The organism is Brucella sp. TWI432, from assembly GCF_039674445.1.
Taxonomy (GTDB): Bacteria; Pseudomonadota; Alphaproteobacteria; order Rhizobiales; family Rhizobiaceae; genus Brucella; species Brucella chromiisoli.
Map to the genome: position 1 here is coordinate 115016 of NZ_JBDJNL010000003.1, position 112170 is coordinate 227185.

Sequence of the window (112170 nt, forward strand, 5' to 3'; positions counted from 1 at the left end):
GACGGCGGGTACAGTGGAAGAAAGCGGCAAAAGTCAGGGGCCGATTATCGCCGTTGTGCCGCTGATGCTGTTTGTCATGGCAACAGTTCTGATGCTGCAATTGCAGAGTTTTCAGCGCTTGTTTCTTGTGGTTGCAGTTGCGCCTCTTGGTCTGATTGGTGTGGTTGCAGCCTTGCTTCCGAGCGGGAAGCCGCTGGGCTTTGTTGCCATTCTTGGCGTGCTGGCGCTTATCGGCATTCTTATCCGTAACTCGGTTATTCTGATCGTGCAGGTGGAAGAACATATCAGCGAGGGTATGCATCCGTGGGATTCGGTTGTGCAGGCAAGCCAGCATCGTATGCGGCCCATTGCATTGACCGCTGCAGCTGCAAGTCTGGCGCTCATTCCGATTGCGCGAGAAGTTTTCTGGGGGCCTATGGCCTATGCCATGATGGGCGGAATCATTGCCGGGACGGCGATTACGCTTCTGTTTCTCCCGGCTCTTTACGTGGCATGGTTCCGCGTCAAGGAGCCGGATCAAACAGAGGTGGGGCCGCAGCCACAACATTGATATGAGTTTGAAGACGTATCCGGAGAATAAGCATGCAAACTGTTCCATCCCTGATGCTGCAAGAAACCGAACAGTCGCCATCCGTGGTGGCGAAACTTCTTGCAGCAGAGGCCGGGACATTTGCTGAGATCGGACGGCTATTTGAAAAATCGCCCGCAGTCATTACGACGGCTGCACGTGGCTCTTCCGATCATGCGGCGACATTTTTCAAGTATCTGATGGAGATTGCCACAGGCATTCCGGTTGCCTCTGTCGGGCCATCGGTGGCTTCCGTTTATGGCGCGAAACTCAGATTGAAGGGGGGGCTGCATTTCACTGTGTCGCAATCGGGGGCAAGCCCGGACATCATTGCGGTGCAGGATGCTGCAAAGCATGCAGGAGCGACGACTGTTGCCGTTGTAAACGTGACCGATAGCCCGCTTGCAAAAGGGGCTGATATTGTGCTCGCACTTCATGCGGGCGAAGAGAAAAGCGTTGCGGCGACCAAGTCCTTCATTGCCTCTGTTGCTGCCCTTTCGGGTGTGGTGGCCGCAGCCAGCCAAGATACAAGACTGAAAGATGGTTTGAGTCGCCTGCCGGAAGCCTTGGCTGCAACAAGGCCGGAAGGTCGTGCGGTGGTGGAAGACTTGCTGGTCGAGGCAAAATCACTGTTCACGGGCGGACGCGGCACAGCCTATGCCATTTCGCTTGAGGCGGCGCTTAAAGCGAAGGAAACGGCCAATATTCACGCGGAGGCGTTCTCGCTTGCAGAACTGATGCATGGACCGATGCGGCTGGTGGAGCCAGGCTTTCCGATTCTATCGTTCATAACGCAGGATGAGGCGCTTGAAACAAGCATTCAGGCCCTCAACAGGCTTAAGTCCTTTGGTGCAAACCTTGTTTCATTCGGCGATGCCGACGTTCCGGGCCATCGGGTGCCTTCTGCATCTACCGGGAATGGTCATCTTGATCCGCTGGTTTCGCTCATTAATTATTATCGGATTGTTGAGGCGGTCACGCGCCGTAAGGGGTATGATCCAGATAAGCCGCGTCATCTGAACAAGGTGACATCGACGGTTTAACTCCACTTCTTGAGGTCTTAACGCATTATCGACTTGATAGCGCAATCCGGTCAGTGCATTACGTATTCTGGCATGGTTGGCACCTTATCGTACAGTAGAACGGACGGTGTGGTTATGCCTGCGTAATAGAGGAATTCCGATGCATAATTTTGTCTTGACCGTCACCTGCAAATCCACGCGCGGTATTGTTGCTGCTATTTCGGGTTATCTTGCGGGTAAGGGGTGTAACATCATTGACAGCGCCCAGTTCGACGATCTGGATACCGGCCGCTTCTTCATGCGCGTCAGCTTTATTTCCGAAGAAGGTGTTGCACTCGAAGCCTTGCGCGAAGGATTTGGAGCAATAGCCGCGCCTTTCGCAATGGATTTTGATTTTCACGACGATGCCCACCGTACAAAGACGCTGTTGATGGTGTCGCGTTTTGGCCATTGCCTTAACGATCTTCTTTATCGTTGGAAGATCGGTGCGCTGCCGATCGATATTGTGGGCGTTGTGTCCAACCACTTCGATTATCAGAAGGTCGTTGTTAATCACGACATTCCATTCCATCATATTGCCGTGACCAAAGCTAACAAGCCAGAGGCCGAGCAGCGTCTGATGGATATTGTTGAGAGCACGGGCACGGAACTGGTGGTTCTGGCGCGCTATATGCAGGTTCTGTCCGATCAGCTTTGCCAGCAAATGTTGGGCAAGATCATCAATATCCACCATTCTTTCCTGCCATCCTTTAAGGGGGCAAACCCTTACAAGCAGGCCTATGAGCGTGGTGTGAAGCTGATTGGCGCGACAGCGCATTATGTGACTGCCGATCTTGATGAAGGTCCGATCATTGAGCAGGATGTGGCGCGCGTGACGCATGCGCAAAGTGCTGCCGATTACGTGTCCATTGGCCGTGATGTCGAAGCGCAGGTTCTGGCGCGCGCCGTTCACGCGCATATTCATCATCGTTCATTCCTCAACGGCAATCGTACCGTTGTCTTCCCGGCTAGCCCCGGGTCGTTCGCATCTGAGCGCGTTGGGTGAAATCCAAGCTGAATAACTCTTAAAAAGCGGCCTAATAGGTCGCTTTTTTTATTGAAGGTTTTTTACAATAGTTGTGAAGAAAAAATTTTTATTGATGTCTTGAGCAGTAATTCATAAAAAATTTATGTTATCTGTAAGAGGACATTCTGAAAAATTATTTTTTATCTATTGTTTCAATGTTGACACTGATTGCTTCCACCCCTGTTTATGCGAATCAGGAAAATATCACGCACATAGTGCCATCCAGTACATTTAATACATCAGCCATGAATGTACCGCGGGTGCTTTATAATGGAAATTTTGCGTCAGCAACAAATAAATACTTAGCTTTCGATAGCCAATGTCTTTATGGCTCACAGGACGAGTGTGAAGCAGCTAACGATGATGATGTGACGGGTGAGCGTGGTATGTGCTACTCGTCTAATGACGGCTGTTGGCACCCTGTTTCGGGTTAAGAGATGAGCACTGGCGTTGGATCAATTTAAGGTCAGATGGAATCTCTTATAAATGATAGATTAGAGCGTGCCGCGGTTAATCGGATCGCCTGGCTCGCTCTATCTTATTGTTTTTACGCATTTCCAGCAAAACCGCTGCGCACTTCTGCTGGAAATGCTTTCATGTATTGTCCGGTTTAGACTTTAATGGCTAAACTGTCGGAATGTGATTTTCGGATACAGCTCCGGCAAATTTCGTTTGATGGTGTCGCGATATGATTGTGGTGCTGGCGATGCCAGAATTATAGCGCGTCCCTTGCTGCTGGAGATGATGTTAAGAACGCCAGCGTCGACAATCTCTCCCCTTTTTATCGAAATTTTACCGTCAAGTTGCAATGGTACAAGCGATTTTTTCGCGCCCAGTCCAAAAAAGCCGCGACTGCTGGCTTCAAGTACGCTTCGATGATTGGCGTCCCAGCTACAGATGATGCGCGATATGCCATATTCGCCTGGTGCTATCGGCTGGAATGACACGCGAATATCCTGACTATCCAATACGTCGAAAACACCAGGAATGTTCAAGGTAGCCATCCTGAGAGTAATCTTACCAAGATCAGCGAAGCTGAAATTTTGCCCGATATTCGTAACATTATGCGGCACCAACAGGCCGTTCTCCAGTGGTTGCAATTGAATGTTCGCCTGATGGCATATTTTACCATTAATCGTCACGCGAGCGACGATTGCAGCACCTTTCGCAGCGACATAGCCCTCCGTCTTGCGCGCGCTTTCAATCGCGCTTTTGTTAAGCGCTGTAGGGTCCGAGCTGGTATTGCAACCACTTAAAATAAGGGAGCCGAACAAAATACCAAGCAGAAGAGATAAAGTCGATTTAGACATGCCGCCCCGCAGTGAATAAGAAAACATGCTGGTGCTTATTCGGGAGGCGCAGACTTGTTGCAATGCAACTATTGTGTATTATCCACAATATGAGAAATTGGTTATGCTCAATAAAAAACCCCGCCAAAAGCGGGGTTTCTTTTTATCTATCGTGAGACCGATTAGTCGATGTCGAAGGAAACGCCCTGTGCGAGCGGCAGAGCCTTCGAGTAGTTGATGGTGTTGGTTGCGCGGCGCATATAGCCCTTCCACGCATCGGAACCCGATTCACGGCCACCACCAGTTTCCTTTTCGCCGCCGAATGCGCCGCCGATTTCAGCACCCGAAGTGCCGATATTGACGTTTGCAATGCCGCAATCCGAACCTTCAACCGAAAGGAAGCGTTCTGCTTCCTGCAGGTTGAGTGTGAAGATCGACGAGGACAGGCCTGCGCCAACTTCGTTGTGGCTCGCCAGCACGTCGTCGAAATCGGAATACTTCATGACGTACAGGATCGGTGCGAAAGTTTCTTCGAGAACTGGGCCTTCCTGCTTTGGCATTTCCACGATTGCCGGGCGCACATAGTAAGCGTTTTCATGGCCGGTTTCGACGCGTTCGCCGCCCTGTACCTTGCCGCCGTGAGCGGCTGCTTCCTTGAGCGCCTTCTGCATGTTGTCGAAAGCAATCTTGTCGATCAATGGACCAACCAGAGCTGTCGTTTCAAGTGGCGAACCGACGGTAACGCTGGCATAAGCCTTTTGCAGACGTGGGACGAGTGCGTCGTAAACGCTTTCATGCACGAACAGACGACGCAGTGTGGTGCAGCGCTGACCAGCGGTGCCCATTGCACCGAAAGCGATGGCGCGCAGTGCCATGTCGAGATCTGCCGATGGGCAGACGATACCGGCATTGTTGCCGCCGAGTTCGAGAATCGCACGCGCAAAACGCTTTGCAAGACGTGGGCCAACTTCGCGGCCCATGCGGGTCGAACCGGTTGCCGAAACAACTGGAACCTTCGGGCTGTCAACGAGGACTTCACCAACTTCACGGTCGCCGAGCAGAAGCAGCGCAAGGCCTTCTGGCGCTTCACCGAAACGCTTGAGCGCGCGCTGGAAGATTGCGTCGCAGGCAAGAGCGGTCAGAAGAGTCTTTTCAGAAGGCTTCCAGACAACCGAGTTGCCGCAAACGATGGCCAGCGCAGCATTCCACGACCAGACAGCGACGGGGAAGTTGAAGGCCGAGATAACGCCGACAACGCCAAGCGGATGCCAGGTTTCCATCATGCGATGGCCAGCGCGTTCGGTTGCGATGGTGAGACCGTAGAGCTGACGCGACAGGCCGACTGCGAAATCGCAGATGTCAATCATTTCCTGTACTTCGCCGAGGCCTTCCGAAGGGATCTTGCCAGCTTCAAGCGAAACGAGACGGCCGAGATCTTCCTTGGAAGCGCGGAGTTCTTCACCCAGGAGGCGGATCAGTTCGCCACGCTTTGGCGCTGGAACGGTGCGCCATGCGCGGAATGCTTCATCAGCCTTGTCGATGATCTTGACTGCATCGTCCTTGCTGTGGGTCTTGACCGATGCGATCTGCTCACCGGAGACCGGGCTGAAGCCAGCGAGGTCGCCCGACGTGTAAAGGGCTGCGTCAACGCCAAGCTTTGAAAGCAGCTCTGCGGCTTCTTTTTTCACGTCGAGCTTTTTAACAGTGGTGTTCATGTTTATCCTCTTAACCGGCTTAATCACGAGAGCAGTTTAAATTAGAGCGGGTTCGTAGTTACTGCTCTCGTTGGTTATATTTACGCATTGTCCGACGCAAAACCGCTTCGCAATTTTGCTGGAAATGCTTAGTTATTCTGCTGCTTCAAGACCGCTCAGGCGGGCCTGTACAGCTCTAATGGATTCGCGTTCGATGCGAGCATAATGCTCGAATTCATTAAGAACTTTGGCGCCAAGGTCTTCCTCGAAACGCTTCTGGTTCGGGCTTTCCACAAAATCCTGCGCATCGTCGTCGCCCAGATTTGACTGGAAGATACCAGCCGCACTGACCGGCAGGAAGTCTTCATAGATGATCGGATCGAACTGGACTGCCCCGCCTTCGATCAGAGTTTCAATATCGGTATCGGGTTTGAAAGCTGCAAGACGTGCGGCATCCTTGACCGAATAGGCGAAATAGCCAAGCGCTTCTTCGCGAATGCCTGCCCATGTATCCGGGAAAGCGGCAAAGGTGTCGCTCAGCGCCTTCACATATTCAGCCGAATTCGAGCCATCCGGTGCGGGGCGGGCAATGGCGCGGGTGTCATTGAGCAGTTTGTCGTAAAGCGCGCGGCCCTTTGGCGTCAGGGCTACGCCACGCTGTTCGATTTCACCGAAACGGGCAGTATGGGAGCCTGGGGTCCAGGTGCCGTCTGCGTTGACGAACGAAACTTCTTCTTCCAGGGCCTTGAACGAGGTCTGGCGCAGAAGGATCGGGCATTTGCGGGTTGGTGGACCTTCGACAACTGCCTTCGGATTAATGCCGCGATCCGGCATCTGGGCCTGCACGGCGTCGATGTCGAGCGTGCGTGGTGTCAGGTGGTTGATGTGCGGTCCCTTGAAGGAAACAACGTCGGCGATCAGGCGATGCGCATCGTGGAGGCGGTGGTACAGCTCGGCGCTGACATTGGCATGATCGTGCCAGCGGAATGTTTCGAGCACTTCTGCAACGAAGGTCTTCGCGTCAGCTTCATCAAGGCCGCCATTGGCTTCCGCCTTCTCGACAAGCGCAATTGCGCCCGGCGTGAAGATTTGGCGCTTCGCGAGAACGTCTTCCGATTCTTCGCGCAGCTTCTCATCAGAGATCAGATCAAGGCGCAGGAGCGAGGTGAAAACACGGAACGGATTGTGCTTGAGTGCGCTATCGTCGATCGGGCGGAAGGCGGTGGAATGCACTGGCACACCAGCGGCACTCAAATCGTAGTAACCAACCGAGAACATGCCCATGACCGAGAAAGCGCGGCGCATCATGGAAAGCTCAGCGGCAGTGCCCAAACGAATGGCACCGTGACGTTCTTCGGAAATGCGTTCGAGCGAATCTGTTTCCGTCAGACGCTCATGCAGATGCTTGTCGTCTGCGAGAACTTTTGCGTTCACATCGGAGACGAGTTCCATCAACGTGCCATAAGCAGGCACTTCTTCCTTATACATGGCCGACATGGCTGCCGAAAAGGCGGAGCGAATGGCGTCCGGCGAAACGAATTTCTGCGCGTTCATTGCAAGAGCTTCCGTAGAAGTTGGACCGTCTGCTTAACTGGTATGTCGATTTTCAAAAAACATACCACGATTATGATGAAAATGTATCATATCAGCCGTTTTGGGGTTATGATCGCGACGAAAGCAACTATGTTAATGCGAGATTGGAATGAAGCTGAGCAGGAGACTGATCCCTGATATTGCCACGCTGCAAGCCTTTGAGTGTGCAGCCCGTCACGGGAGTTTTACGCAAGCCGCACATGAACTCAATCTCACGCAAAGTGCCGTCAGCCGCCAGATCAAGGATCTGGAAAGTCAGCTGGGTGTGCTGCTGTTTGAGCGCATTCGCCAGCGTATTCTTCTCTCGGATGCAGGACGAAAATTTCTGCCGGAAGTGCGGCGGCTGCTCAACCAGACGGAAGACACGATGCTGCGCGCCATGGCGTCAGCACAGTCGACATCCTCGTTCAGCATAGCGACTTTGCCAACTTTTGGCACACGCTGGCTGATGCCGCGTATTCCGGATTTCGTCGAAAAACATCCCGGCATTGCCATCAATGTGGCTTCACGCTCTGGTGTTTTCGACTTTGAAGAACAGCCGTTTGATCTGGCTATCCATTATGGTCAGCCGGTCTGGGCACATGCGACCTGCACTTTTCTCTGCTCAGAGGTGATTGTGCCTGTGGCAAGTCCGAGTCTTCTTAAAGCACGGCATCCGGCAACGCCGGAAGAGCTGGAAGATGAGCCGCTGCTGCATCTCGCAACGCGGCCCAAAATGTGGGCGCAATGGTTTGAAAGTTGTGGCGTTGAAGGCAAGTCCGCTTATCGTGGCCACCGTTTCGATCAGTTTTCGATGGTGATCGGGGCAGCACTTGCAGGTCTAGGCTTTGCGCTGTTGCCGCTTTATCTGATCGAGCAGGAATTGCGTAATGGCGAACTGGTCATGCTTTTCGAGCAGCCGATGCGGACCGAAAATGATTACTATCTCGTTGTCCCGGAAGGCAAACTCGAAAATCCGCTGACACAGGTTTTCTGCCAGTGGATTGGGGGGCAAGTGAGCAACCCAATTGCTTTGGGGTAGTTCATTCCAAACCGGCATGAATTGTTGCAGAAATATTGCTGTTCTTGAGACTTCCGGCGCGTGAAATAGTTGGGACGGTAAAAGCCGTTTGTTTTTCGTTATATGAAATGGTTGTCTCTCCATGCTTAATGATCCGCGCTCTCATGGCCTTTGGGAAAAGACCGCACCGGCTGCACCGAAAACCACGGCACTTAGGGGCGATCTGACTGCCGACGTGGTGATTGTTGGCGGCGGATTTACCGGGCTTTCGACCGCGTTGCATCTGGCCGAGAAAGGCACAAAGGCAATCGTGCTGGAAGGCATTGAGATCGGCTATGGCGGTTCGGGCCGCAATGTTGGTCTGGTCAATGCCGGCATGTGGGTCATGCCGGATGACTTGCCCGGCGTGCTGGGCGAAAAATATGGCGACCGTTTGCTTGACGTGCTCGGCAATGCGCCCAAGCTGGTTTTTGAAATCATCGAAAAACACAAGATTGCCTGCGAAGTTGAAAAGCAGGGCACGCTTCATTGCGCTGTCGGTCAAAAAGGTTTCAAGGAACTTGAAGATCGCTACGAACAATGGGCGCGGCGCGGTGCCAATGTGAAGCTGCTTGATGAGAAGGAAACGGAATTAAAGGTTGGTACCCAAGCCTATACGGGGTCGCTGCTGGACCTGCGTGCGGGCACCATTCAGCCGCTTGCCTATGTACGCGGGCTGGCCCATGCAGCCACTGCTGCGGGTGCGCAGATTTTTACGCAAAGCCCTGTGACAGGTGCCAGTGAGCAGAACGGCAAATGGGTGGTGAAGACTGCTTCCGGCACGGTTACAGCTGATTGGGTGGTGGTTGCAACCAATGCCTATACCAATGCGCCATGGGCAGAAGTGCGCGCCGAGCTTGTGCATCTGCCCTATTTTAACATGGCGACAAAGCCGCTTTCAGACAATTTGAAGAAAAGCATTCTGCCGGAACGTCAGGGCGTATGGGACACAAAGGAAGTCCTGTCCTCTTTCCGCTTTGACCAACAGGGCCGTCTGGTGTTTGGCAGTGTTGGTGCGCTGCGCAACACGGGTGCGAGTGTGCACAAGGCATGGGCGAAGAAGTCACTGAAACGTCTCTTCCCGCAAATTGGCAACGTTGAGTTTGAAGCCGAATGGTATGGCAAGATCGGCATGACCAATGACAGCCTGCCGAAGTTTCATCGGCTTGCGCGCAATGTCGTGGGATTCTCCGGCTATAATGGGCGTGGCATTGCGCCGGGTACGGTTTTTGGCAAATGTCTCGCGCAGCTTGTTTCAGGCGAGATCGGTGAGGCCGGTCTTCCTCTGCCGGTCAGCGATCCGAAAGAGCAGAGCTTCCGTGGTTTGCGCGAAGCTTATTATGAAGCAGGCGCACAGGTTGCGCACGCCGCTGAGATAATTATTTGAATCTGATTCACATTGTCATATAATTGAAGTCTAAGACCTTTATGGCATCCGCATCGCCTCCGAGTTGGAGGGATGCGGAAGGTTAAATGGGTCATTTGATCAATGCCCTTCTGCGGATCAGAAATCTGCTGGAGGGCATTTTGCTTTTTGAAATCATTTCCGATTTTCCGGCAGATGTTTTAGAGATTTGTTTGACAGGTGAGTCATGAACAGGAATGATCGCGCTTCTCGATATGACAGTATCTGCGCCATTTCAGCTCGTATGCAGCGTAATCACGCCGGAGCGGCAGCCCATGCTGCTGAAAATCACACAGAAATTCGAGGAGCAATCTCAATGACCAAGATGTTGAAGCGGGCAACGGCCATTCCAGCTCTTCTTGCTCTGTCCATGGCGGTCGCACAGGCCGACACGCTGACGCTTTACACGTCGCAGCCGGAGGCCGATGCGGCCAAGACGGTTGAAGCTTTCCGCAAGGCGAACCCCGATACGGATGTTCAGATTTTCCGTTCGGGAACGAGCGAACTCCTCACCAAGCTTGCCGCCGAGTTTTCGGCTGGTGCGCCACAGCCTGACGTTCTGCTGATCGCTGATGCGGTGACAATGGAAGGTCTCAAGAAGGACAAGCGTCTGCTACCTTACACGGACGCCAAAGTCGATGGTTTTGCTGCGGACAGCTATGACGCCGACAAGACCTATTTCGGCTCCAAGCTGATCACCACTGGGATTGCTTATAACACGGGTGCGGCTGAGAAGCCGGAGCATTGGTCCGATCTTACCAAGGCCGAGTATAAGGGTCAGGTTGTGATGCCGAACCCGCTTTATTCGGGTGCTGCGGCCTATCTCTTAAGCGGTTTCGCGCTCAACAAGGATCTTGGCTGGGATTATTTCAAGAACCTCAAGACCAATGAACTGGCCAGTGTCAAGGGCAATGGCGCCGTGCTGAAGTCGGTTGCGAGCGGTGAAAAGCCATATGGCATTCTGGTTGACTTCATGGCGCTCAATGCAAAGGCCAAGGGTTCGCCGATCGAATTCGTATTCCCGTCGGAAGGTGTGCCTGCCGTGACTGAACCGGTTGCGATCATGGCGACCGCCAAGAACGTGGATGGCGCCAAGAAGTTCGTTGATTTTATCCTGTCGGATGATGGCCAGAAGCTGGCACTTGAGCAGGGCTATCTGCCTGCCAAGGAAGGTGTCGGTCGCCCTGCATGGTTGCCGGAAGGCACCAAGATCAATATCATGTCTATCGACACCCAGAAGGTTCTCGATCAGACGGATGGCGACAAGAAGCAGTTTTCCGAGCTGTTTGGCGGATAAAACGAAATGCGCATGTTTCGAGATATTCAGGGCCGTGATGCGGCCCTGATTGTTGGTGTAACGCTGATTGTTGCGGTGCTGTCGCTTCTGCCCATTATGCGTCTGCTCGTTGAGCTTGTTGCGCCGCAAGGGCAGTTTTCGACATCCGTTCTTTCTGAAACACTCAGCCACCGTTCGACATGGGTTGCCACATGGCATTCCCTTCAAATCGGTATTGGCGGCACGCTGCTGGCGTTGGTGTTTGGCATTGTGGCGGCGTTGCTCGTCGGCCTTACGGATATGCGCGGGCGCAATGTCTTTGTGCTTTTTTACGTTACTCCGCTGCTGATTGCCCCGCAGGTAACAGCGCTGGCCTGGCTCCAGCTTTTCGGGCCTTCAAGCCAGTTCCTCAAGATAATCGGCATGGCGCCGCCGCTGGGAAGCCGTAATCCGCTTTATTCCGTATGGGGCATTATTTTTCTGCTCGGTGTGCAATATGGACCGCTGGTCTTTCTGATTGTGCGGGCGGGTTTGCGCAAACTCCCGCGCGAGCTGGTCGAAGCAGGTCTGAGTGCCGGTGGAAGCAAATGGACCGTTCTGCGCACCATTATCCTGCCGCTGATGACGCCATCAATTATCGGTGCCGCGGCGCTTGCTTTCGTGTCGTGTGTCGGCAATTTCGGCATCCCGGCTTTCCTGGGAATTCCATCGAATTATCTCGTTTTGCCAACGCTGATTTATCAGCGTCTTGCTGGCGGAGGGCCGGCTGTTCTCTCCAGTGTTGCAGTGCTTTCAGTGCTGATTGGTCTGATCGCCATGGCTGGCATTGCCGCACAGGATTATGCCTCGCGCCGTCGTGATTTCCGCATTGTTTCGACGTCGCTCCCCGCAGCACCTTTTTCGCTTGGCGTATGGCGCCTTTGGGCGGAGCTGGCGGCATGGCTGTTGATTGTGATCGTGCTGTTTCTGCCGTTGATTGGCTTAACACTTTCAGCACTGGTTCCGGCCTATGGCGTACCGCTTAGTTTTGCGACGGCCACGCTTGAAAATTTCCGCTTTGTCATACTTGAACACAGCGGCTCAGCCCGCGCGTTTGGCAACAGTATTCTTTTGTCGGTGGTGACGGCGGGTTTTGCCGTGCTGATTGCGGTTCCGCTTGCTTATATGTTGGCATGGCGCAAACGGCGCTGGACGCCGATCCTTAATTTTGCAGCCGAGATGCCCTATGCGTTGCCGGGCGTCGTGCTGGCGATTGCTTGCCTGCTCCTGTTTCTGAAACCGCTTCCGGTGGTTGGTGTCAGCCTCTACAATACGCTCTGGATCATCCTGTTTGCTTATCTCGCACGCTTCTTCGTGCTGGCGCTGCGGCCAACGGTTGCTGGTCTGCATCAGATTGATCGTGCGCTGGAAGAAGCCGCGCGAATTGCAGGCGCTGGCCTTTTCTATCGGCTCAGGACCATTATATTTCCTCTGGTCGCACCAGCGACGCTTGCAGGCGGGGTGCTCATTTTCATGACCGCATTCTGTGAGTTGACGGTGTCGGCGCTTCTCTGGGTGTCGGGATCGGAAACGCTGGGTGTGGTGATGTTTTCTTTTGAACAGGCGGGCGATTCCGCCTATGCGGCTGCCATATCCATTCTGGCCGTTGCGGTGACATTCATGCTGATGCTTGCAACAAATCTGTTTGCGCGGCGTCTTCCAAACGGGGTGCTGCCATGGCGCGACTGAAAATTGCTTCTGTTTCCAAAGTCTTCAACGAGTTTCAGGCCCTGTCTGAAGTGTCGCTTGATGTCAAGGACGGCGAATTTGTTGCCATTCTCGGACCATCCGGCTGCGGCAAGACCACGCTTCTGCGGATGATTGCAGGTTTTGAAGATGTTGACGGCGGCGAAATCCACATTGGTGAAAGCCGCGTTTCCCATGTTGATGGCAGCGTGCCACCGGAAAAGCGGCAGGTCGGTATCGTCTTCCAGAATTATGCGCTCTGGCCGCATATGACGGTTGCCGAGAATGTCGGCTATAGCCTTAAAGTCGCGAAAGTGCCTAAGGCAGAACGTGAGCGTCGCATCACGGAAGCTTTGGCTCTGGTCGATCTGGATGGTTTCGGCGACCGCCGTCCGGCCAATCTTTCGGGTGGTCAGCGGCAGCGCGTGGCTTTGGCCCGTTGTCTGGTAGCAGCGCCGTCACTGGTGTTGTTTGATGAACCACTCGCCAATCTCGATGTGCATTTGCGTGCTTCGATGGAAGATGAGTTTGCAGCTTTTCACAAGCGCACCGGCACGACGATTATCTACATCACCCATGATCAGGCCGAGGCCATGGCGCTTGCGGACCGGATTGCGGTGCTTGATCACGGCAAGCTTCAGCAGTTCGATACGCCGCGCAAGCTTTACGAGGAACCGGCCAGCGAAATGGTCGCGTCCTTCATCGCGCATGGCATGGTTCTGCCTGCGGAGGTGGTGTCCTTTGCGCAAGCGGGACATTGCGAGGCGCTGGTGCTGGGAAGCCGTGCAGAGGTGCGTTGTTCCGGCATCGAAATGCCGCGAGCTAATGCGAAACTCTGCGTTCGTGCAGAAGATCTGGCATTGACTGAGGTCGGTGGCATTCGGGTGCGTGTCAAACGTTCCGTCTATCGCGGTGGCGGCTCACGCATTGAGGCGCATCCGCTCACCAAGCCGGATATTCATCTGCATTTTGAAGTGCGCGATCCGATACGGCTGGAAGAAGGCGATGAAGTTCGCATCGCCATTCGCGGTGGCTGGATTATTCCCACCGATGAAATGCCGGTGAGAAAAGTCTCAACCGGCTTTCCAATCGGCAACAAGATTTAGCTTATTTCTTCTTCATCGCTTCCAGAAGGGCTGCACCGAAACCGCCGGTTGATGGCTGTTCCTGTTTGCGCGGGGTGAAGTTTTGCTTGGGTGCAGGTTTTGTGTCGCGCTGTGCATTCTTGCGCGGGGCGGGAGCTTCGCCACCGTCCTTGCGCATCGTGAGGCCGATGCGTTTGCGTGGCACATCCACTTCCGTCACGCGCACCTTCACCACATCGCCAGCCTTGACCACTTCATGCGGGTCTTTGACGAAGCGGTCGGCGAGTTGTGAAACATGGACAAGTCCGTCCTGATGCACACCGATATCGACGAAGGCACCAAAGGCCGCAACGTTTGTGACGGTGCCTTCGAGCATCATGCCGGGTTTCAGGTCCTTGATATCATCAATGCCGTCGGCGAAGGTCGCGGTCTTGAATTCAGGCCGCGGATCGCGGCCCGGCTTGTCAAGCTCGGCAATGATGTCGCGCACAGTTGGCAGACCAAAACGCTCATCGACAAAGACACGCGGGTCGAGCGCTTTGAGCGCCGCACTGTCGCCCATGAGGCTGCGCACATCGCGACCGCAGGAGGCAACGATTTTCTTGGCAACGCCATAGGCTTCCGGGTGAACGGAGGAGGCGTCAAGCGGCTCGGTGCCGTTCGCAATACGCAGGAAGCCTGCGCATTGTTCAAAAGCGCGATTGCCGAGGCGGGCGACTTTCAGAAGTTCCTTGCGGTTCTTGAAGGCACCTGTTGCATCGCGATGCGCAACAATTGCTTCGGCGAGAGACTTTCCCAGACCGGATACGCGTGCCAGCAGCGAGGCAGAAGCTGTGTTGAGATCAACACCAACCGCATTCACCGCATCTTCAACCACGGCATCGAGCGAACGCGCCAGACGCGATTGATCGACATCATGCTGATACTGGCCAACGCCGATGGATTTAGGCTCGATCTTGACGAGTTCTGCCAGCGGGTCCTGCAAGCGGCGGGCGATGGAGACGGCACCGCGCAGCGATACGTCGAGCTGCGGGAATTCGTTCGCTGCTGCTTCTGACGCCGAATAGACCGATGCGCCTGCTTCTGACACGATGACTTTAAGCGGCTTTGGCGCTGGCAGGTCGTTGAGCATATCCACGACAAGCCGTTCGGTCTCACGGCTGCCTGTGCCGTTGCCAATCGCAATCAGCTCGATGTTATGTTTACGGATCAGGCTTGCAAGCTCGGCCTGGGTGCCACGCACATCGTTCTTTGGCGGAAACGGATAGACCGTTGTTGTGTCGAGCAGTTTGCCAGTGCCGTCAACGATTGCGACTTTGACGCCCGTGCGGATGCCCGGATCAAGCCCCATGGTGGCGCGAGAACCGGCAGGCGCTGCGAGCAACAGGTCTTTGAGGTTGCGGGCGAAGACGTTGATTGCTTCTTCCTCGGCGCGTTCACGCAATTCGCGCATGAGGTCGAGTGAAAGGGACAGCGAGAGTTTGACGCGCCATGCCCAGCCGGCGACTTCCATCAGCCAGCGATCACCGGGGAGCGTTGCACCGATATTATAGGCGGCGGCAATTTTGCGTTCGACCGGTTTGACAGGCGAAGTGTCGTCGGCGTCGATTTCAATATCGAGCGACAGAAAATCCTCGTTGCGTCCGCGCAACATGGCCAGAGCGCGATGGCCTGCAACATTGGCCCAGCGTTCGGAATGATCGAAATAATCCGAGAATTTTGCGCCAGCTTCCTGTTTGCCATCGACAACGCGGGAGCGCAGCACAGCGCGCTCTTTAAGATAGTTGCGCAGATTGCCGATCAGTTCGGCATTTTCAGCAAAGCCTTCGGCGATGATGTCGCGTGCGCCATCAAGAGCGGCCTTCACGTCGGCAACGTCTCCGGTGACATATTGCGCAGCAATTTCTATGGGAACTAGCCTGCGGTCGGTGAGAATCGCTTCTGCAAGCGGTCCAAGACCGCGTTCGCGGGCGATCTCCGCTTTGGTGCGGCGCTTGGGCTTATAGGGAAGATAAAGGTCTTCAAGCTCGGCCTTGGTCTGGACACCTGCGATTTTCAGTTCCAGTTCCGGTGTGAGCTTGTTCTGGCCGCGGATCGATTCGAGAATGGAGCTTCGGCGTGCTTCGAGTTCGCGCAAGTAGGCGAGGCGCTCTGAAAGCTGGCGCAGTTGCGTGTCATCAAGGCCGCCGGTGACTTCCTTGCGATAACGGGCGACGAATGGCACGGTTGAGCCTTCGTCCAGCAAACCAATGGCGGCGATTGCCTGTTCGGGCTTTGCATTGATCTCGAGCGCTATAATCCCGGCAATGCGCTTAATATCGTTGGCCATATTCATTCCAATCTCAAATCTTTACGGCGAACATAGTCGTATGCGCGTTTGACGCAATCAAGGCCGTGACGGTGGTCCACAGGAAAGCTGCGATTATTGCCATTCACGCGTATGTGAAGATCTCACCCCTTTTTAAATCGGATTTACGCGATACATATATCGTTAAATGGCGATATGAACGAAGATCAGCGAGGTGACCATGATGTCGGACATTCAATCTGTAGCACAGTCTCATTCATTGGCTATGCCGTTGGACGAGATACTCAAGGCACTTGGCCATCCCGTTCGTCTCGACATTTTGAGCTGGCTCAAGCAACCGGAGAAGCATTTCTCCGCACAGCACATGCCCCTGGAGATGGGTGTGTGCGCCGGTCAGTTCGAGCGGTGTGGCCTTTCCCAGTCCACCGTTTCTGCGCATTTGTCCGTGCTGACGAAAGCGGGGCTGATTACGCCCCACCGCGTTGGCCAATGGACCTTCTATAAGCGCGATGAGGAGGCGATTGCCGCCTTGCTCAAATCGCTATCCGATCTTTAGCCCAATCTTTCCCATTTGCCCAATCTTTCCCATTTGAAGGAATGCATCTATGGCCACATTGTTCGATCCAGTCACAATCGGCGATCTCAAGCTTGCCAATCGTATCGTTATGGCACCGCTGACGCGCAATCGCTCGCCGCGTGCTGTGCCAAACGACCTCAACGTCACCTATTATGAACAGCGCGCAAGTGCCGGTCTCATCATCACCGAGGCGACGCCGATCAGCCATCAGGGGCAGGGCTATGCCGATGTGCCGGGCCTTTACTCAGACGAGCAGCTTGCAGGCTGGAAGCGCGTGACCGATGCGGTTCACAGTGCAGGCGGTAAGATTGTTGTGCAGATGTGGCATGTGGGGCGTATTTCGCACAACAGCCTGCAGCCGAATGGCGGCAAGCCGGTGGCGCCTTCAGCCATTACCGCGAAGTCTAAGACCTATCTCGTGCATCCAGACGGCACCGGCGAATTTGCGCCAACGTCTGAGCCGCGTGCGCTTGAAAAGAGCGAGATTCCGGAAATCGTTGCCACCTATGCCAAGGCTGCAAAGGATGCTGTCGAAGTGGCTGGTTTTGACGGCGTCGAAATTCACGCGGCAAACGGCTATCTGATTGATCAGTTCCTGCGTTCAGGCAGCAATCACCGCACCGATGAATATGGCGGCTCCATCGAAAACCGCGCGCGCTTCCTGTTTGAAGTGGTGGATGCAATTACCAAGTCGGTTGCGCCGGGCAAGGTGGGTATTCGTCTGTCGCCGGTCACGCCTGCCAATGACGCATCGGATCCCGATCCGCAGCCGCTGTTTGATTATGTGCTCGAAAAGCTTGCCGCTTATGGTCTTGCCTATATTCACATCATCGAAGGTGCGACCGGCGGTCCACGCGATTTTCAGCAGGGTCCGCAGCCATTCGATTATGCGCGTCTCAAGCAGGTGTATCGCGATGCGGGTGGTAAGGCTGCCTGGATGGTCAATAATGGCTATGATCGCGCGCTGACGGAACAGGAGATCGAAAGCGGCCGTGCCGATGTGGTTGCTTTTGGTAAGCCGTTCATCTCCAACCCTGATCTGGTTCGCCGTTTTAAGGAAAATGCCCCGCTCAATGAGCTGGATCAGCAGCATATGTATGGCGGCGGTGCCAAGGGTTACACGGATTATCCGGTCCTCGCCTGATAGAAGTGAAAAAAGCCGGAGTATCCTCCGGCTTTTTTATTAAAGACGTGCGCGCGTCGAGCGTGGGGTGGCAAGCAGCAGATTGGTTTCGCTGGCCTTGATCCCAGGCACCAGCCGGATGCGGCGCAGCACGGCATCGAAGTCCGTCAGTGTTGCGGCACCCAATTCCACCACCAGATCAAAACGACCATTGGTGGTGTGAATGGCTGAAATTTCCGAGAAGCCGCCAAGCGCCTTGACCACGCGGTCGGCGACATGGCCTTCGATTTCGATCATCATGATACCGCGCACCGGCAGATCAACCGCATCAGAGCGCAGGATCACCGTATAGCCGATGATGTCGCCAGACTGTTCCAGACGTTCCATGCGCGAGCGAACCGTTGCACGCGAAACGCCAAGATCAATTGCTACATCCGAAATGCTGCGTCGGCCATTGTGACGTAAAAGCGTGATGAGCTTTTCATCCAGATCGTCCATGTTTTCTCCATTTTGAAAAGCCAATCCGACATTCTGATAAACCAAACCATTAAAATTGCCAATCCGGTTGCTTCACTTCGCCAAGCGTAAATGCTCAATCTAAGACGATATTTTTTGCAGGAGTAGCACTTTATGCATTGCAAGATTTTGGGATTGCCGGTTCAGGAAGGCACAGGTCGTTTGGGCTGCAATATGGGCCCGGACGGTTATCGCGCCGCTGGCATTGCCGATGCAATTCGCGAGTTGGGCCACGCGTTTACCGATCTCGGCAATCTGGCCCCGGCAGCGCTGCGCCCACTGACGCACCCCAATCCTGCGATCAAGGCCTTGCCGCAGGCTGTTGCCTGGATTGAAGCCATCAGCGAAGCAGCCTACCGCGAGAGCGAAGAAGGTTTCCCGATTTTTCTCGGCGGCGATCATCTGCTTGCAGCAGGCACTGTTCCCGGCATCGCGCGCCGCGCAGCAGAAAAGGGGCGCAAGCAATTTGTGCTGTGGCTTGATGCCCATACGGATTTCCACACGCTGGAAACAACGGACAGCGGCAATCTGCATGGCACGCCGGTCGCCTATTACACGGGACAGAAGGGGTTTGAAGGCTACTTCCCGGCATTGGCGGCCCCGATTGATCCGGCCAATGTCTGCATGATGGGTATTCGCAGCGTCGATCCGGCAGAGCGCGCTGCGATCAGACAGACCGAAGTTGCCGTTTATGACATGCGCCTTATCGATGAGCATGGTGTGGCAGCGCTGCTGCGCCGTTTCCTTGAACGCGTGAAAGACGAAAATGGCCTTCTGCATGTGAGCCTTGATGTCGATTTCCTTGAGCCGTCGATTGCGCCAGCCGTCGGCACCACGGTTCCGGGCGGTGCGACCTTCCGTGAAGCGCATCTCATCATGGAAATGCTGCATGACAGCGCGTTGGTGACAAGTCTCGATCTGGTGGAGCTGAACCCGTTTCTCGATGAACGCGGGCGCACCGCAACCGTGATGGTTGATCTGATGGCGAGCCTGTTGGGCCGCAGCGTCATGGATCGCCCAACCATCAATTATTGATTTCAGAAAACGCATTCCTTGCTGGCGAGATCAAACGGTTCGCCGCTGAATGTTAAGGAGTAAGAATGACCCAATCGAACCTCAATATCGTGCCTTTTGTCAGTGTCGATCACATGATGAAGCTGGTGCTTTCCGTCGGTGTTGAAACCTTCCTCAAGGAACTCGCCGATTATGTGGAAGAAGATTTCCGCCGCTGGGAAAGTTTTGACAAGACGCCACGCGTGGCTTCGCATTCCGATGAAGGCGTGATCGAACTGATGCCAACAAGCGATGGAACGCTTTACGGCTTTAAATATGTGAACGGTCATCCGAAGAATACGCGTGATGGTTTGCAGACGGTCACGGCCTTCGGCGTTCTCTCAGATGTTTGCAGCGGTTATCCGATGCTGTTGACCGAAATGACCATTCTCACAGCACTGCGCACGGCTGCAACCTCGGCCGTTGCGGCCAAACATCTTGCGCCAAAGAATGCACGCACGATGGCAATCATCGGCAATGGCGCGCAGAGCGAATTTCAGGCGCTGGCGTTCAAGGCAATTCTCGGCATCGACAAGCTGCGTCTTTACGATATTGATCGCACGGCTTCGGAGAAATGCGCACGCAATCTCGAAGGCGCAGGCTTTGAGATTGTGATCTGCAAAGATGTTGAAGAAGTAGTCGAGGGTGCGGACATCATCACGACGGTCACTGCCGATAAGCTTAATGCCACGATCCTGACCGACAACATGGTTGGCGCGGGTGTGCACATCAACGCAGTTGGTGGCGACTGCCCCGGCAAGACTGAACTGCATGGCGATATTCTGCGCCGTTCGGACATCTTTGTCGAATATCCGCCGCAGACCCGCATCGAAGGTGAAATCCAGCAGCTTCCCGAAGATTACCCTGTCAATGAATTGTGGGAAGTGATCACCGGCAAGACCGAAGGCCGCAAGGATGCGCGTCAGATCACGTTGTTTGACTCGGTCGGTTTTGCAACGGAAGATTTTTCAGCACTGCGCTACGTTCGTGACAAGCTGAAGGATACGGGTTTCTATGAGCAGCTCGATCTTCTCGCTGATCCTGATGAGCCTCGCGATCTTTACGGCATGTTGCTGCGACACAAGCAGCAGCTTCAAGTGGAGAAGACCAAGCCTGCCGCATAAAAATGAAACGCCTGCCACTCAATGAGAGGCGGGCGTTTTTATAATGGTTTACGCGCGTGACGCGGGGCAGAGAATTTCCCGCTATGGGTTGCTATCGCCATTTCGAAACTATCGGCGATACGCCGTGCGCGATCGATGAAAATCACGGCGCCTTCGGGTGGGAAAATCTCGTGTACCGTTTGTTCGAACAGTTGCAGCCAGCGGTCGAAATGATCGCCTTTCAAGCCAAGCCGCAGATGCGGCGGCATGGGGCGTCCGCTGTAACTGCCGGTTTTTAGAATCACCGACGACCAGAATTCAGCTATTTGTTCGAGATGATGGTCCCAGTCATCGACTTCTTGTTTGAAGATCGGGCCAATGACGTCGTCCTCGCGAGCACGTCCATAAAATGTATCCACCAGTTGCTTGATGGACGCCTTGTCGATGGATGGATGAGGCTGATTGATGAGAGAAGTCATATGCTGCTGGCTGCCTGAAGCTAATTCTGAGTCATGCGCCTAACGCTGGTTCTTATTCTTCCACTCGTGGCGAAGAACCAGATAGACGAGGGCGATGAAGGCAACCACCGCGAAAATGCTGGATGTATACAGCATCACGATTGCATCGCCGATGCGTTCATTTGCCATCATCCAGCTTGCGAGGGACAAGCCACATGCAAGGCCGAAAATCCATGTGATGAATAGGATCAGTGATTTCATTTCGGCTCCGCTAAGTTGCTTTGGCTGTGAATTGAAGCTTCGCAGATTCGAGGGGCTATTTATAGTGACATGAGATTCTGTACGATGTTGAGAACATAAACAGCGGCCTGCGCAAGGGCGGCAATAGCGGCGGCGGTCGCTGCCGCTTTGTTATACTGCGTTGCTTTCACCCAGCCTTTATGATGCGAATCGAGATTCGTTGCGACCTCATTGACCCATTCTTCAGATACTGTCCCATCGGGCTTTCGCAGCTTTCTCGATGGTTTAATAGCGGGAACGTCAACACCTGCTGACCGCATCCAGAGGATGCCAGCGGCCACGCCAGTTACAACTGAAATCAAATGAAGAGCGAGGAAAATAAAGTTCAGATAAATCATACCACCAACTCACGCTTTTGGCTGATGGTTATCGTAGTTTGACTGATTTGTTGAGATGAAAGTTTGCCCGAGGCGACAATATCCGCAGAAAATGGTTGGTAGCGGAGGACGGATTCGAACCGCCGACACAAGGATTATGATTCCTCTGCTCTAACCTACTGAGCTACTCCGCCACACATTGCAGTAAAACAGTTTTCTGCGCCGTCTCCAGCGTTTCCTGAACTGTGTTCATGCAAGGAATGGCGGCGGTATATGTGGGGAATGAAACCCTGTCAAGCATTCTTCGCATAGGTTTCGTCTTGTTTTCCACGTTTTGCGTAGATAAGTAACTACCGGAAAGCAAAGGCTTAAGTTTATGGCACCTCGTATTGCGGTTTTGGGTTGTGGCTATTGGGGCGGCAACCATATTCGTACCTTGAAGAGCCTTGGGGTCCTTCAGGGTGTTTCTGACGCCAATCCACAGAATGCGGAACGATTCGCTTCCGAGTTCGGTGTTCCCAACATTCCGGTCGATGAACTCTTCACGCGTCCCGATATTGATGGCATCGTTTTGGCGCTGCCTGCGCAGTTTCATGCGCAATATGCGATTAAAGCAGTGACGAACGGCAAAGACGTTCTGGTTGAAAAGCCGATCGCTCTGGAAGTTGCTGATGCGGAAGCCGAAGTTGCGGCTGCACGCGAAAATGGTCGCGTGTTCATGGTCGGGCATATTCTGCGCTTCCATCCGGCGTTTGAAAAGCTGCTCGACATGGTGAAGAGTGGCGAGATCGGCGATGTTCGCTATGTGCATTCGCACCGCGTTGGCTTTGGCAAGTTCCACGACAAGTTCGATGCGCTGTGGGATCTCGCGCCGCACGACCTTTCGATGATCCTCGCCATCACCGGTGAAGAGCCGTCGGCTGTTCGCGGTGAAGGCACGGCGATCATCGATAAGATCAGCGATTTTGCGCATGTGCATCTCGAATTCCCGAGCGGGATTCGCGGGCATCTTTTCGCTTCCCGAATGAACGCCTATCGCGAACGTCGCCTGAGTGTTACGGGAACCAAGGGTATGCTGGTCTTTGACGATGCCGAACCCTGGGATCGCAAGCTTGCATTATACAAGCATGAAGTATGGCGCGAGAACGATCAGTGGGCTTTCAAATCGGTCGATCCGGTCTATATCCCGGTCGAAGAAGGCATGCCGCTGACACGCGAATTGCAGCATTTTCTGCATTGCATCGAAACGCGCGAAAATCCGCGCACCGATGGGCAGGAAGCAATCAACGTCTTGCGTATTCTGACCGAAGGATCGGTCAATCATTCCTGATAACGCGCTTTTGACAAAAAATTTCTGTCAAGCGGTGTTACGGACGTAGCAAAACTTTGAACGCTCCACCCATGGCAGGGCGGGGCGTGAAGGACTAAGAGAATTGTCGTGGATTCGCTGAGCATTCTCAGTAAACCAGATAAATTGGAGCCAACATGCAGTTCATTGATCTTGGGGCGCAACGCGCGCGTATCGAAGACCGTCTTAATGCCGCCGTTTCCAAGGTTGTTGCAGAAGGCCGTTACATTCTCGGCCCTGAAGTGGCGGAGTTTGAAAAGAAGCTCGGTGAATATTTGGGCGTGGAACATGTGATCGCCTGCGCCAATGGTACCGATGCGCTTCAGATGCCTTTGATGGCGCGCGGCATCGGTCCGGGTCATGCGGTTTTTGTTCCGTCGTTCACGTTTGCTGCAACGGCTGAAGTTGTCGCCCTTGTTGGCGCAGAGCCGGTTTTCGTTGATGTCGATGCCGACAGCTACAATATGAATGTCGAGCAGCTTGAAGCTGCGATTGAAGCCGTTCGTAAAGAAGGTCGCCTTGAGCCAAAGGCAATCATTCCCGTTGATCTGTTTGGTCTTGCGGCTGATTACAACCGCATTACTGTCATTGCTGAGCGCGAAGGCCTCTTCGTGATTGAAGATGCGGCGCAGTCGATTGGCGGCAAGCGCGACAATGTCATGTGTGGTGCTTTCGGCCATGTCGGTGCGACGAGCTTCTATCCTGCCAAGCCGCTCGGCTGCTATGGCGATGGCGGTGCAATGTTCACCAATGATGCTGAACTGGCCGATACGCTGCGCTCTGTGCTGTTCCATGGCAAGGGCGAAACACAGTATGACAATGTTCGCATTGGCATCAATTCGCGTCTCGATACGATTCAGGCCGCTATTCTTCTGGAAAAGATGACGATCCTTGAAGATGAAATGGAAGCGCGTGATCGCATTGCCAAGCGCTACAATGAACGGCTCAAGGATGTGGTCAAGGTTCCGGCTTTGCCTGCCGGCAATCGTTCGGCCTGGGCACAGTATTCGATTGAAAGTGAAAACCGCGATGGTCTGAAGGCGCATCTTCAGGCAGCGGGCATTCCGTCGGTCATCTATTATGTGAAGCCGCTGCATCTGCAGACGGCGTATAAGCATTATCCGGTCGCACCGGGCGGTTTACCGGTTTCGGAGGCGCTGCCTGCGCGCATTTTGAGCCTGCCGATGCATCCTTATCTTTCGGAAGAAGATCAGGACAAGATCATCGGCGCGATCCGTGGTTTCCACGGCAAATAAGCCTGATTCATCTGTGATCAGAGAAAGCCCGGCGAAAGCCGGGTTTTTTTATTTTTGACGTTTAGCAATGCGCGATGCAACGAAGCGGGCGATTGCCGGGCCTGCAAGCAGTACGATGAAAAAGCGGCTGGTTTGCATGGCGATGATGAAAGGCAGATCGACATGGCTTGACGCTGCAATAATGGCCACTGTATCGGCCCCGCCGGGGCTGGTGGCGAGATAGGCTGTGAGGGGATCAAGGCCGAGTGCATGGCCGAGGACCATGCCAAACAATCCGCAGACTGCGATCAGAATGAGTGTTGAGGCGAGGGCTGCCGGAAAAGCGCGTGCTGCGTGTGCGATGATTTGGCGGGTAAAGCCAAGGCCTATTCGCCAGCCAATAAAAATATAGCTCCCTGCCAGCAACCATGGCGGCAGGTCGATGGTCATCAGGCCAATATCCTGTAACAATGCGCCAAGCGCTAATGGTACGAGCATTGCGCCGGTTGGAATGCGTGATATTTTGCCGAGATAAGCCCCGCAGACGATCAATGCGAGGGTTGGGCCGAGCGTATGCCAGTTGATCGCTGGAAACCAGTCTACGGCCGCTGGAGCAACTGTTTGGACATCGGCGGTAAACATCACCACAAGCGAAGCGGTTGTTGCCACCAGCACCACGCGCAAATATTGCATGAAGGCGATGAGCCGTGCGTCTGATCCGAAGGATTCGGCCATGAGCACGATTGCAGTTGCAGCCCCCGGTGAAACACCCCAGACGGCGGTTGTTCCGGGCAAAACGCGAAAGCGAGCCAGAAGATAGCCGATTGTGGTGCTGGCGAGCAGTGTGAAGCCTGTCGAAAACAGGATGATCGGCAGGTGTTGTCCCATGTTGCTGAAGAATTCAGCCGTCATGGCACGCGCGATCAACAGGCCGACAATAGCCTGCGACAGCAGCGAGAAATGCTTGTGAACCTTGATCGCACTTTCGCGCGAAGCAAGTGCAATCGCGCCCAGCATCGCGCCGAGAAGAAAGGCAGCCGGTAGCCCTAATCGTTCACCGATATAGATGAAAATGGCAGACGCGAGCAGCAGCAAACCCCATTGGGCTGGCTTTGGCGTATTGCTGAACGTGAACGTATTGCGGGCCTTTTCTTGCCCGGGAGGGACGGGTTTCTGCATGGCGCTTCTTCCCTACAACCAGGGCGGGGGCGAATGCAAACGGGATTTTTCCAAGATGGTGCAGGCCGCAAGAATAAATTCTCGCGGCCTGTCTTGTTAGAGGATGGTGCCGAATTCCATGCTGACAGGTTCGATCAGCGACAGAAATGCATCGCAGTCGGCATTGCCTTGCCAGCTTGCGCAAATCTCGGTGGCGGTGTTCTGATTATTGGCGAAGGCCAGATCGGCAAATGTGCCATCTGCGAGCTTCACCAGATGCTGTGCTAGCCAGCCCGGCTGCTGCGAGAGGTGGTTGCTCACCATTGCGGTATAGGCAGCGCGCATGGTTTGTTCATCCACGCCAGCTTTCAATCGGAAGCGCCCGAGTTCGATGCCGTTGCCTGATGTTACCGGCTGCTGAGGCTGTGTCTGCGCTTCGTAATGGCCTATCGATACCATTTCTTTTAGCGTTTCTCTGAAAGCGGCAAATTCGGGGGCTGTGCCAACGCGCTTTGCTGCCGCAAGCGCATTATCCAGCGTGGACCAGGAAACGAGGTCGACACGATCCTGCGCATCGGTTGCGCCACTAAATGGCACCCAAGAGATGAAACCGGGAAGGGCGCTGATATGTTCACGTGCCTTTTCGCGCTCTTTGTCGGCGCGGGCTATGTCGTTGACCTTGTATGTGACAATTTCGAAGTATGGCGTGTTCATGAAAAACTCCTGTGTTTGATATGATGCAGATACACGGAGTCCCTGACAGTTTTTGTCAGGGGTGTGCTATAAGCTTGGCGCATGAAAACATTGCGGCTTTTTTCTTTGCTTGATCGGCTTCGCTGTGCATCTGGCCCCGTTTCTGCGGAGGCACTTGCGCAGATGATGGAGGTTTCTCCCCGGACGATTTATCGCGATATGGCGACGTTGCAGGCCATGGGGGCACCGGTCAGGGGTGAGTCCGGTTTGGGCTATCAGCTGGAGAAAGGCTATTTTCTGCCGCCGCTGCATTTTGATGCAGATGAGCTGGAAGCCATTATGCTCGGTGTGAGGCTTGTTATGGCCAGAGGTGATGGCGATCTTGGTGTTGCAGCGCAGCGTGTTTCGGGAAAAATAAGTTCAACCATGCAGGCCGGGGCAGGGGATCGTTACAAGAACCTGCCGTTGAGGGCTGTTTCGAAAATGACTGAGGAAAACAGCAAGGCGAACCTGCATCTTTCATTTTTGCGGCGTGCGGTTCGTGATCGTGTGGTTGTGACACTCCATTACCTGGACTTGCGCGAAAAGGTGAGTGAACGAACGATCAAGCCGGTTGGCTTGACGATGTTTGATGCGGTCTGGCTGCTGACGGCATGGTGTGAAAGCCGCAATGATTTCCGAAATTTCCGTCTCGACCGGATTATCAGTGTTGAAACCACCGGGCAGGTCTTTCGGCACCAGAAAGGACAGCGCTTTGAGGATTATCTGCTGACGTTGTGATGCAGCAAATACGAAAGGCACGGCTTCCCCTCAGAAGCCGTGCCTTTTAAATTTATTTCTTCAGGATTAGCCGATCATCGCGCGACGCTGGTTGATCGGGCGCTCCATAACGTCCCGTGGGGCCTTGATGCCATCGCGCTCTTCCAGCGCTTCGGCTTTGGCGAGGTCCGCTTCTGCAACCACCAGTTCAGCTTCCGCAGCTTCTTTCTGCTGCATCAGGTCTCGAATAGAACCAAACAGGTTGTCGCGGCGCTGACGCGCTGCCTTTGCGAAAGTCGGATAAGCAAAATGATTGATGTCAGTGATGCCTGCCTTCTTCTCTTCCGATAGAATCTGGGCATCGAGTTCTCCTGCCATCCGCTCGAACTCACCCATCATCAGATCAAGTTGGCCCAGTTGACGGCGCTTTTCCTTCACCTGGAACAATTTCAGCCTGACGAGGCTTTCACGTGGCTTCATACGCAATACTCCTTGAACACCAACCAGCTCTCTTAATGTTGGGGCGTTCCCCCCGACTTTATTAACAGGCATATGAGGGAGCCGTTTTCCCGTAATATGCCATCTAAACCATTGCAAAGCCTTGCTTTTCAGGGCGTAAGCTCTGCTGCCAATCATAAGAACAGTCTCTTTAAGCGAAACAAAAAGTTAAGATTTCGCCCTTTTGGTAACCATTCCTTTACCGGCAACGTTAATCATACGCGTTAGGAATTAAGGCTCGGTAAATACGGTGTGGTTTTTGAGTAACAGGTGAAAGCGAGAGTCATTTGAATCACTTAAGGGATTTTCTTAATGTGATTCTTGAGTATCGAACGAACAGAAGAATTGCTTATGATTCAGTTGGATATGGTTTTTTTCTAATACAATGAGAATTAGGCTTGCCAACAGGAATCATATTTTGTTAACCATTTGCAGGCACCTTCATGCTAAGGCAACGACAGTTCCGTCAGCTGCCGTGAGGGAAAACTGGTCAGCGGCGGAAAGGGGATAAGATATGCGCGTCCTTTTGATTGAAGACGACAGTGCTATCGCACAAAGCATTGAACTGATGCTTAAGTCCGAGAGCTTCAATGTTTACACCACCGATCTGGGTGAAGAAGGCATCGATCTCGGCAAGCTTTATGATTATGACATCATCTTGCTGGACCTGAACTTGCCGGATATGTCCGGTTATGAAGTTCTGCGTACCTTGCGCCTTTCAAAGGTCAAGACGCCAATCCTTATCCTTTCCGGCATGGCCGGTATTGAGGACAAGGTGCGTGGTCTGGGCTTCGGCGCAGACGACTATATGACGAAGCCGTTCCACAAGGACGAGCTGATCGCCCGTATTCACGCGATTGTTCGTCGTTCCAAGGGCCATGCCCAGTCGGTCATCACCACGGGCGACCTGATTGTTAACCTCGACGCAAAGACCGTCGAAGTTGGTGGTCAGCGCGTTCACCTGACCGGCAAAGAATATCAGATGCTTGAGCTTCTCTCCTTGCGCAAGGGCACCACGCTCACCAAGGAAATGTTCCTTAACCATCTTTATGGCGGTATGGACGAGCCTGAGCTGAAGATCATCGACGTGTTTATCTGCAAGCTGCGCAAGAAGCTTGATGCTGTTTCTGGCAGCCAGAGCTACATTGAAACCGTTTGGGGCCGTGGCTATGTGCTGCGCGAGCCGGATGGCAGCGAGTTGCGTGAAAGCGCATAAGCATTCAACATATGCTTGAAATGAAAAAGGCTCCGCGAAAGTGGAGCCTTTTCTTTCATCCGGTACAAAAAAGCGCAGGTTCTACCCTGCGCTTTTTGCGTCATCAAAGCCGCTTATTCTGCGGCGAAGACGATGTCTTCGGCCGTTGCATGGATGGAGATTGTCATGCCGGCATCTTCCGCGAGCAGAAGCGTGTAATATGGCTGCACCGAATGCGCATCGATTGGCTCTTCCGGTTCTGCACCCGAATGCAGTTCGAGGAATTTTGGCGGCACACGCAGCATCCGGCCTTTGGCTGTGATGACAAAACGGGGATTGGTGTCGCCATTCTCAAGTCGAACGGCCAGCGAGCCGCCACGCGGAATGGCCGCATTGCCGATCAAAAGCAGATTGAGCAGAAGCTTGACCTTGTTTTTCGGCAGCAAAACGCGTGCGCCTTCCCAGGTCAGTTCTGGCTTTTCATTTGCAAAATATTGCATGGCAACGTGCTGTGCATCGCCCGTATCGATTTGTACGCCTGCGGAACCGGCAGCGCCAAAGGCGATGCGGGCAAACTGGAGGCGGGCTGAAGCATTGCGGGCGCTTGATTTGATGAGCGCCATTGCATCTTCATCAGCACCGCCTTCTTCGAGCAGTTCAAGGCCATTGTTGATGGCGCCAACCGGCGAGATGATGTCATGACAGATACGGCTGCACAGAAGCGCACCAAGATCGAGTGCGGACAGGGTAACAGGCAATGGCATGGTTTTTTCTCCAGGCGCGAACCGTCTCTGCTGATCGACCTTTGGTCGAATGTCAGGCGGCAATCAGTTGATGAGCATAAATCCCGACGAATCAACGTCGGAAACCTTGGAATCTGGATACACGTGACACCCGATTGCCGCAAGAAAGCTGTTATTTGCTGCCATTCTAAAGTCTATTTCAGGGCATAAAGATTTAGACAATAAATTCGCGGTTAGAATACGCACGATTCGGCAAAGCGCTCGTAAGAAGCGTAGCCATGCTTTTAACAGGGCGTCAGACAGAGAAGCTGGTAGGCAAAAGGAATGATAAATGGCCATACCGTCCCTGTCGCAGATCAGGCTCCGCAACGCGGCGTATAGTTTAGCGTTTATTGCGGCTTTTCTGATCTCCATCATCGCCGTGCCGCACAATGCGCAGGCACAGAGCAGTAATTCATATACGGCCGAGGAAATTGTACAATCCGGGCACCGCTTTTTTGGGTCCACATCCGGCGGAATCGCCAGTGCTGTCGAAAAGGCATTTCAAAGCTTTGGCTTGCCCAACGGTTATATTCTGGGCGAAGAGGGGTCAGGTGCTTTCATTGGCGGCCTTACCTATGGTGAGGGTACGCTCTATACAAAGAATGCCGGTGATCACCGCACGTTCTGGCAGGGGCCATCGCTCGGCTGGGATTTTGGCGGACAGGGCTCGCGCGTCATGATGCTCGTTTATAATCTTGACGACATCCAGAGTCTCTATGGTCGCTATGCTGGTGTTGCCGGTTCTGCCTATATTATTGCCGGTGTGGGCTTTAACGTGCTCAAGCGTGAGAATATCATGCTGGTTCCGATCCGCACGGGCGTTGGCGCAAGGCTTGGTGTGAATATCGGTTATCTTAAACTCACATCCGCGCCGACCTGGAATCCGTTCTGATTTTCTAAGAGGCGCCGATCTGAAAAATGAGATCGGCGCCTTTCAACTCCTGTTTAAACGCGCATCTTGTCCGAAAACCGTTTCCATCTTTTCGGGATGCGCTTAAATGTGAAAAAGCCGTGATCCAATCTGCGCTCATTTTCATTCTTGGCGTTCTTGTGGCGGTTTTCGTCGTGGTTCTGCTTGGTCCGTCGGTCTGGCGTCGTGCATTTTTTCTTGCACGGCGCCAAATCCATGCTGAGCTTCCGATGACGCTTGCAGAAATCAGAGCCGAGCGTGACGGATTGCGCGCGGAGCATGCGGTTGCCTACAGCAAGCTTGAGCAGAAGTTGCGTCTTGAGCGGGAAAAGTCATCCGAACAGCGCATGACGATTGGCAGGCAATATGACGAACTTAAACGGTATGCCGCGCTCGAAGAGGATCTCGCCAAGCTGAGAGAAACGCTGGCTGAGCGGGATAAGAACATACAGGACATGATCGTAGAACGCGATAATTCTGCGGAAAAGTCAGAAATTATTGAGGCTGAAGTTCAACGTCTGCAAAATCATCTTTCGTCTCTCGAAAATCTGTCCGATACGCTTCGCATCGAACTGGGAGCCAAAGAGGCTGATCAAAGTCGTCTGATGAATGAAATGAGCGAAATGCGTCGGGAACGGAAAGATGCATCTGCGCGCTATAATGAGGTTTCGACGCAATTGACCGCAGCACAAACAGAACTGAAAACTGAAAAGCGCCGTAATGCGGAGTTGCAACAGAAGCTGGACAAGCTGATTTCAGAGTTTTCGGATGCGCAGGAGCGGCTTGAACGCCATATGCGCAGTGGTCCCACACCCGGCGCACAGCCTGTTATGTCGGTAGACATGGTCAAAGAAAACGCGATTCTTCGGGAAGAAATGGCGGCTTTGGCCGCACGGATGGTTGCAGCAACTGCCGAAAAGGAAGGTGAGGACTCACCTATCCCTGCGCTTATCAAAGAAGACAGCTCTGAAAAGAGTGATAAAGCACGGCCCAAGAGCCTTGCATCGCGGATTCGCGAGTTGCGCTAGAGCCTATCGCGCTTAGTCGCCCCCAATATGCTCGCTCTATCTTCTTGTTTTAAGCATGATCCCACGCAAAACGGCTTCGCACTTTTGCTGGAAATGCCTTAAGCGCTGTCATTCCTATTCCTATAATCAGAATTGACCAACGAAAAACCCCGGCCAGTTGACCCAGCCGGGGCTTAATTTGCGTTTCTGCCTTTTCCGAAGAATCGGGCAGACTCTTAGTGTCTGTATTGCTGGATTCGTGTCGTCCTGAGACCGGCGAGACCATGCTCATCGATCGAGGATTGCCAACCCAGAAATTCCTCCACCGTCAATGTGTAACGCTGGCATGCTTCCTCAAGACTGAGAAGCCCACCGCGAACAGCGGCGACAACTTCAGCCTTTCGGCGAATGACCCAGCGCCTTGTATTGGCGGGGGGGAGGTCAGCGATGGTCAGCGGGCTGCCATCGGGACCAATAACATATTTTATACGCGGTCTTGCCAGATCGGTCATTGTACTCTCTACACAACACTCAAGGACCTAATCGAGATTGAGACTAACCGCACAGCTTTAAGAATTACCTAAACTGCTGGTAACTCTCTGGTAACACTTGCAAAAAAAAGCCTTATTTAGAGAGAAAGTTTTAAAAAGGCGCCTTTTCCCGCCCTTTGCCTGAAGGATTCACGCGAAATTGTGACCGCATGGCTGCAAAATGCGCCTTGTTTTTACTGCGACATCTTGGCAAGTACCCCCTATGTGACCTATATAAGGCGCAAATCTGAACTTTGAGAAGCAGGGCCTTTGCCCGGAAGCTGGATTTAATCATGAGCCTGAACAGCCTCGATCTGCCGGGAAAGCCGGAAGACACGCGCGTTGTCGTTGCCATGTCGGGTGGCGTCGATTCCTCTGTTGTGGCCGGTATCCTCAAACGTGAAGGCTATGATGTTGTTGGTGTAACGCTGCAGCTTTACGATCATGGCGCGGCTGTACATCGCGCTGGTTCGTGCTGTGCGGGGCAGGATATCGAAGATGCCCGTCGCGTTTCAGAAAGCCTCGGTATTCCACATTATGTGCTGGATTATGAAGCGCGTTTCCGTGAAGCCGTGATCGATCCATTTGCGAATTCCTATGTGAGCGGTGAGACACCGATTCCTTGCGTTTCCTGCAATCAGACTGTCAAATTCGCCGATCTGTTGCAGACGGCACGCGAACTGGGGGCAGATGCACTGGCAACCGGGCATTATATCCGTAGCCGTATCAATGGCGATCACCGTGCGATGTTCCGCCCGGTCGATACGGACCGCGATCAGAGCTATTTCCTGTTTGCGACCACGCAGGAGCAGATTGATTATCTGCGCTTCCCACTTGGGCATTTGCCGAAGGCGCAGGTCCGCGAAATTGCTGAAGAAATGGGCCTGACGGTTGCCAAAAAGCAGGACAGTCAGGACATTTGCTTTGTTCCACAGGGCAAATATTCCGACATTATTTCCAAGCTGAAGCCGGAAGCTGCGACGCCGGGCGATATTGTTCATATTGATGGGCGTGTGCTGGGTCGCCATGAAGGGATTGTGCATTATACCGTTGGTCAGCGTCGTGGAATCGGCGTTGCTACAGGTGAGCCGCTTTATGTTGTGCATCTTGATGCTGCCAATACGCGGGTGATTGTTGGCCCGCGCGAGGCACTTGAAACGCACAAGGTGTTTTTGCGCGATGTGAACTGGCTTGGCGATGATGCGCTTGACGCACTTCCCGAAGGCGGCGTCGAAGTGTTTGCCAAGGTTCGTTCAACGCGTCCACCGCGTCCTGCCGTGCTGCATCATAGAGATGGCAAGACCTGGGTCGAGCTGGTGGATGGCGAAAGCGGTATCGCACCCGGTCAGGCCTGTGTCCTTTATTCGGACGACAGCAATACGGCGCGGGTATTTGGCGGTGGCTTTATTGGTCGCTCCGAACGTGAACCACGGGCGGAAGAAATGCTGCGCCGTCTGGCTGCCAATGCCGGCAATGTTTCAGCGGCCTGAGTGCTGTTGTTCTTGCTTGAATATGAAAGCCTCCGGCATTTGCCGGAGGCTTTTTTGCGGTCAGGTAAACTTACTGAAGCGGGAGAGGGCAATTCCGGAGGCTGTGGCGACGTTAAGGCTGTCAAAGCTTTTGGACATGGGAATGCGCGCACCGGTCAGTCGTTCGAGTAGATGCGCTGGAAGTCCGTCACCTTCCGTGCCAAGCAGCAGCGCCTGACGTTTATGCTGCGGTGCCTGATATATATTCATTTCAGCGGATGGACTGAGCGCCAGGATATCGAATTGCGCTGCTTGCAACGCTGCGACAATCGTTTCAATGGATGCGCCGTGAAAATAGGGGACTTTCAGCGTCGCTCCGACAGAAACACGGATCGCTTTTCGGTAAAGCGGATCGCAACAGGTTTCATCCATCAGAACACTGTCAGCTTCGAAAGCTGCGGCATTGCGAAAGATCGAGCCGAGATTGTCGTGATTGGATATGCCGCATAAGACAACGACCAGCGATGTTTCTGGCAACTGGCTGATTATTTCGCCAAGTTCTGATTGCGGTTTGCGGCGTCCGACGCCCAAAATTCCGCGATGGACGTGAAAGCCGGCCACTTCGTCCATGACTGACTGCGGAACAGAATAGACGTCGACACCGGCTGGCAGATGATGAAGCTGTTCGCGAAGGCCGTTCAGACGATTTTCCAGAACAAGCAGCGATTCCGTTTCAAAACGGGCCGATTCTGAAAAGAGAACATTCAAGACGACTTTGCCCTCAGCAATAAAACGCTGATGGCGACCGATCAGATCTTTTTCACGTATGTTTTTGTAGGGAGATAGGCGCTGATCGCCGGGATCAGAAATTTCTACGACAAAGTCGTGCGATCCGGTTTGGGGTTCCTTCATCGCACGACTTATGCCTCATAGGATGTGCTACTGGTGAACGACCGCCGCCATTTCACGTCGACGCGGTGTTGGACTCATATACAGACTTGAAAGCGTAGACAACATCAGTTCGATATGCGGCGATGAAACGATGTAATAGATCGTTTGAGCATCGCGTCGCGTCGATACGAGATTAAGGGCTCGTAGCTTGGCAAGGTGTTGCGAAAGTGCGGATTGGCTAAGATCAATGGCCTTGGCCAAGGCGCCGACTGACATTTCATTGTGCAAAAGCTTGCATAAAATGAGCAGTCGCTTGTTGTTTGCAAGTGCTGATAAGAAATCGGCAACTTGATCTGCATTATCTATTAAATCAATAAAATTATTATCTGTAGTCATTCGCGGTCATACCCCCGTAAGACTGCATCGGTTAAAAAAATGCCCGCCACTTTTTAGTGTGGCCGACAATTCAAAACTAATACTATATTGATAAATTGAAAAGCCCTTGCTTATATTCGTAGACATAAAAGGTTTGTATATATGTCCCAAAACTTTTGGCTTTTTGTTTCAGGCGCAATCTTTCAGCCGCTTGGCAAGCGCGTCGCTGCACTTTTCGATGGAATCGCAGGGGGATGAAAAATGCTCGCGGACAATTTGATCACCATTGGCGAGATTAAAGCCATCAGGATCTAAGCCTGTTATTTTCCAATTTGCCAAGCTGTCTTTAATACCAGCTATATAGGCTTTAATCGCGGGAGCGTACTGCTGGTTGAGTATCTCGAGCGCTTGTTGCTCGCCTGATGCTATCGCTTTAGAGGCGGACTGGTCGCTGATTAAATCGTCATGCGTTAGATCAAAAGCTCTGCCAAAACCCCCGTTCAAACTAGCGGTTTCCACGTTTAGCCGGAAGAAAATGAAGTCGCCTAAATCGACGTAAAGCTTGCCCTTTGGATTGTGATTGAGATAGCGCCGCCGAATTTGGGGATATTCCGGCGAATTGCGGTCCACTTTTTCAGCTTCGCAGTGAAGTGTTACGCGTGCGTGCGCCAGCGGATCACCTTTGCCCACTTCGCCTAAAAGCAACGAACAGGAAGGATGTGCAATGAGGCTGGGCGTGTGTGCCGCAAGGCCTGAGACAAGAATGATTGGCGTTCCATCCGTATCCGTTGCAACAGCAACACGCGTTGCGATTGGCTTGCCGGTTTTTGCGTCGAGAACGGCCAGTGCGCCATAGCGTGATACCCGTAACATAGTCTGCGCAAGCTGAATTGCTTCGGGCGTCGTGGGGCGAATGGGATTGATCTCTGGCATTGCAACGGGTCCTCGTTCGAATATGTTTTGATTACAGCATAAGTCCTGCCGGAGCGAAACGAGGATTGATAAGATTATGCTTAATTTGCGTGGTTGCATCGAAATGAAAACAGTCTCACGGCTGCTGCACCGAGACTGCATGTCAAAAATGAGAAAACCGTACCTCTTTCATATTCGTTAGAAGGCAATGCTGGTGATGTGTTTCGCCCCTGGGGACAGGCATCGTAACAAAGCAAATAATATTATAAATAATCCGTGCTTAGCGCAATTTTCTATAAAATAATAAGATTGAGAAATGAAAATCTAATTCGATCGGCCAAAAACAGTTGAGAATGCGACATTATTTTAAAAATTCCGCTTGCATTGTGACATGGCAAGCGTTTCGATAAGAGCAGGTTGCGTGCTTAGGGTGCGCGCAATAATATTTCCGTGGAGGCGGGCACCAAATGAAATTTTATAAAACACTCCTGGCGGCAACGGCAGTTGTCGCTCTCATGAGCGGCGCGGCATCGGCAAAGACCTTTGTCTATTGCTCGCCTGCATCGCCTGAGGGCTTCGATCCGGCAGCTTACACAGGCGGTGATACGTTTGATGCGTCCGCGCATCCTGTCTATAACCGTCTTGCAGAATTCAAGAACGGCACGACGGAAGTTGTACCGGGCCTTGCTGAAAGCTGGGACGTTTCTGAAGATGGTAAGGAATACACCTTTCATTTGCGCAAGGGTGTCAAGTTCCATTCGAGTGACAATTTCACGCCAAGCCGTGATTTCAACGCCGATGACGTGATCCTGTCCTTTGACCGCATGGGCAACAAGGAAAATCCTTGGCACGAATATACAGCGGGGATCACCTACGAATATTTTGATTCCATGGAAATGGGGTCGCTGATCAAGGAAATTCAGAAGATCGACGACAACACGGTCAAATTCGTGCTGAATCGCCCTGAAGCCGCATTCCTTGCCAATATTGCGATGCCTTTCGCTTCGATTATCTCGAAGGAATACACGGACAAGCTTACAGCGGATGGCAAGCAGTCGGATCTCAATCAGGTTCCGGTTGGCACTGGTCCCTTCCAGTTTGTTGCTTACCAGAAAGACGCAGTTGTTCGCTTCAAGGCTAACCCGGACTATTGGGGTGGAAAGCCAAAGATCGACGATCTCGTCTTTGCAATCACCACTGATCCTGCCGTTCGCGCGCAGAAGCTCAAGGCTGGCGAATGCCACCTGATGTCTTATCCCGCACCTGCTGACATCAAGGGTCTTCAGGCTGATAAGAACCTCAAGGTTGACGAACAGGCCGGCCTGAACGTTGCTTACTTCGCCTACAACACGATGGTCGCTCCATTTGATAAGCCGGAAGTGCGCAAGGCGCTCAATCAGGCTGTCAACAAGCAGGCGATCATCGATGGCGTTTATGAAGGTCAGGGCCAGGTTGCCAAGAACCCGATCCCACCGACAATGTGGGGCTATAACGACAAGATCGAAGACGACAAATACGATCCGGAAGCTGCCAAGAAGGCTCTTGAAGCGGCCGGCGTCAAGAATCTGAAGATGAAGCTGTGGGCGATGCCTGTCAGCCGTCCTTACATGCCAAATGCGCGCCGTACAGCTGAACTCATGCAGTCCGATCTCGCCAAGGTTGGCGTGGATGCGGAAATCGTTTCGATGGAATGGGGTGAATACCTCAAGAAGTCGGGCGAAAAGGACCGCGACGGCGCTGTTATCCTTGGCTGGACCGGCGATAATGGCGATCCGGACAACTTCCTCGGCACGCTTCTCGGCTGCGCTGGCGTTGGCTCGAACAACCGTGCTCAGTGGTGCTATCAGCCATTTGAAGACCTGATCCAGAAGGCAAAGGTTTCGACGAACCACGACGAACGTGTGAAGCTTTATGAAGAAGCTCAGGTGATTTTCAAGGAGCAGGCTCCATGGAACACCATTGCGCATTCGACGGTTTTCGTGCCGATGTCGGCCAAGGTTACCGGCTTCAAGCAGAGCCCGCTTGGCGATTATCGCTTCGACGAAGTTGATATCGCAGAGTAAAATTTAACAACACCAGCGGCCGGGTGTGGAGGTTTCCTCCGCACCCGGTCGGAGTTTTTGTATGTTTCGTTTTGTATTAAACAAACTTCTTTATCTGATACCGACATTTATCGGCATCACGATTGTCGCTTTCGCTTTCGTTCGCGTGTTGCCGGGGGATCCTGTCCTTCTGATGGCGGGCGAGCGCGGCGTCAGTCCTGAGCGCCATGCGCAGCTATTGTCCCAGCTCGGGTTTGATAAGCCCATTTGGGAGCAATATCTTCACTATGTGTGGAACCTCCTGCATGGTGATTTCGGGCAGTCGCTTGTAACGAAAAAGCCAGTGCTGGATGAGTTTTTCTCCCTGTTCCCCGCGACGGTTGAACTTGCAGTCTGCGCCATTATCGTTGCCGTTGCATTGGGGATTCCCGCAGGTGTTTTTGCTGCTGTAAAGCGCGGTTCCTGGTTCGATCAGGGCCTGATGGGCATTTCGCTTGTTGGCTATTCGATGCCGATTTTCTGGTGGGCCTTGCTGCTGATCATCCTGTTCTCAGGTGTTTTGCAATGGACGCCGGTTTCGGGTCGTATCTCGTTGCTTTACTACTTCCCGCCTGTGACCGGCTTTATGCTGATTGACAGCCTGTTGTCTGGCCAGAAAGGCGCGTTTGCTTCCGCAGCTTCACACCTCATTTTGCCGACCATTGTGCTTGCAACCATTCCTCTTGCGGTCATTGCGCGCCAGACACGTTCGGCGATGCTGGAAGTGCTGGGCGAAGATTATGTGCGTACCGCACGTGCAAAGGGCCTGCCGCTTCGTCGGGTGATCGGCCTTCACGCGCTGCGCAATGCGATGATCCCGGTGATCACGACGATTGGCCTGCAGGTTGGCGTGCTGATGGCAGGGGCGATCCTGACGGAAACCATTTTCTCATGGCCCGGTATTGGCAAATGGATGCTCGATTCCATTTTCCGTCGTGACTATCCGGTCGTTCAAAGCGGTTTGCTCATCATTGCGTTCATGATCATGATCGTAAACCTGATCGTTGATCTGCTTTACGGTCTTATCAATCCGCGTATCCGGCATAAGTGAGGGTATCATGACACACTCAGCAATTCAGCCGGAAGCCGCAAACGACGTCGGAAAAATCCGCGCGTTGAAAGATTTCTGGTTCTATTTCAGCGTCAACCGCGGCGCTGTTCTTGGTCTTTTCGTATTTCTTGCGATTATTCTGGTTGCGATTTTCGCGCCTTTAATTGCACCGCATAATCCGGTCGAACAGTTTCGGGATTTTGTTAAGGTCCCGCCGTTCTGGGAGCAGGGCGGGACGACGCAGTTTCTTCTGGGCACAGATGCGGTGGGTCGCGATATCCTGTCCCGCCTGATTTATGGCGCACAATATTCGCTGCTCGTAGGCTTTGTGATCGTCATCATTTCGATGTGCCTTGGGATCACCATCGGCCTCATCTCCGGTTATTTCGGTGGTGGCGTTGATACGATCTTCATGCGCATTATGGATGTTATTCTGGCCTTTCCATCGCTGTTGTTGGCACTGGTGCTGGTGGCCATTCTCGGACCGGGTCTGATCAACGCAATTCTCGCAATCACGCTTGTGCTGCTTCCGCATTTTTCGCGTCTGACCCGTGCGGCGGTGATGGCTGAAAAGGAGCGCGAATATGTGACTGCGTCTAAGCTCGCGGGCGCAAGCAAGTTGCGTTTGATGTTCAAGACGATTCTTCCAAACTGTCTTGCGCCTCTTGTGGTTCAGGCAACCATGTCGTTCTCCAACGCTATTTTGGACGTTGCAGCGCTCGGCTTCCTTGGCATGGGTGCGCAGCCGCCGACACCGGAATGGGGCACGATGCTCGCGGAAGCGCGTGAGTTCATTCTGAGTGCCTGGTGGATTGTGACTTTCCCCGGTCTTGCGATCCTGATCACCGTTCTCGCGATCAATCTGATCGGCGATGGTCTGCGCGATGCGCTTGATCCGAAACTGAAGAGGAGCTGATCGATGGCTTTGCTTGATATCAAGAATCTCACGGTTTCGTTTGAAACATCCACCGGGCCTTTCAAAGCAGTCGATGGCATCGACATCTCGGTGGATAAGGGCGAAGTCCTTGCTATCGTGGGTGAGTCGGGTTCGGGTAAGTCGGTTGGTATGCTTGCAGTCATGGGTCTGCTGCCCAAAACTGCCACGGTGACCGCCGACAGGATGATGTTTGACGGCAAAGACTTGCAGGCAATGTCTGACAAGGAGCGCCGTCAGATCATCGGACGTGATATTTCGATGATCTTTCAGGAACCGGTTGCAAGCCTCAATCCGTGTTTCACGGTCGGCTATCAGCTTGAGGAAGTGCTGAAGCAGCATATGGGGTTGAGAGGTTCGGCCAGTCGCGCACGCGCGATTGAACTTCTTGAACTGGTCGGCATTCGTGATGCGGGCGAACGCCTGTCGAGCTTTCCGCACCAGATGTCGGGTGGCCAGTGCCAGCGTGTGATGATCGCGATTGCGATTGCGTGCAATCCAAAGCTGCTGATTGCGGATGAGCCGACAACTGCGCTTGATGTGACGATCCAGAAACAAATTCTTGATCTGTTGATGCGTCTCCAGGTCGAGCATGGCATGGGCCTCATCATGATCACGCATGACATGGGCGTTGTTGCGGAAACGGCTGACCGTGTGATCGTTCAGTATAAGGGCCACAAGATGGAGGATTCTGACGTCTTGTCGCTGTTTACGGAGCCTAAGCACCCTTACACACGCGCGCTGCTTTCGGCCCTGCCGGAAAATGCGACCGGTGATCGTCTGCCGACGGTTTCCGACTTTGTGTATCAGAACAGTGCGGCAGGAGAAGCGTGATGAGCGAGATTGTTCTCGAAGCGCGCGACATCAAGCGCGATTACCATGTTGGTGGCGGTCTCTTTGGCAAGCCGAAAGTTGTCCATGCCGTAAAAGGCGTGAGCTTCAAGGTTGAGAAGGGTAAAACGCTGGCAATCGTTGGCGAATCGGGTTGTGGCAAGTCAACGCTTGCGCGCATTCTGACGATGATTGACCCGCAGACATCCGGCGAATTGCTGATTGGTGGACAGGACGTCAATATTGCCCGTGATGGTCTGACCGCCGAAATGCGCCAGAAGGTGCAGATCGTGTTCCAGAACCCTTACGGCTCGCTCAACCCACGCCAGAAGATCGGTGATGTGCTGGCGGAGCCTCTGCTGCTCAATACCAAGATGTCAGCAGCGGAACGCCGTGAAAAAGCAATGGAAATGCTGCTCAAGGTTGGTCTTGGCAAAGAGCACTTCAATCGCTATCCGCACATGTTTTCGGGCGGCCAGCGTCAGCGTATCGCGATTGCACGTGCCTTGATGCTCAATCCGAAGCTGCTCATTCTTGATGAGCCGGTTTCGGCACTTGATCTTTCGGTGCAGGCGCAGGTGCTCAATATTCTTGCGGATTTGCAGGAAGAGTTTGGCCTGACATACGTGTTTATCAGCCACGATCTCTCGGTTGTGCGTTATATCGCTGACGATGTGATGGTGATGTATTTTGGTGAGGTTGTTGAGTACGGCTCGCGTGATGACGTCTTCAACAATCCACAGCATGACTACACAAAGAAGCTTTTTGCAGCCACACCGCGTGCCGATGTGGATGCGATCCGCGCCCGTGTTGCAGCGCGTGCGGCAGCACGAGAATCAGCAAGGGCGTAAAGCCTTCTATCGATAACAAAAACGCCGCCCTTTGAGGCGGCGTTTTTGTTTGTTTTTTGTCTTGTTTATCGCTGTTGGTGCCACGCGAGCGCGCGCACAATGTCATCCGCATTGACCTTGCCGATGATGGCGCCGTTTTCGACGATGCCCACATCGCCGCTGCTGTCTGCAACAGCACTCATCAACTCGCGCACAAGCGTCTCACGGCGTGTGGTGGCGGCAAAGGGGCGGGGTGCCGCGTTCCGGTCAAAAGGTGTCATGATATCGCCTGCGCGCAAGACACCAAGTGGGTTCATATGGGCGACAAAATCCGCTACATACTGATTGGCAGGCTGCAAGAGAATTTGCTGCGGTGTGCCGCACTGGACGATCCGCCCCCCTTCGAGGATGGCAATGCGGTTGCCGATTTTCATCGCTTCATCGAGATCGTGACTGACGAAAACGATCGTCTTTCTGAGACGCGACTGGAAGGTCAGAAGCTCATCCTGCAAACGTGTGCGGATCAGCGGATCGAGCGCTGAAAAAGGCTCGTCCATCAGCAGGATCGGCGCGCCGGTTGCAAAGGCGCGGGCCAGGCCCACGCGCTGCTGCATGCCGCCGGAAAGCTCGCTTACTTTGCGGCTGGCCCAATCCTGAAGACCCACCAGCTCAAGCTGCTGGCGTGCTTGTGCAAGCCGTTCCTGCTTACCCATGCCGGATATTTCGAGACCAAAGGCCACGTTCTCTTCAACGCTTCGCCATGGCAGCAGGCCAAACTGCTGAAAAACCATGGAAACGAGTTCGGTTCGAAGATGCCGCAATGTCTTGCGGTCTGCTTTTCCCACGTCAAATGTGCGTTCGCCATCACGGATTAAAACGCGGCCTCGCGAAATCGGATTAAGGCGATTGATGGCGCGCAGAAGCGTCGATTTGCCCGAGCCCGACAATCCCATCAGGACAAGAATTTCGCCTTCCTGAATGTTGAGCGAGCAATCATGCACGCCCAAAACGAGATCGGTTTCAGCCTGAATTTCTGAGCGCGATGCCCCGCGATCAGCCAGTTCCAGCGCGCTATCGACATTTTTGCCAAAAATGATGCTGACATCTTCTACAGAAATGATCGTCATAGTCGGCTCTCCTATTTTTCGCGCCCGGCGCGGAAGATGCGGTCGAGCACAATGGCGACCACGACGATAACGAAGCCCGACTCAAAACCGAGCGAAGTGTTGACCGAGTTGAGAGCGCGAACCACTGGAACGCCAAGTCCATCAGCCCCCACAAGCGCTGCAATCACCACCATGGAGAGTGACAGCATGATCGTTTGTGTCAGGCCTGCCAGAATTTGCGGCATCGCATAGGGCAATTCGATCTTCCAGAGAAGTTGTCGGCGAGATGCGCCGAAGGCTTCACCGGCTTCAATCAGAGCGGAGGGCGTGGACGAAATGCCCAAATGTGTAAGACGTACTGGCGCGGGCAAAACAAAGATCGCTGTTGCCAGAAGTCCCGGCACCATGCCGATGCCGAAGAAGACGATGGCCGGGATCAGATAGACGAATGTTGGCAGCGTCTGCATGAGATCGAGAATGGGCCGCATAACAGCATAAAGCGTAGGGCGGTGTGCGGCTGCAATGCCAAGCGGCACACCGATTGCCATACAAAGAAAACAGGCTGATAGAACCAGCGTCAGCGTTTTAAGTGTCGCGTCCCAATAGCCCTGATTGATGATGAACAGAAAGCCGATGATGGTGAGGATCACCACGGATATGCGGCGCTGTATAAACCAAGCTATGGCTGCAAAAATGAGGATCAGAACAAGCGGGTGCGGCAGTTGCAACAGGTACAGCAAGCCATCAATAAGCCACTGCATGACAGCGGCCAGCGTATCAAAAAAGCCGCCCATATTGTCTGTAAGCCAGTCGACCACCGACTTTGCGGTGGGTCCGACCGGAATTTTATAATCCGTCAGCCAGTTCAACGATTGTGACTCCTGCTGCGTGCTTTCTGGTTTTCATCTTGTGCAAAAGAGTAGGCCGCGGGGTCCCGCGGCCTTTTTATGCGTGAACGTTACAGGCCGAGTGTCGCTTTCACAGCTGGCAGACCTTCCTTGCCGTCAACGGTTGTGACGCCATCAAGCCATTTGTCGAGGACAGCAGGATTCGCCTTGAGCCATGCGGTTGCAGCTTTCGCCGGTTCTTCGCCATCATCCAGAATCTTGCCCATGATCTCGTTTTCCATTTCAAGCTGGAATTCGAGATTGGTCAGGAATTTGCCGACATTGGGGCATTCCTGCGCATAGCCTGCGCGGACATTGGTTTCGACCGTTGCTCCGCCGAGATTCGGCCCAAAAAAATCATCGCCGCCGGTGAGATAAGCGATTTCAAAGCGCTTGTTCATCGGATGCGGCTCCCATGCGAGAAAGACAATCGGGTCTTTGCTTTTAATGCTGCGTGCGACCTGCGCCAGCATTCCCTGTTCAGAAGATTCCGCCAATTCAAACGATTTCAGACCAAACGCATCCTTGGTGATCATGTCGAGGATGAGACGGTTGCCGTCATTGCCCGGCTCGATGCCGTAAATCTTGCCGCCGAGCTTATCCTTGAAAGTGGCAATGTCCTTGAAGTCCTTGAGACCTTCGTCATAGGCATATTTTGGCACAGCCAGCGTATATTTTGCGCCCGTCAGGTTTGTGCGCAGCGTCTCGACGCTTTTGTCATCAAGATATGGTTTGAGATCGGCGCTCATGGACGGGTTCCAATAGCCGAGGAACACATCGATGTCCTTCTTGCTCAGTGACGCATAGGTCACAGGCACGGAAAGAACCTTGATGTCGGTCTTGTAGCCAAGGCCTTTGAGAATTTCAGTGGCGACAGCCGTGGTCGAAGTGATGTCGGTCCAGCCAACATCGGAGAAGCGCACCGTTGAGCAGCTCTCAGGCTCGGCAGCCTGGGCTGCTGCGGGAATCGCAAAAATTGCTGTGGTGATAGCCAGCATATTCAGGGCGCGTTTCAGCGAAGGCGTCGATGTGGACTTCATTTTTCTCTCCATTAACCGGGCCGTTTTGACGGTTGATTGTTTTTCCGGTTCCAGCTTTTAGCAAACACCAAAGATTTCGCCGATCAAGTACCATTGCGGCGAAAATATTTCTGATTGCGACTTTCGGGGGCGTTGTACTCGTTTTTCTGGACCGGCAGGTAAAAAATTCGGCACATAAAGCGTTCTGGCCGAAGCAGGGTGAAGTGGCGCCATGTTACCCACCGCTTGTTTCGTTTCAACCCTCGCAACAGGAAAAGCTTCGATAATTGGTGTGAGACGCTGCTCAATGGTTGTCGAAAAGCCAGCCACACTCTATTTGAGGAGGGTAAAAGTTGTCAGCGCATGCTGGCCAGTGCTGGACGGGTTTTTTACCCCGCCATTGCCGGTAAGGTAAAAGTGTCAGAGAGCCTGTCATTGCAGGCAACAGGAAGGACTTGATACAGTGTGGAATGCAGTTCGGGGCGTTTTCTCCTTCCTTGGCCGTTTTATCGCGGCATTGGCACGATTGATCGCGGTTCCGCTTGGCGCTCTTTGGAGGCTTTTTATGAAGCTCGGAAATTTGTGGAAACTTGCCGTTGCAGTGGTCGTGATCGGCTTTGGTGGCCTTTATGCCTATTTTATCTGGCAAACACAGGCCTGGACAAATTTCAATCCAGACTATCCGGCCAAGTATAGCTATCAGGATGCGGTTACGCCCGGCGAGCAGGTTCAGAATACGCCTGTACCGCTTGCGGCAACACAGGAACCTGTAACGCCAACGCCGTCCGAAAGCAGCATCAGCGGAACAGACACCACGCCTGCCGCTGGCGATGCCGACACGGCAACACAGCCTGATAGTCAGCCTCAAACGCAGCCGATGCAGGCCGCACAGATCCCTTCGACTGCGCGCAAGTGCTCGCCATCGGCCATTGCCGAAGTCGCTGCTGATCTCACGGATTTCAACGTCAATCAGAATGCATGGATTTCTTCCATGCTGCTTTACAAATTAGGTTTTTTCGGCCTCGACTGGGACCGGACGCCGTTCCTGGATAACAAGGCTTCGTTCCAGCGCGGCATCAATTCAGCGGTGCGCCGTACCGCCATTGAACTGGTGGATAATATTGGTCGTCTGCGTGGTACATCGCAGATTGATAGCGATCTGCAAAAGGCGCGCGGCAACCTCCAGTTTGCCGAGGATGCGTGGTATTTTGGTCTGAGCCCCTTTGGTCCCAAGACCCCGACGCCAAGCTACTATCGTTCGGCGATCAAGGATCTGCGCTCCTTCAACACGCGGCTTGAAAACTGTCAGGCGACGTTTGATGCACGTGCAGACAATCTTATCCAGTTTGTTGATCGTATTGCCAGTGATCTTGGCTCAACCTCTGCGATCCTCAAGGATCGCGCTGAGAATTATCATGCCGGTTGGTTTGATACCCGTGCCGATGATCGCTTCTGGTTCGCCTATGGTCAGCTCTACGCCTATTACGGTTTGCTGCGTGCGGCGCATTCGGATTTCCGTGCTGTGCTGGCGGAGAAGCATCTTGATGGTGTTTGGGACGAAATGGAAAAGCAGTTGCGTTCGGCGCTTGATATGCAGCCATTCATCGTTTCCAACGGCAGCCCGGATGCATGGTTTACCCCGTCGCATCTGACAACTATGGGCTTTTACATATTGCGCGTTCGCTCGAATCTGGTGGACATCAAGCAAGTCTTGGAGCGATAGTCTTTAATGGAATTGCCATCACGACTGCGACAGTCCGTCGATGCTGCGCTTGAAGGCGTGGCATTGGCTGATCTGAAACGCGCTTCCGATATGCTGTCGCGTCGTTATCGTGCGGAAACGCGCGATGGGCGGCTGCATATTTCGGATGAGCTTGCTGCAAAAGCTTATCTGGCTGCACGACTGCCTGCGACCTATGCCGCCGTCCGTGCGAGTTTAGAGAGCGTTGCAGAGGTGTGCCCTGATTTTGCACCGCAGACCATGCTGGATGTCGGTTGCGGGCCGGGGACGGCCCTATGGGCTGCGCGCGAATGCTGGCCTGATTTATCATCTGCTACCATGATCGAGGCAAGCCCGACCATCCGCGCGGTTGGAAGCAAGCTTGCCGAAAATATCGGTCTTGATACGGAATGGCGCGCGGGTGATCTGATTAAGGAACAGCTTGATTTTCCAAAGGCTGATCTTGTGACGATTGCCTATGTTCTGGATGAGCTGGCGCCTCTTGATCGACAAACACTTATTGAGAAACTTTGGGCATCGGCCCGACAGAGCTTTGTCATTGTCGAACCGGGGACGCCTGCTGGCTGGCAACGTATTCTGGACGCGCGCAAGGTGCTTATCGCCAAAGGCGCTTACATTGCAGCGCCCTGTGCTCACCAGCTTGAGTGTCCACTGATTGCACCGGACTGGTGCCATTTTTCGCGCCGCGTTGCGCGTTCGCGTATTCACCGTCTGACCAAAGATGCGGAAGTGCCGTGGGAAGATGAGAAGTTCATCTATCTGGCAGCGACACGTGATCCATCCCTTCATGCTTCTGCGCGGGTGATCGCACCGACGCGTGTCGGTGGCGGCAAGGTCTCAATCAAACTTTGTAATGAGAGTGGATCTTCGGAAGAACGCCTTGTGACCAAGCGTGACGGCGAGCTTTTCCGCTGGGCTCGCCGTGCTGATTGGGGTGACGCTTATTTATGACGCTTGAAGCGCTGTTTGTGCTGCGGGTCTGTTGATGATGAACACCATTGCCGCCGCTGCAAAGCACAGGGCTCCTGCAAGGATGAGAGCTGGCAGGTAGCTGTCATAATCGGTGCGGACAAAGCCCGCGAAGGCTGCTGCGGCTGCTGCTCCCACCTGATGGCCTGTGAATACCCAGCCGAAAACCATTCCAGCTTTTTCGGGGCCGAATTTTTCAGCGGCAAGCTTCACGGTCGGTGGAACGGTTGCAACCCAGTCGAGGCCGTAGAACACAGCGAAAAGGGCGAGCTCATAAAGCGTGAAATCGGTGAAAGTCAGATAGATCAGCGATAATCCGCGCAGCGCATAGAACCAGAACAGCAGCCAGCGATTGTCGAAGCGATCGGAAAGCCAGCCAGCGCCGATCGTGCCGATTAGATCGAACGCGCCAATGACCGCCAGAATGCCGGCGGCACCGACTGGCACGATGCCGAAATCACCGCAGAGGGCAATCCAATGGGTCTGGATCAGACCGTTGGTTGAAAAGCCACAGACAAAGAAGGTAATGAACAGCACCCAGAAGGTCGAGGTTGACGATACTTCGCGCAAGGTGATCAGCGGTGACGCAAGCAGCGATGCAAAGCTTTTCTTTGGTTCAGGAGCGGGAAGGGGGGCCGTGCGGCCATAAGGCTTGAGGCCGATATCTGCCGGGTGATCACGCATCAAGACGAGCACCAGCACCAGTGCTGTCATCAGAAAACCAACAACAATGGTCAAAGATGTGCGCCAGCCAATCGTCTGGCTGACACTTGCAAGAATGGGCATGAAGACAAGCTGGCCGGTCGCATTGCTGGCCGTCATGAGGCCAACCACAAGACCGCGACGCTTTTCAAACCAGCGTGCAGCAACGGTTGCGCCCAGAACGAGTGCAGTCATGCCGGTACCAAGGCCGATTATGATGCCCCAAAGACCGACCATCTGCCATTCTTGCGTCATGAAAATCGACCCGATCAGCCCACAGGCGATCATGACAAGTGCCGTCGCAACGACACTGCGCAAGCCGAACTGGTTCATGAAAGCCGCCGCAAAAGGCCCCATCAGTCCGAAGAGCACCAGACGCAGCGCCATGGCGAAGGAAATATTGGCATTGGTCCAGCCAAATTCTCTCTGAAGCGGTTCAATGAGAATGCCAGCCGAGCCCATTGCCGCAGCGGTCGCAAGCATGGTCACGAATGTGATGGCAGCAACAACCCATCCATAATGGATGTTTCGTTCCTGAAGAAAGCTGGCAAGTCTCGCAGAAATCATCGTCGATGCTTTCGGACGTGGGCTGATGTTTTGAACAGCCGCAAATTGAAGGTCAACCCGGTCGCCAGTTAAAGGCACAATGGGCTTTGGTCATTGTTTTTAGTCAAAGGCACGCAGCAGAGTAAGCAATTGCTCCACGCCTTCATTGCCCAGTTTGGCTTCGATTTCTTCCTGAGCCGCATCCCAAAGTGGTCCGCCTTGTTTGACGAGATCGTGGCCGTGTTCGGTCAGCGTGATCTGGATTTCACGATGGTCTTCGCCATGCGTCTGTTCGATCAAACCCATACGCTGCAGCACCTTTGCATTGCGGCCCATTGTTGAGCGGTCAAGGTCGGCAAGCCGTGCAAGCTCCGTTAATGAGATAGAGCTTGCACGTGCGATTTTTCGCAGCAAGCTGAACTGCGCGACATTGATGCCAAGCGGTGCCAGCGCCTTGTCGTAAACGCCGGACGATTTTCTGGCTGCCTGACGCAGAAGAATGCAGAAACATGGATTCGACATAATGCGGGTATATACCCGTAAATAATTGCTGGCAAGTGCCTTTGGATATTGCCGTCATCTTCACACGGCGATGTGAGATGTTTCCTTGACCTCTTCCATTACAGCGTAAGTGTGGGATTCGCGCACACCTGGCAGGGATAGAAGTGCTTCTGATAAAAAGCGCCGATAGTGATCCATATCCGCGACACGTGCCTTGATCAGATAATCGAAGCCGCCGGCGACCATGTGGCATTCCATAATGTCGGGGTTGCTGCGCGTAAAGCTGGAGAAGGTTTCAAAGACTTCCGGGGTGGTGCGATCCAGTTTGATCTCAATAAAAACCAGCATTGAGCGATCGAGCATTTTGGGCGACAGGAGGGCTGAATAGCCCAGAATATAACCCTCACGTGTCAGTCGTTTCACCCGTTCAGCGGTGGCCGTCTGCGAAAGATGAATGCGATCGGCAAGTTCAGTGTTGGTCAGGCGCCCGTTTTCCTGAAGCGCAGACAAAATGTTTTTGTCCATCACATCGAGATTTTTCATCTTGTCCCCATCGACCACCTGCATGGGTGGCTTCTTTGTTTGTTTGCAAATAATCTGCGTACGAAATGAATCTGAATTCCAGGCCGGGCGCAAGGCAAAATTTTTGAAGCATAGTTAAATTACGGCTGCACTACACGGTTTGGTAGAAGGCTACAGCGATAGTCTTGACAGTTGTAGGATGGTGCAATCCATAGCAGTATGTGCGCGTACTGAAAGTGATACTGCACGCATAGCATTCAGGCTTTGCATAATGGCTTTGGGCAGGTGTTATACCCACGGCAGGCCGGAAAAGGTACTCCAGCCTTTAGCCAATTTGTCCGTGTCAAGGACAAGGGAGAATCCGGACTATTTAAAGAAGTCCGGATTTTCTGTTCGTGTTGCTGCTGAAACAGTCGGAACGCTTTTATTTGGTAAGGCACTGGCCGCGCTGATAGCGAAGGCGGCTGGTTTTGCGGTTTTAAATTTTCCAGTTGCAAGCGATGCGAGGGAAGGCTAACAGTATCGCTATGAACATTTCGCGCATTGACACAAAAATCTGGTGGTGGGCTCGCTAAAAGCGGCCACGCAGGCGTTTGTGCATTTGCGTTTAGAAACAGGCCGCTGGGATTATCCGGGCGGCCTTTTTGTTTGGCTGTTTGAATAAGACCGGGTCTTGGAAGTGCTCGATAACGAATAACACTTGGGAATTGCCAGTCATGAATGCGAAGATTGCGGATAGCGAGATATTCACGCACGAGACAGCGGGCGGCATTGTTGTCGAACGCGTGCGCCATCTGACTGCTTATAAGGGAGCCATCGAGACTTATATCGATGCTCTCAATGAGCGGCGGGGCGCGGTCTTTTCGTCCAATTACGAATATCCGGGCCGCTATACGCGATGGGACACGGCAATTGTTGATCCGCCGGTGGTGATCACCTCACGTGCGCGCCAGATGCGAATCGAAGCGCTGAACAAGCGCGGCACAATCCTGTTGCGGCCAATCCTCAAGACGCTTCAGGGGCTTTCCGAAGTGAAGGTCGATAAGGCCGATGAAGATCGCATCGAACTGACGATTGCTGAACCCACCGGCACATTCACCGAAGAAGAACGCTCCCGCATGCCATCGGTCTTTACTGTGCTGCGTGCGATTGTCGGCCTGTTCTTCTCCGAAGAAGATGCAAATCTCGGCCTTTATGGTGCGTTTGGTTACGATCTCGCATTCCAGTTCGATCCGATCCAGTACAAGCTGAAGCGCCCGGACGATCAGCGTGATCTGGTACTTTTCATCCCGGACGAAATCTTTGTGGCGGATCATTACTCGGCGCGCGCATGGGTGGATCGCTATGAATTTTCCTGTGGCGGTTCTTCAACGCATGATCTGGCTCGGGCGACGCCGGTGCAGCCCTTCAAGCCTGCTGAGCGTGATCTGCCGCGTGGCGATCACAACCCGGGCGAATATGCCAAGCTGGTTGAACGCGCGAAGGATAGCTTCAAGCGCGGTGATCTGTTTGAAGTGGTGCCGGGGCAGACTTTCTATGAGCGTTGCCACACAGCACCTTCGGAAATTTTCCGTCGTCTGAAGTCGATCAATCCATCGCCTTATTCGTTCTTCATCAACCTGGGAGAGAATGAATATCTGGTCGGCGCTTCGCCGGAAATGTTTGTGCGTGTCAATGGTCGCCGCATTGAAACCTGCCCGATTTCCGGCACGATCAAGCGCGGTGAAGATGCGATTTCGGATTCTGAGCAGATTCTGAAACTGCTCAATTCCAAGAAAGACGAGTCCGAGCTGACCATGTGCTCGGATGTTGATCGCAACGACAAAAGCCGGGTTTGTGAGCCGGGTTCGGTGCGGGTAATCGGTCGTCGTCAGATCGAAATGTATTCGCGTCTGATCCACACGGTTGACCATATTGAAGGCCGTTTGCGTGATGGTATGGATGCTTTTGATGGCTTCCTCAGCCATGCCTGGGCTGTGACTGTGACCGGCGCGCCAAAGCTCTGGGCCATGCGTTTCCTTGAAGAAAACGAGCGCAGCCCGCGTGCATGGTATGGTGGTGCTGTCGGCATGATGCACTTTAACGGTGACATGAATACCGGCCTCACACTGCGCACAATCCGCATCAAGGAAGGTGTGGCCGAAATTCGTGCTGGTGCGACGCTGCTGTTTGATTCCAATCCTGAAGAGGAAGAAGCCGAAACCGAATTAAAGGCATCCGCGATGATCGCTGCTGTGCGTGAAGCGCAGAAGAGCAATCAGGTTGCAGAAGAGCGCGTGGCGGCAAAGGTGGGCGAGGGGCTTTCGATCCTTCTGGTCGATCACGAAGATTCCTTCGTGCATACACTCGCGAATTACTTCCGCCAGACGGGTGCAACGGTTGCAACGGTGCGTTCGCCGGTCGCCGAAGAAGTGTTCGACCGCATCAATCCTGATCTTGTCGTGCTGTCGCCCGGACCGGGCACGCCACAGGATTTTGATTGCAAGGCAACCATCGACAAGGCGCGCAAGCGTCAGCTGCCGATTTTCGGTGTCTGCCTTGGCCTTCAGGCGCTGGCAGAAGCCTATGGCGGCACGCTGCGCCAGCTGCGCATTCCGATGCATGGCAAGCCATCGCGTATCCGGGTCTCAAAGCCTGAGCGCATCTTCTCAGGTCTGCCGAAGGAAGTAACGGTTGGCCGTTACCACTCGATCTTTGCCGATCCTGAACGTTTGCCGGATGATTTTCTGGTAACGGCGGAAACGGAAGACGGTGTCATCATGGCTTTTGAACATAAGAAAGAGCCGGTGGCGGCGGTCCAGTTCCATCCCGAATCCATCATGACGCTGGGTCATAATGCGGGGATGCGGATGATTGAAAATGTTGTCACGCATCTGGCAGGTAAGCATAAAGCGCGCCGCAGTAACTATTAAACTTGATTTTACGTGGCACCCAAAGGACCAGCCGTAGTGAAAACTGCGGCTGGTTTTTCGTTTATGGGTTTCAAAAATAACGTCTTTTCGGAACTGCTTTGGCGAACCATTTGCAACTGTAATGCCTTGCATTTGCAAGAGAAAATTTAATGCGAGAAGTGCAGAAGAGGGGTTCGATATTTGAACTATCTGGGTTATAGAACGGCTATTGAAATGCTGCTGACTGGCTCGGCCAGGGTGAATGCGCAATAGGCTGATTGGTTAGCCTGAACCCGCCTGGCGGGATAAGAATATAAGTATCTGAAGGTTCATGATGAACGCGAATGTAAAAGTTCGGCGGCTCGCCGCTTGGTCGATTCCTGTTGCGCTGGGCGTGATGGGGCTGAAATATCTGGCCTATGCGCTGACCGGCTCTGTGGCACTTTATTCGGATGCTCTGGAATCTATCGTCAATGTCATCGCGGCAGTTGGGGCGTGGTGGGCGATCAGTGTCAGTCATAAACCTGCGGACGGCAATCATCCTTTTGGACATCATAAGGCCGAGTATATCTCAGCGGTCGTCGAAGGTGTTCTGATCACGATCGCAGCACTTTTGATTGCCAAAGAAGCGTGGTCAGCATTGCAGGCGCCGCACCAGATGGAAGAGCCGTGGCTCGGCCTTGCGATTAATATGGGCGCTGCTGCGATAAATGCCTTCTGGGCCATGCTGCTCATTCGCACGGGCCGCAGTGCGCGTTCACCGGCGCTGGAAGCCGATGGCCAGCATATTATGACTGACGTGTTTACATCGGTCGGTGTTCTGATCGGCCTTGTTGGAGCCGTGATCACAGGCTGGGCAATCCTTGATCCGTTGCTTGCCATTCTGGTTGCGATCAACATTCTCTGGCAGGGCTGGGGTGTCATCAATAAATCCATACAGGGCTTGATGGATATTGGTGTCGAGCCTGTGGAGGAAATGCGGATTCGCGATGTGATTTCGGCAAATGCCGGCGGTGCGATTGAGGTTCATGATCTCAAGACCCGCATTGCAGGCAGTGTGACCTTCATCGAATTTCATCTGGTTGTGGCCGCTGATATGAGTGTTGGCGACGCGCATATCATTTGCGACCGAATCGAAGATGCGTTGAAGGCACAGATCGACAGTGCGCGCGTCGTGATCCATGTTGAACCGGAAGACGAGGCGAAACTACCGATTGGCACGAGTTCAGTGCCTTTTGCTTAAATCTTTCAGCTGTTACCTATTTTTCACATAAAGAGCTGAAAGACCAAAACCTGCGCTGTGCATATCGGCGTAATGATGCGTGAAATTAAAGTAGTAAAACATGCCCGGCAGGGCTTCACTCGTTGTCCAGAATTTTGCGCCTTCGCCAAAGTCTGAAGCCGCAATATTTGGAAAAATTGCCGGGTTGACTTTTGAGCCGTCACAGGCTGCACTTAAAAGTGCTTCTAGTTCTTCGCCGGATGGTAACCGCCAGCCAGCTCCCTTCGTCCGAGCAGCAGAAACTGCATCTGTCTGGGTCATCAAATCAGGTTTGCCTGTGCATCGTGCGAGCGCTTCGTTCCAGGCCATTCCGCTGGCGCAACGCTGCCAGATAAGGCCATTTTTGGTATCAAGAACGGTTTCATTCTTCACTTGCAGGGATGAAGCGCCTGAAACTGTGCAGGCTGCAAAAGCTGGTTGTGTGCAGAGTGCGAACACGGCAAGCGTGGGAATCAAAGTTAAGCGCATTTCAAGTTCCGTTCTTTAAAGGGCGGCGCATAGGCAGGCTTTGCGATGTTTTAGTGGCGGTTACCTGTAAAAAATAAAAGCTGATGGATTTTGTTTTTGCTTGCCGCAGTCTTGCACGTTTCAAACCTCACGTGTAAAAGCGTCTCCATGGTTATGAAGAACGCAACATCTTTGGAACATTACGCAGCCGCTTTGAGCGCGCGCGTAAATGTCTGCGTTCTAAACTCGCTTCTTACCCTCGGCCTTAGCGGCGATCGCCGGGCTCGTTGAAAGGAGCGTCCGGCGGTCGATTGAGGTCCCGCTGACGCATGCTCCTTTCTCAAAATCCGAATTTGAATTTTAAGACGAGATATCCGTGTCGTTACGACAGTGCAGAACTGTTCAGTACGCCGGGAGGATGAGATGACCATGAATCAGAATGCAAACACACTGAATCCCGCAGCGCAGCATAAAGGTATGCCAGACGCGGCTACTAAATATTCGCCGTTTCCTTACCCAAAGCTCGATGACCGTACTTGGCCGTCAAAGCGCATCGAGAAGGCACCAATCTGGTGTTCGGTTGATCTGCGCGATGGCAATCAGGCATTGGTTGACCCGATGGGTCATGATCGCAAGGAACGCATGTTCCGCCTGCTGGTCGATATGGGTTTCCCGGAAATCGAAATTGGCTTTCCATCGGCGTCGCAGACCGATTTCGACTTTTGCCGGTGGGCAATTGAGCAGGGCGATACCCCTGACGAAGTTGACTTGCAGGTGCTGGTGCAGTGCCGCCCTGAACTGATCACGCGGACCTTTGAAGCACTGGAAGGTGCGAAGACGCCAATCATACACTTCTACAATTCGACCAGTGAATTGCAGCGTCGCGTCGTTTTCAACAAGGACGTCAAGGGCATCAAGCAGATTGCAACCGATGCCGCAAAGATGATCATGGATATGGCTGCGAAGGCGGGCGGTGGCTATCGCTTCCAGTATTCGCCGGAAAGCTTTACCGGCACCGAGCTGGAAGTGGCGCTGGAAATCTGCAATGCCGTGACAGAAATCGTCAAGCCGACTGCGGAAAACAAGCTGATCCTCAATCTGCCATCGACGGTCGAAATGAACACGCCAAATGTTTATGCCGACCAGATCGAATGGATGTGCCGTAATCTCGACAATCGCGAAAACCTGATCATTTCGCTGCATCCGCACAATGATCGTGGAACGGGTATCGCCGCAACTGAACTGGGCCTGATGGCGGGTGCTGATCGCGTTGAAGGCACGTTGTTTGGCAATGGCGAACGCACCGGCAATGTCGATGTGGTGACGCTGGCGCTGAATATGTATACGCAGGGCATTGATCCAATGCTGGATTGCACAGACATCAATCGTATGAAGGATGTCTACGAATATTCGAACCAGCTGAAGATCGCAGAGCGTCATCCTTATGTTGGCGAACTGGTTTACACCGCTTTCTCAGGCTCGCATCAGGATGCGATCAACAAGGGCATGAAGGTTCGCAAGACCGCCAATTCGCCAATCTGGGAAGTGCCTTATCTGCCAATTGATCCGCAGGATGTTGGCCGCTCCTATGAAGCGATCATCCGCATCAATTCGCAGTCAGGCAAGGGCGGTATCGCTTATATTCTACAGGCTGACTATGGTCTGAACCTGCCGCGCAATTTGCAGGTTGAGTTCCGTGAGATCATTCAGAACATCACGGATGATGAAGGCAAGGAACTGCCATCCAAGCGCATTCATGACGAGTTCCAGAAACTCTATGTTGAGCAGGCGGAGGGTCGTATCAAGTTCGTAGATCACCACACCTATCCTGATCCGGAACAGAAGGGTCGCCGCATCCTGACCGCCGAAATCACCGATAATGGCGTGACGAAGAATATTGAAGGCAAGGGCACAGGCCCAATTGACGGCTTTATTGATGCGCTGTCGAAATATCTCGGTGTGAAGATGTCGGTTGTCGATTATTCCGAGCATTCGCTCAAGCAGGGGTCTGATGCATCGGCAATTTCTTATGTTGAAATTGCCTATCCCGATGGAAAATTGTTCGGCGCTGGTATCAACGACAATATCGTGAGCGCTTCGCTTGAAGCGATTGTCTCGGCGGCCAATCGGGTGATTGGCAAGTGAGTTGAAAGAAAAGGCGGCTTTTATGCCGCCTTTTTTAGAGCGCATCCCGAAAAGTGTGAAACGGCTTTCGGACAGAGATGCGTGTTAAAATACGCTCTAATAGAGTTTGTCTTCAGAAATTTTGATGATGCGTTCGCTCTCATCTTCAATGCCGTGCTGTTCCCACTGGCATAGCCAGCCGCCGTGCGGCTTCCGATCAACAGCGAAGATGTTATAACGTGCGGGGGGCTTATGCCCGCCGAAATTCTGGCTGGCTGACGGCACACAGATAACCGGCACTTGTCCGGTCGGCCCATCGATATCATAGCGGGTTGCGAGATGTGTATGGCCATGAATGACCAGTTCGGCACCGTGCTTGCGAATGACATTCTGGAAACGACGGATGCCATAAAGCCGCTTATGCGTCGGCGTGGCGCCGCGGATGGGTGGATGGTGGATCATCACAACGCGAAAAAGTCCGCGTGCGCCTGCTTCATCAAGCGCCATGGCAAGGCGCTTGGCCTGCGCGGATTTAAAATCACCACTGGCCATGAAGGGAGCGGTCGCGCGTGCAGACGATACGCCGATTAGCGCCACTGGTCCGCGTTCGCGCATATAGGGAAACACGGGTCGCTTGCCGTGATTATGCACGCCATCGCCACGCATCCATGGCTCCCATTTGCGGCAGGATTTATCCAGCGCACCGGGCACATAGGCATCGTGGTTTCCCGGAACGACAGATACGTTGTCAGGATCGCCCAGTTGCATGAGCCAGTCATGGGCGATGTCGATTTCCAGATTGAGCGCAAGGTTTACCAGATCGCCAGTGACCGCAATATGATCGGGATTTTGCGCCAGCATATCGGCAATCAGATTGTCCAGCACCGTGCCGTGCATCGCGTTTTTACGGTTACGCAGCCAGTTGATATAACCTGTGATACGTTTCGACGCCAATTCGCGATAGCGAATGCGGGGGAGAGGCGACAGATGGATGTCGGAAATATGGGCAAGACGAAACATATAATTGGTGTACTGTATTATTTTTTAAATCGAAACCGTGTTTAGCGACTTTTTGTTGATGACTTTGCTTCAATGATTTTATCAGGAATATTTGCTCAGGATCGACGGTATGCCCTTCCGCCATTTTTTATTTCATACCTATTTTTTGCTTACGCGCCCGATGACACTGGGTGTCAGGGCAGTTGTATTTGATGAGAAAAAAAACTCTGTTTTTTTGGTCAAGCATACTTACGTACCCGGCTGGCAATTGCCAGGCGGCGGCGTTGATCGTGGCGAGACATTTGCGCAGGCACTGGAAAAGGAGCTGCGTGAAGAAGGCAATATTTACCTCACCGGTCGACCGCAGCTTTTTGCGCTTTATAAAAACGCCCATGCTTCAAACCGAGATCATGTTGCGCTTTATGTTTGCCGTGCGTTCGAGCAGACGGAGCCTAAACAGCGAGACAGGGAGATCGCCGAGGCCGGTTTTTTTTCGTTGGATAATCTGCCTGAAGGCACAACGCCTTCAACCAAGCGTCGCTTGCAGGAAGCGCTGCATGATCTTGATCCTCTGCCACACTGGTAGGAGGAAGGGCGCTTTCGCGCCCTCCATTTGAGATATTAGAAGCGGTAGGTGATACCGGTGCCGATCAGCCATGGGTTGAGCTTGGCCTTGCCGCTGACCTGCGTGCCGCCTGCCAGAGTGGCGTCGAATTTTGGTTCAAGGAACAGCTTCTTCACGTCGAAGTTGATACCCCAATGCTCATTGAGCATGTAGTCGAAGCCGACCTGAAGCGCACCGCCAAAGGTGTTCTTGACCTTGAGATAATCAACGCCTGCGGCATCCTGATTGTAGAAGATTGTGTAGTTCACGCCTGCACCTACATAAGGCTTGAAAGCACCGAAGTTGGTGAAGTGATACTGCATGGTGAGCGTTGGAGGCAGCATCCAGACTTTGCCAATCTTGCCCAGACCTTCGATCGAACCCGTGCCGTTGATGTTGGCATAGGTGGTGCCAAGGATGAGTTCAGCAGCCAGATTGTCGGTGAAGTAATAGGTGATGTCGAGTTCAGGCGTGATCGACTTTGAGTAATCGAGACCGGAACCATCAACGCCGTTTACATAACCCTTGTTTTCGGCGACCACACCAAGCGCACGCACGCGAATCTGCCATGGCGACAAAGCCTGTGGCACGGCAACGATTTCGGTCGCAGGCTGGGCCACAATCGCATCAGCAGCAAAAGCTGCGGGTGCTGTAAATGTCAGTGCTGTTGCTGCGAGGAGCCCTTTGGCAAAGCGGTTCATCAGTCTCTCCTAAAATTCTTAACCTGAAAGTCCTGGGTAGTGATGGCCGCAATCTGGACCACACAACAATGCGGCCCATTGATTTGGATCAATGGGCCGCTCTGGTTATGTGCAGCAGATGCTGTTTGGAGGGGACTGTTGCAGGAAAGTCTCAATTGTCGAAGCGGTTCCGGTCATGCGGTGCGGAGAAGTCGATTCGCGGGCCAGCAGGAACAATGCCGGTCGGGTTGATCGTCTTGTGGCTGCGATAATAATGGCCTTTGATGTGCTCCATATTCACGGTCGGGGCCACGCCCGTAACCTGATACAGGTCGCGCGTGTAATTGGAGAGATTTGGATAATCCGCAATGCGTCGCAGATTGCATTTGAAGTGCCCGACATAGACCGGATCAAAGCGCAATAGCGTGGTGAACAGACGCCAGTCGGCTTCTGTGAGGCTTGAGCCTGCCAGATAGCGCTGCTTCGAAAGTTTTTCCTCCAGCGCATTAAGCGCTGTGAAGACTTGTCCAAAGGCTTCTTCATAGGCTTCTTGTGAAGTCGCAAAGCCAGCCCGGTAAACACCGTTGTTGATGTTTGGATAGACAAATTCGTTAATGGCGTCGATCTCGCTGCGAAGGGCTTCTGGATAAAGATCAAGTGACGCATCGCCAAACGCATTGAAAGCCGAATTGAGCATTCTGATAATCTCAGATGACTCATTTGAAACAATCGTCTCGCGTTGCTTGTCCCAGAGAACGGGAACAGTGACGCGACCGGAATAGGTCGGATCGGCGCGGGTATAAATCTCATGCATGCGCTTTGCGCCATAAAGCGCGTCGCCCGTGCTGCCGGTGGTGCCGTAGAAAGTCCAGCCTTCCTCGAGCATGAGATAATCGACAGCCGAGATGGAGATGACATCTTCGAGCTTTTTCAAAGCACGGACGATCAGCGTGCGATGCGCCCATGGACAGGCATAGGAGACATAGAGGTGATAGCGACCTGCTTCAGCCTTAAAGCCACCTTCGCCGGTTGGGCCTGCGCTGCCATCCTTTGTCACCCAGTTGCGAAACTGCGATTTTGAACGCTCAAAGCGGCCTTTTGTGCTTTCGGTGTCGTACCAGACATCGTGCCACTTGCCATCGACCAGAAGTCCCATGTGAATTCTCCTTTTGACAGGAAAATAGAGCGAAAACTGCCATTTTGCACCCGTCAAAGCCGTGAACAGTGCGTAACGGTGCCAAAAAGAGAAATTAGTACCGCCAATTTGAAAGAAAATGTTTTACGACTGATCAATTTGGTGATAGGTGGGTTTCAAATTGCGGCACCCGTTGATGTTCCGCCGCTCAGGAGAGAAGTATGACCGGAATGCGTTTCATCCGACGATGAAATTGGGACTGTGCTTAAAACGCACGGAATGCATTCCATTGGCCTTTTGGCTGCCGACTTCTCTTCAGGCAATTTTACCCATGCAACAGCTTGAACTGACCTACGCGCAGGAAGACCCGGCGCACGACATTGAGATCGAAGATATGAATGCGGAAGCGTTCGGTCCCGGTCGTTTTACCCGTGCAGCGCACTTTATCCGGGAGGGTGGGCCTCACGACCAGAGCCTGTCGTTTGTCGCGCTGATGGGCGGCATTGTTATCGGATCGCTGCGTATGACACCTGTTGTCGTGGGGGAAACTCCGGCCTTGCTGCTGGGGCCACTTGCTGTGCGGCCGGACTGGAAAAAGCGCGGCATTGGCAGCGCATTGATGCGGATGTCATTGGAAGCTGCAAAGAATGCTGGCCACAAACTGGTCATTCTTGTTGGCGATGAGCCCTATTATGGACCATTTGGGTTTCATATGGTGCAGCCTGGTTCGATGATTATGCCTGCACCAGTCGATCCCCGGCGGATGCTCGCCTGCGAACTGGTACCGGGTGCACTCAATGGGGCAGACGGCGTCGTGCGTCACGCAAACAGAGCGTAAAGCATTAAAAGAAGGGAAAGCGAGGGCGGTTTAGCGCCCTTCGCGATACCACATGCTGCCGAAGATAAAGAGCAGAGCGGCCAGCGCAAATAATCCTGAGAACAATGGCAGACGATTGACGCTTTTAAGTTGCGTATCGGTGGTTTCGCGCAGACCGATCCAGTTACTGCCGCTGGCAGTGCGACCAGTGCTGACAGCTGTGATCGCAGGCACCTGAACGGAACTATCAGCACTTTCATGAACGCGGTGAACGGAGCCGCCTGTTGCATCAGTCAGTGGCTTGAGGCGGTCGGTCGTGGAAATGCTGTCTGCAAATTCCGGCGCATCGACAGGGCCGACATGGGCAAGTGTTTCCAGATCGCCATTCTTCACGCGGAAGATGCCGACTTCATCTGTTTGCAGCGAACCTGTGAAGAGACCGGGTTTTCCCTGTACAAGGTTGACCTGCAATTGCTTGCCGGATGGCGTGGTGACAGCAGCATTTCCTGGATTGTCCCCCATCGTCTGGCGCTGGATTGAAAGCGTGCGGCCGTTGCCATTGGCGGTCAGTGCTTCTTCTTCCAGTTCCGGCTCCTGCATCAGCCAGTGCGCGATACGGCGGTAAAGCGCGGCATAAGGGCCGCCGCCTTCAAAACCACGCGCCCAAAGCCAGCCTTGATCAGACAGGAACATGCCGACACGGCCCTTTCCGACCCGGTCGAGGACCAGAAGCGGCTTGCCATCTGCGCCACTCATAACGGTCTCGCCCCGCGTTGGGCCAATATCGATGGTGCGGAACCATCGGCTCCAGTGCGGAGGCTCCTGATCGCTGCCATCGAGGCCACGGGTAACGGGATGCCGTTTGCCAAGGTCAGTCAGGCGCGGATAGAAAGCTTTTTCGGTGACTGTGCCTGTGGGCATGGCTGGCAGTGCGCTGTAAAGTGGCGTTTGTGCAATTGACATGTCGCCCGCATATTCGGGGCCGGCCGCTACCAGCAAAGCGCCACCATTTTCCACATATTGTGCAATATAATCATAATAAAGCAGCGGCAGCACATCGCGATGCTGATAGCGATCCAGAATGATGAGGTCGAATTCATTGACCTTATCAACAAAAAGCTCGCGTGTTGGAAAAGCGATCAGGGATAACTCATTGATCGGTGTGCCGTCCTGCTTTTCTGGCGGACGCAGAATGGTGAAGTGGACGAGATCAACAGCCGCATCGGATTTAAGCAGATTTCGCCATGTGCGTTCGCCGTTATGCGGTTCTCCTGAAACCAGAAGCACGCGCAGATTCTCACGAATGCCGTCAATTGTCGCAACCGCATGGTTGTTGGCATCGGTTACTTCGCCCGGAAGGGTCGGTGTTGAAATCTCGACAATATTGACGCCTGCGCGCGGCAGCTCGATGGTGACAGGTGTTTCCTGTCCGACCTGCGCCTGTTCTTTGCTCACGGCCTCGCCATTCACACGGATCTCTACAGGTGCGGAACTTCCAAGGCTTTTGCCTTCATCGATCACGGTAAAGGACATTTCCAGCGGCTTGCCGCTGATGCCATAGCGCGGGGCCTTGTTGAATTTGATGCGGCGGTCGAATTCGTCAGGTTTACCTGTGACGAGCGCATGAACCGGCGCATCAAACCCAAGCGCGTTTTTATTGGTGGGAATATCATGCACCTGACCGTCGGTGATCATGATTGCACCAGCCACACGCGACGGCGGCACATCAAGCAGCAGGCGAGCCAGCGGTCCAAACAGGCGCGTTGCATAACCGTCTTCGTTTTCGCCGGGCTGTGCCGTTTCCACCACGCGGGTTTCGAATTGCGGCATGGTTGCAAGCTGGTCTTGCACCGCTTTGAGCGCCTGATCCGTATCGGCTTGGCGCGCTCCCAGTTGCTGGCTCTGGCTGCGGTCAACGACAAGGGCCACAACACTTTTAAGCGGTTCGCGTTCTTCATTGATGATGACGGGATTAAACAGCGCCAATGCGAGGGCAAGGGCTGCAAGCATACGAAGCAATCCGCCACGCATGCGCAGCAAAATTGTTGCAAGGACAAGCAATGCCAGCGGTGCCAGAATGCCAATCAGCCAGGGCAGGGTGAGAAATGGTTCGAATTCGATATTCATGTTAATTACCAAGCCGCTGAAGCAGGTCCGGCACATGGACCTGATCGGATTTGTAATTCCCGGTCAGCATATACATCACGATGTTCACGCCGCCGCGCAGTGCATAAATGCGCTGCATCGGATCATTGGGAACGGTTGGCAAAAGTGGATTGCCCTGTTCATCAACGGCCCAGGCACCTGCAAAATCATTGGCGGTTATCATGATCGGTGAAACGCCATCGCCGGTGCGGACCGGGCGGTCGCGCTCGGCTTTGGAAGCGGCAGTGGCTGCGACCCATAACGGACTTCCTTCATAGCGGCCTGGAAAATCCGGCATGATGAAAAAGGACTTGGTCAGCACATGATCGCTGGGTACAGGCTCAAGCGGTGGCACATTCATGCCGTCAAGAATTAAGCGAAGGCGCTGGTTGGCAGGGGATGCGGAAGCGTCAAGACTCGCGCCTGCCTGAAGCTGATCGCGTGTGTCAAACAGCACCGTGCCGCCCTGCTGCATATAGGCATCGACTTTGGCGATGGCCTCGGGGCTTGGCATTGGAGCGTCTGGATCAATGGGCCAATAGATCAGCGGATAGAAATTGAGTTCATCCTTGGCAGGGTCAACGCCGATCGGGTCGCCCGGCTCAAGCGCTGTCTTATCCGTCAAGGCAAAGGTTAAGCCGCGCAGGCCCGCCTTGCTGATATCGTCGGTCGCGCTGTTGCCGGTGATGATATAGGCGAGATGGGTTTTCGAGACAGAATTGATAATGGCTTCGTCACCCGGCTTGCTGTCATCATGGGTTTGTTGCGCTTGCGCGGTTTTCACACCGAACGGTATCAGACTGATTGCCGATGCTGCTGCAAAAAGAAGGGCAATGCCTGCGATTTTGGAGCGAATTTTCATGCGACGACGAAAAGCGCCACGCAGCCAGAGCATCAGCAATGTGTCGAGCGCGAGCAGCATGGCTGCAGCTGCGAAAAACGGACCACGCAATGAAATCGATTGATCGGCGTTGTAAGACGCAGGTGTTATGCCAACGGAAAGTGCTGGTTGGCTGATTGCTTGAAGCCTGATGTCGCTGCCTTCAAAAATGTTGAGCGCTTTCAAGCCATCCTCATTGCCGTAGAAACCGGGCGGCGTGTTGATGCTGACATCAGGCAATTTGTCTTTATCCATGATCAGGGGCTTTGCTTCTGATGATGGCGGCGTCAGTTCGCCGTGGGCTGAAAGAAGCTGGAATGGCGGCAGCGAAATTGAGCGTTGATCGCTTTGTGCGCCAGCGCGTTGCGACAACGATACAATGCGGCGCAGCATATCGACAAAAGCCCCGGATATCGGCAAGCTCGACCATGATGCATCGGGTGAAATATGGAAAAGAATTACGTTGCCACGCCCACGGCTTTCGCCGGTTACAAGCGGTGTTCCGTCAGCCAGTGTTGCATAGGCTTTGTCATTGAGATCAAAGGACGGTTCAGCCAGAACCTGCCGCGAGACGGTCACATCATCAGGCACACTCAGTCCGGCAAAAGGGCCTTTATCAGAAAAAGAACGAAGCTTTTGTGGCTCTGACCACGACAAAGTGCCACCGAGTGCTCGCTCGCCCTTGCGCAGGCGAACGGGCAGCAGTGGATCATTCTCATTGGCACCTGCAAGGCGCGGCCCGGCAAACCGCACCAGTGTGCCGCCATCCTCGACCCATCTTGTGAGTTGGTCTTCCACTGGCTTTGGCAAGGTGCCGATGTCTGCCATGATGAGGACCGATGGCTTGGCGTCGAGCACTTCCGGCACGGTGGTCATCAAATCTGCCGAGCGCGGTTCGATGAGATTGGCATAGGGGGAAAGCGCGCGCGAAATATAATGCAGCGGTGATAAAAGCGGCTGGGCCAGATCGCCATCGCCACTGGCCAGAAGGCCGATTGTGCGGCGCTGGGAACCGGCATCGATCAGACGTGCGGCGGCTGCCTGATTGGTCCCGTCAATGCGGATCACGTGGAAATCATTGCGCAATTCCACCGGCAGATTGAAACGAGCAACGGCTTCATTGCTCCCTACTGCGAAGGACAAAGGCGTTTCGGCGATGCGGCGGCCCTTATCATCATAAGCGGAAGCTGTGAGCGTGCGCGGCATGGTTATGCCTTCGGGGCGGGTTGCTTTTGCTTCAAGCGTATCGGCCTGATTTTCAATGGAAGTCAGCGCTACAACATGATTGAGATTTGCTGCGTACCAGAGAACGGAAGCGAGCTGATTATTTTGATTGAGCTTTGCGAAAGCTTCACTGTCCGTTGCCTGCGCCAAGCCGTCATTCATGAAAGCCAGACGGATTTTCTCACCTTGCGGTATGCTTGATGCAAGACGATCCAATGCAGCTTTTCGGTCAACGGGGATCGGGCGAGGCTGCAAGGCTTGCAGACGCTCGGTCGCGTGGCTGCCATCATAAGGGCCAATGTCTGTATTGGCAGGTTCGGCCGTGCCAAGCACATAAATTTGCGCATTTGCGGCTTGCGCATCTGCAATCAGCTTTTCTGCGGCATTGACGCGTTGTGGCCACTCTTCTGCGGAAGCCCAGCCGTTATCCATGACAATGGCCAGTGGTTGGCTGCCGGAAAGTGTGACAGCGCGTGGGTTCCACACGGGCGAGGCAAGAGCGAAGATAACAAGTGCTGCAATCAGCAGGCGCAGCAGCGTCATCCACCAGGGGCTTTTGGACGGCACTTCCTCGCGTTTGAAAACCTGCGCCAGAATTCTGAGCGGCGGAAAGCTTTCTTCCTGCGGGCGCGGTGGCGTCATGCGCAGCAGCCACCAGATAACCGGCAGGGCAAGAAGGCCGGCAAGGATCAGCGGTGATCCAAAAGCGAGAGGCAGAAAATTCATGCGCGTGCTCCACCAGGAGAGGATGCACTTAACGCATCATGCAATCGTGACAGCGCTTCGGTCGCTGGCCGATCTGTGCGATGCACAGTATAGCTCCAGCCAAGCCGTTTGCAGAAATCAGACAAGGTCTCCCGCCGCGAAATGTATAAGCGCCGGTAGTCGTCGGCATAGGTTTCTGCGCGACCGGCAACAAGGGTGCTGCCTGTTTCAGGGTCGCGGAACTCTGTGCGTCCCGCATAGGGAAATGTTTCTTCCGCAGGATCGGCCACTTCAACAAGATGCGCACGCACACCGCGCCGCGCGAGCTGATCGAGCAAGTCGGTCAGTTCATCGAAAGGATGCAGAAAATCTGAAACAAGCACCACTTCGGAAAAGCGGCGGATCTGGGTGATGTCCGGCAGCTCGCTTTCGGGTGCTTCATGCATTAATGCGCCTGCAAGCCGTTCGGCACCATTGCGGGTGGAAAAAGGGGGCAGCAGGGTCGGAAAGGCGATGCGTTCGCCTGACCGCGAGAGCAGCTCGGCTAAAGCCAGTGTCAGCACCAGCGCACGCGCTTCTTTGGAGACAGGCGTCAGATTGGAGCGGTAGAGCATGGAGGAGGAGAAATCGCACCACAACCAGACCGTATGGGCTGATTCCCATTCCCGGTCGCGAACATAGGTATGGTCGTCGCGGGCTGAACGCCGCCAGTCGATGCGCGCCAGTGCGTCGCCTTCAACATAGGGGCGGAACTGCCAGAAGTTTTCTCCGGGGCCGCGTTTGCGCCGTCCATGCCAGCCATTCATGACGGTGTTGACGACGCGCCGGGCTTCGACCAGCAGATCGGGAATGCTTGCAGCGCGCGCACGCGCACGCGCCAGCGTTTCCTTTCGGTCTGAAGCTGAAACCTGCGCGCCAATTGTCATCAGGCTGCTGCCTTCACCAGATTGGCAATGACATCGCGCACATGCATACCATCAGCGCGTGCTGCGAAATTGAGCGCCATACGGTGTTGCAGGACTGGCTCGGCCAGTGCTTTGACATCATCAACGGATGGGGCAAGACGGCCTTCATAGAGTGCGCGCGCACGCGCGCAGAGCATCAATGCCTGACTTGCACGCGGGCCCGGACCCCAGGCAATGTGCTTTTTTGCATGTTCATTATCGGCATCAGGACGCGCCGAACGCACGAGTTTCAGAATTGCATCCACCACACTTTCAGAAACAGGCATACGGCGCACCAGCGCCTGTATCTGGCGCAGACGCTCGGCATCAAGAATTGCGTAGGCTTTTGCTTCTGCAACGCCAGTGGTTTCCAGAAGGATACGGCGTTCGGCATCCAGTTCGGGATAGAGAATATCGATCTGCATGAGGAAGCGATCAAGCTGGGCTTCCGGCAGTGGATAGGTGCCTTCCTGTTCCAGCGGGTTCTGTGTTGCAAGCACATGAAATGGAGCTGGAAGGTCATAGCGCTGCCCAGCGACCGTGACGTGATATTCCTGCATGGCCTGCAAGAGTGCAGACTGGGTGCGCGGCGAGGCGCGGTTGATTTCGTCGGCCATCAGAAGCTGTGCAAAGATCGGGCCTTTGAGGTAGCGGAAAGACCGGCGACCATCGGCATCCTGCTCCATCACTTCCGAGCCGATGATGTCGGATGGCATCAGGTCGGGTGTGAACTGGATACGCTGACCTGAAAGGCCAAGCACGGTTCCCAGCGTTTCGACGAGCTTGGTTTTTGCAAGGCCGGGAAGACCAACGAGCAGAGCGTGACCGCCTGCGAGTACTGCTACGAGGGTACGCTCAATGACGCTTTCCTGGCCGAAGATAACGGTGCCGATGCTTTCCCTGATCCGCGCAATATCTGCAAGTGCGCGTTCAGCTTCGGCGACGATCTGATCGGGATTGGCGGCTTCGGGCGTAACAACAACACTCATAAGGACCTCGCAAAAATATCCGCACCTGCATATGATTGATTAAATCACTATATATGCTGACAAGCCGTGAAACGGTGACTATTTCATGACTTCCGGTATTTAAATTACATTCGAGCAGGAATAACCGAGTCGGATGACAAAAAGCACCCCTGAAGGGAACGAAAGGCTGCAAAGCGCAAAGCCCGCTACTGAAGGAATGGGCGGACTGGAAGCCCTTATTGCGCGTGCCCATGCGGATGCGCAAAGCGGACCGGCGACGAAAGAACGCGGAATTCCGCCAGTAGAGCGCTGGAACCCGGAATTTTGCGGTGTGCTTGATATGGAGATCAAGGCCGATGGGACATGGTTTTACATGGGCACACCCATCGGGCGTAAACAGCTTGTACGCTTGTTTTCAACGGTGTTGCGCAAGGATGAAGATGGAAAAACCTATCTCGTAACGCCAGTGGAGAAAATTGAAATCAGCGTCGAAGACGCGCATTTCATAGCCGTTGAAATGCAGGCTTCGGGAGAGGGAGATGATCGGAAACTGACCTTCCGCACAAATGTCGGCGATGTGGTTGAGGTGGATGCCGAGCATCCATTGCGCTTTGTCGTGGAGGATGAAAGCGGCGGCTTGAAGCCCTATATCAATGTTCGTGGACGGCTTGAGGCGCTGGTTGCGCGTTCCGTGATGTATGATCTTGTGGCATTGGGTGAAGAAATCGAAGTGAATGGCGTTATGATGTTTGCAATACGCTCTGGCGGTACAGTTTTCCCGATCATGCCTGCGGAAGCGCTTCAATGACGGATCGTTTGGTACATCCATACTCCACGTTTTCGGCCAATGATTTTGCCGAGCGTGTTCGCCACTGGCAGCCCGATCACAATGACCTGACGGGTGATCATTTGCTTAATCCCGATTTTACGCAGTCTATGGTCACAGCAAAAATGCGCGATGCTGCCGTGCTTGTGCCGGTCGTCGATCGCGGTTCGGAAGCAACGCTTTTGCTGACAAGGCGTACGGACACTTTGCGCAAACATTCAGGCCAGATCGCCTTTCCGGGCGGGGCCATCGACCCGGAGGATGGGACGGCGGAGAACGCCGCCTTGCGTGAAGCCAATGAAGAAATAGGTCTTGTGTCTGAACGCGCTGAAATTCTTGGGGCAATTCCGCGCTATCTGACTGGCAGCGGCTTTTCGATTACGCCGGTTCTGGCGGTCGTCAACACACCTTTCGATGTCCATCCGAACCCGGACGAGGTTGCAGATATTTTTGAAGTGCCGCTGTCCTTCCTGATGAACCCGGACAATCACCGGCGCGAAAGCAGGCTGTTCAACGGCGCCGAACGCTTTTATTACGCGATGCCTTATCACGAGCGATTCATCTGGGGCGTGACCGCAGGCATTATTCGCGGACTTTATGAAAGGCTCTACCGTTGAGCGATACATTGAATATTTCAGATCGGGCAAGCTGGCTTTGTTCCAAGCCGTTGCAGGCGCTTTTTGCTGCGCTCAACCGTGATGGTGGTGAAGTGCGTGTTGTTGGTGGTGCGGTTCGCAATGCATTGCTTGGCACGAAGGTCAGTGATGTTGATCTGGCGACCACGCATTTGCCGGAAGAAACAGTAAGGCTTGCCAAAGAGGCAGGTTTTAAGCCTGTGCCTACGGGCATTGAGCACGGCACGATTACCGTTGTGGTGCAGGGGCAGCCTTTTGAAGTCACGACCCTGCGCAAGGATATTGAGACCAACGGTCGTCATGCGAAAGTGGCTTTCGGGACCGATTGGAAGGCTGATGCCGAGCGGCGTGATTTCACGATCAATGCGCTTTATGCGACGGCCGATGGCGATGTGATCGACTATGTCGGCGGTCTTGCTGATATTGAAACCAAGACGCTGCGCTTTATCGGCGATGCTGAACAGCGTATCCGTGAGGATTATTTGCGCATTCTGCGCTTCTTCCGCTTTTTTGCATGGTATGGTTCGGGGCGTCCTGAAGCCGATGGATTGCGGGCGAGTGCACGATTGAAAGACGGGCTGAGCCAGCTTTCAGCCGAGCGTATCTGGTCGGAACTCAAGAAGCTGCTGTCCGCGCCCGATCCTTCGCGTGCGATGTTGTGGATGCGCCAATCCGGCGTTTTGACCGCCATTCTGCCGGAGAGTGAAAAGTGGGGTATTGATGCCATTCACGGACTCGTTCGCGCGGAAGCTGATCTTGGCTGGGACGTGGATGCTTTGCTGCGTCTTGAAAGCATTGTGCCACCCGATGCGGCTCGCATGACAGAGCTTGGCAAGCGGCTCAAAATGTCAAATGCCGAGCGTGCCCGACTTGAAGCGTGGGCACGCGCCGATGCTATCAAGTCGGAAACATCTGAACAGGCACTGAAGAAACTCATCTATCGCGGCAGTTCGCAGGCGGTCGCGGACCGTATTCGTCTGGCCTATGCGTCTGCACGACAGGAAGCCGCTGCCAGTGATGAAGCAATGATCCGCGCTGGCGGTTATTCAAGACTTCTTGATGCGCTTGAGAAATATGAACCGTTGGTCTTTCCTGTGACCGGCGGCGACCTTCTGGCGCTCGGTGTCGAGAAGGGGCCGGGGCTTGGCGAAGTGCTGCGTGATCTCGAAACTCTATGGATTGACTCCGGTTTTAGTCTTGACCGCGACGCGCTTCTGGACAAACTTGATCGCAATAAAATGAACGGCTGATGACTTGTAAAATTCAGCCATAGTTTCATTGAGTTATGGCTGAAATTTTTTAGGTTTGTTTTGAAAGAGCAGCGGAATGTCCAACACTGAACCATCGACTTCGCGGAATGCATCTTCTGATCCCAAGCAGAATTTTGGCACTGAGGGTATTGCGCCTATGGAGCGTCCGGGTGCCATCACGCGCTTCTTCATGGGTATCGTTGCCTGGGCCGAACGGCTCAATCTGAAATATGCGAAGCTCGGCAATCCGCCTGTCTATGACAATGCCACGTTCCCATGGGCGGCAGAGGTTGAGAAAGCTTATCCAGCTATTCGCAAAGAGCTTGAAAAGGTTCTGCTGCGTCAGAGCGAGCTGCCTTCGTTTCAGGACATTTCGTCAGACGTAAAAACGATTTCGACTGATAATCACTGGAAGACATTCTTCCTTTTGGGCTTTGGTGTGAAGTCGGAACAGAATATTAAGGCCTGTCCCAACACATGGAACGCGGTACAGCATATTCCGGGTCTGACGACAGCCATGTTCTCGATCTTCGAGCCGGGCAAGCACCTGCCGCCGCATCGTGGTCCTTATAATGGCGTGCTGCGTCTGCATATGGGCATGATCGTGCCGGAGCCCGCCGATAAGCTTGCAATCCGTGTGGATAAGCAGGTCTGCCACTGGCAGGAAGGCAAGGTTCTGATTTTCGACGATGCCTATGAGCATGAGGCATGGAACCACACCGAGCATACGCGCGTGGTGCTGTTCGTCGATTTCGTGAAGCCGCTGAAATTCCCGGCCCGTTTTGTCAACTGGGCGTTGATGAATCTTGCGATCTTCACACCCTTCATCAAGGAAGGGCTGGATAACCACAATGAGTGGGAAAAGAAGTTTTATGCGCAAGCTGAACAGCTTCGCAATCAGCCAAAAGCCTGAGCGATTTGACTTTGAACTACGGCGTTCTTAAATAATCTTCTGGAGGGCTTTTTCCTCCAGTTGCTTGTGCTCCACGAATGGGGATGCGCTTTAAAAGGAATTGTTGATGCTAGAGATTGTCGGAAGCCTCTGATCGTTCCGAATAATTGCTGCGCCTTTAGGAAAGCGCAGATGTTCAGGGACGGAAATGGCATTGGCTGTGGGGGAGCTTGGTTTACCCGCATGCGCTGATGCTTGTCATGGTTTCCATCCAGGCATAACAACAATGAATATCTCACGTATTGAACAGCGCGTGCTTCACGTGCTGGCGCAGGGCGGTTACATTCGCCATCTGCGCGAAGACGGACGTATCTGCGAAATCGAATGCTATACGCGTGAAGGCTATGTGCTTTCTGATTGCACGATGGCAATTTTCCAGCAATTGCGGCGAAAACGGCTGATCGAATCGCGTGGGGGAAGTGCTTATCGTATTTCCCTCAAAGGACGCATCAACGTTCGCGCACAAGCCAATAATCGATGAAGAGGTGCTGAATGTATATCCGCACAGAACAACCGCCGGATATTGCTTCAATCCGTCATCTGACTGCTGAGGCGTTTCGCACGATGCCGTATAGCACTCAGAAAGAAGCGGCAATCATTGATGCTCTTCGTGCCGCATCGGCTCTGACCTTATCGCTGGTCGCAGAAGAGAAAAACGACATCATTGGACATGTGGCGTTCTCGCCGGTCAGTATCGATGGTGTTGACAGCGACTGGTATGGATTAGGACCAGTGTCCGTACAGCCGGACAAGCAAGGCAAGGGGATTGGTCGTGCGCTCATCCGTGAAGGTCTGAAGCGTTTGAAGGACGATGGAGCTTGCGGTTGTGTTCTGGTTGGAGATCCGGCCTATTACCAGCACTTTGACTTCAAAGCTGACGAGCGGTTGAAGCTTAAAGGTGTTCCAGCCAAGTACTTCCAATGTCTTTTGATGAAAGGTGATATGCCATCCGGTGAAGTGACCTTTCACGCGGCATTCGATGTATGAAGAAAGGGCGGGAAAATTCCCGCCCTTTGTCTAACTTATTACGGCCACTTTACCACGGGTGGCATGGACGAGAGAATGGAATTCACATTGCCACCGGTCTTGAGACCAAAGATCGTGCCGCGATCATAAAGCAGGTTGAATTCGACATAGCGTCCGCGGCGGATCAACTGTTGCTCGCGATCTTCCGGTGTCCAGTCCTTGTTAAAATTCTGGCGCACCAGATGCGGATAAACAACCGAGAACCCACGGCCCACATCACGGGTGAAGGCAAAATCCTTATCCCAGCCGCCCTGTTCTTCAGATGAATGCAGCCAGTCGTAGAAGATACCTCCAATACCGCGGGCCTCATTGCGATGCGGCAGATAGAAATATTCGTCGCACCATTCTTTCAAACGCTCGTAGTCGGCGATGTCCTTGTGCTTGTCGCAGATGAAGCGAAACGCCTTGTGGAAGGCAAGCGTATCCGGGTCTTCCTGCGTGCGGCGACGGTCAAGCACAGGCGTCAGATCAGCGCCGCCACCAAACCATTGCCGGGTTGTGACAACCATGCGCGTGTTCATATGGACGGCCGGCACATTCGGGTTCTGCGGATGCGCGATCAATGAAATACCGCTGGCCCAATAGCGCGGGTCTTCTTCGGCACCGGGTATCTGCTTGCGGAACTCAGGAGAAAACTCGCCATGAACCGTTGAGACATGCACGCCGACTTTTTCAAAAACGCGGCCATGCATGATGGACATGACACCGCCGCCGCCTTTGCCTTCGTCCTTTTGCCATGGTGTGCGAACAAAGCGCCCTGGCTCCTGATCGGAAAGCTGGCCCTGCAAGTCGTCTTCAAGCTGTTCAAAGCTTGCGCAGATACGGTCGCGCAGTTCTTCAAACCAGTTTTGAGCGGCCAGTTTTTTCTCTTCGATATCATGCGGGATGATCGCCGGAATTTCGTCACGTTGCATTTCAGGTAACCTCTCGCGCAATCTCTTGAGTAATTTAATTCAGATGACTTAGCAAAGTCCTGCCTTTTGGCAAAGTGCGAAGACAGTATGGTGGGCGAAGGCGAATTTCTCTCCCCAAGAAAAGACTCGTCATGAAGTCGTCGCTTCCCTATCTTATGGGGCAGGGAATTTTAACCCTTTGTACGGGAGGCAACTGCATGAGCGCATCACCGCCCAAACCGCCGCTGGAAGGCTTGCGCAAGCAGCTTGAAAAAGGCCGCGCGAATAAAAGCAGGCTCCCACGGGATGGCTTTGTCCGTGAGACATTTGCTTTGCCGCGGCAAGCCGCACGCGATAAAGCGCGCGAATGGTTCGAGAGTTTTCCCAAGGCTGCATATTGGACAGAAATCGAGAGCTGGTGTGAGCGGCCCGATGATGTCATCGAATTTACCATGCGCCGCCTGCCAACGTCAGATTAGAGATCTGATTCAACAAAGCTGCTCAAGCCGTTGAAACCAGATTCAAATGCGGCATTTGCGAAAACGCCCTTCGGTTTTTGCCGAAGGGCGTTTTGTTTTTGAGTCGTTATACCGTTACCGGACTACCTGGCTTCTGTCTGCGGTGCCTGTTCCCACGACTTCCAGTCTTTGATGATGCTGTCGGCATAGGCTTTGCCAACGCGATAGGCATTGGTTGTGGCCAGCGGGAAACCACCCGACTTTGCAGCGAGCGACTCTGATGCTGTCTGGTCTTTGCCCTGACGGTCGAAGTTGGAAGACGTGCGCAGAAGCGCGATACGGTTGAAGTCGAGCTTGTCCGCATCGGCTGCACGCTTAAGCGCTGTGAGTGTCGCGTTGTCTTCCATCTGCGAGGTGCAGTAGTCTGCTTTGCCATCGGTCAGGAGTTTTGCCCACTGTTCCATGGCTTCGCCGAGCTTCGTGCCGTGCCAGTACGTGTCGCCAGATGCGGTGTCGCAGATTGTAACCATCGGGGCGCTGGTTGCGGCTTCTTCCGTGTAGTGCTTGCGATATTCCTTGGCATCGTCGCTGTCGAGAAGTTCAACGCTTTGCGTGGTTTTAAGCGCATAATCTGCAAGCTTGCCATTGAGTTCGAACACTTCGGTGCCTGCTGCCCATTTTGGCTTTTCGCCCGGCTTGGATGCGCCGAGACCGAAGAAATCGGTGGTCCAGCCTTCAGGGGCTTCGCGAATATCAATGCGGTGGTTGAGGTTGGCATCAACTGCATATTTCGCCCAATGCGCAGAGCCGAGCGTGCCATGCTTGGGGTCAACGCCTGCAATGCCCGCGATGAGGAAATAGGTGTTCTTCAGATCAAGCTTGTCGCTCAGCGCCATGGCCGAGACTGCACTGGCTGCATTGGCAAAACCCATGGCGGTCGTCATGTGGCAGAGGCCCTCGGCCGTACAGTCAATCTCGGGATATTCAGGGCTCAAGCCCGGCAGCTTCAGCTTCTGCGTGAAGTTTTCACCTTCCAGCCAAGGCTTGGCTTCTTCGCCGAACATAGTGATGACCATAACCTTCGGCGCAATGGTTTCAGCAGTTTGTGCAAATGCAGGAGCGGCAATTGCAGTGCTGAGCAGTGAGGCCGTAAGAACAGAGCTGCGGAACAATGGCTTCATTGGGGAGGACCTTTTTCTGGATGTATTAACGTGTTCGGGAACTGATTCCGCTTATTCGCCTATGCGGTTGAAACGGAATCTTTTTCCTGATTTCGCTGACGCATAGCTTCGCCTGCTGTGATTGCGACAGAAACCGCAAGATTGAGGGAGCGCGCACCCGGTATCATCGGGATGATCAGGCGCGCATCGGCGCTATCCTGAATGCTGTCAGGCACGCCGGCAGACTCTCTTCCGAACAGCAGGATATCGTTCGTCTGAAACTGATATTGCGTATAGGGGATCGCGGCTTTGGTCGAAAGCAACACGAGGCGCTTGCCTGCATGAAGACGCCAGTCGTTGAAATGCTGCCAGTCGGCATGGCGGGTCAGGGCGGCTTGCTCAAGATAGTCCATGCCTGCACGCTTCAATGAGCGATCGGAAACATCGAAACCCGCAGGCTCGATTAGATCCACCGCAAAGCCAAGGCAGGCGGCCATGCGCAGAATGGTTCCGGTATTGCCGGGAATGTCGGGCTGATAAAGGGCGATGCGCAAATCCATATAGAGCGGGTAGCTCACAAATCCGATGGCTGCAAGTACCGTAACCCGCTCTTGCTCTGACATCAACACATCTGTGCTGTGATAAGCTGAAGGAAAACGATGCTTTGGTTGATCACAAAAATATTCCCTTTTTGTTCTCGTTCTCTCTTGGCAATTTCATAAGGTGCCCGTACAAGGATCGCCATGTTTACATGGTTTGAAAATCGACTCGAAGCTTATCCCGAAGAACCGCCGCGCGAGCCTCCGCGCGGGCTGGTCGCTTTTTGCCTTTATTATACCCGTGGCGCATGGCCATGGATTATCGGCATGGCAATTTTTACGACACTGATTGCGATTATCGAAGTGTCGCTTTTTGCCTTTATGGGCAATATTGTTGACTGGCTTTCGCACCAGTCACGCGAGACCTTTTTAAGCAATGAGGGCTGGCGGCTTTCATTGATTTCAGGTGTCGTGCTGGTGGGACTGCCGGGCGTTGTGCTCATTCACTCGCTGCTTATCCACCAGACCTTGCTCGGAAACTATCCGATGCGTGTGCGCTGGCTGATGCATCGCTATCTGATCCGCCAGTCGATGTCGTTCTTTCAGGATGAGTTTGCCGGACGTATCTCAACCAAGCTGATGCAGACCGCTCTTGCCGTGCGCGAAACGGTGATGAAGCTGCTTGATGTGCTCAATTATGTCATCGTCTATTTTGCCGGTACGCTGTTTATTGCGGCTTCGGCGGATATTGTTCTGATGATCCCGTTTGCGGTCTGGCTCGGCGTTTACATCATCCTGCTGCGCTTTTTCATTCCGCGTTTGCGGGTGATTTCGGAAAAGCAGGCTGATGCGCGCTCGCTTATGACCGGGCGCATTGTTGACAGCTATACGAATATTGCGACTGTCAAACTGTTCTCGCATTCAAGCCGTGAGGAGGCTTACGTCAAAGAAAGCCTCGATGGTTTTCTAACCACTGTGCATGGCCAGATGCGCATGATCACCCTGTTCCATTTCACGCTCTATCTTGCGAACTGCATATTGCTGTTTGCAGTGGGGGCGATTGGTATCAGTCTGTGGATGAACGAAGCGATTTCCGTAGGGGCAGTTGCAGTGGGCATCGGCCTGGTGCTGCGTTTGAATGGTATGTCGCAATGGATCATGTGGGAAATGTCGGCGCTGTTTGAAAACATAGGCACTGTGGAAGATGGTATTACGACGATCTCGCGCGCCCATGCTGTGGTGGATGTTCCTGATGCGCCTGCGCTGAGAGTGCGTGGCGGTGTAATTGATTTTGATAAAATCGGCTTCCATTATGGCAAAGGCAAGGGTGTCATTGAAGGTCTGTCGCTTGACATCAAAGCAGGACAGAAGATCGGTCTTGTCGGACGCTCGGGGGCAGGTAAATCCACGCTCGTTAATCTGCTGCTGCGATTCTACGATCTTGAAAAAGGCCGCATCCTGATCGACGGGCAGGATATTTCAAAGGTAACGCAAGATTCGCTTCGCGCCAGCATCGGCATGGTGACACAGGATACATCTTTGCTGCATCGTTCGGTCCGTGAAAACATCATGTATGGTCGTCCTGACGCAACGGACGACATGGTCGCGCGGGCAATCCGCCTTGCTGAGGCTGATCAATTCATTCCGCTGTTGACCGATGCAAAAGGTCGACGTGGCTTGGATGCCCATGTCGGCGAGCGTGGTGTGAAACTTTCCGGTGGTCAGCGTCAGCGCATCGCGATTGCGCGTGTGATGCTTAAAGATGCGCCGATCCTTATTCTGGATGAAGCAACCTCTGCGCTTGATTCAGAAGTGGAAGCGGCCATTCAGGACAGCCTCAACACGCTTATGGAAGGCAAGACGGTTATCGCGATTGCGCATCGTCTTTCGACCATCGCTGCCCTTGATCGTCTCGTTGTGATGGATGAGGGAAAAATCGTCGAAGACGGGACGCATGAGGAGCTTGTTGCGCTTGGCGGTATTTATGCCGGACTATGGGCACGTCAGTCGGGTGGATTCCTTGGCTTTGATGAGCAGGCCGAAGCGGAAATGTCAAAGTAAGGAATACGCAATTGATGAAAGCGGTTTATAGCCTGTTCGAGCGTTGGGTTGATCCCTTCCGCGAACCGGACAAGCTCAGGCCGCCTTCAACAACACTTGCTTTTTTGTGGCACTACGCGCGGCAGGCCAAATGGCCGCTTGCAGCCTCGCTGGTTGTTGGCGGTCTGCTGCCTCTTGTTGAGGCAGGGCTTTTTTACTTCACCGGCAGGCTTGTCGATATTCTTGATCAGTCAAGTCGCACAGGCGTTGAAAGAAGCTGGTCGGCGCTGCTTCAGGCCGCGGGCCCAGAACTTCTGTTCATGGGTATCACAGTTCTTGTCATCCGCTTTGTCGTCACGGGCATAAATACCCTGCTTGAAGGTCAGACACTTTCGCCGGGTTTCTATAATATGATCCGCTGGCAGGCGAATTCCTATGTTCAGCGGCAGTCCTATGCATTCTTTCAGAATGATTTTGCCGGGCGCATTGCGACCAAGGTCTGGCAAGCAGGGCAAGCGGCCGGTGATCTGATTGACAGTCTCATTCAGGTCGTCTGGTTCATGGCGATCTACAGCATCACCACGCTGGTTCTGGTTGGCCAGCTTGACTGGCGGCTTGCGGCCGCGGTCATCGTCTGGATCGTGGCTTTTGGTCTGATCGCAAGGCACTACCTGCCACGCATCCGCGAGAATGCGGAAGCATCTGCCGAAGCAGGCTCTATGATCAATGGCCGTATCGTTGACAGCTATTCCAATATTCAGACAATCAAGCTTAACACCGTCGATGATGACGAGCGCTATATGCGTGATGGCTTTAAGCGTTATCTGGCGGCTATCTTCCCCTTTCTCCGGTCACTTTCCGGTGTGCGTCTCGCCATGACCGGGTTGTCGGGTGTGATGATTGTGACGGTTGCCGTCATCACCATCGACTTGTGGACGAAAGACGCAATTACGGTCGGGCAGGTGTCGTTCACGCTCGGTCTGGTGCTGCGTCTTAACATGCTGCTCGGACGCCTCATGATGCAGTTGAATGGTATGCTGCGCCAGCTTGGTCTCATTGAGAATTCGATGAAGCTTTTGTCTGCACCGCTTGGTCTGGAAGACAAGCGCGATGCAAAGCAATTGCACATCACCGATGCGCGCATCGATATTCGGCATGTGACTTTCCATTATGGCAAAGCCGGAGGTGTTTTGGATGATATCAACTTCACCGTTAAGGGGGGGGAGCGGATCGGATTGGTTGGCCACTCTGGCGCTGGAAAAACCACGCTGGTGAATTTGATCCTTCGACTCTATGACGTTGAGAAGGGGGCTATCCTTGTTGATGGGCAGGATGTGCGTGACGTCACGCAAGCTTCGCTCCGGCGTGCCTTTGCGGTTGTCAGTCAGGAAACTGCACTTCTGCACCGCTCGTTGCGCGATAATATCATGTTGGCGCGTGATGATGCGACAGATGACGATCTTGCGGAAGCCGCGCGTCAGGCGGAAGCGGATGAGTTCATCGCAAGACTTGAGGACTTTAACGGACGCAAATCCTTCGATGCTTTTGTTGGCGAACGTGGCGTCAAACTTTCAGGAGGGCAGCGGCAGCGTATCGCGATTGCGCGCGCAATCCTGAAGGATGCGCCGATCCTTATTCTGGATGAGGCGACATCGGCGCTCGACTCAGAGGTAGAAGCCGCTATTCAGGAAAATCTGCGTCAGCTCATGGAGGGCAAGACGGTTCTTGCAATCGCCCATCGTCTTTCGACCATCGCGGCGCTGGATCGTCTCATCGTTATGGATAAGGGGCGCATTGCCGAAGAAGGTACACATGATGAGCTTATTGCGCGTGGCGGGATTTATGCGCGCCTCTGGGAGCGGCAATCAGGCGGTTTTCTGGGCGTAGACCATTAGTTTCGACATTTTCAGCGCCACAAAAACATTCGTACAAAGGGAAAATTGAGCGGCTGTTTTTGTTTGGCAGGATTTCAATGCACACCAATTCCGTACCCTGCGACATGGTGCCGTCCCTTAGGCTTGGCGTCTGGACAAGACTTTTCAACCTGCCTAAACCTGAACGCTGAGATGGAGGGAGTTTCGTTCTGCAAGTACTTGCGGGACTACCGTTTGCGTGCGAGCGCAAAAGGTAGGATCGCTTTCGCGCAGGTGCAAGGTGGACGAGGGGAGTTTTCAATTGGATATCCAGGTTAAAAAGGAATTGGCACGTGAGCGAACACGACACGGCTGAGCCGACACGGCGTGATTTTTTGTATATTGCGACGGGAATGGCTGGTGTCGTCGGTGTCGGCGGACTGGCATGGCCGTTTATCGACCAGATGCGCCCCGATGCTTCGACACTCGCAGCAGCGTCCATTGAAGTGGATGTTTCTTCTCTTGAAGAAGGTGCATCCATGACCGTCAAGTGGCGCGGCAAGCCGATTTTCATTCGCAATCGTACTGCTAAGGAAGTTGAAGACGCCAAGGTAACTGCCTTGAGCGATCTGAAAGACATTGCTGCGCGTAATGCCAATCTTCCCTTGGATGCAGAAGCGACGGATGTCGCCCGTTCGGCGGGTGAAGGCAAGGAAAACTGGATCGTTATGGTCGGTGTTTGCACCCATCTTGGCTGCGTGCCGCTCGGTGAATCCGGGTCGTTCGGTGGCTGGTTCTGCCCATGTCATGGCTCGACCTATGACACTGCAGGACGTATCCGCAGCGGTCCGGCGCCGGAAAACATGCACATTCCAGAATACGCATTCACTTCCGATACGGTCATCAGGATCGGCTAAAACAGATCTTGGGGAGATAAAACATGAGTGGTCATCACTCCACATATACGCCCTCGACCGGCATCGAGAAATGGGTCGACGAGCGGCTGCCTTTGCCGCGTCTTGTCTATGATTCCTTTGTTGCCTATCCGACGCCGCGTAACCTGAATTATATGTATACGTTCGGTGGCATCCTAAGCTTTATGCTTATTGCGCAGATCATTACCGGCATTGTGCTGGCCATGCATTATGCAGCTGAAACGTCGATTGCGTTTGTTTCCGTCGAAAAGATTATGCGTGATGTCAATTCCGGTTGGCTGCTACGCTATATGCACGCCAATGGTGCATCCTTCTTCTTCATTGCCGTGTATCTGCACATTGCGCGTGGGCTGTATTACGGTTCTTACAAGGCGCCACGCGAGCTTCTGTGGATTCTCGGCGTGGTTATCTTCCTGCTGATGATGGCAACCGCGTTCATGGGCTATGTGCTGCCATGGGGACAGATGTCGTTTTGGGGTGCGACGGTTATCACGGGCTTCTTCACGGCCTTTCCGGTGATCGGTGAGCCGATCCAGCAATTGCTGCTCGGTGGCTTTGCGGTTGATAATCCAACGCTTAACCGCTTCTTCTCGCTGCATTATCTGCTGCCGTTCATGATTGTGGGTGTTGTTATCCTGCACGTCTGGGCGCTGCATGTGACGGGTCAGACAAACCCGACCGGCATTGAAGTGAAGTCGAAGACGGACACGCTGCCGTTCACGCCTTATGCAACCATCAAGGATGCTTTTGGTGCGCTCGTCTTCTTCATCTTCTTCGCCTATTTTGTCTTCTACATGCCGAACTTCCTCGGCCACCCGGATAACTATATTCAGGCTGACTCGCTGAAGACACCGGCGCATATCGTGCCTGAATGGTATTTCTTGCCATTCTACGCGATGCTGCGTGCAATCACCTTCAACATCGGCCCAATCGACTCCAAGCTTGGTGGCGTTCTGGTGATGTTTGGTTCGATTGCGATCCTCTTCGTTGTCCCATGGCTCGATACGTCGAAAGTGCGTTCGGCCGTTTACCGTCCATGGTTCAAACTGTTCTTCTGGCTGTTTGTCATCAATGCGATCTTCCTTGGCTGGCTGGGCTCGCGTCCTGCTGAAGGCACCTACACATTGCTGGCGCAGTTTGGCACGCTTTACTACTTCGCATTCTTCATTGTGATCATGCCGGTTCTTGGCTTGATTGAGACGCCGAAGCGTCTGCCGAACTCGATTACCGAGGCGGTTCTTGAAAAGAGCGAAGGCAAGGCCGAGATTGCCCCAGTGGAAATCAAGGGCTGAAGCGCGAGATGAAGGACGTAAAAATGAAAAACATCCTCAAGAATTTCGCTGTCTTCGGTATTGCTCCGATTGTGGCTCTTGGTGTGACGCTGGGTGGCGCTTTTGCTGCTGGCGGTGGCGAGGGTGAGCCCGAGCATTATCCGATCCATCATCCGAAGCAGGAAAGCTGGAGCTTTTCGGGGCCATTTGGCACCTATGACAAGGGACAGCTACAGCGTGGCCTCAAGGTTTACAAGGAAGTCTGTTCGGCCTGCCATTCGATGAATCTGGTAGCTTTCCGCAATTTGGAAGCTCTCGGTTATTCGCCGGATCAGGTGAAGGCTTTCGCTGCCGAATATGAAGTCACCGATGGTCCGAATGCGGACGGTGAAATGTTCACCCGAAAGGCAATTGCGACGGATCATTTTCCATCGCCGTTTCCCAATGCGAATGCAGCAGCTGCGGCTAATAATGGCGCAGTTCCGCCTGACTTCTCGCTGATTGCCAAGGCCCGTGCCGTTGAACGAGGTTTTCCAACCTTTATCTTCGACGTATTCACGCAATATGCTGAAGGAGGCCCGGATTATATTCATGCGCTGCTGACCGGCTATGATGAACAGCCACCAGCTGGCATGCATATTCCGGAAGGCACGCATTACAACCCGTACTTCATTGCGGGGAAGTCGCTTGCCATGGCAAAGCCACTCAGCGACGATCAGGTGACGTATGATGATGGTTCTCCGCAGACGGTGGATCAGTATGCGCGTGACGTTTCTGCGTTTCTGATGTGGGCCGCAGAGCCGCATCTTGAACAGCGCAAGAAGACAGGCTTTCGGGTCATTATCTTCCTCGTGCTGTTTGCTGGTCTTGTTTATATTGCCAAGCGTTCGATCTGGTCGAATGTGAAGCACTGATCGCTTGTCATAACAGTTGAAGGGGCGCCAAAAGGCGCCCTTTTTGTTTTGATCATGAAAGATCGTTCGAATATAGGGATTACGCTTGGCGCAGCCGCTATATCGTGGTTGAAGGTAATCTGAAAAAGCCTTTAAATTTGTCGTATTGAAAGGACTGAACATGGAATCCGGCCTTAAAGCCACGTTGAAAGACGCGATCAGAACGATTCCTGATTATCCAAAACCCGGTGTTCAGTTCCGTGATGTCACGACGTTGATGGGCGATGCGCAGGCTTTCCGCCGCGCTGTCGATGAACTTGTCTATCCTTATGCCGGAAACAAGGTTGATAAGGTGGCGGGTGTCGAAGCGCGTGGCTTCATTCTTGGCGGCGCGATTGCGCATCAGCTTTCGGCTGGCTTTGTTCCGATCCGTAAGAAGGGTAAGCTGCCGCGTGATACCGTGCGTATCGCCTACAGCCTCGAATATGGCATTGATGAAATGGAAATGCACCGCGATGCCATCGTGCCGGGCGAGCGCATCATGCTGGTGGACGATCTGATCGCAACGGGTGGCACGGCGGAAGCTGCGGCCAAGCTGCTTCTCCAGATGGGTGCCGAGATCGTTGCCGCTTGCTTCATCATTGATCTGCCAGACCTTGGTGGACGCAAAAAGCTTGAAGCGCTTGGTGTACCAGTGCGAACGCTTGTCGAATTTGAAGGCGATTGAGTCTAGCAAAAGCAACGGTTTTATGCGTCAATCACCGTTGCTTTTGTTTTAAGCAGGTAGCTTCACCATGGCGGCGTTGTCAAAGGATAAAACCTTGTCGCCATTCTGGTTATAAGCGGTGCTGCTCATACTCAGCATTGACCAGCCGGGACGCGAGCCGAGAGGCCGGATCGCATGGACGGTACGCTTATAGGTGATCGTATCACCCGCATAGACCGGACGTATCCATTTGAGATTCTCAAAGCCGGGTGAGGGGCCAAATGTTGGCGGAACTTCGCCGCGCTTGATAGCGTCTTTGGTTGCCTCAACAATAGATGCCACGTTCAGCTTCATAAAAACTGCGGTGGTGTGCCAGCCAGACGCACAAAGACCACCCAGAACGCTGTTCTTGGCGGCTCGCGCGTCGAGATGAAACGGTTGCGGATCGAACTTTGATGCGAAGTGGATGATTTCCTCGGCGCTGAAGGTATAGCTGCCGATGGTCAGCTCTTCGCCGAGATGATCTTCAATGAAACTCATGCTTCGTCTCCTTCGCGTTCAGGATTGCGAAGGCCGATCATGGCCGTGTGCTGTAGCTCGCAAACAACTTCGCCACGCTGATTGACGATCTCGTTATGCACAGTGAGAAAGCCCACATGCGGCATGGATTTGGAGCGGCGGCGGTCAAGCACCGTCGATAGTCCGCTTAGGGTATCACCCGCAAGAACAGGCCGCTTCCAGCGGTTGAATTCAATACCGGGGCTGCCCTGTGAGGTCGAATCTTTCAGGTAGGCATCCCAGATCATGCGCATGAAAAGCGACACGGTGTGCCAGCCTGAGGCTGCTAAGCCTCCTAGGACGCTGGCCTTGCCTGCTTCTTCATCAAGGTGAAAGGGCTGCGGATCGAACTCACGGGCGAATTCGATAATCTCTTCTTTGGTGATGGTGCGCGGTCCGAAGGGAAGCTTCAGGCCTTGTGTGAAATCTTCATAAGCATATCGAGGCGTCTTATCAGTCAATACGGTCTCCTCCCGACCAGAGTGGCGTTGCCCCTCTGTTTCTCTGCCTGCGCATGTCTTAAATTCCCAAACCGGTTCCCATTTTTGGGAGACATGCGTAGAAAAAAGGCCACCGTTTTCACGGTGGCCTGATCGTATCAGGTATTGAAGCGGAACAGCATCACATCGCCGTCATGGACGATGTATTCTTTGCCTTCGTCCCGCGCTTTGCCTGCTTCCTTGGCACCGACTTCACCATTGTATTTGATGTAATCTTCATAGGCGATGGTCTGCGCACGAATGAAGCCGCGCTCGAAATCCGTATGGATAACGCCAGCAGCACCTGGAGCCTTGGTGCCGCGCTTGATGGTCCATGCGCGCGTTTCCTTGGGGCCAGCCGTGAAATAGGTGATGAGGTCAAGAAGCTTGTAGCCAGCGCGGATCAGACGGTCGAGGCCCGGCTCTTCGAGGCCCATGGCGTCGAGATATTCCTTGGCTTCTTCATCAGCAAGCTGCGCGACTTCGGCTTCGATTGCAGCGGAAATGATGACGCTTTCAGCGCCCTGTTCAGCAGCCATTTTGGCGACGGCAGCGCTGTGCTCATTGCCATTGGCGGCATCGCTTTCAGCGACATTGCAGACATAAAGCACTGGTTTCGAGGTGAGCAGGTTCAGGCCCTTGAGGATCAGCAGATCATCTGGTGCAATGTCTTTGAGCATCAGGCGAACAGGCTTGCCGTTCTGCAACAGTTCAAGTGCCTGTTCCATGACGGGCAGCACGGTGGTTGCTTCCTTGTCCTTGGATGCTGCGCGCTTGCGGATCTGAACGATGCGGCGCTCGATGCTTTCGAGGTCCGAGAGCATCAGTTCCGTTTCAACGGTTTCAGCATCCGACACAGGATCAATGCGGCCTTCGACATGGGTGATGTCGTCATCTTCAAAGCAACGCAGAACATGCACGATTGCATCGACTTCGCGGATATTGGCGAGGAACTGGTTGCCCAGACCTTCACCCTTGGATGCACCGCGCACCAGGCCTGCAATATCAACGAAGTTGATGCGGGTCGGGATGATTTCCTTTGAGCCTGCTACTTTCGCAATACCATTCTGGCGGGGATCGGGGACGGCCACTTCGCCGGTGTTCGGCTCGATGGTGCAGAATGGATAGTTTGCAGCCTGTGCCGCAGCGGTCTTGGTCAGCGCGTTAAAAAGCGTGGACTTGCCGACATTAGGCAGGCCGACGATGCCGCATTTGAAACCCATGATCTTACCTGTCAGACTAGAATAGAATTGGTGTCGCTATGCGACTTGGATAAATCTTTTGTCGCTATGCGACATGTAACTATGAAGCGTCAAGAGCACCGCGTAAAAGTCGCAGTTTAATCCTTATTTCCCAAGAGTTTCTTGAGCATTTCAGCCATTGGTCCGCCTGCTGGAATCTGCGGCTTAGCTGCACTCTGGCGTGCCTGCCGAATGTGGCTTTGGGCTTTCGGCGGCGCTTTTGCTGCCTGCGCAGGGTCAGCCTTGAAGCCGTTGGGACGCTGATTGCCGTCGCCCATGGCAACAGCCACGCGGTTCATGAAGCTGTTGTCTTCTTTTTTGGCGAGCAGGCCAACATTGTCCGCGATTGCACCAAACAGCTTATCAAGCCATTCATGATCGACTTTGGCGAAGTCGCCCAGAACATGATTGTGGACAAGTTCTTTTGCACCGGGATGTCCGATACCAAGGCGCACACGACGATAGTCTTTGCCGCCGGGGAACGCCTGCACATGGGCGTCGATAGATTTGATGCCGTTGTGACCGCCGGAGCCGCCGCCTGTCTTGATGCGCAGCTTTGCAGGCGCAAGGTCAAGCTCATCATAGATCACGACGAGATCGGCAGATGTCAGTTTGTAGAAGCGCATGGCTTCGCCAATCGACTGGCCGGAATTGTTCATGAAAGTCATTGGCTTGATGAGAAGGACTTTCTCGCCGTCAATCACGCCGTCGGCGATCTCGGCCTTGAACTTCTTCTGCCAGTTGGAAAAGCGATGGCGGCGGAATATTTCATCCACCGCCATAAAACCGATATTATGTCGGTTATGCGCATATTGAGGGCCGGGATTGCCAAGTCCTGCGATGAGCAGCATGGTTGTCTGACCCCTCTATGCGGACAGCGATTACTCGCCGTCCTTGGCTTCTTCTGCGCCTTCAGCGTTTTCTTCCGACTTGAGGCCGGCAGGTGTCGCAATGGTAGCGATCGTGAAATCGCGATCCTGAATAGCAGGGGTTGCGCCCTTAGGAAGCTTAACAGCCGAAATGTGAACCGAGTCACCGAGCTCAAGGCCGGTCAGGTCGATTTCGAGTGCGTCAGGGATAGCATTTGCCGGAACGATCAGTTCAACGTCGTGACGAACAACGTTCAGAACGCCGCCCTTCTTGATGCCCGGTGCTGCTTCTTCGTTCTTGAAGTGAACAGGAACGTTAACATGGACAACCGACTTCGCGGAAACGCGGAGGAAGTCAACATGCTGAGGGAAGTCGCGGACTGGATCGAGCTGGTAATCCTTAGGGAGAACTTGAATCTTCTTGCCGTCTACTTCGATCGTAGCAACCGTGGTTTTGAAGCCGCCGCCATGGATCTTGTAGAAGATTTCCTTGTACGAGACAGCAATTGCGAGTGGCTCCTGCTTGTCACCATAGATGACTGCTGGAATCTGGCCGTTGCGACGCAGTTCGCGGGAGGACCCCTTACCAACCCGTGTACGCAGATCGGCCTTGAGCACGTAAGTATCGCTCATGGCATTTCCTTTCAAAGTTACTGGAGTGTCGCTTGCCGTTTTATCTGTGCATGATCTTGACCGAAAACCGGTTTCCACTTTTCGGGATCATGCAACGACGAACAACATGAAACAGCCCGATATGCCTTTCACAGGGTGAGAGGCCGGGCGGCTTCATTCCGCGTTGCCTCCAAGGGTGTCTACGCGGATGGCGGTGCTATAGAACAAAGGGGCTTTTCATGCAAGGCGTTCCACAGCTTCTGTGGGCTTTTGTCTTAACGGGTGGCATTGGCCGCGTCAAAAATGTTAAGCGCATGGCAGACTGATCGCGGGTTCTGCCTGCCGAGTCGTCACAACATCCACGGAACAAAGGAAACGAGATGCAGGTCGGTATCGACATGGGTGCTGTTGCTGGAAGTGGTTCTGCCTCGGCAGTGGCGCTTGGCGGTGGTAAGCAGGCCATGCTTGATCTTGAAGAGCTTCTCGCAACGCGTCTTCTGGTGCAGGGCAATTCCGGGTCCGGCAAGTCGCATCTGCTGCGCCGCCTGCTTGAGCAGAGCGCTCAGTGGGTGCAGCAATGCATCATAGACCCGGAAGGCGATTTCGTAACGCTCGCCGATCTTTACGGCCACGTGGTTGTCGATGCTGCCCGTTCGGAATCTGAACTCACCCGCATTGCAAGCCGCATTCGCCAGCATCGTGTTTCGGTGGTGCTTAATCTCGAAGGTCTGGACGTCGAGCAGCAGATGCGTGCGGCGGCTGCTTTCCTTGGTGGTCTGTTTGATGCGGAGCGCGATTATTGGTATCCAATGCTCGTCGTGGTTGATGAAGCGCAGCTCTTTGCGCCCGCTGCCGCTGGCGAAGTGTCGGATGAAGCGCGCAAGCTTTCGCTCGGTGCTATGACGAACCTCATGTGTCGTGGTCGTAAGCGCGGTCTCGCCGGTGTGATTGCCACGCAGCGCCTTGCAAAGCTTGCCAAGAATGTGGCTGCGGAAGCATCGAATTTTTTGATGGGGCGGACCTTCCTCGATATTGATATGGCGCGCGCCGCCGATCTTCTCGGTATGGAACGCAAGCAGGCGGAACAGTTCCGCGATTTGCAGCGCGGTCATTTCATTGCGCTTGGACCGGCCTTGTCGCGCCGTCCGCTGCCGATCAAAATCGGCAAGGTTGAAACTTCTGCGCGTTCGTCGTCGCCAAAGCTGATGCCTTTGCCGGATGCGCCGGAGGATGCGCGCGATCTGATTTTTACGCCAGCGCCGGAAGAAATCCGCACCGTTGTGCGTCGCACGCCGCCACCACCTCCGCCACCATCGACGGCAGAAATTCTGGCACAGGTGGCCAAGCCAAAGCCGGAAGCAGAGCCTGTTGAGGCACCGTTGTTCCCCGGCATTGTGGAAGCCGAGCGTGATAGCTTGCTTGAGAAGGTCATGCGCGAGATCGTTGACGATCCCGATGCTTCTTTCCGCTCTGTTGCTGTGCTTTATCAGGATTTTCTGGTGCGCTGCCGGATTCATCGAGTTCCTGGCGAGCCGCTCGCTTTGCCTGCTTTCCGCCGCCGTCTTGCGGTTGCGCAAGCGAGCATTGAGAGCGATGTTGCGACTGGTGAGACATGGCAGAAGGCATTGGCGCTTTCTGAAAGCCTTACCGATGATGTGCAGGGTGTGTTTCTGATTGTCGCACAGGCAGCAGTAACGGGGGCGATATGCCCGTCTGATGCGGCACTGGCGCGAGCTTATGGCACTCACTCGCTAAGTCGCGCCCGACGCCTGTTGACCTACTTCGAAGAGCGCGGATTACTGGTTGTGCGCAATGATTTCAAAGGTTTGCGCATCGTGAACTTCCCTGATCTTGAGTGCGAGACGGCACCCGGCGATCCGAATGCGCCGGATGATCAGGCGGATGAGGCGCTTGCGGCGGAATAAAGTGGTTCTGTGCAAACCGTCATGAACCTGTAATGATCCTCAGCAACTGCTTGCAGGATCATGCAGAGAGACAAGATGACGACAAAGCCGCAGCCTGACTTCCGAGAACTGTTTATGACATTTGGCAAGATAGGGCTTTTGTCGTTTGGCGGACCTGCCGCGCAGATTGCCATGTTGCAGCGGGTTCTGGTTGATGAAAAGCGCTGGCTGGATCAGGAGCGACTGATCCATGCGCTGAATTTCTGCATGTTATTGCCGGGGCCGGAAGCCATGCAGCTCGCGACTTATACAGGCTGGGCGATCAAAGGCTGGCGCGGTGGCTTGCTGGCGGGGCTTTTGTTTGTTCTGCCCGGTGCAACCGTCATGCTGGCCTTGTCGGCGCTTTATGTTGCCTTTGGACATATGGATATTGTTGCGGGGCTTCTGTTTGGCCTCAAGGCAGCAGTGCTGGCCGTGGTGTTTGAAGCGCTGTACCGGATGGCGAAGCGCACGCTTGCTTCCGGTTTTTCCTATCTGATCGCGATTGCCGCCTTTGTAGCAATTGCGCTTCTCAAACTGCCATTTCCAATTGTCGTTCTGTTGGCAGCACTTGCCGGTGGTTTACGACACTGGTTGCGGGGCGGTGCTGCGAGCAATAACGTCGCGCAAGCCGCCCCCAATGCATTGCGTGAATTTTCGCTGCAAACCCTCATCTGGGGTGGGTTATGGCTGGTGCCATTGGTCGGGCTTTATCTGGCCTTTGGCGGCATGCATGTCTTCACTGCGGAAGCTGCATTTTTTTCCAAACTGGCAGTCGTTACATTTGGCGGTGCTTATGCAGCACTGTCCTACACAGCACAGCAGGCCGTTGAACATTTTGGCTGGATGAAACCCGGTGAAATGCTGACCGGTCTGGGACTGGCAGAAACCACGCCGGGGCCGCTGATCCTTGTACTGGTTTTCGTCGGCTTTGTAGGAGCGGCCAATCTGTCAGGATTGCCGCCACTGGCCGGTGGGCTTGTGGGCGGGCTGATTGCGCTCTGGTTTACCTTCGTGCCGTGCTTTCTCTGGATATTGGCTGGTGCGCCATTTGTGGAGCGCCTGCGTCAGTTGCGCTGGCTGTCAGCCATGCTGAGTGGAATCACGGCTGCGGTTGTTGGTGTGATTGCCAATCTCGCGCTCTGGTTTTCGCTGCACGTCCTGTTTTCACAGGTTCAAGAAGTGCCGCTCGGTCCTTTCACGCTGCCGCTGCCAGATGTCAGCACAATAGACAATGCCGCCGTCCTGATTGCAGGCGCGGCGGCATTCTTGCTTCTCGTTTTAAGGCTCAACATGCCGCTTGTGCTGTTGCTTGCGGCATGTCTCGGCATCGCAATTAAATTAATCGAACAGGCTTGAAACCGATTCTTCAGCCGCGGTGCGTGCAATCGCTTCACCAATCAGGCTGGAGATCGACAGGACGCGAATATTCGGTGCGTCGTTGATCGCGGTCGTTGGCTGGATCGAATCGGTGATAACCAGTTCTTTCAGCTTCGATGAAGCGATACGGGCAACTGCGCCACCTGAGAGAACGCCGTGGGTGATGTAGGCTGTAACGCTGTTTGCGCCCTTGGCGAGCAGAGCTTCTGCTGCATTACACAGCGTGCCGCCGGAATCAACGATATCGTCGAACAGCAGGCAGTCTTTGCCGGTCACATCGCCGATGACGTTCATGACTTCCGATTCACCCGGACGCTCACGGCGCTTATCAACGATTGCAAGCTGCGCATCGATGCGCTTTGCCAGCGAGCGGGCGCGAACCACACCACCAACGTCAGGCGAAACGACCATGCAATTGCCGGTCGGATAGTTTGCTTTCACATCGCGGGCGATAACCGGAACCGCATAGAGGTTGTCGGTTGGAATATCGAAGAAGCCCTGAATCTGACCTGCATGAAGATCCAGTGTCAAAACGCGGTTTGCACCGGCTTCGGTGATGAGGTTGGCAACCAGCTTTGCCGAGATTGGCGTGCGTGGGCCGGGTTTACGATCCTGGCGCGCATAGCCGAAATAAGGAAGCACAGCAGTGATGCGGCGTGCTGATGAACGACGGAAGGCGTCGATCATGATCAGCAGTTCCATCAGATTGTCGTTTGCCGGATAGGAGGTCGATTGCAGAACGAATACGTCTTCGCCGCGCACGTTTTCCTGAATCTCGACGAAGATTTCCTGATCGGCGAAACGGCGAACAGTCGCCTTGCCCAATGGAATGTCGAGATATTGAGCAACGGATTCGGCAAGAACCCGGTTGGAGTTGCCTGCGAAAAGTTTCATTCTTTTTGCCTCTGAAGCCGGAGCAGTTTCGTTCTGTCGCAAAAAGTCCGTGAAACGGACGTGATCTGTTGTGTCAGCGTGAACCGAAACACGTTCGGCTACGCTTATGCCACTCTTAAAAACTATAAAACCGCGTATTCTTTTTTAGAGTTGCCAAATACTGCAGCTTTCAAGGTTTTCTTGAATGAGCGGCCTATTGCAAAGAGTCACCATCATTGCAAGTCCTGTGAGGTCACAATTGCTGCAAAAAGCTCTCTTAAAGTGCTTTCCCACAGGGCTGACCACTGGATTCAGTAAAAGATTTCAGTATTTTGTCGGCGAACTGCTTTTTCATGCGCGATTTGCCGCAAGCCAGTTTGAATATTCCTGTATGGTTTTGTCAGCGATTGACTGCATGGCCGAAGGTGGAACAACGCTCCATGAGTCTGCCGCCGAACCGGATACTTTTTCCTGCCCCTGAATGCGATGAAGGCGATTGCCTGCCGCATCGAGAACATCCCAGACATAGAGAACGGTTGTCTGATTGTCTTCAGACAGCACCGAGAAATAGCCTTTCATGACATAGGCGGCATCCGCGCCATTATTGCCTGCAAGCTCAATGCCCTTTGCACGCGCGTCATCATTAATGCGATGAGTGAGCGGCGTGACGACTGTGACAGGCGCGCCGATGATCGGGGCAATATAAAGCTTGCCCGGCTTTAAGGCTGCGGAACGCGCTGGCACTGTGGGCGCCGTCGCAGGTGTCGTGGCGTCCGGGGTCAGCGCTGCCGGTGTGGTTTGTGCAGGTTGCGGCGTGGCTCCCTGCACGTTCAATGCAGATTCGGTGCTGTTGCAGGCGGCAAGCAGTCCAGCAAGCAACAACATCATGAAAAGACGTGCCTTGTTCATGTTCGGCTTCATGCTCCTGAAAGCGCAGACTATTCCAGCGCCCGTCAGATTTATCGCCGATTGTGCGCTATTTGGCAATCATATCAAGAGAATGGCGGGATAAAGGCAGAGCAGCACCATTTGTTGTGAGATAAGTCTGCCCCAGCGTCATGGCGGTTTCCGTGTCGGAATCCATAATGATCATGTGTGCAAACAGCGTCATATCTGGCTGTATGCTTTCGGGATTTCCTGAATAAAACATTTGCGGGTCCATCCAGGATGGTGTGAAGCGCGCGCCTACAGAATAGCCGCAGGCATTGAGCCTGTGACGGGTGAGGCCATGGGCTTCCATCGTGCGCGAATGTGCGTCAAACACATCGCCAAATGTTGACGCAGGTGTCATCGCCTGTTCGACCGCTTCGAGTGCTTCACGTGCAGCGGCGTAAAGTCTTTCGTGCTCCGGCTTTGGCTGCCCGACGATAATCGTGCGCATCATCGGCGCATGGTAATGGCGATAAACGCCGGACCATTCAAGCGTGAGCTGATCATTGGCTGAAAGCGTTCGACGACCGGCTTTGTAACGGCAGAGCAGAGCATCGGCGCCGGAGCCAATGATATATTCATTGGCCGGATAGTCACCATCGCCTGCAAAATTGGCGGCCATCATCGCAGCAAGAATATCGGCTTCGCTTGCGCCGGCTTTGATAAGTTTCAGTGCGGCATCCAGCGCATCGTCGCCTAACTCTGCCGCACGTTTGATAAGCGTTATCTCGGCCGGGCTTTTGAGAAGGCGCAGACTGTCCACTATGCCGGAGGCATCGTAGAGCTTAGCGAAGCTCTGTAACTGATCATCAAGTTTGCGAGCATTGGCGCCGGTTAGTCCATGGGTCTGGTATTCAATGCCGATGCGCGTGCCCAGCAGATCAAGCTCGGTGAGAATGTTTCGCAGATCAATGGCCGGGTTTGCATTGTCGCGATCGGTCCAGACGACGATATTCTCGATGTTGGATGTATGGCGCGCTTGCCGGAGGTCGGCGGAGCGGGTCATCAATACGGTTGAACCGTCGGCTTTGACGACAAGGCACTGGAAAAAGCAGAAGCCAAAGGTGTCGTAGCCGGTCAGCCAGTACATGCTTTCCTGCGCAAACAGCAGCAAAGCATCCAGCTTCTCTTCCTCCATCTTCAAGATCAGACGGTCGCGACGTGCAGCGAATTCTTCCGGCTCGAAGTGAAGGGCCATGCGGTTCTCCTCAGTCTACAATGGCAATGGCGGCGATCTGACGGCCATAATCAGGCTCGTTACGATGCGTCGTGCGCCGATAGGAATAAAACTGTTCTTCATCGGCATAGGTACACTGACGCAATGATTCTGCCCTGACACCCGCGCGGGTCAGGCGGTCTGTGATGAAAGTCCAGAGATCGAAAAGCTTGTGTGCTTCTTTGTCCGAAGGCTCAAAATATTTGGTATAAGATGGGTCTTTGCTTGTAAATTCGGCATAGAATTCCGGTCCGACTTCATAATTGTCTGGGCCGATTGTTGGACCAAGAACGGCAATAATATTTTCGCGCTTGGCACCCAGCTTGATCATCGCTTCAATGGTGTTTTCGAGCACACCTGTAAACGCACCACGCCAGCCGGCATGGGCCGAGCCAATGACGCCTGCTTCATGATCGGCAAACAGCACCGGGCCACAATCAGCCGACAATGCGCCGATCGCGATGCCGGGAACATTGGTCACCATTGCATCGGCTTTTGGGCGTGGCGCCGTGAGAGGTTGGGTGACGTAGACAACATCAGGTGAGTGGACTTGATGCACTGTGACGAGATGATCGGATGCGACGCCAAGTGTCTCGGCCACGCGGCGGCGATTTTCGCTCACGCGTTCCGGCACGTCATTGGAGCCGCTGCCGACGTTAAGCCCTGCATAAATTCCATCTGAAACGCCGCCTTTGCGGGTGAAAAAGCCATGCGCAATGCGCTTGCCGTTTAATCCGGCAATGCCGTCCAGCAGAGGGGAGCGAAGCGGTTGCGGCTTGTCGGTCATGAGCTTTCTCTTTCAAACGGCTGGATGGTGGGGGAGGCTTGATTGCTTGTCAATCGCAGCTTTTTGACGATGTGATTTATCAGGCAGTCTCAAAGGGGAAGATTTTTGTTTGTTTGTCGGCAATAGCCAGCACTTTGAAAAGCGTTCCCATCTGGTCGGGCGCTGCCAAGCGCTCGACATCTTGGCGCAGTTTATTCTGGAAAGCGCCCTCGCGCCCGGCCCCCAAACGTCCAGCGCGATCAACAAGACCCATGCCCAACAGAAAATCGCCCTGCGTCATGGTTGCGGTTTTGCAACCGCAATTGCGCGCGGTTTTTTCCAGCATGTCGAAATCGACGTGGCTGGTGAGGTCTGCTTCTCCCGGATGGGCAAAAACATCATCATAGGCATGCTTCAGCATAGCTTGCAGTGTGTCGCCGAAGCCCGATTGCAGATGGCCATAATCGATAGAAAGTGCGGCCCCGCGCGAAATGGCAATGCGCTGTGCAATTTCCTGCATCAAGGCGGTGCGGGCAGGGGCTGCTTCGAAAATTGTGCCTTCGGGTGCTGTCTGGTGGCCTGCGGGCAGCAGTGCCTCATCAATGCCGCCTGTGCCGCTGATGAAGTAAAACGCGTCCTGTTCATTCAGTGCGATCAGCCGTTCGACAAAACGGCCATTCGATTTTACGAATTGTCTGAACGGAATTGCATCGAACAATTCGTTGGAAACGAGGATGAGTGGGCCGTCCGGAACATCAGAGAATTGTTTGAACCATTCCACGTTCTCACGGCCAAGTTTCTGCTTTTGCTTTTCGATCAGTCTTGGACTGGTCTCAACCATGGCAATGCACATTGAACCAGACATTGCAGGCGCAAGCTTTGCTATTGTGCGCAACATGTCACTCATCAGCGTTCCGCGACCGGGACCAATCTCGCAGAGCACGGCGTTATCAGGGCGACCGAGAGCATCCCAAATGCCAACAGACCAGATGCCGATCAGTTCACCGAACATCTGGCTGACTTCTGGAGCGGTGATGAAATCACCATCGCGCCCAAAAGGTTCGCGTGTCGTATAGTAGCCAGATTCCCGGTCGCCAAGGCAGGCAGCCATATAGTCGGCAACGCTGATCGGCCCTGTGGTGCCGATCAGCCGTTTCAGCCGGTGTTTTAACGATGCCTCAGGCATGTTTTGCTGCCGCCCGATTGGCGCGCCACATCGCCCATAGACCAATCAGAACCATTGGAAGGGAAAGGATCATCCCCATGGTCAGCCAGCCGCCGAAGAGATAGCCAAGTTGTGCATCGGGTTCGCGGAAAAACTCGACGATGATGCGGCTCAGACCATAGCCGAGAACGAATGTGCCTGCGATAAAGCCGGGTGCTTTGAGTTTTTTACCGGCCCAGACAAGCACGAACAGAACGAAAAACAGGACCAGCCCCTCAAGAAATGCTTCATAGAGCTGGCTTGGATGGCGCGGAAGGCCGCCGCCATTCGGGAAGCGTACAGCCCATGCCACATCGCTGACGCGGCCCCATAATTCATCATTGATGAAGTTCGCCACACGCACCACGCCAAGACCGACTGGTACACCCGCAGCGACAACATCGAACATGCTCCAGACCTTGATGCCGCGTGAGCGTGCAAAAAGGATCATGGCAATTGTTGTGCCGAGAATGCCGCCATGAAAAGACATGCCGCCATCCCAAACCGCAGGAATAGCCAGCGGATTGGTGAGATAATAGGGGAGGTTATAAAAAAGCACATAGCCCAAACGTCCGCCAAGCACGACGCCAAGCGCTGCCCAAATCACAAAATCATCAAGTGCTTCAGGCTGCATGGGGGGCTGGTTGCTGGCCCACAGGCGGTGGTTGCGCAGCAGCTTTTTGCCATACCACCAGGCAAACATAATGCCGATGACATAGCCAAGGCCATACCAATGCACGGCCAGCGGACCGATCGAAAAGATCACTGGATCAATATTTGGAAAAGCAAGGCCAGAGGCTGGCTGCAAAGTCTCCATGATAAAATAACTCCATTTTCCGGCGGAACATGCGCGACGATATCTGAGTGGTCAAGTCATCACGTTTATACAGCTTCACTTGCATCACAACCGAGACAGCCCTATTTCCAATTGAGGTTTTCAACAAGACCGTATCGAAGATAGGAAAGAATGCCATGACCAGCGGATCAAACCGGGTTCTCGACGAACTCGCCAAGCTTGTGACGGATGCGGCAGGTGCTGCGCAAGGCGTGCGCCGCGAAGTCGAGACTGCACTGCGCTCACAGAGCGAACGTGTGCTTCATACGCTCGATGTTGTGCAGCGGGAAGACTTCGAAGCGGTGCGTGAAATGGCGATCAAAGCGCGCGCTGAAAATGCGGCCCTGCTTGCCAAAATCGAAGCATTGGAAGCGCGTCTTGCTAAATTTGAAGTTGATTCGACTGCGAAAACGCCAAAAAACTCTGCTCAAACAGCAAAATCCAAAGATAATTCATAATTTTTTATTAACAGGCTATAAGTGCCAAAAACCCTTGTCTTAGAGTCGCTTAAGGCAGGGGTTGCGGTTCGCTCCTCCCATATTTCCACATGCTTTAATGCCTCTTTTCAGAAAAGGGGCTGGCGTTCAGATTCAGCATCAATAGACTGAAAACACTACATGATTCGTAATAGGGTCATGTAGGCAGCGGCGAGGGGCTGTCGTTTTAGTTTTCGCGTCTTTCAGGCTGCTTTCCAGTATCAGTTGCGTATGTGCGTATGCCATTGAGGTGTTGCATGCTGAGTAAGCGTGCGAACTCCTCAACCGATCAATTCGTGCTTTTTTCTGCGCTTTGTTTGCGTGGGGGAGGTGCGGGCGAGCAGTCACTTGCGCGCCGGGAATTTGGAGGTGTCTTTTGAGGCGCTTCCCAGAACAGGAAACGGACATGAGCCTTCTTGAGCTTGAATTTGCACGCGAAGCACATCCGGTGGATGTGATCGAGCATGTTGCGAATTCAAACGACTGGACGTTCGAGCGGACTGGCGACGACGAAATTGCAATTTCGGTGGCGGGCAACTGGACCGACTACCATATCTCGTTCTCCTGGATGGAGGATTTTGAAGCTCTGCATCTGGCCTGTGCCTTTGACATCAAGGTTGCCGAACCGCGGGTCAATGAAGTGATGCGGTTGCTGTCGCTTATCAATGAAAAGCTTTTGATGGGCCATTTCGATCTTTGGCAGCAGGAAGGCGCGATCATGTATCGCCAGTCGCTGCTGCTTGCCGGCGGTGCAGAACCCACCAGCCGTCAGGTGGAAGTGTTGCTTTCAGCGGCGCTTGAAGCATGCGAAAACTATTTTCAGGCCTTTCAATTTGTTGTGTGGTCGGGTGTCAGTGCGCGTGAAGCACTGGAAAGCGTTTTGTTCGAAACAGTCGGACGCGCATAAATTTAATCCCGGTTTTTTGACCGGGATTCACTTTGGGGGATAAGATGAGCGGAACTGAAACGATCAGCTGGGCAGATTTCGAGAAGGTCGATATTCGCACAGGAACGATTGTTGAGGCTGTGCCATTTCCTGAAGCCCGCAAGCCAGCTTTCAAGCTGAAGATCGATTTTGGGGACAAGATCGGTATCAAAAAATCGTCAGCACAAATCACAAAACATTATGAGCCGGATGCGCTGATTGGTCGGCAGGTGCTGGCCGTGGTCAATTTCCCCCCGCGCCAGATTGGGCCTTTCATGTCCGAAGTTCTTACGCTCGGTCTGCCTGATGAGAATGGCGAAGTGGTCCTGGCTGCAATTGATAAAAGAGTTCCAGACGGCGTTAAACTATACTGATCGTCTTTCTGTGATTTGTGCATGTCGCCTGTTGTGTGCGATTGATCGCACACAACAGACAGGAATGAAGCAGATGCAGGGAACGATTGTCGTCGCCATAGGCGGAGCTCTGGGAAGCATATTGCGCTATTGGATGACCATCTGGCTTGCGCCGGTAAGCCAGGGGCTGCCCTGGGGCACGATTGCGGTCAACATCATCGGTTCATTTGCCATTGCTTTCTTTGGCGCGATGACGATGGCATCCAGTCGTATTGAAGTGCATGAGATCTGGCGTCTGGCCTTTATGGTTGGCGTCTGTGGGGGCTTTACAACCTTTTCCTCATTCAGTGTGCAAACTTTCGAACTGTTGCGTCTTGGTATGCCGGGGCGCGCACTTTTGAACATCGGTATTTCGCTTGCTGCCTGTCTTGCCGCGACAGCTCTTGGTTATTTCGCAGCACAGGTGCTCAATAAAGTTTAACAGTTTCTGCCGCGCATCTTATCTCAAAACTGCTTCGCAGTTTTGCTGGAAATGCTCTAGGCCGGAATGCGGATAATTGCTCTTAAGCCGCCGGTGGGGGCATCTTCCAGTTCGATATCGCCGCCATGGCTTCTTGCAATATCGCGTGCGATGGCGAGGCCAAGCCCGCCTGTGCCGCCTGAATCCTGTGTGCGTGCTTCATCAAGGCGCACAAAGGGTTTGAAAACGTCTTCGCGACGATCTTCCGGTATGCCGGGGCCGTCATCATCCACGATGATTTTCAGCCAGCCATCTTCATGCGTGAGTGCAAGTTCGACATTCTGCGCATGGCGGAACGCATTGGACACCAGATTGCTGACAAGACGCGAAAAGGCGTTCGGTCGAACATGGATCTCGCTGTCGCCTTCAATGGAATATTTGAAGCCGCGTTCGCGCAGTCGCGCTTCATTGGAAAGTTTGTCGCAAAGCAAACGCACATCATAGGTTGCCGCCTCTTCCGCACCTTCGCCCCGCGCAAAAGCCAGATAGCCTTCAAGCATCGTCTGCATGTCGGCAATGTCCTGATTGAGCGGTTCGGTGTCGATGGCATTGCCGGTGAGGGCGAGTTGCAACTTGAAGCGGGTAAGAATGGTGCGCAGATCGTGGCTGACGCCAGAAAGCATGGCTGTGCGCTGTTCAATCTGTCGCTCAATGCGCGAGCGCATCTGAATGAAAGCAATGCCAGCGCGACGGACTTCTTCCGCACCATGGGGGCGGAAGCCCTCCGGCATCGGGCGGCCTTTGCCAAAACTTTCAGCCGCCTGTGAAAGCTGCTGGATGGGTTTGATCTGATTGCGCAGGAAGGCAATCGCAATGATCAGAAGAACAAGGGCTGTGCCGATCATCCAGGTGAGGAAGATACCGGTATTCGATGCATAGGCCTGACTGCGGCGGGCAAAGACACGAAGCACTTTATCTTCGAGCTTGATGCGAATTTCAATCAGATCGGAATCGCCAACCGTATCCACCCAGAACGGACGATTGATCTGACGGGTGATTTCTTCGCTCAGGAAGTAATCGAGAATGGCGAAGAACGGTTTTGGTCCCGGTGGTGGCAGCGGATCAGGCGGCAGGATCGAAATATTGAGGCCAAGACGCTGCTGTGAGATACGGATCAGGTTGTCGTATCCGGGTTCCTGCGGGTAAGTTTCTAAAATGTCGATGATTGCAGAAATATCACGGACAACGGCTGTTGAAAGCCGTTCAGTCACCATCTGCCAATGCCGTTCCATGAAGACATAGGCGATGACGGATTGAAGCAGCACCATCGGTGCGATGATGATGATGAGCGAGCGCGCATAAAGCCCTTTGGGCATTTTGCGCGCAAACCAGCGCGTTATCGATTTCCAGGGTGACTTCATCGTCTCAGACAACTCCAGACGGTTCTGCTTGTTGCATGTTTTTGGTCACGCTCTGAAATTTGCGAGGCTCCGCGCTTAAGTCTGGCTTCTAGTCGATTATTCAATACTCAGCTTATAGCCGATGCCGCGCACGGTTTGCAGCCAAACCGGGTTGGCCGGGTCCTGTTCGATTTTGCGGCGCAGACGGTTGATCTGCACATCAATTGTGCGCTCGCCGACATCCCCATCCTGCCCGGTCAGCTCATGACGCGGAATGGTTTCGCCGGCGCGTTCTGCAAAAATCGCCATGATATCCTGCTCGCGGTCCGTGAGCTTGATTGTTTCGCTGCCTTTTTTCAACTCGCGGCGCGGGATGAAAAACGTATAAGGACCAAAAACAATCTGTTCGATCTTTGGCTGGGCAGGGGTTGCTCCACGACGCAGGATATTGTTGATGCGCAGGATCAGCTCGCGCGGATCGAAAGGCTTGGGCAGATAATCGTCTGCACCGGCCGACAATCCATCAATGCGACTGTCGGTTTCCGACAGTGCGGTGAGCATAAGGATCGGCACAGTTTTTTGTTCGCGCAGCGACCGGGTGAGCGAAACGCCGGTTTCGCCCGGCATCATCACGTCGAGGATCAGCAAGTCGAAGTCGATGCCTTCAAGCTTGCGGCGTGCTTCGGCAGCGCTGCCAGCCATCGTGACCCGAAAACCGCTGGTCGTCAGATATTGCGAAAGAAGGCTGCGGATTCGCGTGTCATCATCGACAACAAGAAGATGAGGCGCGTCATCCGAAAGGTGCTTTTCTTCTTCAGCCATGGCGTCGTTTGGTCCCATCCTGTTCCAGATCAGCGCGCATCATTTCATCACGCGTGATTGGCTTTATTTCTACCCATGCCCTAGCAGGCCAACTGTCTTTGGTTCGCCATGACATGATACATCTTACCGACAGGAAAGTGGCGCGTCTATGAGAGCGTTTCCACAGCTGCTTCTGCTGCTGTGAAGTCATCAATCTGAACGCGCCGTTCAGGATTGACCATGTTGTAAAGAAAGCGCTCGATTACTTTCCGTTCTTCAGATTGACATTCTTCCAATGCCCTCGCGATGCGGCGCGACTGTGGCAGCGTGAGCGCAAGAGTGAGTTGGCGTCCACTTTTTGTTGGATAAAGCCGGCGGTGGCGGCGGTCATTGAGCCCCGTCGCCTGCACGACATGGCCGGTGTCGATAAGCTGCTTGAGAACACGAGACAGGCTTTGCTTGGTGATGCGCAGCACTTCCAGCAGTTCAGCGACCGTCATTCCCGGCTTGCGGTTGATAAAATAAAGCACGCGGTGATGGGCGCGGCCAAAGCCTATCTTCTCCAGAATCAAATCCGGGTCAGCAGTGAAATCGCGATAGGAAAAGAACAGCAACTCAATGACGCTGAGATCGGCAGCCTCCAGCGAGGTCAAAGGATTGGTTATATAATTCACATCATTCGTCGAGTTCACATCGAAGCTCCGTCTTGTTACGATAAATATGTCAGCATTGTTGACATAACTCAATCGTCAAGATAATTTTTGGGAAGTGCGGGGCGGTATTTTTGGAATAAAGTTTACGCTGCTGCATGCTGGAGGAGAGATAATTACGCTGTTTGCCGGTGTAATACTGTCCCATAAGGACAGTAGCGTATCATGGCGAGCGTTATTTTCCGCATTGACTGGAAATATCGATTTAACCGGCTGGAAAAGATTAGGGAAAAGGCTCATTCGAGCCAAACGGGATGGTGGAAAACCGCTACCCAATTTTGAGGAAGAGTAAAATGTCTGCGATTCCATTCGATCAACGTGACGGATTTATCTGGCAAGATGGCGAATTCGTCGCCTGGAAGGATGCCAAGATTCATGTGCTGACCCATGGTCTACACTATGCAAGTGCAGTGTTTGAAGGCGAGCGTGCTTATGGTGGCGAGATTTTCAAGCTGACCGAGCATACTGAGCGTTTGCATGAATCCGCTCGAATTCTTGGTTTTGAAATTCCCTATAGCGTGGAAGAGATCGACAATGCCTGCCGCGAACTGCTCAAGAAGCAGGGCTTTGAGGATGCCTATGTGCGCCCCATCGCATGGCGTGGATCGGAATCGCTTGGCGTTTCGGCGCAGAACAATCGCATTCATGTGGCTATCGCGATCTGGCAATGGCCGAGCTATTTCTCACCTGAAGAAAAGATGAAAGGCATTCGTCTCGATATCGCAGAATATTGCCGCCCAGATCCACGGACTGCGCCATCGCGCTCCAAGGCTGCCGGTCTTTATATGATCTGCACGATTTCCAAACATGCAGCTGAAGCCAAGGGCTATGCGGATGCGCTCATGCTGGACTGGCGTGGACAGGTTGCGGAGGCCACAGGCGCGAATGTTTTCTTCGTAAAAGACGGGGCTCTGCATACGCCAAAGCCGGATTGCTTCCTTGATGGAATTACGCGCCGCACGATCATTGATCTTGCCAAGCGTCGCGGCTTGGACGTTGTCGAGCGCGTAATTATGCCGGAAGAACTGGAAACATTCAGCGAATGCTTCCTGTGCGGAACTGCGGCTGAAGTGACGCCGGTTTCAGAAATTGGGAAATACAATTTTAAACCTGGCGTAATTACGAATATGCTTATGAATGATTATACAAATGAAGTTCAGCCAAAGCGAAGAGCGGCTGAATAGCAGTGTTTTAAACAGAAAAAAGCGGCGTTTAAGCCGCTTTTTTACTATATGGATGCTTAGTGTTTGACTTTGAAGCGTTTCGGCCCAAGATTTTGTATGTCGGATTCGCGTTATTCCGGCTTTTAACTCAGATGGGGTGACGATTATGGAATCTCTACTGCCTATCATTCTTCAGCTTGTTTCGGGGGCAGTCGGTGGCAATATTGCCGGTGCCGTCAAAAACCTGAGCCTCGGTACTGCTGGTAATACTGTTGCCGGTGGCATTGGTGGGGTTATCCTTGGTCAGCTTCTGCCGTTATTATCCGGTGGCGGGCTGGATTCTGTTCTTAATGGTGTGGTTGGCCAGTTGGCAGGCGGTGGCGTAGGCGGTCTTGCGCTTACGGCAATTGTCGGGCTGATCAAAAACTCGCTGGCTAGCAAAGCTTAAGGGTACGTCAGACCTGAGAGCAGGTAAATAGAGCGGTTGTGGAGACGTCAGCCGTTGGAAATTTATTGCGAGATGGAAAATGGGCGGCTCTCAGCCGCCCGTTTTGTTTGCAAAAGCGCTTGCACGATCTTACTTTAGAGTGCACTTCGATCCGATGGAATTTATGCTCTAAAATAGGGCAGCTTTAACCGCAGTTTTTAATTCTGCTGACTGAATGGAGTATCCTGAATGGGGCAATTGCAAGCTATTATCGTCCCGGTGACGCCTTTTCAGCAGAACTGTACAATTCTTTTCGATAGCGACACAAAGAAGGGCGTGGTGATTGACCCGGGTGGCGATTTCGATCGCATTAAGGAAGCGATTGCCTCTCAAAATGTCGATGTGGAAGCCATCTGGATTACCCATGGGCATATTGATCATGCGGGTGCCGCGCTTGATCTTAAGGAAGATCTCGGCGTTGACATTATTGGCCCCCATAAGGATGACAAGTTTTTGCTGGATAATCTGGCGACGACTGGCCTTAAATATGGACTGACCGAGGGTGTACGCAATGTAACACCGGATCGCTGGCTTGAAGAAGGTGACAAGGTCACTGTTGCGGGCCACACATTCGATGTGTTTCATTGTCCGGGCCATGCGCCCGGCCATGTGGTCTTTTTCAATCCAGAAGCGCGTTTTGCGATCGTCGGTGATGTTTTGTTCAATGGCTCCATTGGCCGTACCGATTTGCCCGGCGGCGATCACGCAGCGCTTATTCGCTCCATTAAGGAAAAGCTTTTGCCACTTGGCGATGATGTTGGCTTTCTGTGTGGCCATGGCACCGGTGGGCGCTTTGGGGAAGAACGCCGCAACAATCCGTTTCTGAATGATCTCGGATATGCCTGATCTGGTTTATCCTTAAAAAAAGCCGCCCTGTGAGGCGGCTTTTTTGATTTTGCGGATTTGATCAGTTGGCCGAGCAGAAGTGATCGCGACCATCATACCCACGATAGGTGCCGGTATTTGGATTGAACGAGCGATAGCGGTCCGAACAATATTGATACCAGCCACGGCTCCAGGGTTCATAACCAACACGATACTGCACGCTTCGTGCAGGCGGGGCTGGATAGTAGGCTGGAGGCGGTGGTGGTGGCGCATAAACCGGCGCTGGCTGCACATAGGTGGGCTGTGGCTGGCTTAGCGCGCTGCCAAGCAATGCGCCCGCTGCAAGGCCGATGACGCCTGCGGCAACCGCATCGCCGGTGCGATCACGATCGCGGTGACGATAATATGGACGATCCCATCCGCCCCGATCCCAGCCGCCACCATCCCATCCGCGACGGCCCCAGGAATCTGCTGATGCCGCAGCCAATGGCGCTGAAACTGCTGCTATGGAGGCTACGCCAAGAATAGCCGCTTTGAGTAACCTGTTCATTGTTCGCTCCTTCGGAAGCATAACTGCAATCTCTACGATGCGTCCGGTTGAATGGGCACGGAGCATCAATCATGAATAACAAGTTAATAGTGTCGACATGAATGGAGGCTGAACAATGTTCATAGGGCGCGGAAATCGCGGTTAATCGGTAAATTAGATGCAGTGGCGGTAATATTTCGCGCGTTTGGCTCTGTGATGATTCCATAAAAAACCCCGGCGTCAGCCGGGGATCAAATTCTTGATCAGTAAGACTCGAGCTTAGTCAGTAATCGAAATGTTTACTGCCTTAGGGCCTTTGCCGCGACGATCCGGTTCCGTCTCGTAGGAAACCTTCTGATTGTCAGCAAGTCCTGCCAAACCCGAAGCCTGTACAGCAGAGATATGCACGAAGATGTCTGCGCCGCCATCATCAGGCTTGATAAATCCGAAACCTTTTTCGGAGTTGAAGAATTTGACCTGTCCGGTCTGTGCCATGGGATCCGTTCCTTTTCCTTGGCGCCACTGCTTTATGAGAGACAGTGGAATTACTACTTCTGCCGAACGCACCACACACCCGGCAGAGGGTCATGCAGGCAGTTATCGACTTAGGAAAAGAAACGATCATTGCTGGAGAGTAACCCCCAACCCGAAACTTCTAGCGGTTCCGGCGCGCCGTTCTTCAAGTCTTCCGTTGTGCTCAAATTGCCCGGACATTTGAAGACTGATCTATGATGCGTTATTTGGCAAGCAAATTCTTTTCGCAAAATGCGATTAGTTTTCTTCGAAAGGGTATCATTGCTAAATTTTTCAAAAATTACCAGAATACCGCTAATTTAATACAAAAAGAGTGCGAGAGAGGGGAAATATATAAAATCATACTATGGTATAGTATGCCTTGTTGCTTATTTATTGCGCAAAACTATGCATGCGCCGCCTGCTGCTCGTAGTTTAGTGCAAATGTTATCCGCCTCGCTGCGATTATCAGCGCCTATGCGTACCGCATAAATACCCCGTCGGGCAATGGGAGTACGAACACGGCTGATAACCGGATTATGCCCAGACAGCACGCTTGGGAATTGTTTGCGCAGACGATTCCATTGATTGACCGCGACACTGCGCCGGAAATTGCCTGCGACCTGAATGCCCCAAGGCTTCGGCTTGATGCGCGACATGGGAATGGTTGCCGTGCGAATAATTGGCAAGCGCTGGCATGCTTGCGCAAAGCTGAGCTTGGCATCAAGTGGGCGGTTGTTGATTTCATTGCCTGATGCGAAGTTATCCGCCGGTGCGCCCGTTAGATCCAAGACGTAATCTTCGGTTTCAAGTGGCAAAAAGCCACCTGAGCGCATCCAGTTGGAAACACGCGTTGGGCCTGCATTATAAGCCGCCGCCGCAAGGCCCCAATTGCCGAAGGCGCCTTTCAGTTCACTCAAAAAGCCTGCCGAGGCAGGAATTGCCTGTTCGATGTCGAAGGGATCGGCCAGTCCGCGCTCTTTGGCCGTATAGGGCATGAACTGTGCAATGCCCTGTGCACCAACCGGACTCACAGCGCGATGGTCAAAACGACTTTCTTTCCAGATTAGCCGTGCAAAGAAGTCTTTGGGAATACCGCGTTTTTTAGCATTCGTCTCAATCAGCTCGCAGATTCGTTCAACCGTGGGCTCCGCCTTCTTAGACGGTATGGGCGGACCATAGATTTCGGTTTCCAGCCTATTTTCAGCAGAAACGGATTTGATAGCGTCCGGCCAGCAAAGAAGCTGGAAAATTGTGACAGTTGCCATAACCAGATGCGAACGCTTCATGCAGACTTTCCGCCATTGATCCCCGAAAGCTATAGACAGAGTAAAGCAAGTTTCTGACTTGTCGATATGACTTTCATGTGCGGATGCGGAATATATGCGAATATATCCTTGTTCTTCCTCTTCGCTGTGCCATTTTAGTCGTTAACAGGAGAGGAGGGAGCAATGCTTCTGAACAGAATCAGCCGATTGAGCGTCTTGGCGGGTGCCTTGTTTCTCGCAGGTTGCGTAGCGGAAGGAGGCCCCGATCACCGCCCGCCCATGCGCCCCGGACCATCGCAGCCGCAAATGTGCCCAATGATCTATGCGCCGGTTTGTGGTGAACGTGGGTCTTCGCGCAAGACGTTTGGCAATGCCTGTCAGGCGCGTGCCGACGGTTATCGGATTGTCGGAAACGGACAATGTCGTTCGAGGCCGGGGCAAGGTTCCGGCTGGGGAGGAGAGCGGCCAAACCGTCCTCCGCATCAGGGTAACAGACCGGGACGTCCGGGGCCGGGTGCTGGCGCCTGCACCCGAGAATATATGCCGGTTTGCGCGCGCAGGGGCAATGACAGGCAGACATTCCCGAACCGCTGCGAAGCGGAACGCGCTGGCTACCGTATTACCGGTGGCGGTCAGTGCCGTTAAGCACTAAACGCCCTTGATTCACCGTCCCGGTCGGCCAGTCTTGCCGGGGCGACGCTTTTTGCGGGCAGTTTCAGCCGGGTCTTCATAAGAGCCGATACCTGAACGCTCGCGGCGGATGGCTGCATCGTCGGCCCCTGCCGGCTTTTCTGTGCGCTTGACGGTCATCTCATCCAGCGTGTTCTTACGGAACAGCGGCTTGGCCATGTCCGTCCCTGGTCCCATATTATCGAGCGATGGCTTCGCAAAGAGTGACTTCTTCGGCTCGTCGCCAACAGTGCGGTGCACCTTGCGACCCGCGTTGTGACGGCCTTTTGTGCGACCGGTCACAGGGCTTTCAAGCTCCACTTCACGCGCCATTGGGTCGTCGGCAATCGCCAGTTCCATTTCACGCAGGCGCTTGACCTCATCCCGCAGGCGTGCCGCCTTTTCGAAGTCGAGATCAGCCGCTGCATCGCGCATCTGCTTTTCGAGATGTTCCAGATGGGCGGCAAGATTGTTGCCCATCATCGCACCTTCTTCGGCAAAGCCTGAAATATCGGCGCGGACGTGATCCTGCTCGTAAACCGAATTCAGAATATCCGAGATATTCTTCTTTACCGAAGCAGGCGTTATGCCATGCTCACGATTGTAAGCTTCCTGCTTTTCGCGGCGGCGGCTGGTTTCATCCATCGCGCGCTGCATGGAGCCGGTGATGTTGTCGGCGTAGAGAATGACCTTGCCGTCAACATTACGCGCCGCACGGCCGATGGTCTGGACAAGTGAGGTTTCCGAACGCAGGAAACCTTCCTTGTCAGCATCGAGAATGGCAACGAAACCACATTCGGGAATATCAAGGCCTTCGCGCAGCAGGTTGATACCCACCAGCACGTCGAACGCGCCAAGGCGCAGATCGCGGATGATTTCGATGCGTTCCAACGTGTCGATGTCCGAGTGCATGTAACGCACGCGAACGCCCTGTTCGTGCAGATATTCGGTCAGGTCTTCGGCCATGCGCTTGGTCAGCACCGTGCAGAGCGTTCGATAGCCCTTGCGTGCAGTCTCGCGAATTTCGCCTAGCACATCATCAACCTGATTTTTCGCCGGGCGGACTTCGACCGGCGGGTCGATCAATCCGGTTGGGCGGATGACCTGCTCGGCGAAGACGCCGCCCGCTTCTTCCATTTCCCACTTGCCCGGCGTTGCCGAAACCGCAATGGTCTGCGGACGCATGGCGTCCCATTCCTCAAAGCGCAGCGGGCGGTTGTCCATGCAGGAAGGCAGGCGGAAGCCATATTCGGCCAGCGTCGCTTTACGACGGAAGTCGCCGCGATACATGCCGCCAATCTGCGGAATCGTAACATGGCTTTCGTCGAGGAAAACCAGCGCGTTATCCGGGATATATTCAAACAGTGTCGGTGGCGGTTCGCCCGGTTTGCGCCCTGTCAGGTAGCGCGAATAGTTTTCAATGCCGTTGCACACACCGGTTGCTTCGAGCATTTCAAGGTCGAAATTCGTGCGTTGCTCAAGACGCTGCGCTTCCAGCAGACGACCGGCGCGGGTCAGTTCTGCGAGGCGGTGCTGCAACTCTTCCTGAATGGACTTGATCGCCTGATTGAGTGTCGGGCGGGGTGTTACATAGTGCGAATTCGCATAAATTTTGACCGATTGCAGATCGCCGGTTTTCTGGGCGGTCAGCGGGTCAAACTCGGCGATGCTTTCGATTTCATCGCCAAACAGCGAAATACGCCATGCCCGGTCTTCCAAGTGGGCCGGGAAGATTTCAATCGTATCGCCACGCACACGGAATGAGCCGCGCACAAAATTGATGTCCTGTCGTTTATATTGCTGCGCCACGAGATCGGCGAGAAGCTGGCGCTGGTCGAGCCGGTCGCCAATCTTCATCTCGAACGTCATGGCCGTATAGGTTTCGACCGAACCGATACCGTAAATACAGGAGACAGACGCCACGATGATCACATCATCACGCTCGATCAGGGCGCGGGTTGCGGCATGGCGCATCCGGTCGATCTGTTCGTTTACGGTCGATTCCTTTTCGATATAGGTATCGGACCGCGCCACATAGGCTTCCGGTTGATAGTAATCGTAATAGGAAACGAAATATTCGACGGCATTGTTCGGGAAGAAGCTTTTGAACTCGCCATAAAGCTGCGCTGCAAGTGTCTTGTTCGGCGCGAGAATGAGCGCGGGGCGCTGCGTTTCCTGAATGACCTTCGCCATGGTGAAGGTTTTACCCGAGCCGGTGACGCCAAGCAGCACCTGCGTGCGGTCCTGATCTTCCAAACCACTGATCAGATCGCGAATGGCCGTTGGCTGATCGCCGGATGGCTCGAAGCTCGATTCCATCTGGATCGCAATGCCGCCTTCCGACTTTGGCGGTCTGGCTGGGCGGTGCGGTGTCCACAACTCACCATTCTTAAACAGCGGATTGCCGGATTCGATGAGGTCGGACAACGCTTTAACGGTTGCGGTCGCCCCGGTCGGGTTGAGCGCTGTGGCCTCTTCCAGGCTGATATCAAGGCCAGCGACAGGGTTGAGACCGGCGGCAGCGCGTTCTTTCGCCGAAGCGGCGCCGCCCATGGAGGTTCCACGCGCACTGCGCGATGATTCCTTGCTGCGCTCAGGCACTTTTTTCGGTGCCTTCGCAGCCTTTGCTTTGGGCTGAGGCTTGTCTGCCTCATCGCCAATCTCTTTGGCCCAATCGGAGATTGAGCCAGAAAAGGGTGTGCCTGACAAATCGCGTTGTGGCGCCTCGCCAAAACCGCGCGTTTCGTCATGTGAATCCTGAGTGTATTTGTCTTTTGTGGAGGCCATGCTCCCAATATGGAATTTCGCAACACAAATGAAAAGGGCGCCCGGATCAAATATGGAACAAATCCGGTGCGCCATATCGCAATTTTATGTTGCTCCTGACATCAGGCTGCCAGGAGGTGGCAATCACCGTGGCCCGCGTGGGCGCCAGCGATCACCGGGACCATAAAAATTAGGATGATAACCGGGATGGTCGCGCCAGCCAGGATGGTCGCCCCAGTGTGGACGCGGTGGTCCCCACTGGTTTGGTCCGCGCCAGTTTGGACCCGGACGATACGGACCCGGTCCCCAGCCTGGGCCAGGGCCCCAACCGGGGCGCGGCCCCCAACCGGGACGTGGACCCCAATTGGGGCCATTATTCCATCCATCATTATTGATGGCTGAGCCGATTACGAGACCTGCAATCAGTGGTATGCCAATGGCTGCGGCAGTTGATCCGAAATTGTCGTTGGTGGTGTAGCCTCCGCCGCCTGTCTGAACAGCGATATAGCGAGAGGAAGCCCATCCATCGAGACCGCGATAATTGACGCGACACCAGCCGTAGCCACTCGTACAACCTGCGACGCCGATGATGACACCGTTTGGAATGCGCCCCATAGACGGATATTGCGTTCCGGGACCCGTGCGCAGGTTTATATTTGCGGTTGCAAGACCGTTGGAGGCTTCCGCATTTGTTGCAAACAGAATGGCTAATGTAGCAATAGTTGATTTAATAAGAAATCTCATTATTTGCCCCATGTTCAATCTCTGTGCATGTATATATACCATTAAAGCTATAAATTTACTTAATGATATTTAGTTTTATGCTGTTATGTTTAATAGTTAAAAATTTATCTTTTAGGGCATGTTTGGATCTCATTGAATTAGATCAGCGCTCTAATGCTTTGTTTTAACGCGCATCTTTGTCCGAAAATCGTTTCACGCTTTTCGGGATGCGCACCAAATCGCTGTTGTCTTTGATTTGCATGGCAGAGGTGTTGATGATGCACTTTCCCTTGCGACAGGCTTGCAGCATACTCGCAGCCGACTCTTTTCAGACTCGCAAGGGACCTATCGATGAACGATTTTAATGCGCCTAAGGGCATGCTGACTGTGCGCACGCAGGCTATGCCAAAAGATACCAATTCGGCTGGTGATATTTTCGGTGGCTGGGTTATGGCGCAGATGGATACGGCCAGTGGCATTCGTGCTGCTGAACGCGCCAAGGGACGTGTGGTTACTGCTGCCGTGCGTGAAATGTCTTTCGCAAAGCCGGTCAAAATCGGTGATGTGCTGTGTGTTTATACGGAAATCATCCGTGTTGGACGCACATCAATTACGCTGCGTGTTGAAGCATGGGCGCAGCGCTATCTCGCCGAGGAGATGGATCTTGTGACGCATGGCGAATTCGTCATGGTGGCGCTCGACAAGAGCGGACAGCCAACGCCGGTTCCGGCAGAGTGACACCAACAGGGCCTGTTGCTATTTGCAGGCGCGATATCCACTTCGGCGCTGCATGAGGTCGAAGTGGAAGTGGTCGGCGTGTTCGCGGTTATAACCGGGGCCTAAAACCGTGGTGAAATAATTGCAGGCATCGGAGCGAACGCTGTTGAGCAGACCTTTCTCCCTAAAGGAGAAGAAGCCGGGTTTGCGCACGGCTATGCTTTTGCCATTGTTGAGAACAATTTTCGTGACGTCGATGGCGTTGCCGCGGGAATGTTCCGACATTTTGGCGCCGCGACGGTGGTTCATGGTACGGCAGGAATAGCCGCCCGCGTTGTGAATGGTATTAATGCCGGAGAGGTAACGCAGGCGGGACGAAGGTTGCAGGTCGCCTTTGATCCAGCGTGCAAAGGCTTCGGTGACTTGACAATTGAGCGTGGCTGCGGGTTTGAAGGCGATGGAACCGCTGTTGAAGCCGCTGACTTCAATCGGGTTGTCGATGCGACATGTGCCGCCTTGATTGATGGGCGACTTTTCAGTGAAGACGACGCCAAGCCGCTTGAGCCGGGTGCGGCAGGCGGCCTCTGAATTTGACAGGGTGTAAATGTTTTCAGCCGTACTGACCGGGTTCTGGATAGGCGAAGCAAAGCCATAATCGCCAGCATAGTGTGGCTGGCTATGGGTCGTCATCTCGTTGGCATTGGTTTCGATTTCTTCGGCAAGTCCGACGACGCGTGCTTCGCGCGGGCTTTGGGCGGAAGGAACCGGGGCAGGCGGCACAATGATATCGGCGCTGCCAATGTCAGCCTGCGGGCGGGGAGGACGATCACCGGAACAGCCAGCCATAAGCACCAGCAATATAAAGCTTGCCGGGCGTGCATAGCGACGAAAGCGGTTGGACAACGCAAAACTCATGTCCATGCCTTTCAGTTTGGAACTCGCTCCAACACATATTAGACCATAAGCGTAAACGAACAGTCAGCGCTTCTGTTAAGGGCTGTGGCGATAATCAGGCGTCTCATGGTCATAAGATTGGCGAAATCTCTATAACACTCTGCTAACAGTATCTTGCGGTTTCGGGCCAAGCCGCGACAGTGTCCTTCCGGTCCCCAAAGTTTTTTTCATGTCAGCACTCATGTCACCAAGCGTTCTGCCGATTCTGCTTCTGATTGGCTCCAATATTTTCATGACTTTTGCCTGGTACGGGCATCTGAAGTTTACCAGCACGCCGCTCGTAACGGTCATTCTTATCAGCTGGGGTATCGCGCTGATTGAATATTGTATGGCTGTGCCTGCAAATCGCATCGGGCATGAAGTGTATTCGACCGCACAGCTTAAAACGATGCAGGAAGTCATCACGCTGGTGATCTTCAGCTTGTTCTCGGTCTTTTATCTCAAAGAAGCCTTCACCTTGAATCACCTGCTTGGCTTTGCGCTGATTGCCGGTGGTGCGGCCCTTATCTTCCGGGGTTGATTACTCTGCTGCGCTCAGAGCTGGTTCCGTTTTGCGCTTCCAGAACATCGGGACCAGTTCCACAGCCAGCATTGCGGTAAATAGCAGGCCGCAGCCGATGAAGCCGATGAAGGTCAGCCGGTCCCCGAGGAAGATTGCGCCGAACATTGCTGCAAAGATTGCTTCGGAAGACAGGAAAATCGCAGCCTGCGCCGACGTCGTGTAGCGCTGGCCGATGGCTTGCAGCGTGAATGCGACGCCAGATGAGAAGACGCCGGTAAACAGCAGTTCTTTCCATGTCAGGGCGATGGCATTCCAGTTGATGTCTTCGATAGCAACGGCAATCAGAAGGCCAGCGGCGGCCGCAGTGGCAAACTGAACGCAGCTTAGCGTGATGGGGCGCCCGGAACGATTGGCCCGGCTGATCAGCAGAACCTGCATCGCCCAGAATATCGCGCCGATGATGATGAGCCAATCTCCGTGTTTGAGGGCGCTTAGCTGCCCGCCGGAAAGCAGAAAAATACCTGCAAGACATGCCACCGCGCTTGGCCAGACAATGGGATGCGGCCAATTTCTGAAAATGATGACGCCGAGCACCGGCACCATCACGACATACAGCCCGGTCAGAAAACCGGCATTGGTGACAGAGGTGGTAATCAAGCCGATTTGCTGGAGCACAAGACCAGTAAAGAGCGTTGCGCCAACAAGCATGAAATAAAGATAATTCGAACGATCAAGCTTA

111 protein-coding genes and 1 tRNA gene (2 of these 112 only partly in view) are annotated in these 112170 nt (G+C 53.7%); 57 read left to right on the forward strand and 55 right to left on the reverse strand.

What is annotated here, in order from left to right:
* The 3 genes from ABE527_RS07770 to purU form a co-directional block, all read left to right on the forward strand.
* Positions 1–550, forward strand: the end of a protein-coding gene (locus ABE527_RS07770) for an efflux RND transporter permease subunit (RefSeq protein ID WP_499696568.1). 2525 nt of this gene lie to the left of the window's left edge; only the last 550 of its 3075 coding nucleotides appear in the window; its start codon lies off the left edge, out of view; its stop codon occupies positions 548–550.
* Between the two features lie 32 nt (positions 551–582).
* Positions 583–1611, forward strand: coding sequence for an SIS domain-containing protein (locus tag ABE527_RS07775; RefSeq protein WP_499696569.1), 1029 nt, complete (start codon positions 583–585; stop codon positions 1609–1611).
* 139 nt (positions 1612–1750) lie between these two features.
* Positions 1751–2635: a formyltetrahydrofolate deformylase gene (gene purU / locus ABE527_RS07780; RefSeq protein WP_265985649.1), complete on the forward strand. Its 885-nt coding sequence runs from the start codon at positions 1751–1753 to the stop codon at positions 2633–2635.
* 638 nt (positions 2636–3273) lie between these two features.
* Here the strand turns inward: purU and ABE527_RS07785 are convergent.
* From ABE527_RS07785 to hglS, 3 genes are all read right to left on the reverse strand, one after another.
* Positions 3274–3966, reverse strand: coding sequence for a hypothetical protein (locus ABE527_RS07785; RefSeq protein WP_499694012.1), 693 nt, complete (start codon positions 3964–3966; stop codon positions 3274–3276).
* A gap of 161 nt (positions 3967–4127) precedes the next feature.
* Positions 4128–5660 (reverse strand): L-piperidine-6-carboxylate dehydrogenase, encoded by a 1533-nt coding sequence (gene amaB, locus ABE527_RS07790; RefSeq protein WP_499694011.1) that lies wholly within the window; start codon positions 5658–5660, stop codon positions 4128–4130.
* Positions 5661–5792: 132 nt separating this feature from the next.
* Positions 5793–7193: a 2-oxoadipate dioxygenase/decarboxylase HglS gene (hglS, locus tag ABE527_RS07795; RefSeq protein ID WP_499696570.1), complete on the reverse strand. Its 1401-nt coding sequence runs from the start codon at positions 7191–7193 to the stop codon at positions 5793–5795.
* 148 nt (positions 7194–7341) lie between these two features.
* On the opposite strand from hglS, the gene ABE527_RS07800 reads away from it, so the two are divergent.
* The 5 genes from ABE527_RS07800 (at position 7342) to ABE527_RS07820 (ending at position 13783) form a co-directional block, all read left to right on the forward strand.
* Positions 7342–8253 (forward strand): LysR family transcriptional regulator, encoded by a 912-nt coding sequence (locus ABE527_RS07800; RefSeq protein WP_323054556.1) that lies wholly within the window; start codon positions 7342–7344, stop codon positions 8251–8253.
* Between the two features lie 121 nt (positions 8254–8374).
* Positions 8375–9658 carry an NAD(P)/FAD-dependent oxidoreductase gene (locus ABE527_RS07805; RefSeq protein WP_499696571.1) on the forward strand — a complete coding sequence of 428 codons (1284 nt, stop codon included), beginning with the start codon at positions 8375–8377 and terminating at the stop codon, positions 9656–9658.
* Positions 9659–9992: 334 nt separating this feature from the next.
* The gene (locus tag ABE527_RS07810; RefSeq protein WP_499696572.1) at positions 9993–10973 is read left to right on the forward strand and encodes an ABC transporter substrate-binding protein; all 981 of its coding nucleotides are present in this window, start codon (positions 9993–9995) and stop codon (positions 10971–10973) included.
* A 6-nt stretch (positions 10974–10979) separates the two neighbouring features.
* Positions 10980–12680 carry an ABC transporter permease gene (locus tag ABE527_RS07815; protein ID WP_499696573.1) on the forward strand — a complete coding sequence of 567 codons (1701 nt, stop codon included), beginning with the start codon at positions 10980–10982 and terminating at the stop codon, positions 12678–12680.
* Positions 12668–13783 carry an ABC transporter ATP-binding protein gene (locus tag ABE527_RS07820; RefSeq protein WP_499696574.1) on the forward strand — a complete coding sequence of 372 codons (1116 nt, stop codon included), beginning with the start codon at positions 12668–12670 and terminating at the stop codon, positions 13781–13783. Before ABE527_RS07815 ends, ABE527_RS07820 begins: the two co-directional genes overlap by 13 nt.
* Position 13784: 1 nt before the next feature.
* Here the strand turns inward: ABE527_RS07820 and ABE527_RS07825 are convergent, their stop codons facing one another.
* Complete coding sequence (locus tag ABE527_RS07825) at positions 13785–16091, reverse strand: Tex family protein (RefSeq protein ID WP_499696575.1); 2307 nt, start codon at positions 16089–16091, stop codon at positions 13785–13787.
* Positions 16092–16335: 244 nt separating this feature from the next.
* Here ABE527_RS07825 and ABE527_RS07830 point away from each other — a divergent pair, with 244 nt between their 5' ends.
* Entirely contained in the window at positions 16336–16626 is a 291-nt protein-coding gene (locus ABE527_RS07830; protein ID WP_007876169.1) for an ArsR/SmtB family transcription factor, read from the forward strand.
* Positions 16627–16675: 49 nt separating this feature from the next.
* Positions 16676–17791: an alkene reductase gene (locus tag ABE527_RS07835; protein WP_499696576.1), complete on the forward strand. Its 1116-nt coding sequence runs from the start codon at positions 16676–16678 to the stop codon at positions 17789–17791.
* 39 nt (positions 17792–17830) lie between these two features.
* Here the strand turns inward: ABE527_RS07835 and ABE527_RS07840 are convergent, their stop codons facing one another.
* On the reverse strand, positions 17831–18268 hold the full coding sequence (locus ABE527_RS07840) for an Lrp/AsnC family transcriptional regulator (RefSeq protein ID WP_007876167.1): 438 nt from the start codon (positions 18266–18268) through the stop codon (positions 17831–17833).
* 132 nt (positions 18269–18400) lie between these two features.
* Between ABE527_RS07840 and rocF the strand changes: the two genes are divergently transcribed.
* Positions 18401–19321 (forward strand): arginase, encoded by a 921-nt coding sequence (gene rocF, locus ABE527_RS07845; RefSeq protein WP_265985637.1) that lies wholly within the window; start codon positions 18401–18403, stop codon positions 19319–19321.
* 65 nt (positions 19322–19386) lie between these two features.
* Complete coding sequence (gene ocd, locus ABE527_RS07850; RefSeq protein ID WP_499696577.1) at positions 19387–20463, forward strand: ornithine cyclodeaminase; 1077 nt, start codon at positions 19387–19389, stop codon at positions 20461–20463.
* 38 nt (positions 20464–20501) lie between these two features.
* Here ocd and ABE527_RS07855 read toward each other — a convergent pair whose 3' ends face one another.
* From ABE527_RS07855 to ABE527_RS07870, 4 genes are all read right to left on the reverse strand, one after another.
* The gene (locus ABE527_RS07855; protein ID WP_499694003.1) at positions 20502–20921 is read right to left on the reverse strand and encodes a group III truncated hemoglobin; all 420 of its coding nucleotides are present in this window, start codon (positions 20919–20921) and stop codon (positions 20502–20504) included.
* A 39-nt stretch (positions 20922–20960) separates the two neighbouring features.
* On the reverse strand, positions 20961–21161 hold the full coding sequence (locus ABE527_RS07860) for a hypothetical protein (protein WP_265985634.1): 201 nt from the start codon (positions 21159–21161) through the stop codon (positions 20961–20963).
* 59 nt (positions 21162–21220) lie between these two features.
* Entirely contained in the window at positions 21221–21538 is a 318-nt protein-coding gene (locus tag ABE527_RS07865) for a hypothetical protein (RefSeq protein WP_499694002.1), read from the reverse strand.
* Between the two features lie 96 nt (positions 21539–21634).
* Positions 21635–21711 (reverse strand) — tRNA-Met (locus tag ABE527_RS07870).
* 182 nt (positions 21712–21893) lie between these two features.
* Here ABE527_RS07870 and ABE527_RS07875 point away from each other — a divergent pair.
* Positions 21894–22847 (forward strand): Gfo/Idh/MocA family protein, encoded by a 954-nt coding sequence (locus ABE527_RS07875; protein WP_499696578.1) that lies wholly within the window; start codon positions 21894–21896, stop codon positions 22845–22847.
* Positions 22848–23002: 155 nt separating this feature from the next.
* Positions 23003–24121, forward strand: coding sequence for a DegT/DnrJ/EryC1/StrS family aminotransferase (locus ABE527_RS07880; RefSeq protein WP_499696579.1), 1119 nt, complete (start codon positions 23003–23005; stop codon positions 24119–24121).
* A gap of 48 nt (positions 24122–24169) precedes the next feature.
* Here ABE527_RS07880 and ABE527_RS07885 read toward each other — a convergent pair whose 3' ends face one another.
* Positions 24170–25279 (reverse strand): AbrB family transcriptional regulator, encoded by a 1110-nt coding sequence (locus ABE527_RS07885; protein ID WP_265985630.1) that lies wholly within the window; start codon positions 25277–25279, stop codon positions 24170–24172.
* A gap of 96 nt (positions 25280–25375) precedes the next feature.
* A complete protein-coding gene (locus ABE527_RS07890; protein ID WP_499696580.1) occupies positions 25376–25972 on the reverse strand; it encodes a hypothetical protein in 597 nt (198 codons plus the stop codon).
* Between the two features lie 81 nt (positions 25973–26053).
* Between ABE527_RS07890 and ABE527_RS07895 the strand changes: the two genes are divergently transcribed.
* Positions 26054–26731 (forward strand): helix-turn-helix transcriptional regulator, encoded by a 678-nt coding sequence (locus ABE527_RS07895; RefSeq protein WP_499696581.1) that lies wholly within the window; start codon positions 26054–26056, stop codon positions 26729–26731.
* Between the two features lie 66 nt (positions 26732–26797).
* On the opposite strand, the gene ABE527_RS07900 is transcribed toward ABE527_RS07895, so the two are convergent.
* A complete protein-coding gene (locus ABE527_RS07900; RefSeq protein ID WP_265985627.1) occupies positions 26798–27190 on the reverse strand; it encodes a flagellar export protein FliJ in 393 nt (130 codons plus the stop codon).
* Between the two features lie 532 nt (positions 27191–27722).
* Here ABE527_RS07900 and ctrA point away from each other — a divergent pair.
* Complete coding sequence (gene ctrA / locus ABE527_RS07905) at positions 27723–28424, forward strand: response regulator transcription factor CtrA (protein WP_024899367.1); 702 nt, start codon at positions 27723–27725, stop codon at positions 28422–28424.
* 113 nt (positions 28425–28537) lie between these two features.
* Here the strand turns inward: ctrA and chpT are convergent, their stop codons facing one another.
* Positions 28538–29167, reverse strand: coding sequence for a histidine phosphotransferase ChpT (gene chpT / locus ABE527_RS07910; RefSeq protein ID WP_499693994.1), 630 nt, complete (start codon positions 29165–29167; stop codon positions 28538–28540).
* 310 nt (positions 29168–29477) lie between these two features.
* Between chpT and ABE527_RS07915 the strand changes: the two genes are divergently transcribed.
* A complete protein-coding gene (locus ABE527_RS07915) occupies positions 29478–30080 on the forward strand; it encodes a DUF1134 domain-containing protein (protein WP_265985625.1) in 603 nt (200 codons plus the stop codon).
* Between the two features lie 143 nt (positions 30081–30223).
* Positions 30224–31126 (forward strand): hypothetical protein, encoded by a 903-nt coding sequence (locus ABE527_RS07920; protein ID WP_265985706.1) that lies wholly within the window; start codon positions 30224–30226, stop codon positions 31124–31126.
* Between the two features lie 215 nt (positions 31127–31341).
* Here ABE527_RS07920 and sciP read toward each other — a convergent pair whose 3' ends face one another.
* Positions 31342–31617 (reverse strand): CtrA inhibitor SciP, encoded by a 276-nt coding sequence (gene sciP, locus ABE527_RS07925; RefSeq protein WP_109707414.1) that lies wholly within the window; start codon positions 31615–31617, stop codon positions 31342–31344.
* 311 nt (positions 31618–31928) lie between these two features.
* Between sciP and mnmA the strand changes: the two genes are divergently transcribed.
* Complete coding sequence (gene mnmA / locus ABE527_RS07930; protein WP_265985624.1) at positions 31929–33125, forward strand: tRNA 2-thiouridine(34) synthase MnmA; 1197 nt, start codon at positions 31929–31931, stop codon at positions 33123–33125.
* 60 nt (positions 33126–33185) lie between these two features.
* Here mnmA and ABE527_RS07935 read toward each other — a convergent pair whose 3' ends face one another.
* The 3 genes from ABE527_RS07935 to ABE527_RS07945 form a co-directional block, all read right to left on the reverse strand.
* Positions 33186–34016: a TrmH family RNA methyltransferase gene (locus tag ABE527_RS07935; RefSeq protein WP_499696582.1), complete on the reverse strand. Its 831-nt coding sequence runs from the start codon at positions 34014–34016 to the stop codon at positions 33186–33188.
* A 27-nt stretch (positions 34017–34043) separates the two neighbouring features.
* Entirely contained in the window at positions 34044–34391 is a 348-nt protein-coding gene (locus ABE527_RS07940) for an ArsR/SmtB family transcription factor (RefSeq protein WP_396997102.1), read from the reverse strand.
* A gap of 168 nt (positions 34392–34559) precedes the next feature.
* Positions 34560–35303, reverse strand: coding sequence for a HugZ family pyridoxamine 5'-phosphate oxidase (locus ABE527_RS07945; RefSeq protein ID WP_265985621.1), 744 nt, complete (start codon positions 35301–35303; stop codon positions 34560–34562).
* Between the two features lie 446 nt (positions 35304–35749).
* Here ABE527_RS07945 and ABE527_RS07950 point away from each other — a divergent pair, with 446 nt between their 5' ends.
* From ABE527_RS07950 to ABE527_RS07970, 5 genes are all read left to right on the forward strand, one after another.
* On the forward strand, positions 35750–37345 hold the full coding sequence (locus ABE527_RS07950) for an ABC transporter substrate-binding protein (RefSeq protein ID WP_265985620.1): 1596 nt from the start codon (positions 35750–35752) through the stop codon (positions 37343–37345).
* Positions 37346–37406: 61 nt separating this feature from the next.
* Positions 37407–38414, forward strand: coding sequence for an ABC transporter permease subunit (locus ABE527_RS07955; protein ID WP_265985619.1), 1008 nt, complete (start codon positions 37407–37409; stop codon positions 38412–38414).
* 7 nt (positions 38415–38421) lie between these two features.
* Positions 38422–39330: an ABC transporter permease subunit gene (locus ABE527_RS07960; protein ID WP_265985618.1), complete on the forward strand. Its 909-nt coding sequence runs from the start codon at positions 38422–38424 to the stop codon at positions 39328–39330.
* Between the two features lie 3 nt (positions 39331–39333).
* Positions 39334–40182 (forward strand): ABC transporter ATP-binding protein, encoded by an 849-nt coding sequence (locus tag ABE527_RS07965; RefSeq protein ID WP_265985617.1) that lies wholly within the window; start codon positions 39334–39336, stop codon positions 40180–40182.
* Positions 40182–41030, forward strand: a complete 849-nt coding sequence (locus ABE527_RS07970) for a dipeptide ABC transporter ATP-binding protein (protein WP_265985616.1) — start codon at positions 40182–40184, stop codon at positions 41028–41030. Before ABE527_RS07965 ends, ABE527_RS07970 begins: the two co-directional genes overlap by 1 nt.
* A gap of 65 nt (positions 41031–41095) precedes the next feature.
* Here the strand turns inward: ABE527_RS07970 and choV are convergent, their stop codons facing one another.
* The 3 genes from choV to ABE527_RS07985 all read right to left on the reverse strand — a co-directional run bounded on the left by choV (position 41096) and on the right by ABE527_RS07985 (position 44042).
* Positions 41096–42136 (reverse strand): choline ABC transporter ATP-binding protein, encoded by a 1041-nt coding sequence (gene choV, locus ABE527_RS07975; RefSeq protein WP_499696583.1) that lies wholly within the window; start codon positions 42134–42136, stop codon positions 41096–41098.
* Positions 42137–42147: 11 nt separating this feature from the next.
* Positions 42148–42984 (reverse strand): choline ABC transporter permease subunit, encoded by an 837-nt coding sequence (choW, locus tag ABE527_RS07980; RefSeq protein WP_265985614.1) that lies wholly within the window; start codon positions 42982–42984, stop codon positions 42148–42150.
* 89 nt (positions 42985–43073) lie between these two features.
* Positions 43074–44042 carry a choline ABC transporter substrate-binding protein gene (locus ABE527_RS07985; protein ID WP_407673265.1) on the reverse strand — a complete coding sequence of 323 codons (969 nt, stop codon included), beginning with the start codon at positions 44040–44042 and terminating at the stop codon, positions 43074–43076.
* Positions 44043–44586: 544 nt separating this feature from the next.
* Between ABE527_RS07985 and ABE527_RS07990 the strand changes: the two genes are divergently transcribed.
* The gene (locus tag ABE527_RS07990; protein ID WP_499696584.1) at positions 44587–45744 is read left to right on the forward strand and encodes a DUF2333 family protein; all 1158 of its coding nucleotides are present in this window, start codon (positions 44587–44589) and stop codon (positions 45742–45744) included.
* A gap of 6 nt (positions 45745–45750) precedes the next feature.
* Entirely contained in the window at positions 45751–46713 is a 963-nt protein-coding gene (locus ABE527_RS07995) for a small ribosomal subunit Rsm22 family protein (RefSeq protein ID WP_499696585.1), read from the forward strand.
* On the opposite strand, the gene ABE527_RS08000 is transcribed toward ABE527_RS07995, so the two are convergent.
* The 3 genes from ABE527_RS08000 to ABE527_RS08010 form a co-directional block, all read right to left on the reverse strand.
* Entirely contained in the window at positions 46708–48000 is a 1293-nt protein-coding gene (locus ABE527_RS08000; protein WP_499696586.1) for an MFS transporter, read from the reverse strand. The two genes, ABE527_RS07995 and ABE527_RS08000, sit on opposite strands and share 6 nt — an antisense overlap.
* 99 nt (positions 48001–48099) lie before the next feature.
* Entirely contained in the window at positions 48100–48501 is a 402-nt protein-coding gene (locus ABE527_RS08005) for a MarR family winged helix-turn-helix transcriptional regulator (RefSeq protein WP_265985610.1), read from the reverse strand.
* Between the two features lie 60 nt (positions 48502–48561).
* Entirely contained in the window at positions 48562–49023 is a 462-nt protein-coding gene (locus ABE527_RS08010; protein WP_265985704.1) for an Lrp/AsnC ligand binding domain-containing protein, read from the reverse strand.
* Between the two features lie 250 nt (positions 49024–49273).
* Here ABE527_RS08010 and ABE527_RS08015 point away from each other — a divergent pair, with 250 nt between their 5' ends.
* The 3 genes from ABE527_RS08015 (at position 49274) to ABE527_RS08025 (ending at position 53136) form a co-directional block, all read left to right on the forward strand.
* Positions 49274–49519, forward strand: a complete 246-nt coding sequence (locus ABE527_RS08015; RefSeq protein WP_265985609.1) for a hypothetical protein — start codon at positions 49274–49276, stop codon at positions 49517–49519.
* Positions 49520–49718: 199 nt separating this feature from the next.
* Complete coding sequence (locus tag ABE527_RS08020) at positions 49719–51914, forward strand: anthranilate synthase component I (protein ID WP_499696587.1); 2196 nt, start codon at positions 49719–49721, stop codon at positions 51912–51914.
* A 313-nt stretch (positions 51915–52227) separates the two neighbouring features.
* On the forward strand, positions 52228–53136 hold the full coding sequence (locus tag ABE527_RS08025) for a cation diffusion facilitator family transporter (RefSeq protein ID WP_499696678.1): 909 nt from the start codon (positions 52228–52230) through the stop codon (positions 53134–53136).
* 12 nt (positions 53137–53148) lie between these two features.
* Here the strand turns inward: ABE527_RS08025 and ABE527_RS08030 are convergent, their stop codons facing one another.
* Positions 53149–53643: an Lcl C-terminal domain-containing protein gene (locus ABE527_RS08030; protein WP_499696588.1), complete on the reverse strand. Its 495-nt coding sequence runs from the start codon at positions 53641–53643 to the stop codon at positions 53149–53151.
* A 402-nt stretch (positions 53644–54045) separates the two neighbouring features.
* Between ABE527_RS08030 and leuA the strand changes: the two genes are divergently transcribed.
* Positions 54046–55767 carry a 2-isopropylmalate synthase gene (gene leuA, locus ABE527_RS08035; RefSeq protein ID WP_499696589.1) on the forward strand — a complete coding sequence of 574 codons (1722 nt, stop codon included), beginning with the start codon at positions 54046–54048 and terminating at the stop codon, positions 55765–55767.
* Positions 55768–55863: 96 nt separating this feature from the next.
* On the opposite strand, the gene ABE527_RS08040 is transcribed toward leuA, so the two are convergent.
* Positions 55864–56766: a metallophosphoesterase family protein gene (locus ABE527_RS08040; protein ID WP_499696590.1), complete on the reverse strand. Its 903-nt coding sequence runs from the start codon at positions 56764–56766 to the stop codon at positions 55864–55866.
* A 109-nt stretch (positions 56767–56875) separates the two neighbouring features.
* Between ABE527_RS08040 and ABE527_RS08045 the strand changes: the two genes are divergently transcribed.
* Complete coding sequence (locus ABE527_RS08045; protein WP_265985595.1) at positions 56876–57331, forward strand: NUDIX domain-containing protein; 456 nt, start codon at positions 56876–56878, stop codon at positions 57329–57331.
* 35 nt (positions 57332–57366) lie between these two features.
* Here the strand turns inward: ABE527_RS08045 and ABE527_RS08050 are convergent, their stop codons facing one another.
* Together ABE527_RS08050 and ABE527_RS08055 are read right to left on the reverse strand one after the other, a co-directional pair.
* A complete protein-coding gene (locus ABE527_RS08050; protein WP_499696591.1) occupies positions 57367–58050 on the reverse strand; it encodes an OmpW/AlkL family protein in 684 nt (227 codons plus the stop codon).
* A 151-nt stretch (positions 58051–58201) separates the two neighbouring features.
* Positions 58202–59185 carry a glutathione S-transferase family protein gene (locus ABE527_RS08055; protein WP_499696592.1) on the reverse strand — a complete coding sequence of 328 codons (984 nt, stop codon included), beginning with the start codon at positions 59183–59185 and terminating at the stop codon, positions 58202–58204.
* Between the two features lie 310 nt (positions 59186–59495).
* Here ABE527_RS08055 and ABE527_RS08060 point away from each other — a divergent pair, with 310 nt between their 5' ends.
* Entirely contained in the window at positions 59496–60002 is a 507-nt protein-coding gene (locus ABE527_RS08060) for a GNAT family N-acetyltransferase (protein ID WP_265985589.1), read from the forward strand.
* 30 nt (positions 60003–60032) lie between these two features.
* Here ABE527_RS08060 and ABE527_RS08065 read toward each other — a convergent pair whose 3' ends face one another.
* The 4 genes from ABE527_RS08065 to ABE527_RS08080 are packed head-to-tail and all read right to left on the reverse strand — an operon-like array spanning position 60033 to position 66868.
* Positions 60033–62108 carry a hypothetical protein gene (locus ABE527_RS08065; protein ID WP_499696593.1) on the reverse strand — a complete coding sequence of 692 codons (2076 nt, stop codon included), beginning with the start codon at positions 62106–62108 and terminating at the stop codon, positions 60033–60035.
* A 1-nt stretch (position 62109) separates the two neighbouring features.
* Entirely contained in the window at positions 62110–64956 is a 2847-nt protein-coding gene (locus ABE527_RS08070; RefSeq protein WP_499696594.1) for a DUF4159 domain-containing protein, read from the reverse strand.
* The gene (locus tag ABE527_RS08075) at positions 64953–65861 is read right to left on the reverse strand and encodes a DUF58 domain-containing protein (RefSeq protein WP_499696595.1); all 909 of its coding nucleotides are present in this window, start codon (positions 65859–65861) and stop codon (positions 64953–64955) included. The genes ABE527_RS08070 and ABE527_RS08075 overlap by 4 nt, the downstream gene beginning before the upstream one ends.
* On the reverse strand, positions 65861–66868 hold the full coding sequence (locus ABE527_RS08080) for an AAA family ATPase (protein ID WP_499696596.1): 1008 nt from the start codon (positions 66866–66868) through the stop codon (positions 65861–65863). The genes ABE527_RS08075 and ABE527_RS08080 overlap by 1 nt, the downstream gene beginning before the upstream one ends.
* Before the next feature lie 133 nt (positions 66869–67001).
* Between ABE527_RS08080 and ABE527_RS08085 the strand changes: the two genes are divergently transcribed.
* From ABE527_RS08085 to ABE527_RS08110, 6 genes are all read left to right on the forward strand, one after another.
* Positions 67002–67655: a DUF1285 domain-containing protein gene (locus tag ABE527_RS08085; protein WP_396998140.1), complete on the forward strand. Its 654-nt coding sequence runs from the start codon at positions 67002–67004 to the stop codon at positions 67653–67655.
* Positions 67652–68290: a CoA pyrophosphatase gene (locus tag ABE527_RS08090; protein ID WP_499696597.1), complete on the forward strand. Its 639-nt coding sequence runs from the start codon at positions 67652–67654 to the stop codon at positions 68288–68290. Before ABE527_RS08085 ends, ABE527_RS08090 begins: the two co-directional genes overlap by 4 nt.
* Positions 68287–69558: a CCA tRNA nucleotidyltransferase gene (locus ABE527_RS08095; protein WP_499696598.1), complete on the forward strand. Its 1272-nt coding sequence runs from the start codon at positions 68287–68289 to the stop codon at positions 69556–69558. Before ABE527_RS08090 ends, ABE527_RS08095 begins: the two co-directional genes overlap by 4 nt.
* A 76-nt stretch (positions 69559–69634) precedes the next feature.
* Positions 69635–70471: an ornithine lipid ester-linked acyl 2-hydroxylase OlsC gene (gene olsC, locus ABE527_RS08100; protein ID WP_396998144.1), complete on the forward strand. Its 837-nt coding sequence runs from the start codon at positions 69635–69637 to the stop codon at positions 70469–70471.
* 265 nt (positions 70472–70736) lie between these two features.
* Complete coding sequence (locus tag ABE527_RS08105) at positions 70737–70991, forward strand: YjhX family toxin (protein WP_265985574.1); 255 nt, start codon at positions 70737–70739, stop codon at positions 70989–70991.
* An 11-nt stretch (positions 70992–71002) separates the two neighbouring features.
* Positions 71003–71497 (forward strand): GNAT family N-acetyltransferase, encoded by a 495-nt coding sequence (locus ABE527_RS08110; RefSeq protein WP_499696599.1) that lies wholly within the window; start codon positions 71003–71005, stop codon positions 71495–71497.
* A 38-nt stretch (positions 71498–71535) separates the two neighbouring features.
* On the opposite strand, the gene hemF is transcribed toward ABE527_RS08110, so the two are convergent.
* A complete protein-coding gene (hemF, locus tag ABE527_RS08115) occupies positions 71536–72450 on the reverse strand; it encodes an oxygen-dependent coproporphyrinogen oxidase (RefSeq protein WP_499696600.1) in 915 nt (304 codons plus the stop codon).
* A 197-nt stretch (positions 72451–72647) separates the two neighbouring features.
* Between hemF and ABE527_RS08120 the strand changes: the two genes are divergently transcribed.
* Positions 72648–72908, forward strand: coding sequence for a hypothetical protein (locus ABE527_RS08120; RefSeq protein ID WP_265985571.1), 261 nt, complete (start codon positions 72648–72650; stop codon positions 72906–72908).
* A 122-nt stretch (positions 72909–73030) separates the two neighbouring features.
* On the opposite strand, the gene ABE527_RS08125 is transcribed toward ABE527_RS08120, so the two are convergent.
* Together ABE527_RS08125 and ABE527_RS08130 are read right to left on the reverse strand one after the other, a co-directional pair.
* Positions 73031–74068 (reverse strand): purine-nucleoside phosphorylase, encoded by a 1038-nt coding sequence (locus tag ABE527_RS08125; protein WP_499696601.1) that lies wholly within the window; start codon positions 74066–74068, stop codon positions 73031–73033.
* Between the two features lie 59 nt (positions 74069–74127).
* Complete coding sequence (locus tag ABE527_RS08130; protein WP_499696679.1) at positions 74128–74607, reverse strand: tRNA (cytidine(34)-2'-O)-methyltransferase; 480 nt, start codon at positions 74605–74607, stop codon at positions 74128–74130.
* Between the two features lie 183 nt (positions 74608–74790).
* Here ABE527_RS08130 and ABE527_RS08135 point away from each other — a divergent pair, with 183 nt between their 5' ends.
* The 6 genes from ABE527_RS08135 (at position 74791) to ABE527_RS08160 (ending at position 82305) form a co-directional block, all read left to right on the forward strand.
* Positions 74791–76647 (forward strand): ABC transporter ATP-binding protein, encoded by a 1857-nt coding sequence (locus ABE527_RS08135; RefSeq protein WP_499696602.1) that lies wholly within the window; start codon positions 74791–74793, stop codon positions 76645–76647.
* Positions 76648–76661: 14 nt separating this feature from the next.
* Positions 76662–78521, forward strand: a complete 1860-nt coding sequence (locus ABE527_RS08140) for an ABC transporter ATP-binding protein (RefSeq protein ID WP_396998148.1) — start codon at positions 76662–76664, stop codon at positions 78519–78521.
* Positions 78522–78832: 311 nt separating this feature from the next.
* The gene (gene petA, locus ABE527_RS08145) at positions 78833–79396 is read left to right on the forward strand and encodes a ubiquinol-cytochrome c reductase iron-sulfur subunit (protein ID WP_265985567.1); all 564 of its coding nucleotides are present in this window, start codon (positions 78833–78835) and stop codon (positions 79394–79396) included.
* A 23-nt stretch (positions 79397–79419) separates the two neighbouring features.
* Positions 79420–80706 (forward strand): cytochrome b, encoded by a 1287-nt coding sequence (locus ABE527_RS08150; RefSeq protein WP_265985566.1) that lies wholly within the window; start codon positions 79420–79422, stop codon positions 80704–80706.
* A gap of 23 nt (positions 80707–80729) precedes the next feature.
* Entirely contained in the window at positions 80730–81599 is an 870-nt protein-coding gene (locus tag ABE527_RS08155; RefSeq protein ID WP_265985565.1) for a cytochrome c1, read from the forward strand.
* Between the two features lie 160 nt (positions 81600–81759).
* Positions 81760–82305, forward strand: coding sequence for an adenine phosphoribosyltransferase (locus ABE527_RS08160; protein WP_396998153.1), 546 nt, complete (start codon positions 81760–81762; stop codon positions 82303–82305).
* Between the two features lie 48 nt (positions 82306–82353).
* Here the strand turns inward: ABE527_RS08160 and ABE527_RS08165 are convergent, their stop codons facing one another.
* The 5 genes from ABE527_RS08165 to ABE527_RS08185 form a co-directional block, all read right to left on the reverse strand.
* A complete protein-coding gene (locus ABE527_RS08165; RefSeq protein ID WP_499696603.1) occupies positions 82354–82824 on the reverse strand; it encodes a MaoC family dehydratase in 471 nt (156 codons plus the stop codon).
* Positions 82821–83303, reverse strand: coding sequence for a MaoC family dehydratase (locus tag ABE527_RS08170; RefSeq protein WP_499696604.1), 483 nt, complete (start codon positions 83301–83303; stop codon positions 82821–82823). The genes ABE527_RS08165 and ABE527_RS08170 overlap by 4 nt, the downstream gene beginning before the upstream one ends.
* A 137-nt stretch (positions 83304–83440) precedes the next feature.
* Positions 83441–84544: a redox-regulated ATPase YchF gene (gene ychF / locus ABE527_RS08175; protein WP_265985561.1), complete on the reverse strand. Its 1104-nt coding sequence runs from the start codon at positions 84542–84544 to the stop codon at positions 83441–83443.
* 116 nt (positions 84545–84660) lie between these two features.
* Positions 84661–85413 (reverse strand): aminoacyl-tRNA hydrolase, encoded by a 753-nt coding sequence (gene pth / locus ABE527_RS08180; RefSeq protein ID WP_499696605.1) that lies wholly within the window; start codon positions 85411–85413, stop codon positions 84661–84663.
* 30 nt (positions 85414–85443) lie between these two features.
* Positions 85444–86064 (reverse strand): 50S ribosomal protein L25/general stress protein Ctc, encoded by a 621-nt coding sequence (locus tag ABE527_RS08185; RefSeq protein WP_265985559.1) that lies wholly within the window; start codon positions 86062–86064, stop codon positions 85444–85446.
* Between the two features lie 359 nt (positions 86065–86423).
* Here ABE527_RS08185 and ABE527_RS08190 point away from each other — a divergent pair, with 359 nt between their 5' ends.
* Both ABE527_RS08190 and chrA read left to right on the forward strand, forming a co-directional pair.
* Complete coding sequence (locus ABE527_RS08190) at positions 86424–87968, forward strand: helicase HerA domain-containing protein (protein ID WP_265985558.1); 1545 nt, start codon at positions 86424–86426, stop codon at positions 87966–87968.
* Between the two features lie 75 nt (positions 87969–88043).
* Positions 88044–89345: a chromate efflux transporter gene (gene chrA / locus ABE527_RS08195; RefSeq protein WP_499696606.1), complete on the forward strand. Its 1302-nt coding sequence runs from the start codon at positions 88044–88046 to the stop codon at positions 89343–89345.
* Here the strand turns inward: chrA and ABE527_RS08200 are convergent.
* The 6 genes from ABE527_RS08200 to lgt form a co-directional block, all read right to left on the reverse strand.
* Positions 89328–90260, reverse strand: coding sequence for a ribose-phosphate pyrophosphokinase (locus tag ABE527_RS08200; RefSeq protein ID WP_396998164.1), 933 nt, complete (start codon positions 90258–90260; stop codon positions 89328–89330). The two genes, chrA and ABE527_RS08200, sit on opposite strands and share 18 nt — an antisense overlap.
* Before the next feature lie 330 nt (positions 90261–90590).
* Positions 90591–91160: a hypothetical protein gene (locus ABE527_RS08205; protein WP_265985555.1), complete on the reverse strand. Its 570-nt coding sequence runs from the start codon at positions 91158–91160 to the stop codon at positions 90591–90593.
* Between the two features lie 55 nt (positions 91161–91215).
* Positions 91216–92367, reverse strand: a complete 1152-nt coding sequence (locus tag ABE527_RS08210; protein ID WP_396998168.1) for a M24 family metallopeptidase — start codon at positions 92365–92367, stop codon at positions 91216–91218.
* A 10-nt stretch (positions 92368–92377) separates the two neighbouring features.
* Complete coding sequence (gene pgeF / locus ABE527_RS08215; protein WP_499696607.1) at positions 92378–93172, reverse strand: peptidoglycan editing factor PgeF; 795 nt, start codon at positions 93170–93172, stop codon at positions 92378–92380.
* Positions 93173–93251: 79 nt separating this feature from the next.
* Positions 93252–94337, reverse strand: coding sequence for a class I SAM-dependent methyltransferase (locus ABE527_RS08220; RefSeq protein WP_499696608.1), 1086 nt, complete (start codon positions 94335–94337; stop codon positions 93252–93254).
* Entirely contained in the window at positions 94330–95175 is an 846-nt protein-coding gene (lgt, locus tag ABE527_RS08225) for a prolipoprotein diacylglyceryl transferase (RefSeq protein ID WP_265985700.1), read from the reverse strand. The genes ABE527_RS08220 and lgt overlap by 8 nt, the downstream gene beginning before the upstream one ends.
* A gap of 152 nt (positions 95176–95327) precedes the next feature.
* Here lgt and ABE527_RS08230 point away from each other — a divergent pair, with 152 nt between their 5' ends.
* The 4 genes from ABE527_RS08230 to crcB all read left to right on the forward strand — a co-directional run bounded on the left by ABE527_RS08230 (position 95328) and on the right by crcB (position 97425).
* Positions 95328–95648: an accessory factor UbiK family protein gene (locus ABE527_RS08230; protein WP_396998174.1), complete on the forward strand. Its 321-nt coding sequence runs from the start codon at positions 95328–95330 to the stop codon at positions 95646–95648.
* A gap of 424 nt (positions 95649–96072) precedes the next feature.
* Positions 96073–96573 carry a type III secretion system chaperone family protein gene (locus ABE527_RS08235; protein WP_007875981.1) on the forward strand — a complete coding sequence of 167 codons (501 nt, stop codon included), beginning with the start codon at positions 96073–96075 and terminating at the stop codon, positions 96571–96573.
* Positions 96574–96617: 44 nt separating this feature from the next.
* Entirely contained in the window at positions 96618–96965 is a 348-nt protein-coding gene (locus tag ABE527_RS08240) for a tRNA-binding protein (RefSeq protein WP_265985550.1), read from the forward strand.
* Positions 96966–97038: 73 nt separating this feature from the next.
* Entirely contained in the window at positions 97039–97425 is a 387-nt protein-coding gene (gene crcB, locus ABE527_RS08245) for a fluoride efflux transporter CrcB (protein WP_499696680.1), read from the forward strand.
* Between the two features lie 56 nt (positions 97426–97481).
* Here crcB and ABE527_RS08250 read toward each other — a convergent pair whose 3' ends face one another.
* From ABE527_RS08250 to ABE527_RS08260, 3 genes are all read right to left on the reverse strand, one after another.
* Positions 97482–98825: an ATP-binding protein gene (locus ABE527_RS08250; protein ID WP_265985548.1), complete on the reverse strand. Its 1344-nt coding sequence runs from the start codon at positions 98823–98825 to the stop codon at positions 97482–97484.
* Positions 98826–98921: 96 nt separating this feature from the next.
* Positions 98922–99644 carry a response regulator gene (locus tag ABE527_RS08255; protein WP_265985547.1) on the reverse strand — a complete coding sequence of 241 codons (723 nt, stop codon included), beginning with the start codon at positions 99642–99644 and terminating at the stop codon, positions 98922–98924.
* 128 nt (positions 99645–99772) lie between these two features.
* Complete coding sequence (locus ABE527_RS08260; protein ID WP_265985546.1) at positions 99773–100297, reverse strand: MarR family winged helix-turn-helix transcriptional regulator; 525 nt, start codon at positions 100295–100297, stop codon at positions 99773–99775.
* 311 nt (positions 100298–100608) lie between these two features.
* Here ABE527_RS08260 and ABE527_RS08265 point away from each other — a divergent pair, with 311 nt between their 5' ends.
* The 3 genes from ABE527_RS08265 to ABE527_RS08275 all read left to right on the forward strand — a co-directional run bounded on the left by ABE527_RS08265 (position 100609) and on the right by ABE527_RS08275 (position 102811).
* Positions 100609–101499, forward strand: a complete 891-nt coding sequence (locus ABE527_RS08265) for a branched-chain amino acid aminotransferase (protein ID WP_265985545.1) — start codon at positions 100609–100611, stop codon at positions 101497–101499.
* Between the two features lie 145 nt (positions 101500–101644).
* A complete protein-coding gene (locus tag ABE527_RS08270) occupies positions 101645–101926 on the forward strand; it encodes a hypothetical protein (protein ID WP_265985544.1) in 282 nt (93 codons plus the stop codon).
* Between the two features lie 228 nt (positions 101927–102154).
* Positions 102155–102811, forward strand: coding sequence for an MBL fold metallo-hydrolase (locus ABE527_RS08275; RefSeq protein ID WP_396998181.1), 657 nt, complete (start codon positions 102155–102157; stop codon positions 102809–102811).
* Positions 102812–102872: 61 nt separating this feature from the next.
* Here the strand turns inward: ABE527_RS08275 and ABE527_RS08280 are convergent, their stop codons facing one another.
* From ABE527_RS08280 to ABE527_RS08290, 3 genes are all read right to left on the reverse strand, one after another.
* On the reverse strand, positions 102873–103340 hold the full coding sequence (locus ABE527_RS08280; protein WP_265985542.1) for a BA14K family protein: 468 nt from the start codon (positions 103338–103340) through the stop codon (positions 102873–102875).
* A gap of 258 nt (positions 103341–103598) precedes the next feature.
* A complete protein-coding gene (locus tag ABE527_RS08285; RefSeq protein WP_265985541.1) occupies positions 103599–103814 on the reverse strand; it encodes a cold-shock protein in 216 nt (71 codons plus the stop codon).
* A 407-nt stretch (positions 103815–104221) separates the two neighbouring features.
* On the reverse strand, positions 104222–105121 hold the full coding sequence (locus ABE527_RS08290) for a transglycosylase SLT domain-containing protein (protein WP_499696609.1): 900 nt from the start codon (positions 105119–105121) through the stop codon (positions 104222–104224).
* A 162-nt stretch (positions 105122–105283) separates the two neighbouring features.
* Between ABE527_RS08290 and ABE527_RS08295 the strand changes: the two genes are divergently transcribed.
* Positions 105284–105745, forward strand: a complete 462-nt coding sequence (locus ABE527_RS08295; RefSeq protein WP_499696610.1) for a Kazal-type serine protease inhibitor family protein — start codon at positions 105284–105286, stop codon at positions 105743–105745.
* A gap of 18 nt (positions 105746–105763) precedes the next feature.
* Here ABE527_RS08295 and uvrB read toward each other — a convergent pair whose 3' ends face one another.
* Both uvrB and ABE527_RS08305 read right to left on the reverse strand, forming a co-directional pair.
* Positions 105764–108556, reverse strand: a complete 2793-nt coding sequence (gene uvrB, locus ABE527_RS08300; RefSeq protein WP_499696611.1) for an excinuclease ABC subunit UvrB — start codon at positions 108554–108556, stop codon at positions 105764–105766.
* A gap of 123 nt (positions 108557–108679) precedes the next feature.
* Positions 108680–109279, reverse strand: coding sequence for an SH3 domain-containing protein (locus ABE527_RS08305; RefSeq protein ID WP_499693961.1), 600 nt, complete (start codon positions 109277–109279; stop codon positions 108680–108682).
* A 330-nt stretch (positions 109280–109609) separates the two neighbouring features.
* Between ABE527_RS08305 and ABE527_RS08310 the strand changes: the two genes are divergently transcribed.
* On the forward strand, positions 109610–109996 hold the full coding sequence (locus tag ABE527_RS08310; protein WP_265985536.1) for an acyl-CoA thioesterase: 387 nt from the start codon (positions 109610–109612) through the stop codon (positions 109994–109996).
* Between the two features lie 18 nt (positions 109997–110014).
* Here ABE527_RS08310 and ABE527_RS08315 read toward each other — a convergent pair whose 3' ends face one another.
* The gene (locus ABE527_RS08315; protein WP_499693960.1) at positions 110015–110890 is read right to left on the reverse strand and encodes an extensin-like domain-containing protein; all 876 of its coding nucleotides are present in this window, start codon (positions 110888–110890) and stop codon (positions 110015–110017) included.
* 208 nt (positions 110891–111098) lie between these two features.
* Here ABE527_RS08315 and ABE527_RS08320 point away from each other — a divergent pair, with 208 nt between their 5' ends.
* Positions 111099–111449 (forward strand): DMT family protein, encoded by a 351-nt coding sequence (locus ABE527_RS08320; protein ID WP_265985534.1) that lies wholly within the window; start codon positions 111099–111101, stop codon positions 111447–111449.
* Here ABE527_RS08320 and ABE527_RS08325 read toward each other — a convergent pair whose 3' ends face one another.
* Positions 111450–112170: the 3' portion of a DMT family transporter gene (locus ABE527_RS08325; RefSeq protein WP_265985533.1), read on the reverse strand. The gene runs 182 nt beyond the window's last position; the window shows 721 of its 903 coding nt (coding positions 183–903); the start codon falls outside the window, past its right edge — the gene reads right to left on this strand; it ends in the stop codon at positions 111450–111452. It lies immediately after the preceding gene.

What these genes read in the sequence shown, in the direction of transcription:
- ABE527_RS08075 (WP_499696595.1), bottom strand. Translation starts at nt 65,861, where the DNA reads ATGACAATTGGCGCGCAGGTTTCAGCTTCAGACCGAAAGGAAACGCTG.
- ABE527_RS08125 (WP_499696601.1), bottom strand. Translation starts at nt 74,068, where the DNA reads ATGAAGCCATTGTTCCGCAGCTCTGTTCTTACGGCCTCACTGCTCAGC.
- ABE527_RS07995 (WP_499696585.1), top strand. Translation starts at nt 45,751, where the DNA reads ATGGAATTGCCATCACGACTGCGACAGTCCGTCGATGCTGCGCTTGAA.
- ABE527_RS08275 (WP_396998181.1), top strand. Translation starts at nt 102,155, where the DNA reads ATGGGGCAATTGCAAGCTATTATCGTCCCGGTGACGCCTTTTCAGCAG.
- ABE527_RS08310 (WP_265985536.1), top strand. Translation starts at nt 109,610, where the DNA reads ATGAACGATTTTAATGCGCCTAAGGGCATGCTGACTGTGCGCACGCAG.
- amaB (WP_499694011.1), bottom strand. Translation starts at nt 5,660, where the DNA reads ATGAACACCACTGTTAAAAAGCTCGACGTGAAAAAAGAAGCCGCAGAG.
- ABE527_RS08200 (WP_396998164.1), bottom strand. Translation starts at nt 90,260, where the DNA reads ATGAAACTTTTCGCAGGCAACTCCAACCGGGTTCTTGCCGAATCCGTT.
- ABE527_RS07900 (WP_265985627.1), bottom strand. Translation starts at nt 27,190, where the DNA reads ATGAAGCCACGTGAAAGCCTCGTCAGGCTGAAATTGTTCCAGGTGAAG.
- ABE527_RS08150 (WP_265985566.1), top strand. Translation starts at nt 79,420, where the DNA reads ATGAGTGGTCATCACTCCACATATACGCCCTCGACCGGCATCGAGAAA.
- ABE527_RS08055 (WP_499696592.1), bottom strand. Translation starts at nt 59,185, where the DNA reads ATGGGACTTCTGGTCGATGGCAAGTGGCACGATGTCTGGTACGACACC.
- ABE527_RS07775 (WP_499696569.1), top strand. Translation starts at nt 583, where the DNA reads ATGCAAACTGTTCCATCCCTGATGCTGCAAGAAACCGAACAGTCGCCA.
- ABE527_RS08220 (WP_499696608.1), bottom strand. Translation starts at nt 94,337, where the DNA reads ATGCCTGAGGCATCGTTAAAACACCGGCTGAAACGGCTGATCGGCACC.
- ABE527_RS08010 (WP_265985704.1), bottom strand. Translation starts at nt 49,023, where the DNA reads ATGAAAAATCTCGATGTGATGGACAAAAACATTTTGTCTGCGCTTCAG.
- ABE527_RS07830 (WP_007876169.1), top strand. Translation starts at nt 16,336, where the DNA reads ATGCCGTTGGACGAGATACTCAAGGCACTTGGCCATCCCGTTCGTCTC.
- ABE527_RS08020 (WP_499696587.1), top strand. Translation starts at nt 49,719, where the DNA reads ATGAATGCGAAGATTGCGGATAGCGAGATATTCACGCACGAGACAGCG.
- ABE527_RS07915 (WP_265985625.1), top strand. Translation starts at nt 29,478, where the DNA reads ATGGCCATACCGTCCCTGTCGCAGATCAGGCTCCGCAACGCGGCGTAT.
- ABE527_RS07815 (WP_499696573.1), top strand. Translation starts at nt 10,980, where the DNA reads ATGCGCATGTTTCGAGATATTCAGGGCCGTGATGCGGCCCTGATTGTT.
- ABE527_RS08090 (WP_499696597.1), top strand. Translation starts at nt 67,652, where the DNA reads ATGACGGATCGTTTGGTACATCCATACTCCACGTTTTCGGCCAATGAT.
- ABE527_RS08290 (WP_499696609.1), bottom strand. Translation starts at nt 105,121, where the DNA reads ATGAAGCGTTCGCATCTGGTTATGGCAACTGTCACAATTTTCCAGCTT.
- ABE527_RS08110 (WP_499696599.1), top strand. Translation starts at nt 71,003, where the DNA reads ATGTATATCCGCACAGAACAACCGCCGGATATTGCTTCAATCCGTCAT.
- ABE527_RS07820 (WP_499696574.1), top strand. Translation starts at nt 12,668, where the DNA reads ATGGCGCGACTGAAAATTGCTTCTGTTTCCAAAGTCTTCAACGAGTTT.
- ABE527_RS08270 (WP_265985544.1), top strand. Translation starts at nt 101,645, where the DNA reads ATGGAATCTCTACTGCCTATCATTCTTCAGCTTGTTTCGGGGGCAGTC.
- hglS (WP_499696570.1), bottom strand. Translation starts at nt 7,193, where the DNA reads ATGAACGCGCAGAAATTCGTTTCGCCGGACGCCATTCGCTCCGCCTTT.
- ABE527_RS08070 (WP_499696594.1), bottom strand. Translation starts at nt 64,956, where the DNA reads ATGAATTTTCTGCCTCTCGCTTTTGGATCACCGCTGATCCTTGCCGGC.
- chpT (WP_499693994.1), bottom strand. Translation starts at nt 29,167, where the DNA reads ATGCCATTGCCTGTTACCCTGTCCGCACTCGATCTTGGTGCGCTTCTG.
- ABE527_RS08120 (WP_265985571.1), top strand. Translation starts at nt 72,648, where the DNA reads ATGAGCGCATCACCGCCCAAACCGCCGCTGGAAGGCTTGCGCAAGCAG.
- ABE527_RS07950 (WP_265985620.1), top strand. Translation starts at nt 35,750, where the DNA reads ATGAAATTTTATAAAACACTCCTGGCGGCAACGGCAGTTGTCGCTCTC.
- ctrA (WP_024899367.1), top strand. Translation starts at nt 27,723, where the DNA reads ATGCGCGTCCTTTTGATTGAAGACGACAGTGCTATCGCACAAAGCATT.
- ABE527_RS08060 (WP_265985589.1), top strand. Translation starts at nt 59,496, where the DNA reads ATGCAACAGCTTGAACTGACCTACGCGCAGGAAGACCCGGCGCACGAC.
- ABE527_RS07875 (WP_499696578.1), top strand. Translation starts at nt 21,894, where the DNA reads ATGGCACCTCGTATTGCGGTTTTGGGTTGTGGCTATTGGGGCGGCAAC.
- ABE527_RS07965 (WP_265985617.1), top strand. Translation starts at nt 39,334, where the DNA reads ATGGCTTTGCTTGATATCAAGAATCTCACGGTTTCGTTTGAAACATCC.
- ABE527_RS08165 (WP_499696603.1), bottom strand. Translation starts at nt 82,824, where the DNA reads ATGAGTTTCATTGAAGATCATCTCGGCGAAGAGCTGACCATCGGCAGC.
- ABE527_RS07810 (WP_499696572.1), top strand. Translation starts at nt 9,993, where the DNA reads ATGACCAAGATGTTGAAGCGGGCAACGGCCATTCCAGCTCTTCTTGCT.
- ABE527_RS08050 (WP_499696591.1), bottom strand. Translation starts at nt 58,050, where the DNA reads ATGAACCGCTTTGCCAAAGGGCTCCTCGCAGCAACAGCACTGACATTT.
- ABE527_RS08130 (WP_499696679.1), bottom strand. Translation starts at nt 74,607, where the DNA reads ATGGATTTGCGCATCGCCCTTTATCAGCCCGACATTCCCGGCAATACC.
- ABE527_RS08140 (WP_396998148.1), top strand. Translation starts at nt 76,662, where the DNA reads ATGAAAGCGGTTTATAGCCTGTTCGAGCGTTGGGTTGATCCCTTCCGC.
- choV (WP_499696583.1), bottom strand. Translation starts at nt 42,136, where the DNA reads ATGACGATCATTTCTGTAGAAGATGTCAGCATCATTTTTGGCAAAAAT.
- ABE527_RS07825 (WP_499696575.1), bottom strand. Translation starts at nt 16,091, where the DNA reads ATGGCCAACGATATTAAGCGCATTGCCGGGATTATAGCGCTCGAGATC.
- ABE527_RS07895 (WP_499696581.1), top strand. Translation starts at nt 26,054, where the DNA reads ATGAAAACATTGCGGCTTTTTTCTTTGCTTGATCGGCTTCGCTGTGCA.
- ABE527_RS07860 (WP_265985634.1), bottom strand. Translation starts at nt 21,161, where the DNA reads ATGAAATCACTGATCCTATTCATCACATGGATTTTCGGCCTTGCATGT.
- ABE527_RS07835 (WP_499696576.1), top strand. Translation starts at nt 16,676, where the DNA reads ATGGCCACATTGTTCGATCCAGTCACAATCGGCGATCTCAAGCTTGCC.
- mnmA (WP_265985624.1), top strand. Translation starts at nt 31,929, where the DNA reads ATGAGCCTGAACAGCCTCGATCTGCCGGGAAAGCCGGAAGACACGCGC.
- ABE527_RS08250 (WP_265985548.1), bottom strand. Translation starts at nt 98,825, where the DNA reads ATGAAGTCACCCTGGAAATCGATAACGCGCTGGTTTGCGCGCAAAATG.
- ABE527_RS08000 (WP_499696586.1), bottom strand. Translation starts at nt 48,000, where the DNA reads ATGATTTCTGCGAGACTTGCCAGCTTTCTTCAGGAACGAAACATCCAT.
- ABE527_RS08105 (WP_265985574.1), top strand. Translation starts at nt 70,737, where the DNA reads ATGAATATCTCACGTATTGAACAGCGCGTGCTTCACGTGCTGGCGCAG.
- ABE527_RS07955 (WP_265985619.1), top strand. Translation starts at nt 37,407, where the DNA reads ATGTTTCGTTTTGTATTAAACAAACTTCTTTATCTGATACCGACATTT.
- ABE527_RS08045 (WP_265985595.1), top strand. Translation starts at nt 56,876, where the DNA reads ATGCCCTTCCGCCATTTTTTATTTCATACCTATTTTTTGCTTACGCGC.
- purU (WP_265985649.1), top strand. Translation starts at nt 1,751, where the DNA reads ATGCATAATTTTGTCTTGACCGTCACCTGCAAATCCACGCGCGGTATT.
- crcB (WP_499696680.1), top strand. Translation starts at nt 97,039, where the DNA reads ATGCAGGGAACGATTGTCGTCGCCATAGGCGGAGCTCTGGGAAGCATA.
- ABE527_RS07985 (WP_407673265.1), bottom strand. Translation starts at nt 44,042, where the DNA reads ATGAAGTCCACATCGACGCCTTCGCTGAAACGCGCCCTGAATATGCTG.
- ABE527_RS07800 (WP_323054556.1), top strand. Translation starts at nt 7,342, where the DNA reads ATGAAGCTGAGCAGGAGACTGATCCCTGATATTGCCACGCTGCAAGCC.
- ABE527_RS07940 (WP_396997102.1), bottom strand. Translation starts at nt 34,391, where the DNA reads ATGACTACAGATAATAATTTTATTGATTTAATAGATAATGCAGATCAA.
- ABE527_RS08240 (WP_265985550.1), top strand. Translation starts at nt 96,618, where the DNA reads ATGAGCGGAACTGAAACGATCAGCTGGGCAGATTTCGAGAAGGTCGAT.
- ABE527_RS08135 (WP_499696602.1), top strand. Translation starts at nt 74,791, where the DNA reads ATGTTTACATGGTTTGAAAATCGACTCGAAGCTTATCCCGAAGAACCG.
- ABE527_RS08030 (WP_499696588.1), bottom strand. Translation starts at nt 53,643, where the DNA reads ATGCGCTTAACTTTGATTCCCACGCTTGCCGTGTTCGCACTCTGCACA.
- ABE527_RS07945 (WP_265985621.1), bottom strand. Translation starts at nt 35,303, where the DNA reads ATGCCAGAGATCAATCCCATTCGCCCCACGACGCCCGAAGCAATTCAG.
- ABE527_RS08295 (WP_499696610.1), top strand. Translation starts at nt 105,284, where the DNA reads ATGCTTCTGAACAGAATCAGCCGATTGAGCGTCTTGGCGGGTGCCTTG.
- ABE527_RS08040 (WP_499696590.1), bottom strand. Translation starts at nt 56,766, where the DNA reads ATGTTTCGTCTTGCCCATATTTCCGACATCCATCTGTCGCCTCTCCCC.
- ABE527_RS08285 (WP_265985541.1), bottom strand. Translation starts at nt 103,814, where the DNA reads ATGGCACAGACCGGACAGGTCAAATTCTTCAACTCCGAAAAAGGTTTC.
- ABE527_RS07840 (WP_007876167.1), bottom strand. Translation starts at nt 18,268, where the DNA reads ATGGACGATCTGGATGAAAAGCTCATCACGCTTTTACGTCACAATGGC.
- ABE527_RS08005 (WP_265985610.1), bottom strand. Translation starts at nt 48,501, where the DNA reads ATGTCGAATCCATGTTTCTGCATTCTTCTGCGTCAGGCAGCCAGAAAA.
- hemF (WP_499696600.1), bottom strand. Translation starts at nt 72,450, where the DNA reads ATGCAACGTGACGAAATTCCGGCGATCATCCCGCATGATATCGAAGAG.
- ABE527_RS07785 (WP_499694012.1), bottom strand. Translation starts at nt 3,966, where the DNA reads ATGTCTAAATCGACTTTATCTCTTCTGCTTGGTATTTTGTTCGGCTCC.
- ABE527_RS08085 (WP_396998140.1), top strand. Translation starts at nt 67,002, where the DNA reads ATGACAAAAAGCACCCCTGAAGGGAACGAAAGGCTGCAAAGCGCAAAG.
- ABE527_RS07885 (WP_265985630.1), bottom strand. Translation starts at nt 25,279, where the DNA reads ATGCAGAAACCCGTCCCTCCCGGGCAAGAAAAGGCCCGCAATACGTTC.
- ABE527_RS08320 (WP_265985534.1), top strand. Translation starts at nt 111,099, where the DNA reads ATGTCAGCACTCATGTCACCAAGCGTTCTGCCGATTCTGCTTCTGATT.
- ABE527_RS08190 (WP_265985558.1), top strand. Translation starts at nt 86,424, where the DNA reads ATGCAGGTCGGTATCGACATGGGTGCTGTTGCTGGAAGTGGTTCTGCC.
- rocF (WP_265985637.1), top strand. Translation starts at nt 18,401, where the DNA reads ATGCATTGCAAGATTTTGGGATTGCCGGTTCAGGAAGGCACAGGTCGT.
- ABE527_RS07960 (WP_265985618.1), top strand. Translation starts at nt 38,422, where the DNA reads ATGACACACTCAGCAATTCAGCCGGAAGCCGCAAACGACGTCGGAAAA.
- uvrB (WP_499696611.1), bottom strand. Translation starts at nt 108,556, where the DNA reads ATGGCCTCCACAAAAGACAAATACACTCAGGATTCACATGACGAAACG.
- ABE527_RS07805 (WP_499696571.1), top strand. Translation starts at nt 8,375, where the DNA reads ATGCTTAATGATCCGCGCTCTCATGGCCTTTGGGAAAAGACCGCACCG.
- ABE527_RS08315 (WP_499693960.1), bottom strand. Translation starts at nt 110,890, where the DNA reads ATGAGTTTTGCGTTGTCCAACCGCTTTCGTCGCTATGCACGCCCGGCA.
- ABE527_RS07970 (WP_265985616.1), top strand. Translation starts at nt 40,182, where the DNA reads ATGAGCGAGATTGTTCTCGAAGCGCGCGACATCAAGCGCGATTACCAT.
- ABE527_RS08305 (WP_499693961.1), bottom strand. Translation starts at nt 109,279, where the DNA reads ATGAGATTTCTTATTAAATCAACTATTGCTACATTAGCCATTCTGTTT.
- ABE527_RS08205 (WP_265985555.1), bottom strand. Translation starts at nt 91,160, where the DNA reads ATGAAGCCGAACATGAACAAGGCACGTCTTTTCATGATGTTGTTGCTT.
- ocd (WP_499696577.1), top strand. Translation starts at nt 19,387, where the DNA reads ATGACCCAATCGAACCTCAATATCGTGCCTTTTGTCAGTGTCGATCAC.
- ychF (WP_265985561.1), bottom strand. Translation starts at nt 84,544, where the DNA reads ATGGGTTTCAAATGCGGCATCGTCGGCCTGCCTAATGTCGGCAAGTCC.
- ABE527_RS07890 (WP_499696580.1), bottom strand. Translation starts at nt 25,972, where the DNA reads ATGAACACGCCATACTTCGAAATTGTCACATACAAGGTCAACGACATA.
- ABE527_RS08280 (WP_265985542.1), bottom strand. Translation starts at nt 103,340, where the DNA reads ATGAACAGGTTACTCAAAGCGGCTATTCTTGGCGTAGCCTCCATAGCA.
- olsC (WP_396998144.1), top strand. Translation starts at nt 69,635, where the DNA reads ATGTCCAACACTGAACCATCGACTTCGCGGAATGCATCTTCTGATCCC.
- ABE527_RS08080 (WP_499696596.1), bottom strand. Translation starts at nt 66,868, where the DNA reads ATGAGTGTTGTTGTTACGCCCGAAGCCGCCAATCCCGATCAGATCGTC.
- pgeF (WP_499696607.1), bottom strand. Translation starts at nt 93,172, where the DNA reads ATGACCGACAAGCCGCAACCGCTTCGCTCCCCTCTGCTGGACGGCATT.
- ABE527_RS08015 (WP_265985609.1), top strand. Translation starts at nt 49,274, where the DNA reads ATGGCTTTGGGCAGGTGTTATACCCACGGCAGGCCGGAAAAGGTACTC.
- ABE527_RS07990 (WP_499696584.1), top strand. Translation starts at nt 44,587, where the DNA reads ATGAAGCTCGGAAATTTGTGGAAACTTGCCGTTGCAGTGGTCGTGATC.
- ABE527_RS08265 (WP_265985545.1), top strand. Translation starts at nt 100,609, where the DNA reads ATGTCTGCGATTCCATTCGATCAACGTGACGGATTTATCTGGCAAGAT.
- ABE527_RS08160 (WP_396998153.1), top strand. Translation starts at nt 81,760, where the DNA reads ATGGAATCCGGCCTTAAAGCCACGTTGAAAGACGCGATCAGAACGATT.
- ABE527_RS08255 (WP_265985547.1), bottom strand. Translation starts at nt 99,644, where the DNA reads ATGGGACCAAACGACGCCATGGCTGAAGAAGAAAAGCACCTTTCGGAT.
- sciP (WP_109707414.1), bottom strand. Translation starts at nt 31,617, where the DNA reads ATGACCGATCTGGCAAGACCGCGTATAAAATATGTTATTGGTCCCGAT.
- ABE527_RS07935 (WP_499696582.1), bottom strand. Translation starts at nt 34,016, where the DNA reads ATGAAGGAACCCCAAACCGGATCGCACGACTTTGTCGTAGAAATTTCT.
- leuA (WP_499696589.1), top strand. Translation starts at nt 54,046, where the DNA reads ATGACCATGAATCAGAATGCAAACACACTGAATCCCGCAGCGCAGCAT.
- ABE527_RS07855 (WP_499694003.1), bottom strand. Translation starts at nt 20,921, where the DNA reads ATGACTTCTCTCATCAATCAGCCTCATCCATCCATCGACAAGGCGTCC.
- ABE527_RS08235 (WP_007875981.1), top strand. Translation starts at nt 96,073, where the DNA reads ATGAGCCTTCTTGAGCTTGAATTTGCACGCGAAGCACATCCGGTGGAT.
- pth (WP_499696605.1), bottom strand. Translation starts at nt 85,413, where the DNA reads ATGCTGCTCATCGCAGGACTTGGCAATCCCGGCCCTCAATATGCGCAT.
- ABE527_RS08185 (WP_265985559.1), bottom strand. Translation starts at nt 86,064, where the DNA reads ATGAGCGATACTTACGTGCTCAAGGCCGATCTGCGTACACGGGTTGGT.
- ABE527_RS08230 (WP_396998174.1), top strand. Translation starts at nt 95,328, where the DNA reads ATGACCAGCGGATCAAACCGGGTTCTCGACGAACTCGCCAAGCTTGTG.
- ABE527_RS07880 (WP_499696579.1), top strand. Translation starts at nt 23,003, where the DNA reads ATGCAGTTCATTGATCTTGGGGCGCAACGCGCGCGTATCGAAGACCGT.
- ABE527_RS07865 (WP_499694002.1), bottom strand. Translation starts at nt 21,538, where the DNA reads ATGATTTATCTGAACTTTATTTTCCTCGCTCTTCATTTGATTTCAGTT.
- chrA (WP_499696606.1), top strand. Translation starts at nt 88,044, where the DNA reads ATGACGACAAAGCCGCAGCCTGACTTCCGAGAACTGTTTATGACATTT.
- ABE527_RS08210 (WP_396998168.1), bottom strand. Translation starts at nt 92,367, where the DNA reads ATGGCCCTTCACTTCGAGCCGGAAGAATTCGCTGCACGTCGCGACCGT.
- ABE527_RS08025 (WP_499696678.1), top strand. Translation starts at nt 52,228, where the DNA reads ATGAACGCGAATGTAAAAGTTCGGCGGCTCGCCGCTTGGTCGATTCCT.
- ABE527_RS08065 (WP_499696593.1), bottom strand. Translation starts at nt 62,108, where the DNA reads ATGAATATCGAATTCGAACCATTTCTCACCCTGCCCTGGCTGATTGGC.
- ABE527_RS08155 (WP_265985565.1), top strand. Translation starts at nt 80,730, where the DNA reads ATGAAAAACATCCTCAAGAATTTCGCTGTCTTCGGTATTGCTCCGATT.